The organism is Mesorhizobium sp. CA4, assembly GCF_020165075.1.
Taxonomy (GTDB): Bacteria; Pseudomonadota; Alphaproteobacteria; order Rhizobiales; family Rhizobiaceae; genus Mesorhizobium.
Map to the genome: position 1 here is coordinate 1 of NZ_JAIUHK010000017.1, position 111,900 is coordinate 111,900.

At 63.8% G+C, this 111,900-nt stretch carries 108 protein-coding genes, 1 tRNA gene and 3 pseudogenes (1 of these 112 only partly in view); 64 read left to right on the forward strand and 48 right to left on the reverse strand.

The annotated features are described in order from the left end of the window. From LB528_RS15455 to LB528_RS15470, 4 genes are all read left to right on the forward strand, one after another. On the forward strand, positions 1-2,085 hold a 2,085-nt coding region (locus LB528_RS15455; RefSeq protein ID WP_224715416.1), incomplete at its 5' end, for a YadA-like family protein. Between the two features lie 100 nt (positions 2,086-2,185). Then, a complete protein-coding gene (locus LB528_RS15460) occupies positions 2,186-2,725 on the forward strand; it encodes an invasion associated locus B family protein (RefSeq protein WP_224512298.1) in 540 nt (179 codons plus the stop codon). Between the two features lie 12 nt (positions 2,726-2,737). Then, complete coding sequence (locus tag LB528_RS15465; protein ID WP_224715417.1) at positions 2,738-3,463, forward strand: hypothetical protein; 726 nt, start codon at positions 2,738-2,740, stop codon at positions 3,461-3,463. 49 nt (positions 3,464-3,512) lie between these two features. Next, positions 3,513-3,989 (forward strand): DUF4189 domain-containing protein, encoded by a 477-nt coding sequence (locus tag LB528_RS15470; protein WP_224588129.1) that lies wholly within the window; start codon positions 3,513-3,515, stop codon positions 3,987-3,989. A 70-nt stretch (positions 3,990-4,059) separates the two neighbouring features. On the opposite strand, the gene LB528_RS15475 is transcribed toward LB528_RS15470, so the two are convergent. Together LB528_RS15475 and LB528_RS15480 are read right to left on the reverse strand one after the other, a co-directional pair. Continuing rightward, positions 4,060-4,710, reverse strand: coding sequence for a LysE family translocator (locus LB528_RS15475; protein ID WP_224715418.1), 651 nt, complete (start codon positions 4,708-4,710; stop codon positions 4,060-4,062). Positions 4,711-4,735: 25 nt separating this feature from the next. Then, on the reverse strand, positions 4,736-5,359 hold the full coding sequence (locus LB528_RS15480; RefSeq protein WP_224512302.1) for an FMN-binding negative transcriptional regulator: 624 nt from the start codon (positions 5,357-5,359) through the stop codon (positions 4,736-4,738). A gap of 77 nt (positions 5,360-5,436) precedes the next feature. On the opposite strand from LB528_RS15480, the gene LB528_RS15485 reads away from it, so the two are divergent. After that, on the forward strand, positions 5,437-6,864 hold the full coding sequence (locus tag LB528_RS15485) for a PLP-dependent aminotransferase family protein (protein ID WP_224512303.1): 1,428 nt from the start codon (positions 5,437-5,439) through the stop codon (positions 6,862-6,864). Between the two features lie 40 nt (positions 6,865-6,904). Here LB528_RS15485 and LB528_RS15490 read toward each other — a convergent pair whose 3' ends face one another. Together LB528_RS15490 and LB528_RS15495 are read right to left on the reverse strand one after the other, a co-directional pair. Continuing rightward, positions 6,905-7,726: a L,D-transpeptidase gene (locus LB528_RS15490; protein ID WP_224715419.1), complete on the reverse strand. Its 822-nt coding sequence runs from the start codon at positions 7,724-7,726 to the stop codon at positions 6,905-6,907. 165 nt (positions 7,727-7,891) lie between these two features. Further along, positions 7,892-8,557 (reverse strand): haloacid dehalogenase type II, encoded by a 666-nt coding sequence (locus tag LB528_RS15495; protein ID WP_224715421.1) that lies wholly within the window; start codon positions 8,555-8,557, stop codon positions 7,892-7,894. A gap of 256 nt (positions 8,558-8,813) precedes the next feature. On the opposite strand from LB528_RS15495, the gene LB528_RS15500 reads away from it, so the two are divergent. After that, complete coding sequence (locus LB528_RS15500; protein WP_224715422.1) at positions 8,814-9,692, forward strand: branched-chain amino acid aminotransferase; 879 nt, start codon at positions 8,814-8,816, stop codon at positions 9,690-9,692. A 209-nt stretch (positions 9,693-9,901) separates the two neighbouring features. Further along, entirely contained in the window at positions 9,902-10,504 is a 603-nt protein-coding gene (locus tag LB528_RS15505; RefSeq protein WP_224715423.1) for a superoxide dismutase, read from the forward strand. Here the strand turns inward: LB528_RS15505 and LB528_RS15510 are convergent. Further along, the gene (locus LB528_RS15510) at positions 10,483-10,683 is read right to left on the reverse strand and encodes a hypothetical protein (protein ID WP_224715424.1); all 201 of its coding nucleotides are present in this window, start codon (positions 10,681-10,683) and stop codon (positions 10,483-10,485) included. The genes LB528_RS15505 and LB528_RS15510 overlap by 22 nt on opposite strands. Before the next feature lie 12 nt (positions 10,684-10,695). On the opposite strand from LB528_RS15510, the gene LB528_RS15515 reads away from it, so the two are divergent. The 3 genes from LB528_RS15515 (at position 10,696) to LB528_RS15525 (ending at position 14,821) form a co-directional block, all read left to right on the forward strand. Further along, positions 10,696-11,130, forward strand: a complete 435-nt coding sequence (locus tag LB528_RS15515) for a c-type cytochrome (RefSeq protein WP_224715425.1) — start codon at positions 10,696-10,698, stop codon at positions 11,128-11,130. A gap of 10 nt (positions 11,131-11,140) precedes the next feature. After that, positions 11,141-12,085 (forward strand): cytochrome c, encoded by a 945-nt coding sequence (locus tag LB528_RS15520; protein WP_224512313.1) that lies wholly within the window; start codon positions 11,141-11,143, stop codon positions 12,083-12,085. 135 nt (positions 12,086-12,220) lie between these two features. Continuing rightward, a complete protein-coding gene (locus tag LB528_RS15525) occupies positions 12,221-14,821 on the forward strand; it encodes an AMP-binding protein (protein WP_224715426.1) in 2,601 nt (866 codons plus the stop codon). Positions 14,822-14,846: 25 nt separating this feature from the next. On the opposite strand, the gene LB528_RS15530 is transcribed toward LB528_RS15525, so the two are convergent. Then, positions 14,847-15,236 carry an SET domain-containing protein gene (locus LB528_RS15530; RefSeq protein WP_224512317.1) on the reverse strand — a complete coding sequence of 130 codons (390 nt, stop codon included), beginning with the start codon at positions 15,234-15,236 and terminating at the stop codon, positions 14,847-14,849. Between the two features lie 113 nt (positions 15,237-15,349). Beyond that, positions 15,350-17,461 (reverse strand): S9 family peptidase, encoded by a 2,112-nt coding sequence (locus LB528_RS15535; RefSeq protein ID WP_224512319.1) that lies wholly within the window; start codon positions 17,459-17,461, stop codon positions 15,350-15,352. 109 nt (positions 17,462-17,570) lie between these two features. Between LB528_RS15535 and LB528_RS15540 the strand changes: the two genes are divergently transcribed. Next, positions 17,571-17,939 (forward strand): SH3 domain-containing protein, encoded by a 369-nt coding sequence (locus LB528_RS15540; RefSeq protein ID WP_224512659.1) that lies wholly within the window; start codon positions 17,571-17,573, stop codon positions 17,937-17,939. A gap of 420 nt (positions 17,940-18,359) precedes the next feature. Beyond that, the gene (locus tag LB528_RS15545) at positions 18,360-18,785 is read left to right on the forward strand and encodes a MucR family transcriptional regulator (protein WP_224715427.1); all 426 of its coding nucleotides are present in this window, start codon (positions 18,360-18,362) and stop codon (positions 18,783-18,785) included. Positions 18,786-18,860: 75 nt separating this feature from the next. On the opposite strand, the gene LB528_RS15550 is transcribed toward LB528_RS15545, so the two are convergent. Beyond that, entirely contained in the window at positions 18,861-19,289 is a 429-nt protein-coding gene (locus tag LB528_RS15550; protein WP_224512661.1) for a SufE family protein, read from the reverse strand. 157 nt (positions 19,290-19,446) lie between these two features. Next, positions 19,447-19,857, reverse strand: coding sequence for a DUF5330 domain-containing protein (locus tag LB528_RS15555; protein ID WP_224512321.1), 411 nt, complete (start codon positions 19,855-19,857; stop codon positions 19,447-19,449). Between the two features lie 554 nt (positions 19,858-20,411). Between LB528_RS15555 and LB528_RS15560 the strand changes: the two genes are divergently transcribed. The 3 genes from LB528_RS15560 to LB528_RS15570 all read left to right on the forward strand — a co-directional run bounded on the left by LB528_RS15560 (position 20,412) and on the right by LB528_RS15570 (position 23,330). Continuing rightward, on the forward strand, positions 20,412-22,145 hold the full coding sequence (locus LB528_RS15560) for a sensor histidine kinase (protein ID WP_224512322.1): 1,734 nt from the start codon (positions 20,412-20,414) through the stop codon (positions 22,143-22,145). After that, positions 22,120-22,911 carry a peptidoglycan-binding protein gene (locus tag LB528_RS15565; protein ID WP_224512325.1) on the forward strand — a complete coding sequence of 264 codons (792 nt, stop codon included), beginning with the start codon at positions 22,120-22,122 and terminating at the stop codon, positions 22,909-22,911. The genes LB528_RS15560 and LB528_RS15565 overlap by 26 nt, the downstream gene beginning before the upstream one ends. A gap of 71 nt (positions 22,912-22,982) precedes the next feature. Then, the gene (locus LB528_RS15570; RefSeq protein WP_224715428.1) at positions 22,983-23,330 is read left to right on the forward strand and encodes a DUF1491 family protein; all 348 of its coding nucleotides are present in this window, start codon (positions 22,983-22,985) and stop codon (positions 23,328-23,330) included. 5 nt (positions 23,331-23,335) lie between these two features. On the opposite strand, the gene LB528_RS15575 is transcribed toward LB528_RS15570, so the two are convergent. The 5 genes from LB528_RS15575 to LB528_RS15595 form a co-directional block, all read right to left on the reverse strand. Further along, positions 23,336-24,343 carry a DUF2336 domain-containing protein gene (locus tag LB528_RS15575; protein ID WP_224715429.1) on the reverse strand — a complete coding sequence of 336 codons (1,008 nt, stop codon included), beginning with the start codon at positions 24,341-24,343 and terminating at the stop codon, positions 23,336-23,338. A 393-nt stretch (positions 24,344-24,736) separates the two neighbouring features. Next, complete coding sequence (locus tag LB528_RS15580) at positions 24,737-25,285, reverse strand: DUF1254 domain-containing protein (RefSeq protein WP_224512330.1); 549 nt, start codon at positions 25,283-25,285, stop codon at positions 24,737-24,739. Beyond that, the gene (locus LB528_RS15585) at positions 25,278-25,862 is read right to left on the reverse strand and encodes a DUF1214 domain-containing protein (protein ID WP_224512332.1); all 585 of its coding nucleotides are present in this window, start codon (positions 25,860-25,862) and stop codon (positions 25,278-25,280) included. The genes LB528_RS15580 and LB528_RS15585 overlap by 8 nt, the downstream gene beginning before the upstream one ends. 80 nt (positions 25,863-25,942) lie before the next feature. Further along, the gene (locus tag LB528_RS15590; RefSeq protein WP_224715430.1) at positions 25,943-28,099 is read right to left on the reverse strand and encodes a transglycosylase domain-containing protein; all 2,157 of its coding nucleotides are present in this window, start codon (positions 28,097-28,099) and stop codon (positions 25,943-25,945) included. A 169-nt stretch (positions 28,100-28,268) separates the two neighbouring features. Beyond that, a complete protein-coding gene (locus LB528_RS15595) occupies positions 28,269-28,907 on the reverse strand; it encodes a TetR/AcrR family transcriptional regulator (protein WP_224715431.1) in 639 nt (212 codons plus the stop codon). A 111-nt stretch (positions 28,908-29,018) separates the two neighbouring features. On the opposite strand from LB528_RS15595, the gene LB528_RS15600 reads away from it, so the two are divergent. From LB528_RS15600 to LB528_RS15610, 3 genes are all read left to right on the forward strand, one after another. Next, positions 29,019-31,430, forward strand: a complete 2,412-nt coding sequence (locus LB528_RS15600; RefSeq protein WP_224715432.1) for an FAD-dependent oxidoreductase — start codon at positions 29,019-29,021, stop codon at positions 31,428-31,430. Between the two features lie 12 nt (positions 31,431-31,442). After that, positions 31,443-32,996: a trimethylamine methyltransferase family protein gene (locus LB528_RS15605; protein ID WP_224715433.1), complete on the forward strand. Its 1,554-nt coding sequence runs from the start codon at positions 31,443-31,445 to the stop codon at positions 32,994-32,996. Positions 32,997-33,138: 142 nt separating this feature from the next. Next, complete coding sequence (locus tag LB528_RS15610; protein ID WP_224512341.1) at positions 33,139-33,546, forward strand: DUF3168 domain-containing protein; 408 nt, start codon at positions 33,139-33,141, stop codon at positions 33,544-33,546. Between the two features lie 167 nt (positions 33,547-33,713). Here the strand turns inward: LB528_RS15610 and LB528_RS15615 are convergent, their stop codons facing one another. After that, positions 33,714-34,100: an ester cyclase gene (locus LB528_RS15615; RefSeq protein ID WP_224715434.1), complete on the reverse strand. Its 387-nt coding sequence runs from the start codon at positions 34,098-34,100 to the stop codon at positions 33,714-33,716. 210 nt (positions 34,101-34,310) lie between these two features. Between LB528_RS15615 and LB528_RS15620 the strand changes: the two genes are divergently transcribed. From LB528_RS15620 to LB528_RS15680, 13 genes are all read left to right on the forward strand, one after another. After that, on the forward strand, positions 34,311-34,610 hold the full coding sequence (locus LB528_RS15620; RefSeq protein WP_224512345.1) for a hypothetical protein: 300 nt from the start codon (positions 34,311-34,313) through the stop codon (positions 34,608-34,610). Between the two features lie 63 nt (positions 34,611-34,673). Continuing rightward, the gene (locus LB528_RS15625; RefSeq protein WP_040991360.1) at positions 34,674-35,339 is read left to right on the forward strand and encodes a response regulator transcription factor; all 666 of its coding nucleotides are present in this window, start codon (positions 34,674-34,676) and stop codon (positions 35,337-35,339) included. A gap of 22 nt (positions 35,340-35,361) precedes the next feature. Next, on the forward strand, positions 35,362-36,750 hold the full coding sequence (locus LB528_RS15630) for an ATP-binding protein (RefSeq protein WP_224715435.1): 1,389 nt from the start codon (positions 35,362-35,364) through the stop codon (positions 36,748-36,750). Then, complete coding sequence (locus tag LB528_RS15635; RefSeq protein WP_224512348.1) at positions 36,747-36,890, forward strand: hypothetical protein; 144 nt, start codon at positions 36,747-36,749, stop codon at positions 36,888-36,890. Before LB528_RS15630 ends, LB528_RS15635 begins: the two co-directional genes overlap by 4 nt. Beyond that, entirely contained in the window at positions 36,887-37,324 is a 438-nt protein-coding gene (locus tag LB528_RS15640) for a hypothetical protein (RefSeq protein WP_224512350.1), read from the forward strand. The genes LB528_RS15635 and LB528_RS15640 overlap by 4 nt, the downstream gene beginning before the upstream one ends. 130 nt (positions 37,325-37,454) lie before the next feature. Continuing rightward, the gene (gene ccmI, locus LB528_RS15645; RefSeq protein WP_224512352.1) at positions 37,455-38,591 is read left to right on the forward strand and encodes a c-type cytochrome biogenesis protein CcmI; all 1,137 of its coding nucleotides are present in this window, start codon (positions 37,455-37,457) and stop codon (positions 38,589-38,591) included. 4 nt (positions 38,592-38,595) lie between these two features. After that, positions 38,596-39,036: a cytochrome c maturation protein CcmE gene (gene ccmE / locus LB528_RS15650; protein ID WP_140845772.1), complete on the forward strand. Its 441-nt coding sequence runs from the start codon at positions 38,596-38,598 to the stop codon at positions 39,034-39,036. A 63-nt stretch (positions 39,037-39,099) separates the two neighbouring features. Further along, a complete protein-coding gene (locus LB528_RS15655) occupies positions 39,100-41,085 on the forward strand; it encodes a heme lyase CcmF/NrfE family subunit (protein WP_224715436.1) in 1,986 nt (661 codons plus the stop codon). Beyond that, positions 41,082-41,546, forward strand: coding sequence for a cytochrome c-type biogenesis protein (locus LB528_RS15660; RefSeq protein ID WP_224512357.1), 465 nt, complete (start codon positions 41,082-41,084; stop codon positions 41,544-41,546). The genes LB528_RS15655 and LB528_RS15660 overlap by 4 nt, the downstream gene beginning before the upstream one ends. Before the next feature lie 274 nt (positions 41,547-41,820). Continuing rightward, positions 41,821-43,377, forward strand: coding sequence for a Do family serine endopeptidase (locus LB528_RS15665; RefSeq protein ID WP_224715437.1), 1,557 nt, complete (start codon positions 41,821-41,823; stop codon positions 43,375-43,377). Positions 43,378-43,684: 307 nt separating this feature from the next. Further along, positions 43,685-44,359: a response regulator transcription factor gene (locus LB528_RS15670; RefSeq protein WP_224715438.1), complete on the forward strand. Its 675-nt coding sequence runs from the start codon at positions 43,685-43,687 to the stop codon at positions 44,357-44,359. Between the two features lie 8 nt (positions 44,360-44,367). Next, positions 44,368-45,849, forward strand: coding sequence for a sensor histidine kinase (locus LB528_RS15675; RefSeq protein WP_224512361.1), 1,482 nt, complete (start codon positions 44,368-44,370; stop codon positions 45,847-45,849). 12 nt (positions 45,850-45,861) lie between these two features. Continuing rightward, positions 45,862-48,819: a bifunctional [glutamine synthetase] adenylyltransferase/[glutamine synthetase]-adenylyl-L-tyrosine phosphorylase gene (locus LB528_RS15680; RefSeq protein ID WP_224715439.1), complete on the forward strand. Its 2,958-nt coding sequence runs from the start codon at positions 45,862-45,864 to the stop codon at positions 48,817-48,819. Positions 48,820-48,829: 10 nt separating this feature from the next. On the opposite strand, the gene LB528_RS15685 is transcribed toward LB528_RS15680, so the two are convergent. The 4 genes from LB528_RS15685 to pepN all read right to left on the reverse strand — a co-directional run bounded on the left by LB528_RS15685 (position 48,830) and on the right by pepN (position 54,746). Further along, positions 48,830-49,267, reverse strand: coding sequence for a hypothetical protein (locus LB528_RS15685; RefSeq protein ID WP_224715440.1), 438 nt, complete (start codon positions 49,265-49,267; stop codon positions 48,830-48,832). Further along, the gene (locus LB528_RS15690) at positions 49,264-49,524 is read right to left on the reverse strand and encodes a type II toxin-antitoxin system prevent-host-death family antitoxin (RefSeq protein WP_224512367.1); all 261 of its coding nucleotides are present in this window, start codon (positions 49,522-49,524) and stop codon (positions 49,264-49,266) included. Before LB528_RS15690 ends, LB528_RS15685 begins: the two co-directional genes overlap by 4 nt. Before the next feature lie 80 nt (positions 49,525-49,604). Next, positions 49,605-51,926, reverse strand: a complete 2,322-nt coding sequence (locus tag LB528_RS15695) for a PAS domain-containing sensor histidine kinase (protein WP_224715441.1) — start codon at positions 51,924-51,926, stop codon at positions 49,605-49,607. A 174-nt stretch (positions 51,927-52,100) separates the two neighbouring features. Continuing rightward, positions 52,101-54,746, reverse strand: a complete 2,646-nt coding sequence (gene pepN, locus LB528_RS15700) for an aminopeptidase N (protein WP_224715442.1) — start codon at positions 54,744-54,746, stop codon at positions 52,101-52,103. Positions 54,747-54,959: 213 nt separating this feature from the next. On the opposite strand from pepN, the gene LB528_RS15705 reads away from it, so the two are divergent. Continuing rightward, positions 54,960-55,907, forward strand: coding sequence for a DMT family transporter (locus LB528_RS15705; RefSeq protein WP_224715443.1), 948 nt, complete (start codon positions 54,960-54,962; stop codon positions 55,905-55,907). A gap of 103 nt (positions 55,908-56,010) precedes the next feature. Here LB528_RS15705 and LB528_RS15710 read toward each other — a convergent pair whose 3' ends face one another. From LB528_RS15710 to LB528_RS15720, 3 genes are all read right to left on the reverse strand, one after another. After that, complete coding sequence (locus tag LB528_RS15710) at positions 56,011-56,820, reverse strand: helix-turn-helix domain-containing protein (protein WP_224715444.1); 810 nt, start codon at positions 56,818-56,820, stop codon at positions 56,011-56,013. A gap of 91 nt (positions 56,821-56,911) precedes the next feature. Next, complete coding sequence (locus tag LB528_RS15715; protein ID WP_224715445.1) at positions 56,912-57,832, reverse strand: uracil-DNA glycosylase; 921 nt, start codon at positions 57,830-57,832, stop codon at positions 56,912-56,914. Between the two features lie 67 nt (positions 57,833-57,899). Then, entirely contained in the window at positions 57,900-58,538 is a 639-nt protein-coding gene (locus tag LB528_RS15720) for a hypothetical protein (protein WP_224715446.1), read from the reverse strand. A 227-nt stretch (positions 58,539-58,765) separates the two neighbouring features. Between LB528_RS15720 and LB528_RS15725 the strand changes: the two genes are divergently transcribed. Beyond that, positions 58,766-60,469 carry an electron transfer flavoprotein-ubiquinone oxidoreductase gene (locus tag LB528_RS15725; RefSeq protein WP_263487281.1) on the forward strand — a complete coding sequence of 568 codons (1,704 nt, stop codon included), beginning with the start codon at positions 58,766-58,768 and terminating at the stop codon, positions 60,467-60,469. A 147-nt stretch (positions 60,470-60,616) separates the two neighbouring features. Then, positions 60,617-61,213 (forward strand): DUF922 domain-containing protein, encoded by a 597-nt coding sequence (locus tag LB528_RS15730; RefSeq protein ID WP_224715448.1) that lies wholly within the window; start codon positions 60,617-60,619, stop codon positions 61,211-61,213. A gap of 31 nt (positions 61,214-61,244) precedes the next feature. Here the strand turns inward: LB528_RS15730 and LB528_RS15735 are convergent, their stop codons facing one another. The 5 genes from LB528_RS15735 to LB528_RS15750 all read right to left on the reverse strand — a co-directional run bounded on the left by LB528_RS15735 (position 61,245) and on the right by LB528_RS15750 (position 65,045). Continuing rightward, positions 61,245-62,255 carry an endonuclease/exonuclease/phosphatase family protein gene (locus LB528_RS15735; protein ID WP_224715488.1) on the reverse strand — a complete coding sequence of 337 codons (1,011 nt, stop codon included), beginning with the start codon at positions 62,253-62,255 and terminating at the stop codon, positions 61,245-61,247. Positions 62,256-62,383: 128 nt separating this feature from the next. Beyond that, complete coding sequence (locus tag LB528_RS15740) at positions 62,384-63,841, reverse strand: AMP nucleosidase (RefSeq protein WP_224512381.1); 1,458 nt, start codon at positions 63,839-63,841, stop codon at positions 62,384-62,386. Positions 63,842-64,118: 277 nt separating this feature from the next. Beyond that, positions 64,119-64,313 carry a hypothetical protein gene (locus LB528_RS15745; protein WP_224512383.1) on the reverse strand — a complete coding sequence of 65 codons (195 nt, stop codon included), beginning with the start codon at positions 64,311-64,313 and terminating at the stop codon, positions 64,119-64,121. 60 nt (positions 64,314-64,373) lie between these two features. Further along, a complete protein-coding gene (locus LB528_RS30210; RefSeq protein WP_263487296.1) occupies positions 64,374-64,508 on the reverse strand; it encodes a hypothetical protein in 135 nt (44 codons plus the stop codon). Positions 64,509-64,703: 195 nt separating this feature from the next. Further along, positions 64,704-65,045: a DUF2147 domain-containing protein gene (locus LB528_RS15750; RefSeq protein ID WP_224715449.1), complete on the reverse strand. Its 342-nt coding sequence runs from the start codon at positions 65,043-65,045 to the stop codon at positions 64,704-64,706. 430 nt (positions 65,046-65,475) lie between these two features. On the opposite strand from LB528_RS15750, the gene LB528_RS15755 reads away from it, so the two are divergent. Further along, positions 65,476-65,742 (forward strand): sel1 repeat family protein, encoded by a 267-nt coding sequence (locus LB528_RS15755; protein WP_224512422.1) that lies wholly within the window; start codon positions 65,476-65,478, stop codon positions 65,740-65,742. A gap of 364 nt (positions 65,743-66,106) precedes the next feature. Then, positions 66,107-67,228, forward strand: coding sequence for an ABC transporter substrate-binding protein (locus LB528_RS15760; protein ID WP_224715450.1), 1,122 nt, complete (start codon positions 66,107-66,109; stop codon positions 67,226-67,228). 125 nt (positions 67,229-67,353) lie between these two features. Here LB528_RS15760 and LB528_RS15765 read toward each other — a convergent pair whose 3' ends face one another. The 8 genes from LB528_RS15765 to LB528_RS15800 all read right to left on the reverse strand — a co-directional run bounded on the left by LB528_RS15765 (position 67,354) and on the right by LB528_RS15800 (position 75,399). Continuing rightward, complete coding sequence (locus LB528_RS15765; protein ID WP_224715451.1) at positions 67,354-69,315, reverse strand: acetyl/propionyl/methylcrotonyl-CoA carboxylase subunit alpha; 1,962 nt, start codon at positions 69,313-69,315, stop codon at positions 67,354-67,356. A gap of 49 nt (positions 69,316-69,364) precedes the next feature. Further along, the gene (locus tag LB528_RS15770) at positions 69,365-69,763 is read right to left on the reverse strand and encodes a hypothetical protein (protein WP_411962189.1); all 399 of its coding nucleotides are present in this window, start codon (positions 69,761-69,763) and stop codon (positions 69,365-69,367) included. A gap of 95 nt (positions 69,764-69,858) precedes the next feature. After that, positions 69,859-70,389, reverse strand: coding sequence for an O-acetyl-ADP-ribose deacetylase (locus LB528_RS15775; RefSeq protein WP_224715452.1), 531 nt, complete (start codon positions 70,387-70,389; stop codon positions 69,859-69,861). A 2-nt stretch (positions 70,390-70,391) separates the two neighbouring features. Then, positions 70,392-71,999, reverse strand: a complete 1,608-nt coding sequence (locus LB528_RS15780; RefSeq protein ID WP_224512430.1) for a carboxyl transferase domain-containing protein — start codon at positions 71,997-71,999, stop codon at positions 70,392-70,394. A gap of 1 nt (position 72,000) precedes the next feature. Further along, positions 72,001-73,164 carry an isovaleryl-CoA dehydrogenase gene (locus LB528_RS15785; RefSeq protein ID WP_224715453.1) on the reverse strand — a complete coding sequence of 388 codons (1,164 nt, stop codon included), beginning with the start codon at positions 73,162-73,164 and terminating at the stop codon, positions 72,001-72,003. Between the two features lie 49 nt (positions 73,165-73,213). Beyond that, complete coding sequence (locus tag LB528_RS15790; protein ID WP_224512434.1) at positions 73,214-73,855, reverse strand: TetR/AcrR family transcriptional regulator; 642 nt, start codon at positions 73,853-73,855, stop codon at positions 73,214-73,216. 82 nt (positions 73,856-73,937) lie between these two features. Next, positions 73,938-74,219 carry an acylphosphatase gene (locus LB528_RS15795; RefSeq protein ID WP_224715454.1) on the reverse strand — a complete coding sequence of 94 codons (282 nt, stop codon included), beginning with the start codon at positions 74,217-74,219 and terminating at the stop codon, positions 73,938-73,940. A gap of 67 nt (positions 74,220-74,286) precedes the next feature. Next, positions 74,287-75,399: a pyridoxal phosphate-dependent aminotransferase gene (locus LB528_RS15800; RefSeq protein ID WP_224715455.1), complete on the reverse strand. Its 1,113-nt coding sequence runs from the start codon at positions 75,397-75,399 to the stop codon at positions 74,287-74,289. Between the two features lie 181 nt (positions 75,400-75,580). Between LB528_RS15800 and LB528_RS15805 the strand changes: the two genes are divergently transcribed. Continuing rightward, the gene (locus tag LB528_RS15805) at positions 75,581-77,260 is read left to right on the forward strand and encodes a tetratricopeptide repeat-containing sulfotransferase family protein (protein ID WP_224715456.1); all 1,680 of its coding nucleotides are present in this window, start codon (positions 75,581-75,583) and stop codon (positions 77,258-77,260) included. A 610-nt stretch (positions 77,261-77,870) separates the two neighbouring features. Here LB528_RS15805 and LB528_RS15810 read toward each other — a convergent pair. From LB528_RS15810 to LB528_RS30215, 4 genes and pseudogenes are all read right to left on the reverse strand, one after another. Then, positions 77,871-79,084: pseudogene (locus LB528_RS15810) on the reverse strand (porin). A gap of 122 nt (positions 79,085-79,206) precedes the next feature. Then, entirely contained in the window at positions 79,207-79,485 is a 279-nt protein-coding gene (locus tag LB528_RS15815; protein WP_263483979.1) for a GIY-YIG nuclease family protein, read from the reverse strand. 196 nt (positions 79,486-79,681) lie between these two features. Then, positions 79,682-79,772, reverse strand: a tRNA-Ser gene (locus LB528_RS15820). Beyond that, entirely contained in the window at positions 79,734-79,859 is a 126-nt protein-coding gene (locus LB528_RS30215) for a hypothetical protein (protein WP_263483978.1), read from the reverse strand. Before LB528_RS30215 ends, LB528_RS15820 begins: the two co-directional genes overlap by 39 nt. Before the next feature lie 361 nt (positions 79,860-80,220). Between LB528_RS30215 and LB528_RS15825 the strand changes: the two are divergent. Together LB528_RS15825 and LB528_RS15830 are read left to right on the forward strand one after the other, a co-directional pair. Next, positions 80,221-81,368 (forward strand): annotated as a pseudogene (locus tag LB528_RS15825) (porin). Between the two features lie 241 nt (positions 81,369-81,609). Further along, positions 81,610-82,686, forward strand: a complete 1,077-nt coding sequence (locus LB528_RS15830; RefSeq protein WP_224715457.1) for a tyrosine-type recombinase/integrase — start codon at positions 81,610-81,612, stop codon at positions 82,684-82,686. A 33-nt stretch (positions 82,687-82,719) separates the two neighbouring features. Here the strand turns inward: LB528_RS15830 and LB528_RS15835 are convergent, their stop codons facing one another. Both LB528_RS15835 and LB528_RS15840 read right to left on the reverse strand, forming a co-directional pair. Beyond that, on the reverse strand, positions 82,720-83,661 hold the full coding sequence (locus LB528_RS15835) for an alpha/beta fold hydrolase (protein WP_224715458.1): 942 nt from the start codon (positions 83,659-83,661) through the stop codon (positions 82,720-82,722). 92 nt (positions 83,662-83,753) lie between these two features. Further along, a complete protein-coding gene (locus LB528_RS15840; protein WP_224715459.1) occupies positions 83,754-85,787 on the reverse strand; it encodes a lytic transglycosylase domain-containing protein in 2,034 nt (677 codons plus the stop codon). A 288-nt stretch (positions 85,788-86,075) separates the two neighbouring features. On the opposite strand from LB528_RS15840, the gene dapA reads away from it, so the two are divergent. From dapA to LB528_RS15855, 3 genes are all read left to right on the forward strand, one after another. Continuing rightward, positions 86,076-86,957: a 4-hydroxy-tetrahydrodipicolinate synthase gene (dapA, locus tag LB528_RS15845; RefSeq protein WP_224715460.1), complete on the forward strand. Its 882-nt coding sequence runs from the start codon at positions 86,076-86,078 to the stop codon at positions 86,955-86,957. A gap of 151 nt (positions 86,958-87,108) precedes the next feature. Beyond that, positions 87,109-87,588, forward strand: a complete 480-nt coding sequence (smpB, locus tag LB528_RS15850) for an SsrA-binding protein SmpB (RefSeq protein ID WP_127877696.1) — start codon at positions 87,109-87,111, stop codon at positions 87,586-87,588. A gap of 90 nt (positions 87,589-87,678) precedes the next feature. After that, positions 87,679-88,389, forward strand: coding sequence for a GH25 family lysozyme (locus tag LB528_RS15855; protein WP_224715461.1), 711 nt, complete (start codon positions 87,679-87,681; stop codon positions 88,387-88,389). A 40-nt stretch (positions 88,390-88,429) separates the two neighbouring features. Here LB528_RS15855 and LB528_RS15860 read toward each other — a convergent pair whose 3' ends face one another. Further along, complete coding sequence (locus LB528_RS15860) at positions 88,430-89,350, reverse strand: DMT family transporter (protein ID WP_224715462.1); 921 nt, start codon at positions 89,348-89,350, stop codon at positions 88,430-88,432. A 145-nt stretch (positions 89,351-89,495) separates the two neighbouring features. Between LB528_RS15860 and LB528_RS15865 the strand changes: the two genes are divergently transcribed. Then, complete coding sequence (locus tag LB528_RS15865) at positions 89,496-89,969, forward strand: Lrp/AsnC family transcriptional regulator (protein WP_224715463.1); 474 nt, start codon at positions 89,496-89,498, stop codon at positions 89,967-89,969. Between the two features lie 28 nt (positions 89,970-89,997). On the opposite strand, the gene LB528_RS15870 is transcribed toward LB528_RS15865, so the two are convergent. Both LB528_RS15870 and LB528_RS15875 read right to left on the reverse strand, forming a co-directional pair. Then, a complete protein-coding gene (locus LB528_RS15870; protein WP_224715464.1) occupies positions 89,998-90,657 on the reverse strand; it encodes a uracil-DNA glycosylase in 660 nt (219 codons plus the stop codon). Between the two features lie 12 nt (positions 90,658-90,669). Next, positions 90,670-91,251 carry an NYN domain-containing protein gene (locus LB528_RS15875; protein WP_040984251.1) on the reverse strand — a complete coding sequence of 194 codons (582 nt, stop codon included), beginning with the start codon at positions 91,249-91,251 and terminating at the stop codon, positions 90,670-90,672. A gap of 62 nt (positions 91,252-91,313) precedes the next feature. On the opposite strand from LB528_RS15875, the gene LB528_RS15880 reads away from it, so the two are divergent. From LB528_RS15880 to LB528_RS15900, 5 genes are all read left to right on the forward strand, one after another. After that, positions 91,314-91,541 (forward strand): hypothetical protein, encoded by a 228-nt coding sequence (locus LB528_RS15880; RefSeq protein WP_224512450.1) that lies wholly within the window; start codon positions 91,314-91,316, stop codon positions 91,539-91,541. Positions 91,542-91,553: 12 nt separating this feature from the next. Further along, complete coding sequence (gene rpoZ / locus LB528_RS15885; RefSeq protein ID WP_224512452.1) at positions 91,554-91,955, forward strand: DNA-directed RNA polymerase subunit omega; 402 nt, start codon at positions 91,554-91,556, stop codon at positions 91,953-91,955. Positions 91,956-92,125: 170 nt separating this feature from the next. Further along, complete coding sequence (locus LB528_RS15890; protein ID WP_224715465.1) at positions 92,126-94,360, forward strand: RelA/SpoT family protein; 2,235 nt, start codon at positions 92,126-92,128, stop codon at positions 94,358-94,360. Positions 94,361-94,382: 22 nt separating this feature from the next. After that, entirely contained in the window at positions 94,383-94,961 is a 579-nt protein-coding gene (pyrE, locus tag LB528_RS15895) for an orotate phosphoribosyltransferase (RefSeq protein ID WP_224715466.1), read from the forward strand. A gap of 75 nt (positions 94,962-95,036) precedes the next feature. After that, on the forward strand, positions 95,037-95,420 hold the full coding sequence (locus tag LB528_RS15900) for a VOC family protein (protein ID WP_224715467.1): 384 nt from the start codon (positions 95,037-95,039) through the stop codon (positions 95,418-95,420). Here the strand turns inward: LB528_RS15900 and LB528_RS15905 are convergent. Continuing rightward, on the reverse strand, positions 95,413-95,829 hold the full coding sequence (locus LB528_RS15905; protein WP_224715468.1) for a GNAT family N-acetyltransferase: 417 nt from the start codon (positions 95,827-95,829) through the stop codon (positions 95,413-95,415). The two genes, LB528_RS15900 and LB528_RS15905, sit on opposite strands and share 8 nt — an antisense overlap. Positions 95,830-96,145: 316 nt before the next feature. Here LB528_RS15905 and LB528_RS15910 point away from each other — a divergent pair, with 316 nt between their 5' ends. The 7 genes and pseudogenes from LB528_RS15910 (at position 96,146) to recO (ending at position 101,377) form a co-directional block, all read left to right on the forward strand. Next, the gene (locus LB528_RS15910; RefSeq protein ID WP_224715469.1) at positions 96,146-96,733 is read left to right on the forward strand and encodes a DUF2062 domain-containing protein; all 588 of its coding nucleotides are present in this window, start codon (positions 96,146-96,148) and stop codon (positions 96,731-96,733) included. Next, complete coding sequence (acpS, locus tag LB528_RS15915; RefSeq protein ID WP_192244492.1) at positions 96,730-97,143, forward strand: holo-ACP synthase; 414 nt, start codon at positions 96,730-96,732, stop codon at positions 97,141-97,143. Before LB528_RS15910 ends, acpS begins: the two co-directional genes overlap by 4 nt. Positions 97,144-97,222: 79 nt before the next feature. Further along, on the forward strand, positions 97,223-97,972 hold the full coding sequence (gene lepB, locus LB528_RS15920) for a signal peptidase I (protein ID WP_140683026.1): 750 nt from the start codon (positions 97,223-97,225) through the stop codon (positions 97,970-97,972). Beyond that, positions 97,959-98,693 carry a ribonuclease III gene (rnc, locus tag LB528_RS15925; RefSeq protein WP_411962190.1) on the forward strand — a complete coding sequence of 245 codons (735 nt, stop codon included), beginning with the start codon at positions 97,959-97,961 and terminating at the stop codon, positions 98,691-98,693. The genes lepB and rnc overlap by 14 nt, the downstream gene beginning before the upstream one ends. Continuing rightward, the gene (gene era / locus LB528_RS15930; protein WP_224715470.1) at positions 98,678-99,610 is read left to right on the forward strand and encodes a GTPase Era; all 933 of its coding nucleotides are present in this window, start codon (positions 98,678-98,680) and stop codon (positions 99,608-99,610) included. Before rnc ends, era begins: the two co-directional genes overlap by 16 nt. A 38-nt stretch (positions 99,611-99,648) precedes the next feature. Beyond that, positions 99,649-100,586, forward strand: a pseudogene (locus tag LB528_RS15935) (aminoglycoside phosphotransferase family protein). A gap of 32 nt (positions 100,587-100,618) precedes the next feature. Beyond that, positions 100,619-101,377 carry a DNA repair protein RecO gene (recO, locus tag LB528_RS15940; RefSeq protein WP_224512465.1) on the forward strand — a complete coding sequence of 253 codons (759 nt, stop codon included), beginning with the start codon at positions 100,619-100,621 and terminating at the stop codon, positions 101,375-101,377. A gap of 13 nt (positions 101,378-101,390) precedes the next feature. On the opposite strand, the gene LB528_RS15945 is transcribed toward recO, so the two are convergent. After that, positions 101,391-101,855: an NUDIX domain-containing protein gene (locus LB528_RS15945; protein WP_224715471.1), complete on the reverse strand. Its 465-nt coding sequence runs from the start codon at positions 101,853-101,855 to the stop codon at positions 101,391-101,393. A gap of 234 nt (positions 101,856-102,089) precedes the next feature. On the opposite strand from LB528_RS15945, the gene LB528_RS15950 reads away from it, so the two are divergent. From LB528_RS15950 to LB528_RS15985, 8 genes are all read left to right on the forward strand, one after another. Then, on the forward strand, positions 102,090-104,852 hold the full coding sequence (locus LB528_RS15950; RefSeq protein ID WP_224715472.1) for a DUF2339 domain-containing protein: 2,763 nt from the start codon (positions 102,090-102,092) through the stop codon (positions 104,850-104,852). A gap of 59 nt (positions 104,853-104,911) precedes the next feature. Continuing rightward, positions 104,912-105,154: a type II toxin-antitoxin system VapB family antitoxin gene (locus LB528_RS15955; protein ID WP_224715473.1), complete on the forward strand. Its 243-nt coding sequence runs from the start codon at positions 104,912-104,914 to the stop codon at positions 105,152-105,154. After that, on the forward strand, positions 105,154-105,567 hold the full coding sequence (locus LB528_RS15960; RefSeq protein WP_224715474.1) for a type II toxin-antitoxin system VapC family toxin: 414 nt from the start codon (positions 105,154-105,156) through the stop codon (positions 105,565-105,567). Before LB528_RS15955 ends, LB528_RS15960 begins: the two co-directional genes overlap by 1 nt. A 159-nt stretch (positions 105,568-105,726) precedes the next feature. Further along, on the forward strand, positions 105,727-106,245 hold the full coding sequence (locus LB528_RS15965) for an RNA polymerase sigma factor (protein ID WP_224715475.1): 519 nt from the start codon (positions 105,727-105,729) through the stop codon (positions 106,243-106,245). Beyond that, positions 106,242-107,036: an anti-sigma factor family protein gene (locus LB528_RS15970; RefSeq protein WP_224715476.1), complete on the forward strand. Its 795-nt coding sequence runs from the start codon at positions 106,242-106,244 to the stop codon at positions 107,034-107,036. The genes LB528_RS15965 and LB528_RS15970 overlap by 4 nt, the downstream gene beginning before the upstream one ends. A 206-nt stretch (positions 107,037-107,242) precedes the next feature. Next, complete coding sequence (locus tag LB528_RS15975; RefSeq protein WP_224715477.1) at positions 107,243-108,340, forward strand: peptidase C39 family protein; 1,098 nt, start codon at positions 107,243-107,245, stop codon at positions 108,338-108,340. 4 nt (positions 108,341-108,344) lie between these two features. Then, positions 108,345-109,808: a RimK family protein gene (locus LB528_RS15980; protein ID WP_224715478.1), complete on the forward strand. Its 1,464-nt coding sequence runs from the start codon at positions 108,345-108,347 to the stop codon at positions 109,806-109,808. 159 nt (positions 109,809-109,967) lie between these two features. Further along, positions 109,968-110,240: a DUF3303 domain-containing protein gene (locus LB528_RS15985; RefSeq protein ID WP_224715479.1), complete on the forward strand. Its 273-nt coding sequence runs from the start codon at positions 109,968-109,970 to the stop codon at positions 110,238-110,240. Positions 110,241-110,261: 21 nt separating this feature from the next. Here the strand turns inward: LB528_RS15985 and LB528_RS15990 are convergent, their stop codons facing one another. Then, positions 110,262-110,654, reverse strand: a complete 393-nt coding sequence (locus LB528_RS15990) for a RidA family protein (protein WP_224715480.1) — start codon at positions 110,652-110,654, stop codon at positions 110,262-110,264. Positions 110,655-110,718: 64 nt separating this feature from the next. Continuing rightward, a complete protein-coding gene (locus LB528_RS15995) occupies positions 110,719-111,666 on the reverse strand; it encodes a LysR substrate-binding domain-containing protein (protein WP_224715481.1) in 948 nt (315 codons plus the stop codon). A 111-nt stretch (positions 111,667-111,777) separates the two neighbouring features. On the opposite strand from LB528_RS15995, the gene LB528_RS16000 reads away from it, so the two are divergent. Beyond that, a protein-coding gene (locus LB528_RS16000) for a fatty acid desaturase family protein (RefSeq protein ID WP_318012307.1) crosses the window boundary here: on the forward strand, positions 111,778-111,900 show its start. The gene runs 768 nt beyond the window's last position; the window shows 123 of its 891 coding nt (coding positions 1-123); its start codon is at positions 111,778-111,780; the stop codon falls past the right edge of the window.

Genomic DNA, 111,900 nt, shown 5'->3' on the forward strand with positions numbered 1-111,900 from the left:
GGCTCGGTGGGCGCGGAGCGCCAGATCCAGAATGTCGCGGCCGGGCGGTTGAGCAACTCCTCGACCGACGCGGTCAACGGCTCGCAGCTGTTCGCGACCAACCAGCAGGTAACCCAGAACACGACCGATATCGCGGCCAACACCGCCGACATCACCAATCTTGGCAACACGATCAACAACATCAACACCGGCGGCGGCATCAAGTATTTCCATGCCAATTCGACGCTTGCCGATTCCCAGGCCCTGGGGACGGACTCCGTCGCAATTGGCCCGAATGCCGTCGCCAACAATGCCGGCGACGTGGCGATCGGCCTGAATTCGGTATCGGGAGCCACGACCAATGTCGGCGGCACGACGATCGGCGGCGTCAACTACACCTTCGCCGGCGGAACGCCGGCCGGCGCATTCTCGGTCGGCTCGGTGGGCGCGGAGCGCCAGATCCAGAATGTCGCGGCCGGGCGGTTGAGCAACTCCTCGACCGACGCGGTCAATGGCTCGCAGCTCTTCGCCACCAACCAGCAGGTAACGCAGAACACGACCGACATCGCCGCCAACACCGCCGACATCACCACTCTCGGCAACACGATCAACAATTTTGCCGGCGACACCTCGACGGCATACACGGACGCCAATGGCGACGGCATCCGCTATGTGCGCACCAACGACACCACGCTGCCGGTCACCGACGCCTCCGCGCAAGGGGTTGGTTCGTCGGCGCTCGGCTACCAGGCAACGGCATCCGCCGCCAATTCGCTGGCTCTCGGCCGCGGCACAGCTGTCACCATCGCCGACGGCGTGGCGCTTGGCTCCGGCTCGGTCTCGGATCGCGCGGTCGCGCCCGCATCGGGATCGATCCTCTCCGGCACCGGCCTCATTCCCTACAACACCACGGACATGACCCTGCTCGGCGCCGTCTCGGTGGGTACCTCCACGTCCTATCGCCAGATCATCAACGTGGCCGACGGCACTCAGGACCAGGACGCGGTCACGCTCCGTCAGTTGAAGGGTGCGCTGAGCTCCTTCGCGGTGACGCCGACCATGTACTTCCACGCCAATTCGACCGCCCCGGACTCGCTGGCGGTCGGCACCGATTCGGTCGCGATCGGCCCGCGCACCACCGTCAACGGCGACAACGGCATCGGCATGGGCAACGGCGCCATCGTGCAGCAGACGGCGCCGGGCGGCATCGCGATCGGCCAGAATGCGACCTCCAATCAGGCCGACAGCATCGCCTTCGGCACCAACTCGACCGCCAACGGCGCCCAGTCCATGGCGCTCGGCGCCGGCGCAACGGCCAATGAGCCGGGCAGCGTCGCGCTCGGCGCCGGCTCGACGACCGCCGCGGCGGTCGCCACCACCGGCACGACGATCAACGGCGTCAACTACACCTTCGCCGGAACCGCTCCGACGAGCACGGTGAGCGTCGGCAGCGTCGGCAACGAGCGCACCGTCACCAATGTGGCGGCGGGACGGATCAGTGCCTCCTCCACCGACGCCATCAATGGCAGCCAGCTCTACGCGACCAATCAGGCTGTCGAAGCAGTGCAGGGAAGTGTCGGCAATCTGAATGAGTTCGCCGTCCAGTATGACAAGAATCCGGACGGCACCAAATCCAATTCGCTGACGCTCGTCGGCGGCGACGTGAATGCGCCCGTCGTCATCCACAATGTCGGCGCCGGCACCGCCGATACCGATGCAGTCAACGTGCTACAATTCAACAACGGGCTGGCGACAACGTTCGACAACTCCAAGGCCTATACCAACCAGGTGGCGGCAACCACGCTGCAGCAGGCCAATGCCTACACCGACTCCAAGCTCAGCCAGCTCAACATGGATATGGGCGAGGCTCGGGGCGAGGCGCGCCAGGCTGCCGCGATCGGCCTTGCGGCCGCCTCGCTGCGCTATGACGACCGTCCGGGCAAGCTGAGCGTGGCGGCCGGTGGCGGCTACTGGCGCGGCGAAGGCGCCGTCGCGTTCGGCGCCGGTTACACCAGCGAAGATGGCAGAGCCCGGGCAAACGTATCCGGCACGACGGCGGGCGGGCACTGGGGTGTCGGCGCGGGTGTCAGCTTTACCCTGAACTAGAGCGTGATCGCGAAAAGTGCGTAGCGGTTCTTCGAATAATCATGCTCAGGCAAAAAGCCCCTTCACGGCCGGACGAGCCGTCTCTGCCGTCGCACTGTGCATGGCTTGCCTGCTCCTGTCCGGTCCGCGTGCGGTCGGGCAGGAGGCGGCCCAGCCCGCCTATCGGATAAAGCCTTCCGACGTGGCGGTGCCTGCGGGCGTGAAGCTTGGCGACTATCAGCGCACCACTCGTCCGTTCGAGAACTGGACGCTGATCTGCGACGAGAACCTGCAGGCCAGGAAGAAAGTGTGCAACATCGGCCAGTCTTTCATCGACCAAAGCCAGGCGTTGGTCTTCAGCTGGTCGCTCGCGGCCGACGAGAAAGGCAAACCCTTCATGATATTGCGGACTCCAAGCGCGGCAGGTAAGGGCAGCAAGCTTTCGCTGAGACTTGCCGGCCGCAAACAGCCGGTCGACGTTCAGCTGCAGGGTTGCGATGCGTCGGTCTGCGTCGGCTATGTGCCCGTCGGCCCGGTGCTTCGCGAGCAGATCGGCAAAGAGACCACGGTCCAGGTTTCCTATTCTCTGCCGTCGGGAGCGACCGTCAGCATCGATGCCCCGTTCAAGGGACTCAAGACCGCGCTGTCGGCCATCAACTAGAAAGACTTTGAGATGACACGCCAATCCATCGAGGACAGAATCCTGACGCACTCCCAGCCGGTCGCGCTGCCGGAGCCGCCGGCAAGTGCGCCGCCACAGCGTTCGCCAGGCCGGCGCCTGGTGCGAAACACGGCGCTGCTCGGCGCGTTCGCGGTCTTGGTCGCGGCGGCGGTCGTCCTGTCGTTCCGTCTCTATCCCGCGCTTGGAACATTCGTCGCGGGCACGGCCTCCGCGCAGGCGCAGGCGCCCATGCAGGGCAAGCCGGCAGAAGTCTTGCCCGCGACGGCCGACGCCTCGGCAACCAAGAATCCCTTCCAGGCGCATGTCGCACAGGCAGGTGTCCGCACCTGCGCCAATCTCTTTGCCACGATGGGGCAGGCTCTGACTGCCGGGTCGACCTATGCCATCCAGACGCAATGGGACAACGCTTCGCCCGATACCCACGCCGTGCAGGCCGTCGCCGGGATGAGCTACAACCTGCCGAACTACAAGACGCAGGCCGCGGGCGTCGTTTTTGCCTCGCCTCTCGGCCAGAGCTGCGAGGGCGGCTTCGTGCGCGTGGCGCCGTTCCCTCGCTCTTGCCAGGAAGTCGCCGGCACGCTTCCGAAGGGCAGCCTGCTGGCGGACAATCTTTCGAACTCGATGCTTTTCAACCTGGCCGACAATGCCGGCCAGGCGTTGCTGGTCCCGACCGGCAACACTTGCATCGTCGTCTCGGTCGCGCGCATGGGCGGCTAGAGCCGGGCATGACGGTCGACTGCTGAATAGCTGCAACTGGAGCACGAAGATGCTGATCAATCCCCGTCTTTCGATCCCGCTGCTTGCGGCGCTCGCCGGGCTTACGATTGCGAGCAACGCCGCTGACCTGGTCGCCCCGTCACCGCCAGCGTCGGCGAGCGAGGAAAAGGGCATCTGGGGCGCGATCGCCTATTCGCCGGGCGACGGCCGTCACGGCTTCTTCTGGGGCGCCGACAAGCGGCAGGAAGCGGAAGACATAGCGCTCAAGCATTGCGAGAACGCGGACGGCAAGGGCTGCCGGGTGGTCGAGGTGTTCCGCAACCATCGCCATTGGGACGATGATGACGGCACCGGCTTTCCCTATGAGCACTGCGCCGCGCTCTCGGTCGGCAAGAGCCGCGGCGCGGCGACGCCGTTCTGGGGCGCAGCGTCGGCCACGACCCGCCGCGAAGCCGAGGACAAGGCGACAGCCCAGTGCGGAGGCGAGAACAAGGAGTGCAAGATCCGCGAGTGGGTTTGCACCTGACGGGAAGCAGCCGCCGGATATTCCGTCGCGTCCGAACATCGGAGAGCGACACAGCGTCCGCACTTGGTGATCAGAGAGCGGGGCGCTTGGCGATGGCCAGGCCGATGCCGAGCGCGATCATCGCGCCGCCTGACGCCTCGCGCAGGCGGCGCATCGCATTGTTGCGCCCGGCCGCGCCTTGCCGGATACGGCTGGCCGCGAATGCGACCACGACGTCGGCGAGCGTATTGAGCGTTACCGAAACGAAGCCGAGGGTCATGAATTGCAGGGCGACATGGCCGGCGCTGAGGTTCACGAATTGCGGAATGAAGGCCAGGAAGAAGGCCGCCGTCTTCGGATTCAAGGCCTCGACCAGCACGCCTTCGCGAAACCCTCGGCCGGCGCCGACGGCAGCCGCCGGCGTCCCGCCTTCCAGCATCGTCTTTGCCTCGCGGCGCGCGGACTGAAAGGTGCGGAAGCCGAGCCAGACGAGGTAGACGGCGCCGATCAGCTTCAGCGCCGTGAACAGCTCCGCGCTCGCAAGCACGATTGCCGAAACGCCAAGGCTGCCGGCCAGCACGTGGACCATGCCGCCCAGCCCGGTCCCGAAACTCGAGGCGATGCCTTCCGCCCGTCCTCCGGCCAGCGTGCGCGCCGCGACATAGAAGATGCCCGGCCCTGGCGTGATGGCGAGCAGGAACGCCGCGGCGAAATACAGGGCGAACTGGGTCAGGTCCGGCATGACGGGCTCGTTAAGGGATTGCGTTTCAAACCGGGATGAGTGGCGCGACATCGCGGTCCGACGGACGGTCGCTCGATGACAGGCCGGAAATAACACCGGCGCGATCGGCGGCGTTGCGGTTCTGGCTCATCTTGCGCTTGCCTTCGAGCTTCGTGATCGGCATGCGCAAGCCGACAATACCCTTGAGCTGCGACTGGATGAAATCCGCCGGCGCGTCCGACACGGCCCAGGGCGCGGCGCGTTCTCCTTCATACAGGTTGGTCAGTCGCGTCACGACCTCGAGCAACCTGTCGGCATCCTCGAAGAATTCGACAGGACCACGGGCGTGGACCGCGACATAGTTCCAGGTCGGGACAACCTTTCCGGTCTCCTGCTTGGTCTGGTACCAGGCCGGCGTCACATAGGCGTCCGGCCCCATGAAGATCGCCAGCCCATCGCCCACCAGCGGCACGCGCCATTGCGGATTTGCCTTTGCGACGTGGCCGTAGATCACGCCATGCTCGCCCTCGTTCTCGTCGAGCAAAAGCGGCAACGGCGTCGCCAGCGGACCTTCCGCCGTGGCGGTGACCAGCGTCGCCAGACGCGCCGCGCGGATCGTGGCCATCAGGCTCTCTTGATCGTCGTCGCGGAAGGCAGGCGGGATGTACATGGTGAAAACTCCTTGCGTTGCACAGCAAGATGCCGGAAAGCTGGATTGCTTGGAACATCCAGTTTTGAAGGTTTTTTGTGGTCCAGTTTGAGCAGGACGGCGTGGCGCGCCGCATCATCGCGGCCGTCAAGGCGCAGATCCACAGCGGCGCCTACAGGCCCGGTGATCGCTTGCCGTCGACGCGGGCCTTTGCCGCCGAATGGGGCGCGTCGCGGACCACGGTGACCGCGGCCTACAGCCAACTCGATGCCGAGGGCTACCTGGTCATCCGGCAGGGGTCGCGCGCGATCGTTGCTCCGGGACTGGAGAAGGCGTCGGGAGAAGCGCCCGTCGCGGCCGCTTCGCCACGGCACCTGTCTGCATTCGCGCGACGGTTGCTGACCCTGCCTCCGGCGGCGTTGGCGCAGCCGGTCAAGATTGCCGATTTCCGCTATGGCGACCTGTCCGGAGCGGACTTTCCCGTGCTGGCCTGGCGGCGGGCGTCGAACAAGGCAATCGTCAACCGCGCCGCGCGGCTGCGCTATGGTGACCCGCAGGGGTCTTCCGGTCTGCGTAACGCGCTTCAGGCCTATCTCTGGCGGGCTCGCGGCATCAATTGCACGCCGGACCAGATCGTCATCGTCAACGGCTCGCAGCAGGGGCTCGACCTCTGCGCGCGCCTGCTGCTCGACCCCGGTGACCCCTTTGTGATCGAGAACCCGGGCTATCTGCTGGCACGCCACGCCTTCGAGGCGGCCGGAGGCATTGCCGTGCCCGTTCCTGTCGATGCCGATGGGCTAAGGACGGAAAAGCTGCCGCCGGCCCGTCTCGCCTATGTGACGCCCTCGCACCAGTTTCCGCTCGGCGGCGTGCTTTCGGCGACGCGGCGGCGGTCGCTGCTGGCCTGGGCCGCCGGTACGGGGGCCTATATTGTGGAAGACGATTATGACGGCGAATACCGTCACGACATCAGCCCCATTCCGCCGTTGCAGGCGCTGGACGCGGACTCGGTGATTTATGTCGGCACGCTGTCCAAGACGCTCTCGCCGACCTTGAGGCTCGGCTATCTCGTCGTTCCCCTGAGCCTTCGCCGGGCATTCGGCGAGGCCAAGCGCCTGACCGACCGGCATGCTCCGATGCTGGAGCAGGACGTGTTGGCCGAGCTGCTGGCGAGCGGCGCCTACGAACGCCACGTGCGCAGCATCCGCAGGAAGAACGCTGAGCGCAGACAGGTCCTGCTGAAGGCTTTGGCTGACCATCTGGGGCCGCAGGTCACTGTCGCCGGAGCCGATACCGGCCTGCATGTCGTCGCCTGGATGAACGGCATCGATGCCGGACGCGAACTGGCGATCATCGCCGCGGCGCGCGCTGCCGGCATCGGCCTATATCCCGTGTCGCCCCTTTATGATCCGAGCAGACCCAGGCCGGAAACGGCCGGCTTCATCCTGGGCTACGCCGGGCTCGACGCGGAGGCATTGCGACGCGGCGTCGCGGTGCTGGCCACGATTTTGGCCGAGCACCGCTGATGATCGGTGCATGTTGCCCATGCACATGGGCAGAAAGAGGTCAGAAAATCTCGTTGGTGAGATTCTTGACCGGGCCGAGCAGGATCGAGCCCGTCGGCACACCGTTGTCGATCGGGATCGCCTTGCGCTCCGGCATGTTCTCTTCCGGCGCGCCGATGTTGGCCGTCACGATGACCGGGGTCTTGGTCGGCACGCGGTCATAGAGGTCGATGATGTCCTGGTTGATCAGGCGCACGCAGCCCGACGATACCGACTTGCCGATCGACCACCATTCGGGCGAGCCGTGCAAGCGGTAGAGCGTGTCCTGGTTGCCCTGGAAGAGATAGAGCGCACGCGCCCCGAGCGGGTTCTTCAGGCCGCCCGGCATGCCGCCATTCTTGGCGCTGAATTGCGTCAGCTCCGGCTGGCGCGCGACCATCTCGTCCGGCGGCGTCCATTTCGGCCATTTCTGCTTCCACTGCACGACCGCGTCGCCCGACCATTCGAAGCCGGCGCGGCCGAGGCCGACGCCGTAGCGGATCGCCTGGCCGCCCTCGCGCACCAGATAGAGGAAGTGGCCGGTGGTGTCGACGACGATGGTGCCCGGGCGCTGTCCGGTCGGATCGGGAACGATCTGGCGCAAGAATTGGTGATCGATCTTGTTCACCGGGATGGCCGGCAGGTCGAAGCCGTTGTCCGACATCGGGCCATACATCGTCGCGTAATCGCCGAGCGGCGGCTCGACATAGGTCGGTGGCGGCGGCTGGATGGGAGCAGGGGCCGGACCGGTGGTGGTGCAGGCTGAAACGGCGGCCGAAGCAGCGCCAAGGGCCGTCAAACTAAGAAAGCCACGGCGGCTGATGCGGAAGGAAGCGTCTGACATGGTTGCCTTTTCTAGGTCGTAATTCGCAAGAAAGCATGAATTCGCGGGCAGGCGGCATTCATAACAGTCGGCGGGGATAGACGGTTCCAATTCTGGCCTGAGGGTGGACAGAAAAAGGCGAAGCTGTGACCGCGCCGCAGCTGTTGCGCTGCAGCAACAGCGGCATCAGGCGGACGCCAGAAGACCTTCCAGTGATGGCAGGATCAGCCCCGGCGGAAAGTCGCGGTATTCGTCCGGCTGATTGGTCCGGTTGATCCAGACCGTACGGAAACCGAACTTTGCGGCGCCGGCTATGTCCCAGCGGTTCGACGACTGGAACGACACCGCGCCCGGATAGAGCCGCCAGCCGGTGACCACCATGTCGTAGACCGAGGGGTCGGTCTTAAAGCGTTTGACCTGATCGACCGAAAAGACGTCGTCGAGGATCTGATCGAGCGCCGCGGATTTGACCGCAGCGTCCAGCATTTCCGGCGAGCCGTTGGAGAGGATCGCAAGCTTCGCGCCCGACGCTTTGAGCGCCTTCAGCACGGCCGGCACTTCCGGGTAGCAATCGAGCCGCCAATAAGCTTCGAGCAATTTCGTCCGCAGCGCCGGGTCGGCTGAGGGCACCTTGCGCAAAGCGAAATCCAGCGCCTGCTCGGTCAGTTGCCAGAAGTCGGCGTAAGCGCCGCCCATTAGCGTTCTGACCCAGGAATATTCGAGCTGCTTGGCGCGCCAGATTTCGGAGAGAAGCTGGCCGTCCGGGCCGATCTCGCCGGCGTGACGGCGCACGGCGGCGTGCACGTCGAATAACGTGCCATAGGCGTCGAAGACATAGGCCGCAGGATGCATGACAAGAGTTTTGAGGCGGGGATGCGTCCCGCGCAAGCGCTGATTGCGCTTTAATGCATGTCGCACAAAAGTGTGTCGCGGTTTTAGGGAAACCGAGATGCATCAAACATAAGATTTATAGGGGCGCTGCACGATCCGTTTCGGGCGACGCTCTGTAAGTACCGCTGGCCTCAATGATTTTCGGCCATGTCGGTTGACGCCGGCCCTCAAAGCATCGTCCTATGCCGGTCCGAAATCACTCGTTTGGACGGCAAATATGACACTGGCGGCAGCGGCGCAAACCGCGACTTGGACCTATGTGGACGGCGACTGGTATGAAGGCAATGTCGCGGTACTGGGGCCGCGCAGCCATGCCGTGTGGCTTGGCACCAGCGTCTTCGACGGCGGCCGCTGGTTCGAAGGCGTCGCGCCCGACCTCGAGCTGCACTCCGCTCGCGTCAACGCTTCCGCGATCGCGCTTGGCCTGAAGCCTTCGATGACGACGGAAGAGATCGTCGGCCTGACTTGGGACGGTTTGAAGAAATTCGACGGCAAGACGGCGGTCTATATCAGGCCGATGTATTGGGCCGAGCATGGCGGCTATATGGGCGTTCCGGCCGATCCGGACTCGACCCGCTTCTGCCTCTGCCTCTATGAATCGCCGATGATCCCGCCTTCCGGCTTTTCGATCGGCGTCTCGCCGTTCCGGCGCCCGACCATCGAGACGATGCCCACCAACGCCAAGGCGGGCTGCCTCTACCCCAACAATGGCCGCGCCATCCTGGAGGCCAAGAACCGTGGCTTCGACAACGCGTTGGTGCTCGACATGCTGGGCAATGTCGCCGAGACCGGAACCTCCAACATCTTCCTTGTCAAGGACGGCCATGTGATGACGCCGGCGCCGAACGGCACTTTCCTGTCGGGCATCACCCGCTCGCGCACTATCAGCCTGCTTGGCGACTACGGCTTCAGGACCACCGAGAAGACGCTGTCGGTTCGCGATTTCCTCGAAGCCGACGAGATCTTCTCGACCGGCAACCACTCCAAGGTCGTGCCGGTCACACGCATCGAGAACCGTGATCTGCAGCCCGGACCCGTGGCCAAGAAGGCGCGCGAGCTCTACTGGGAATGGGCGCATTCGACGTCCGCCGCCTGAGCCGCGGGAGCGGCTCACCGCTTCGTTGAAATGGCGAACCGCTCCATCTGTTTGTTTTGCGCAATTGCGGCGGAAAACCGTCTCACAGTTTTCCCGGAATTGCTCTAAAAAGTCGCTCGGCGCTCCATTCCGGAGTTGCCCCGATCCATTCCAGACCTATCTTAGCTCGGTAAATATCACCGGACTTTTTCCTCGAGGGAGTACCATCCATGGCTTTTGAGTTGCCCGCTTTGCCTTATGACTACGAGGCCTTGCAGCCTTACATGTCGAAGGAGACGCTGGAGTATCACCACGACAAGCACCACAAGGCCTATGTCGACAACGGCAACAAGCTCGCCGCCGAGGCCGGAATGGGCGACCTGTCGGTCGAAGAGGCCGTGAAGCAGTCCTTCGGAAAGAATGCCGGGCTCTTCAACAACGCTGCCCAGCATTACAACCACATCCATTTCTGGAAGTGGATGAAGAAGGGCGGCGGCGGCAACAAGCTGCCGGGCGCGCTGCAGAAGGCCTTCGACAGCGACCTCGGCGGCTACGACAAGTTCAAGGCGGATTTCATTGCCGCCGGCACGACCCAGTTCGGCTCCGGCTGGGCCTGGGTCTCGGTCAAGAACGGCAAGCTGGAAATCTCCAAGACCCCGAATGGCGAGAACCCGCTGGTCCATGGCGGTTCGCCGATCCTTGGCGTCGATGTCTGGGAACACTCCTATTACATCGACTACCGCAATGCGCGACCGAAATATCTTGAGGCCTTCGTCGACAGCCTGATCAACTGGGACCACGTCCTGGAGCTTTATGAGAAGGCTAAAGCCTGAGTGATTTTGATGAGAAGCCCCGGTTGCCGGGGCTTTTCTTTTTCAGGAGAAACCCGGAAAATCGTCACCGCGCCGGGGAATAATCCCACCATCACGCCCGTTAACGTCCAGAGCGGTTCCAGGAAACGTGTTGAACGGTTTTCCGTCCGGAATTGCGCCAGCGAACTCTCTTCATCCACGGAGCCAATTGAATGAGAAAGCTTGTCATCGCCATCTCTATGCTTGCCTTTGCCGGCTCGGCCTATGCCGACCCGATCAAGGGTCGCCAGGCCCTGATGAAGGAACGCGGCAAGCTCGCCGGGCAGATCTCGAAGGTGGTCAAGGGCGAGACGCCTTTCGATGCCGCCGCCGTGCTGGACGCGCTGAAGGCGCTGCAAGCCAATGCCGAGAAGTTCGATGTCGACACGCTGTTCCCGGCCGGCTCCGAGAAGGGCGACACCACAGCCGCACCGAAGATTTGGGAAGACATGGCGGGCTTTAAGGCGGCCGAGGACAAGTTCCTGGCCGATACCAAGGCCGCGGTCGCTTCCCCGCCGGCCGATGTCGACGCGCTGAAGGCGCAGCTCAACACGCTGGGCGGCGATTGCGGCACCTGCCATCAGACCTATCGGATCAAGAAGACCTGATCGCCTGACGATGGCCTGGCTGAAGAAGCTTGTCGGCGCCGTCGTCGTGCTTGGCGGCGCCGCGGCCGCCGCCGGCTGGGCCCTGTCGGCTCCGGTCGAACTGGACGCCGGCACCGTCGCGCAACTCGGCCCCGGCGACGCCGCCAAGGGCAAGCGCATCTTCTACGCGGGGGGCTGTACCTCCTGCCACGCCAAGCCGGGCGCGCAGGGCGACGCTCGGCTGCAATTGGTCGGCGGGCTGGAACTGAAAACGCCGTTCGGTATCTTCGTGCCGCCGAATATCTCGCAGGATCAGAAGGACGGCATCGGCGCGTGGAGCGAGGAGGACTTCGCCAACGCCATGCTCAAGGGCGTTTCGCCTTCGGGCGAGCATTTCTATCCGGCCTTTCCCTATGCGTCCTACGCGCGCATGAAGCCGGCCGACATTGCCGATCTCTATGCCTTCATGAAAACGCTGCCGGCGGTTGCCGGCAAGGCGCCGGACCACAAGCTGTCCTTCCCCTTCACCATCCGCCGCGGCATCGGCCTTTGGAAGCTTCTCTATCTCAGCCCCGAACCGGTGATCGCCCTGCCCGCTGGCACGACGGACAAGGTGCTGGCCGGCCGCTACCTTGTCGAAGGGCCCGGCCATTGCGGCGAATGCCACACGCCGCGCGACTTCGCCGGCGGCGTCAAGAAGGCCGAGTGGCTGGCGGGCGCCGTGGCCGCCGAAGGCTCGGGCGTCGTGCCCAATATCACCCCGCAGGGCGGCACCAAGGACTGGTCGGAGGCCGACATCGCCAATTACCTCGAAACCGGCTTCACGCCCGATTTCGATTCGGTCGGCGGCGCTATGGTCGACGTGCAGCGCAACATGGCGCAACTGACCGCCGACGACCGGGCTGCGATCGCGGCCTATCTGAAGGCCGTCCCGCCGCATCCGAACGGCTATCCAGCGCGCAAGCCGGCGAGTTGACCTGCGCACGCGGCGTCAAACCCGCGACCATACGTGATGGCGTAAAGCGGGTTGGCATTCTCAATCGAAGGCATTAGTTGACTTGAATACTCATGTATTATAGGCGCTTCGGGCCAATTCCCCGAGGACCGAAGCTTGCCCACGCCTTCCATCGACCTTGTGTCCGAATTCAGCCATGACGAGCAGCGCGTGGCGCTTGTCCTCGCCGGCGGACGCATGCTGTCCTACAGGGAACTCGGCAGTCTTGCGCTTGGCTTCGCCTCGCAGTTGGGACAAAGACAAAAGCGGCTCGTGGCGATTGCGGCGGAAGCTTCCGAGCACGCAATCGCCGCCTATGTCGGAGCCCTGCAGGCTGGGCACGCAGCGGCCATGCTGCCGCCGTGCGACGTCAGGCTTTGGGCCGATTTCCAGGCAGCCTTTCAGCCGGATTTCACCTACAGGCCAATCGACGGCCGCTGGCGTCTCGTTGAGGAAGCTCGACCTGCTGGAGATGCGGAGCCGCTGCATCCCGATCTCGCGCTGCTGCTGATGACCTCCGGCAGCTCGGGCGCCGCCAAGGCGGTCAGGCTTTCCTACGGCAATCTCGAATCCAATGCGCGCTCGATCGCGGCCTATCTCGAACTCTCTTCCTTCGACCGGGCCGCTCTCGTGCTGCCTCTCCACTATTCCTATGGGCTGTCGGTCCTCAATTCGCATCTGGTTGCGGGCGCTAGCGTCCTCTTCCCCGGCATGTCAGTCATGGACAGCGCTTTCTTCAGCACGATCGACGACGGCGGCTGCACGAATCTGTCTGGTGTCCCGTATTCTTACGAACTTCTGGAACGGGTGCGTTTCCGCGACGCCGAGCTCAAGGCGTTGCGCATGATGACGGTGGCGGGCGGAGCGCTTGGCCCGGATCTCATCCGCCTTTATCGGAACCATATGCGCGCCAGGGGCGGCCGCTTCTTCGTCATGTATGGCCAGACCGAGGCGACGGCACGCATGGCTTTCGTGCCGCCTGAGAGCCTTTCCGACAAGGAGGATCGGATCGGCGTGGCGATCCCGGGCGGCAGCCTCGGTATTGTCGACGCTGCAGGCGAGCCGATCAGCCAACCAGGCATTCCCGGAGAGCTCGTCTATCGCGGTCCGAACGTAATGATGGGTTACGGCACGCGGCGCCGCGACCTCGCGCGCGGCGCAGAGCTCAAGACCCTGAACACTGGCGACATTGCCGTGCGGGACCAACATGGTTTCTTCCGCATCGTCGGGCGCAGAAGCCGCTTCGCCAAGATCGCAGGCCTCAGGATCGGCTTCGACACGATGGAGCAGGCGCTGGAGCGGGCCGGCATTGCCTCTGCGGTGGTTGGCGACGATCGGGGATTGCAGGCCTATGTGATCGGAGCCGACCCGACGGGGAGAGCACGGCGCATTCTTGCCGAGATCAGCCGCCTGCCGGCCAATCTGGTTCGGGTTGCGACGCGCGAGGACTTTCCCAGACTTGCCTCTGGCAAGATCGACTATGCCTGCCTCCAGCAGGAGATGTTGGAAGGGCGGACGGAAATCCGTTGTGAGCGGGGCGGTCTGCTCGGTGCCTACGCCCGCGTATTCTATCCCCTGGCCGTCGGCCGCAATGACAGCTTTGTCTCTCTTGGCGGGGACTCCCTTCGCTTCCTGCAATTGGCTCTGGAACTCGAGCGTCTCGGCATGAACCTGCCGGACGGCTGGGAACGCTTGAGCATTGCCGAGCTGGCAAACCGCCAGGCGGCGGGACTTCCCGAACACCGGCACGCAAGCGAGATGCCGACCGATTTAGTGCTGAGGGTTATCGGAATCCTGCTGGTGGTCGTGCATCACGAAACGCTATGGCCTATCCCCGGCGGCTCCGGCGTCATGATGCTGCTGGCCGGCTACAGCCTTGCTCGTTTCCAGTCGGCCCATTTCCTTGCCGGTCGAATTGGGCACGCGCTCAAACCTGCGATCGACGTCCTGATCCCGTATTTTCTCATTGTCGCCGCTTACGCTGCAGCCTGGCGAACGATCCCCTGGGCTTCGATGACGCTTACTGGGAATTTCGGCTATGCCGAACCGGAGCGTCACGAGATGATTCCGTATCTTTATTGGTTCATCGAGGCCTATTCGCAGACGCTCCTGCTCTTCGCTCTAATCTTTGCCATTCCTGCAGTCCGCAAGCTTGCCCGGGCTCACCCCTTCGTTTTCGCGCTCGGCCTTTTGGGCGTTGCCGCTGCCGCGCGCTTTTCGTCCCCATCGTTCGTCGATCTGGGCAACCGCCAGATTTTCGCGATCCATTGGGTTTTCCATTTGGCCGCGTTCGGTTGGTGTGCCGGTTTTGCCGATACTCCGGCGAAAAAGCTGGCTCTGACTGCGCTTGCCGCCGCTGTGCTGGGGTATTTGGCCTTCTGGGAGTCGGTCTGGTTCGGGACGACGGTCAAATATCTGATGATCTTCGCGGCGCTTTTGGTCCTTCTTTACCTGCCGCGTGTTCGCGTGCCGGCTGGGGTAGGGCGCCTGGTTGCGCAGGTCGCCGTCGCGGCTTTTCCGATCTACCTTTTCCACCGTTTCGTCCCGGAAATATTGATGGCGCCCGCCGCGGGCAAGCTGCCGGTTCCGATTTTCCAACTGCTGGCCATCACCGGTGGGATTGCTTTAGGCATCGTTTCCGGCAAGGCCTTGGCAGGCATCCGAAAACTGCGTGGCAGATTGGCCATGGGACGCCAGCCGGAATTGCTCTCCGCCTGAACCACCTGATCCAACGCTCGTGCCGCTAGGGGTGGCGGTCGCCTAGGAAATCGAAGCCGCTTTCGAAGAAGTGATTGTAGTTGCAGGTAAGTTCCTCGCCCGGCGCGATGTCGCGCAGCGCGTAAGTCTCCTCGGGTGAGGAGACGTCGCAGTTCGGATCGTCGTCATGGTTCATGTAGCGCGCGTCGTCGGCTTCGAACACGATGTAGCTCGGGTCGTGCCGGTCCGGATAGGAATAGCGGTCGAGATAGGATTTCACCGGTCCCGTTTGGCTCTCATAGGTGTCGACGGGAATGCGCCGGTCAAACCGCGGGTCGAGCTTCCAGATCAGCGTTCCCTTTGGGATGCGATGCCTGGCGAAGACGCCGATGCCCTGGATGGACGATTTGTCGAGATAAGTGTCGACGAGAAGCATGACGAACCTTGTTGAATGGAAACTGGCCGGCCTCGAACGTGGCGTCCAAATGACCGCGTCCAAGACGACCGTGCATTGCGTAACGCGCGATCTTGTGGATTGCGAGCGGAAAATCAGGCTTTGCCGGTCACTTTCAACGCAAAGGCGTAAATGTAGGCGATCTCCTCCAGCCGTGAGAACCGGCCGGACGCGCCGGCGTGCCCGGACTCCATGTTGATCTTGAACAGCACCGGATTGTCGCCTGTCTTGCGCTCACGCAGTCTGGCCACCCATTTCGCCGGTTCCCAATAGGTGACGCGCGGATCGGTGAGACCCGCCAGCGCCAGGATCGGCGGATAGTCGAGCGCCGCCACATTGTCATAGGGCGAATAGGCCGCGATCGTCTGGTAGTCGGCGGCGGACGCGATCGGATTGCCCCATTCCGGCCATTCCGGCGGCGTCAGCGGCAGGCTGGCATCGAGCATGGTGGTAAGCACATCGACGAACGGCACCTCGGCGACGATGCCGCCGAAATCCTCCGGCGCCATGTTGGCGATCCCCCCCATCAGCATGCCGCCGGCGGAGCCGCCCTGCGCAATGATGCGGTCATGCTTTGTGTAACGCTCGGCAACGAGATGGCGGGCGCAGGCGATGAAATCGGCGAAGGTGTTCATCTTCTTTGCCCGCTTGCCGTCCTCGTACCAGCCATAGCCCTTGTCCTTGCCGCCGCGCACATGCGCGATGGCATAGACGAAGCCGCGGTCGACCAGCGACAGGCAGTTGGTATTGAAGGCGGAAGGCACCGTGATTCCATAGGAGCCGTAGCCGTAAAGCAGGCAGGGCGCGGAACCGTCGAGCGGCGTGTCGCGATGGTGTAGCAACGAGATCGGCACCAGCTCGCCATCGGCGGCGGGGGCCATCAGCCGGCGCGTGACATAGTGCTCCGGATCGTGGCCGGAGGGCACTTCCTGCGTCTTCAAAAGCACGCGTTCGCGGCTGCGCATATTGTAGTCGAACACCTGCGCCGGTGTGGTCATCGACGAATAGGTGAAGCGCATTACTTCGGTGTCGTATTCGTAAGAGCCGGAGAGACCGAGCGAAAAAGCTTCCTCGTCGAAAGAGATGAAATGCTCCTCGCCGCTGGCGCGCTCGCGCACGACGATGCGGGGCAGGCCTTCCTTGCGCTCGAGCCTGACCATGTGATGCTTGAAGCCGAGCACCGACAGGATCAGCCGGCCGGGCTCGTGCGGCACCAGTTCCTGCCAGTTGGCGCGCACGGGATTGTCGACCGGCGCGGTCATGATCTTGAAGTCCTTGGCGCCGTCGGCATTGGTGAGGATGAAGAAGACGTCGCCGCCTTCTTCCAGGTCGTATTGCAGCCCGGTCTCGCGCACCGCCACCAGCTTCGGCTCCGCGGACGGGTCATTGGCGGGCAGCAGGCGGTATTCCGAAGTCTCATGGTCGTTGATGCCAATCATGATCCAGTCATTGGCACGCGTGCCGTTGACATCCATGAAGAAGCCCGGATCGGTTTCCTCGTAGATCAGCCGATCGTTCTCCAGCCTGTCGCCGAGCGCGTGGAAGAACACTTTCGACGGGCGATGGCTGTCGTCGAGACGGGTATAGAAGAAGCCGTTGTCGCCGGCGTCCCAGACCCCGCCGCCGCCGGTATCCGGAATCCGGTCGGCAAGGTCCTCGCCGCTCGCGAGATCGCGCACGCGCAGCGTGAAGAATTCCGAGCCCTTGTCGTCGAAGGCCCAGATGAGCTTCCTGTGGTCGGCCGAATGGTCGACGCCGCCGAGCCTGAAATAGGCCTTGCCCTCGGCCTCCTTATCCCCGTCGAGCAGGATCTCCTCGGCGCCGCCATCGCGCGGCGTGCGGAAATAGCGCGGGTGCTCGCCGCCGAGCCGGAAGGAAGAGCCATAAGCATAGGGGCCGTCCTTCATCGGCACCGTCGAATCGTCTTCCTTGATGCGCCCCTTCATCTCGGCAAACAGCTTGCCGCGCAGGTCCGCCGTGCCCGCCATCAGCACCGCTTGATAGGCGTTCTCGGCCTCGAGATGGGAGCGGATGCGGCCGTCGAGCAGGGAAGGGTCACGGAACACGGCCTGCCAGTTGTCGGCCCGCAACCAGGCATAGTCGTCGCTGCGGGTGATACCGTGATGCGTGTCGGAAACCGAATGTTTCTCGGGGACAGGCGGGTTTGCGGCCGGGAAGGCGGAAATCAAGGCGGAACCTCTGGTCATTACGTCTCGCTGCGGAATTTGCTTGAATGCCGAATGAACACGCCGCTCAGCGGCGGTTCAAGGGGCGCGGTCCAAGTTGGTCTTCAGAAGCCAAGTTGAAGGGGGAACGATGAAATCCTGTGTTCTTATCGCGGTGGCAGTTGCGGTCGCAGTATCCGTTCTGGCTTTTTCCAGCCAGTCTCATGCAACCGTCTTTGCCGCCTGGCAAGTGGTGGGTGTGCCGTTCGGCGATACGCTCAATGCGCGAAAATACCCGTCCAATACCTCGCAGAAACAGGCCGCCTATCCGAACGGCACCATGCTGCAGATGACCGGCCGCTGCACCGGTGGCGTAAACCTGCTCGATATCGGCCGGCAGCCACAATGGAAGCAGCGCCAGGCGATCCGCTATCGCTGGTGCGAGATCTGGCACGATCCGGCGCAGAATGGTCATTTCGTCACCGGCTGGGTGTACGGCAAATACATCGCGCCTTACTGATGCATCCCTCGCGTTGCCTTGTTGGAGCCAGCCGCCAAAGGCGATGTCCTTGCGCTTCGTTGCGCCGCAGGATTCGTTGTGCGGTCGAAAGGGGGATCCAAGCATTAGCCAAGCATTGAACGCCGTGTCGAGTGGCGATCGGATGTCTAACATGTGGTTGACGCAACGTCATGCCATGCTGGTCTGACCAGAAAAATCTCGCGAAGTCACACGGCGCACGAATTTTTGAAGCTGAATCGGCAATAGTTGATGAATATCGACCAATATAAGTCAACATGCGAATTGACTTACTTTCAATGCGGCGTCATTAAGATAACCGACGCGAATCTCAGAGCCTTTCCTGAAGGAAATTCGCGCAATGCCCGATCCCAGAAAAAAGGGCGCAGTTTTAGAAACAACTCTCGTTGGGGCCTTAGCACTATGGAAATCGTCGAAACACCTTCGAAAAACGGTGATGCGCTGATCGAGCTGACCGCCGATGTCGTCGCCGCCTATGTCAGCAACAACCCGGTGCCGGTCGGGGAACTGCCGAACCTTATTGCCGACGTCCATGCCGCGTTGGGCCGCGTCGGCGGCTCGCCGGAGCAGCCGTCGGCCGAGAAGCAGAAGCCGGCCGTCAACCCTAAGCGCTCCGTCCATGACGACTACATCATCTGTCTCGAGGACGGCAAGAAGTTCAAGTCGCTGAAGCGGCATTTGATGACCCACTACAATCTCACGCCGGAAGAGTACCGTGAGAAGTGGGGCCTCGACGCCAACTACCCGATGGTCGCCCCCAATTATGCGGCCGCCCGCTCGCAGTTGGCCAAGAAGATGGGCCTGGGCCGCAAGCGCAAGGGCCGCTGACAGGCTTCTGCTCTTTCAAGCAGTTCTACGGCGCCCTTGCGGCGCCGTTTTGCTTTTTTGAAGCTCCGGATCAGATCAGGCCGTCTGCTTCAACGCCGCTTCCGCGTCGCGCTTGATGCGCTTGACCATCGAGCGCAGGCCGTTGGCGCGCTGCGGCGACAGGTGCTCGTCCAGCCCGAGCCCTTTCAGCGTCGCTTCGGCGTCCGTGCTCTGGATTTCGCTTGCCCGCCGGCCCGAAAACAAGGCCAGCATGATGGCGACGAGGCCGCGCACGATATGGGCGTCGGAATCGCCCTGGAAGCGGATCACCGGATCGGCGCCCGCGCCCTGCTCGGTGGTGAGCCACACCTGGCTCACGCAGCCGGGCACCTTGTTCGCGGCCGTGCGTTCCGCCTCGGGAAAGGGCGGCAGTCCTTCGCCAAGCTCGATCACATAGCGATAGCGGTCCTCCCACTCGTCGAGCAGGGCAAAGTCGTCGCGGATCGTCTGGATCGGGGTGATCATTGCCCGCATATAGTGGCCCGGCACCGCCGCGTCACGGAAAAAGCACGGAAAAAGAAAGACGCCGCGGGCGTCGAGAGGTCGGACGGGCCCGCGGCGTTAGAGCAATTCCAGGAAAAGTGCGTAGCGGTTTTCCGTCCGAAAAACGGCCGGAAAGAAGTCAGTTCTTCGCCGTCAACATCACCGGAATGTTGACCTTGGCGGGCAACACGATGTCCTCGGCGACACTGCCGGTGGTCGTGACGGCGCGATCCGCGATCTTCGTCTCAGGCGTGCCTGCCTGCCCGGACTGCCCGGGCTGCCCGGACTGCTTGTCGTCGATCATGGCCGCGGCGATCTTGGCCGTCTCCTTGGCGCGAACGGTAATGGTGTACATGGCCGATTTGCCGGTTTCGCAGACATCGGGCTTGCGCTCGCAGAGCCCGGCAATGTCGCCGACCGCCTCGCGCGCCGCAAACAGCGCCTGGATCGGCCCGACGCTCTGCTGGCCGTCCTCGCCCGGGCCGACGCCGAGCGGCAGCGCCAGCAGCACCAGCGAAAACCAGAAAGCCATCCTGATCAGAAAGCCCATCTTATCTGCCTCTCATCCGGGATGAATGATGCATCCATCCGTGACGGATCATGCATCCCTTGGCATGACCTCTTTTATGGGCACGATAATGGCATAGTCACGCAAAGGACGGCTTGCATCGAAGCCGCCAATTTTCCTCAAATTTTAGGCAAATTCGAAAGGAATTGGTTTTGAAACGGACTTGCCTCGAATCTCATCGAACGCATTAACTTTATGATAACCATATATCTCGTTGCTATTAAACGGTTTTATTCCTGTCAGAAGTTAGCCGGATCAAGTGGCGGCCCGCTTTGCCACAGGCTTCGCGGCTAACCCGCCGTTTACCATGGCGGCAACTCGGCGTGCTTTGCGAGGCCGGCATCACAATATTTGCCATGAGCGCGTCGCCGGGCCCCGCCAGCCTTATCCATTCCTTAAACGGTGGATGCGAGTTTCAAGCCGATTGATGAGTCACCTGCCAGGCAGGTTTTTTACGACCGGGTATGCGTGCGTTGAGTTCTATTTCAGCCAAATACGTTCAATTGCCCGGCGCGGTTTCCGCTGGCTGCGAACGCATGGTTCACCCGACCGTGACGGGTGAGGCCGAACGCTTGCGCCAGCGCCGCTTCATCGGCGTCATGCTCGCCGCGCCCTTCCTTGCCGCGGGTGCCGCGGTCACGCTTGTCACGTCCAGCCTCGGCGCGGCCGTCACGATAGCCGCGATCTTTGCCGCGTTCGGCCTGTGCTGGTTCGCGGCGCTTCTGGTGGCCGCCACCGGCCATATGGCGCTCGCCGGCCGCATGGCGGTCGTGCTGGGCGGCCTCGCCCTTGCCGGCGCTATTGCCGCGGCGGGCGGATTGGCCTCGCCGGTCGCACTGCTCGCCGTCGCCTTGCCGGTCGAGACCTGGTGGGTCTCGGGATCGCGGCGCGCCGCTCTGTCGAGTGCACTGGCGGCGCTTGCCGCCATCGTGCTGCAGCCCTTTGCCGGGCAGTTCCTGCCGCTCGGCGAGATCGCCACCTGGCATTGGCTGCTGCCGCTCGCCTGGGCGCTGACGCTGTTGCCGCGGGCCGTCGCCTTCGCCAACCCGGCAGGCTCGCGGCTGGTGGAACCTGCCGGCGATCGTCTCGAGGACGTCATCGACGCCGTCGTCCTGCGCGTCGGGCGCCAGGGCGACGTGCTCGATGCGTCCGCCAAGGCGCGCTCGATCCTCAAATTGGCACCGGAGCTCCTGCTCGGCACCGGCCTGTTCGACCGCGTCCATCTTTCCGACCGCGTCGCTTATCTCACCACCTTGGCCGACATGCGCGAGGGCGCGCCGAAGGGTCGGCTTGACCTGCGCATCCGCTTGCCGCGCGAGGGTTCGAGCGCGGCCGACAATTTCCGCCCGTTCAGCCTCGAGCTGCTGCGCGGCGAAGCCGACCGCGACGTCTTCACCCTGGTCCTGCGCGAAAACGACGATGTTGCAGCACTTCGCGAGGAGCTGGTGGAAGCGAGGGAGGCGGCCGCGACCGCCGAAGTGGCCAAAGGCCGCTTCCTCGCGGTGGTCAGCCACGAGCTGCGCACGCCGCTCAACGCCATCATCGGCTTTTCCGACATGCTGCTCCATGAGATGTTCGGCGCCTTCAAGGACCCGCGCCAGAAGGAATATGTCGGCCTGGTCAGGGAGTCCGGCCAGCATCTTTTATCGGTCGTCACCTCGATCCTCGACGTCTCGCGCATCGAGGCGGGCGCCTATGCGACCGAGCTGGAGCCGTTCCGCTTCGTCGAGGCGGTCGACATGTGCCGCTCGATGATGCGGCCGCTGGCCGACGCCAAGAGCATAGTTCTTGCCACGCAGATCGCGCCGGATGCGGGCGAGATCAATGCCGATCGCCGCGCCGTGCAGCAGATTCTGATCAATCTCGCTTCGAACGCGGTGAAGTTCACGCCCGACGGCGGCAGCGTGGTGATCGGCGCCAAACGCGTCGGCTCGCGCCTCCATTTCTGGGTGAGCGACACCGGCATCGGCATTGCCGAGGAGGACATGGCCAATCTCGGCAAGCCGTTCATGCAGATCCAGAACGATTACACGCGCCGTTTCGAGGGAACCGGGCTCGGCCTATCGCTGGTCAAGGGCCTGGTGGCGCTGCACGACGGCACGATGTCCATCGAGAGCGCACCGGGTGAGGGCACCACGGTGACGATCGGTCTGCCGGTAAGCGGGCCTAAGCAGCATTCCGGCGCGCCTTCCGGCGTGCTGGCCATGCCGGCGAAGCCGAAGGGGGACAGACATGGGGAGAGAAATGGCTCGCTCCGCAAAACGGCCTAAGGTGGTCGAACCCGAGCGCGGCGTGCTTGCCGAAGGCGCGGTCGCGGTCGGCCAGCTGATCGCAAGCAATCCGGTCCTGGTCGGCGGCTCGACCGCCTTCCTGGTGACGCTGTTCTACGTCTCGGCCAATGCGCTCTGGTATCAGCCTTTTCCGCATACCGGCGCCTTCTTTGCCACCCGCAGCATCGAGAATTTCCCGCACACCGTCTCCAACGAACCGGAAACCACCATCAACATCGTGCGCCAGCCGCCGCCGCCGCCCGCGGCCAAGCCGGACCCGGTCGTCCAACAGGTGCAGGCCATTCTGAAGGATCTCAACTTCTACGACGGCACGGTGGACGGCCTTACGGGCCCGGCCACGCGCAAGGCGATTCAGGCCTATCAGCTGAAAGTCGGGCTGCCGGGGTCGGGTGAGATCGACGGAGCGCTGCTCGACCAGCTTGGCGCCCGCCAGACGACGGCGGCCATTCCCCACCCGGCGCCGCGGCCGGCCGATGGCGCCGCCAACATTTCCGCCGCCCGGCCGTCGGCGATCCCGGTCTCCGCCCCGGCGGATGGCGCCACGCAGTCGCCCGATGCCCGCATCGTCAAGATCCAGGCCGGCCTGAAGGCCTTCGGCAACAACGACATGCAGCTCGACGGCAAGGTCGGCGCCCGCACCAAGGCCGCGATCAAGGAATTCCAGGCCTTGTTCGGCCTGCCCGAGACCGGCGAGCCGGACGAAGCGGTCTACGTCAAGATGCGTCAGATCGGCCTGACGAATTGAGCGGCGGTAAGGTCGTTTCGGTTCCTTCATCCTTGCTGTAATAAACCGCGCATGCCGTCCGGAAATCTCCCATGCGCGTAACCACCGACCTCTGGGTCTCGGCTCTTGTGCGCCGCGTCTTCAGTGCCGGCGGTTTTGCCGCCGTGGTCAAGCGCGGCGCGACCGAGGCGGGGGCTGTCTTCGTGCTGTCGCGCGGACGTCTGGGGGAGGTCGCCCTCTATGGACCGGCGCCGCAGACGAGCTACGATTCGGCCAAGCCCGATGAGCGCTTCTTCGTCGCCCTCGGTGCGAGCGACGATGGCTCGTCCTTCGATGCGCGGCTGGAGCGGGAGAAGAAATTCGATCCCGACATCTGGGTGATCGAGATCGAGGGCGGGACCGTTCCCGTCGAAGAGCTTCTTTCCGTGAAGGCGGATTGATCGCGTCAGGATGCCTTGAGGCCGGCACTCGCCTCGTCGCTGTTCGAGGCTTCGCGGCCTTCGATGTCCACCGCATCGGGAGCATCGCCGCGGATCGCCCGCGAAAGAGTCTCGGCCTTCCAGGCGCGTACCTTGTCCAGCGCCGCCTCGCGATGCAGCAGCCGGTAGCGGTCGAGGAACAGGCGGATCGCCTGCGGATGCGGGAACTCGCCGGGATAGACCGCGACCGCGATCAGGAAAGCTCTGTCTTCGCTGAGGTCGAGGGCGCGCAGCGCCGCAAGCAATGCGCCATAGCTCGATTGCCCGGTCACCGAGCGTGCCGTCGCGAAGTCGATCCCCAGCGCATCGGCAAGCGCGGTCTGGAAGAAGGCCGCGTTGCCGGTCAGCGCCGTCTCGCGCAGTTTCACATAGGCCGGCTGGCCGAGGAAGGTGTTGACGTCGGCAGTGTCGCCGGTCCGGCGCATCATCGAGCGCAGGCGGCGCCGCGCGTTCTCCGCTGCTTCGCCGGTCGCGGGACGGTCGGTGTCCGCCTTGGCCACGGGCTCCGGTTTCGGTGTGAGCTTCGTGACCGTTTCCGGCGGCCGCGTCTTGACCAGCGTCGGTCTTTCCAGCGCGCGGATCAGGTCGGCGATCGTCGGGTTGAGCTCCTTGCGGCGTGCGATGGCGCGCGCGTGCGGCAGTCCGTGCCGGCCGATCAGCGCGATGAGGTCGATGTCGCTCAGCGCGTTGGAGCGGGTGAGCAAAGGTGCCGCGATCTCGACCGGCTCCTCGGCCAGCCGCCGCACCAGGGCTGTCGGCGCGTAGTCGCATTCGGAAAGGGCTGCGGCGACGTAGCGGCGCGACCCGACCGACACCTCATCGAACAGCGGCAGCGTCAGGTCCTCCAACTGGGCGATCTCGCGGCGCGAGGGACGCGTCAGCGAACAGAAGGCCGACACCGCGGCGCGGAACAGCCTTTCGGCCTTTCCCGCTTCGGTCCGGATAGCGATTTGCCTGAAATCCGAAGATGACACGGAGGATACGCCCGATACTCGACACACGCCCGAACCGCGCAATCCGGCCGGGCCGGTTTTGGCATCTTCAGGAAAGACAAACATCAAATTAGCCGCGATCCGTTAGCGCTCCGTTAACCCTCTACGCCCTTAATCAACTTGGAGGCGTTGCGTTGTGCTCCGGTCAAACCGAGAGGAATGCGCGAACCATGGGCATGGTCCTGTCTTTTGTGCCGCGTGCGGCACCTATAAATCGAGCAAGTCACGACGCCGCGACGGCGGCGGCGGTCATCATTTTCCCCGGCGTCCGTTATGAGTTGCATCCGCAGGCCGATGAGGCCCGGCCGGGCGAAAGCGGCTCCGACAGGCCAGGCTCCCCGCCACCTGCCAAGCCGCATCACTGATCGAGTTTTCTCAGTAGTCCTGCAATTCGCAGGCGCTCTGCTCGAGGAAGCGTGACACGATCGGTTTCCAGCTCTCGTCCGGCACGAAGGCGCGGACGACGAAAATGCCTTCCTCGATCGGCGCTTCGACGAAGATCGCGCCCTGCAGATCCTCCGGAAGGCCGCGCCGCACGTCGATCATCTGCGCCGGCGTCAGCACCACCGCGTCGAGCTTCTCGCCATTGGCGTTATGATCGTTGAAGGAATAGATGTTGTGGCCGTTGCGGTCGTAGACCGAGGCCGACCAGAACGGCACGTCGCCCGGCGCCCTGATCCTGACCACCCCGTCGGCAAGGTCGAACCGGCAGGCGGCGGCATAAAACAGCGGGTCGACCGATTTCACCACCGGCGCGCCGCCGGCCTCGGCGTCCAGCCGCCTCATCTTGTAGAGGTCGGATGTCATCGCCAGCCGCGACCAGGCATCGCGTTCGGAAAATTCCGGCACCAGGAACAGCACCACGATATGCACGATGCCGGCGCCGAGCAGGCCGAGGATCAGGGCATGCAGCAGCCTACGCATTGCACCCCGCCTTCAGGATGCGCGGCAGCGTGACGTCCGAGAGGCCGGTGCTCGAGGCGATCGGCGTGTCGTAGAAGGTCAGCACGAAATACATCTTGCCGGAGCCGCCGGTCAGCAGCCAGTTGCCGGGAGCCGGTCGGCTGCCGACGGAAATGACGACGGAATTGTCGGGCCGGCGCAGCACTTCGTAGGATTGCAGCGCCGACTGCCTCGGCTTGCCTGTGTCGATCACGCCAAGCGACTGGTCGGCGGCGTAGAGCGTCCAGAAACGGGCGGTGGGATAGCCGCCTTCGATCGTGTAGGTGCATTCGCGTTTCAGCGGCTCGCCCGCATCGTCGCGCTCGGCGACGAACGCAAGCCCCTCGGCCTGGCCGAGCGCCAGCACGCCCTCGCGTGCCACACGCGCTTTGGAGTAGGGGTCGGCGGCTAAAGTCCCGACTTCGGGGAAAGCGGTCCATTGGCCGATGCGGATCGCGCCGACGCCGTCCTGCGCGTTGAGCGCATACCAGACGCTGTAGCCGCCAAGCCCGATGGCTATGGCAAGCGAAAGCAGCGTCAGGATGGCGTTCTTGAGCATGAGAGCCGCAGATAGAGGAGATTGCCCGGGATATCGCGGCGCGGGGTGTTGTGGCAAGCCGGCTTCGCGCAAGCGCCGCCCTAAAGCGCCGAAAGCGTCTCCGGCGGAGTGGGGGCGTCCAGTACCGGCGCGGCCTGGAACGCCTTGGTCATGTCCCGCAGGGTCTGGCTGGTGCGGCTCGAAAGCACCGGCGGGCGTTCGGCCTCGGCCTGCGCTGCCGCCGCGTCGGCTTCCTTCTTTGCCGCTTCCTCTGCCTTGGCCGCGACCTCCGGATCGACCCACGGATGATCGAGACCGGGGATCGGCTTCAGGTCGATGTTCTGGTGCGCATAGACCATGAGCCGCTGCCAGACCATCGCCGGCAGCGTGCCGCCGGTCATCTTGTTGGTCGGCGTGAAGTCGTCGTTGCCGAGCCAGACCGCGGCCGTGTAATTGCCGGTGAAGCCGACGAACCAGGCGTCGCGATAGGATTGCGTGGTGCCTGTCTTGCCGGCGACGACGATATTGGGAAGCTGGGCGCGCCGTGCCGTGCCGATCGCCGGCACCGCCGCCAGCATCGTGTTCATGTATTTCAGTGCCTTTTCCGACAGCACGCGGTGCGGCGGCGGCGCATCCTTGGCCCAGTCATAGACCACCTCGCCGGTGCGGGTGACGAGCTGGGTGATGCCATGGCGGGAGCCGACGAAACCGTTCTGGGCAAAGACGCTGTAGCCGGTGGCCTGATCCATCACCGTCATGCCCGATGTGCCGAGCACCATGGTCTTGTGCGATTCCAGCGGCGATTCGACGCCCATCGATTCCGCCATCGCCTTGATCGGACCGATGCCCAGGTAATCCTTGGCGAGCCGCACCGGCACGGTGTTGATCGATTTGGCGATCGCCGTGATCAGCGTGACATTGCCGGCCGAGCCGCCATTGTAATTGTGCGGCGACCAGCCGCCCCATGTGATCGCGCCGCCCGAAACGACCGAATCCGGCGTGAAGCCATGCTCCATCGCGGTGGCGTAGACATAGGGCTTGAAGGAGGAGCCGGTCTGGCGCAGCGCTTTGGTGGCGCGGTTGAACTGGCTGGTGCCATAGTCGCGGCCGCCGACGATGGCGCGAACCGCGCCATTGGTCTCGATCACCACCACCGCGCCTTCGGTGACGTTGTATTCCTTGCCGAACTGCCGGAGATGGAACTCGACCGACTCTTCCGCGGCCTTCTGGATGTTGGCGTCGAAAGTGGTGTGGGCGACCAACGAATGCTGGCCGGGCTTGGCGATCTTCTTCACCTCGTCGAAGGCCCAGTCGAGGAAATAATCCGGGCTCTTCTGCTCGCCGCGGTCGACGACGTCGGCCGGATGCAGCCGCGCCTGCAGTACCTGGCCCTCGGTCATGAAGCCGGCGTCGACCAGGTTGGACAACACCACATTGGCGCGTGCGCGCGCCGCCGGCAGGTTGATGTGCGGGGCGTATTTGGTCGGCGCCTTGAACAGGCCGGCCAGCATCGCCGCTTCGGCAAGGCTTAGATCCTTGACGCTTTTGCCGAAATAGAAATCCGCCGCCGCCTCGATGCCGAACGTGCCGCCGCCCATATAGGCGCGGTCGAGATAGAGCTGCAGGATCTCCTTCTTGGACAGGTTCGCTTCCAGCCATAGCGACAGGAAGGCTTCCTTGATCTTGCGCTCCAACGTGCGCTCGTTGGACAGGAACAGGTTCTTGGCGAGCTGCTGCGTGATGCTGGAGCCACCCTGGACCACCGAATTGGCGCGCATATTCTCGAAGAGCGCGCGCGACAGGCCGAGAATGTCGATGCCGTAATGGTCGAAGAAACGCCGGTCCTCGGTCGCCAGCACCGACTTGATCACGATATCGGGCATCTCGTCGACCGGCACGGAATCGCGCTGGATGATGCCGCGCTGGCCGATCTCGTTGCCGTAGCGGTCCAGGAAGGTCACGGCGAAATCGCCCTGACTGCGCCAGTCGCCGGCGGTGATGTCGAAGGCCGGCATGGCGAGCGCCAACAGCACCACGAAGCCGCCGGCGCCCATGGTGAAACCTTCGCTCAGCACCTCGATGATGGCGCGGCGCCAGCCACGCACACGGAAACGGCGGGAAAAGATGGTCGCCGCTTCCCAGAATTCGCGCGCTTTGAAGCTGATCTCATAGAGCGAGGAATCGAGCCACGCGTCGACGGCAAGAGCCGCCGAGGCGATCCGGCCTCTTCTCTTGCGTGGTTTCGAAGGACTTGCCATTCCAGACTTCCGCCCCAACGCGCTTTCGCCCGAAAACAGCATGCGGGCAGTTTCAGGGTGGCACCCTGTCAAACTATTCGACCATTTTATCACCGCTCACAAGGGCAGCGAAGTCACAGCACAAGCTTTGTTGATTGGAGGTGCGCGGGCCGTTAACGGCCGATCGATATCACCGCGCCGCGATGAAGCGCATGAAATGCGCCACATCCGCTTCGGTTGGTTCCTGGCCGGTGAAGGAGCGCAGATACGCGGCGAGATGGCTGACGCGCGCCTCTACCGGTTCCTTGAGGTCGAGCACGTAATAGCCGATCTGCATGTAGTAGAGGACGCGGGCGCGGATGAAGGCGTCCTCGCTTTCATAGCCGTGCCGGCGGTACATGTCGCGTATGGCAAGCAGACGCTCCTCGTCGGCCTTGTCGATCATGCGCCGCACATCGTCGGAGCGCCTTGCCCACTCGCGGACGGCGAAGTCGAGCCGCGGGTCGAACAGGCGCTCGTCGGCCCAGCATTCGAAGACGTTCATCACCCCCATGATGATGGTGTCGGCCGGCCGGCGGGCACGCTCGACGATCGCCGCGGTGTTGGTCTCGTGCCAATGCTTGAGCAACTGGTCGAGCAGGTCCTGCCGGCTTTCGAAATACCAGTAGAAGCTGGAGCGCGAGACGCGGAGCTTCTGTCCCAGCGTCAGCACGCGCACGCTCTCGATGCCGTCGGAAATCAACGTCTGCAGCGCGACGTTGATCCAGTCCGCGCGGGTCACCTTGATATTGCCGGGCGCCGGCTCGTCCTGGGGAACTGTCATCGTCATGGCCGAACAAGTGGCACGGTACGGGGCGGCGCGCAAGCTCTGGACAGAAGTGTCTAGACACAGATGTCCAAGAGATATATCGTGAGGGCCTCCAACGAGAGGGAGAGGCTCGTGAAGTCGCATTACCGGGCAGTGGTCATCGGAGGAGGCGTGGTCGGCGCCTCGGTGCTCTATCACTTGACGCGTTTTGGCTGGCGCGATGTGGCACTGATCGAGCGCGCCGAGCTGACCGCGGGCTCGACCTGGCATGCCGCGGCCGGGTTCCACGCGCTCAACGCCGATCCCAATATCGCGGCGCTGCAGGACTACACGATCAAGCTCTATCGCGAGATCGAGGCCGAATCCGGCCAGAATGCCGGTCTGCACATGACAGGCGGCGTCAACATGGCAAGCGACCCGCAGCGCTGGGAGTGGCTGAAATCGGCCTGGGCGGTATTCCAGTCGATCGGCATCGAGACCGCGCGACTGGTGACGCCGGAGGAAATCAAGGAGATCTGCCCGATCGTGGATGTGAATGGCGTGCTGGGCGGGCTCTATGATTCCAACGAGGGCCATCTCGACCCCTATGGCACAACACACGCCTATGCCGGCGCCGCGAAGAAGCGCGGCGCCGACGTCATCCTGCGCAACCGCGTCGTCGAGCTGATGCAGCGCGCCGACGGCGGCTGGGACATCGTCACCGAGAAGGGCACGATCGTCGCCGAGCACGTTGTCAACGCCGGCGGTCTTTGGGCCAAGCAGGTCGGGCTGATGGCCGGCGTCGACCTGCCGGTGACGCCGATGGAGCATCATTATTTCGTCACCGAGGACATTCCGGAAATCGCCGCCCTCGACAAGGAACTCGGCCTGGCCGTCGATCTCGACGGCTTCTCCTATCTTCGCCAGGAACGGAAGGGCGTGCTGCTTGGCGTCTACGAGCAGAACCCGAAACACTGGAACATGGACGGTGCGCCCTGGGATTACGGCATCGAGCTGATCCCGGAGGATATCGATCGCATCAGTCCCGAGCTTGCCAAGGCCTATGAGCGCTTTCCATGTCTGGGCACGGTCGGCATCCGCAAATGGGTCAACGGCGCCTTCACCTTCACGCCGGACGGCAATCCGCTGGTCGGCCCGGTCAGAGGGCTGAGGAACTACTGGGTCGCCTGCGGCGTCATGGCCGGCTTCAGCCAGGGCGGCGGCGTCGGCAAGTCGTTGGCCGAATGGATGATTTATGGCGAGCCGCAAGCCGATATCTTCGGCATGGACATCGCCCGCTACGGCGCCTTCGCCGCCAACCGCGAGTATCTCCGGCAAACCACGGGCCAGTTCTATGCCCGCCGCTTCGTCATGACCTTCCCCAACGAGCGCCTGTCTGCCGGCCGGCCGCTGAAGCGTCCCGGCGCCTATGACCGTATGAGCGCCGCCGGGGCCGAGTGGACAGCCTCATGGGGTCTGGAAATTCCGGCCTATTTCGCGCCGATGGGGTTTCGGGAGCAGACGACGCTGAAGCGCTCCAATGCTTTCGAGATCGTCGGCGACGAGGTGCTTCAGGTCCGCCGCGCCGCCGGCCTTGTCGATACCACGGCCTTCTCGCGCTACGCTGTGTCGGGCCCCCGTGCAGAGGCCTGGCTCGACCGGCTGCTTGCCTGCCGGCTGCCGAAGCCCGGCCGCGCGAAGTTGGCGCCGATGCTTGGCTCCGACGGCAGGCTGAAGGGCGACCTCACTGTGCTCAACTGGGGCCGCGGCGAATACTGGATCATGGGCTCCTACTATTTGCGCGAATTCCACATGCGCTGGTTCGAGGCGCACATTACCGAAGGCGTCTCCGTCACCGACATCTCGGACGCCATGTCCGGCTTCCTTGTCACCGGTCGTAACGCACGCCGGATCGTCGAACGCACCACGCATCAGGTCGTCTCGGCGGCAGCCTTGCCGTTCATGGCTTGCGGCGAATTCGACATCGGCATGGTGCACGCCCGGGTGGCCCGGCTGTCCATCGCCGGCGAGCTCGGTTTCGAGATCAACTGCCCGGCCACCCTGCATTCGGGCCTGCGCGAAACGCTGCTCGCCGCCGGCGAGGATCTCGGCCTGGCCGAGATCGGCTATTACGCCCTGAATTCGCTCCGGCTGGAAAAGAGCTTTGGCATCTGGTCGCGCGAGTTCACGCAAGGCTACACACCCGGCCAGACCGGCCTCGACCGCTTCATCGCTTTCGACAAGGGCGGTTTCATCGGCCGCGAGGCGGCGCTGAAAGAGCGCGAAGCCGGCGTCTCGCGACGAATCGTGACGCTTGAGGTCGACGCTTTCGACGCCGACGCCAGCGGCTTCGAGCCGGTCTGGTCCAAAGGCCGGCGCGTCGGCTTCGTCACCTCCGGCGGCTACGGTTACAGCATCGGCAAGAGCATCGCCCTGGCGTTGGTCGATGACGGTTTCGCCGGGGAGGGGACCGAGCTTTCCGTACACATTGTCGGGGTCGAACGGCCGGCGCGCGTCATCGCGGCCTCGCCCTACGACCCCGAAGGCAAGGGGATGCGGCAATGAGGAGGAACCGCCATGATCGATGAGGCCGCACGTGATCTCAGGCGCGAGCGCCGGCGGGGACGCACCGGCGAGGCGGGCAGCGAATCGAGCCGGCACCCGAACTACCGGTCGCTGAAGAACCCCTTCCTGCCGCAGCCGATCTTTTCCGACGACCAGGTCGCGAACATCCACCATACCGCGCTGCGCGTGCTGGAAGAGCTCGGCATCAAGGTGCTGCTGCCCGAGGCCCGCGCCATTTACGCCAAGGCCGGTGCTTTGGTCGACGAAGACAGCCAGATGGTCAGGATCGGCCGCGACATGGTCGAGGCAGCACTTGCTTCGGCGCCGCGCTCCATTCCGGCACTCGGCGGCGATCGCTCGCGCGACCTGACGCTCGAGCTCGGCTCGATGACCTTTCTGGCCGGCTCCGGCGCCCCCAATGTCACCGATCTCGAGCGGGGACGCCGGCCGGGCACGCTCCAGGCTTTTGAGGAATTCGTCAAGCTGGTCCAGCATTTCGACGTGCTGCACATGCTCGGGCCCTGCGTCGAGCCGCAGGACATCGACAACCGCTTGCGCCACTATGCCGTCAACCGCGCGCAACTGACGCTGTCGGACAAGTTCCCCTTCATCTTTGCGCGCGGCACGCCGCAGGTCGAGGACGGTTTCGAGATGATCCGCCTGGCGCGTGGCCTTTCGCACGACGAGTTCCGCGCCGGCGCCCACTGTTACACCGTCATCAACACCAACTCGCCGCGCCAGCTGGACATCCCGATGGCGCAGGGCATCATCGACTTCGCCAAGGCCGGCCAGGTCCTGGTCATCACGCCTTTCTGCCTGGCCGGCGCCATGGCGCCGATCACAGTCGCCGGCGCGCTGACCTTGCAGCATGCCGAGGCGCTGGCCGGGTTGACGTTGGCCCAGATCGTGCGGCCCGGCGCGCCGGTGGTCTATGGCTCCTTCTCCTCCAATGTCGACATGAAGTCCGGCGCGCCGGCCTTCGGCACGCCGGAACACATCAAGGCGACGCTTGGGGCGGGGCAGCTCGCCCGCTATACAGGCCTGCCTTGGCGTTCCGGCGGCGGCAGCGCGGCCAACGTCTCCGATGCGCAGGCCGCGCACGAGACGCAGTTCGCGCTATGGGGCTCGGTGTTGGCCGGCGCCACCATCTGCATCCACTCCGCCGGCTGGCTGGAAGGCGGCCTGAGCGTCTCCCTGGAAAAGCTGATCACCGATGTCGAAGCGCTGCAGACGGTCGCCGAGCTTTGCGCCACGACGCCGGGCGACGCCGACGCCATCGGCTTCGAAGCGATTGCCGAAGTGCAGCCCGGCGGTCATTTCTTCTCGGCCGCGCACACGATGGCCCGCTACCGCACCGCCTTTTACGAGCCGCTGGTCGCCGACTGGTCGAATTTCGGCAACTGGACGCAATCCGGTTCGAAGACGGCGACGGAGCGCGCGACCGGCATCTGGAAGCGGATCCTCGCCGACTTCCAGCCGCCAGCCTCCGCCGCCGCCACTGCGGGTGTGCTCGACGAGTTCATTGCCAAGCGCACCGAAGAAGGCGGCGCGGCTCCGGTGTCGTGATTTGACGAAAACGTAACAAATTCGAGACCTTCGCCGTTCACGTTATAGCTGGGACGATTCGCGATCTGGCATCGGATCGCGAGCGCGGCTACGTTGCCGGAGATTGGCGTGGCGCGGAGACATGTTTGGCGATGGACGGTAGATGACGGCGCCTGGCGATTTGATGCAGGCCTTGTTCCTGAGGCTGAAAACCGACGCGTCGCTGTCGGCGCTGCTCGGCGGCGCGGGCCTGCTCGAGCGTGCAGACGCCAAGACCGCTTATCCGCATGTCACCTACGGCCGCACCAGCGCCTTCGACCTCGAGACCGGCGCCGACAATGACAATGACCAGCTTGTCACCTTGCATATCTGGTCGAAAGCCCAAGGCGAGGCCGAGACGCGCCTCATCATGGACAGTATCAAGGCGCGCCTCGATGGCGCCGCCCTTTCCATCGGCTCGCGCAGCCAGACGCGGCTGTCGCTGGAATTTGCCGAGGCGCGCTATGACGAGGACCTTGCGGTCTATCACGGGTTGCTGCGCTTCCGCGCGCTGACCCAGGAAAGCGCATAGGGTGTGTTGAGATTCAGGTCAGGCCGAGCCGGAGTCGAAGACGGGCGCGAAGCGACCAAACTAGGTGGCTTCCGAGAACCGGAGCGGAGCGTACTTAAGGTACGTGAGCACCGGAAGCGGAGGAAGCCGGCATTTGCAGGCCGGCCTCACCTGAATATCAACACACCCTAAAGCTGCGCCTGGATCGCGGCCTTGTCGATGACCGACCAGACCTCCCTTATGCGGCTGTCGTGGAACTCGTAGAACACGTTTTCGGCAAAGCTGACGCGCTTGCCGTGGACCGGCAGGCCGAACAGCACGCCCTTAGGCCGGCAGTCGAAATGCAGGCGCGCCGCCAAGCGCGGCGGCTCCGAAATCAGCAGCTCGATGTTGAAGCGCAGGTCGGGAATGGCCTCAAAATCGCCCTCAAGCATGCGGCGATAGCCCGAAAGGCCGATCGTCTCGCCATTATACTGCACCTCCTCGCCGACGAAGCGGCCGAGACTGCCCCAGTCCTGGTCATTCAGGCAGGCGATGTAGCCCCGGTAGAGATCGACAATATCCTCGCGCGTCATCGCATCCTCCCATGGCCGTTCGGCGTTTCTACACTAGGTAGCGCGGGGGGCGGAATGGGCAGGCCAAAGAGCGTAGCGGATCGACTGTTTTTCCGGTTATGAATTCAAAGCCGGGATTGGGGCCGCACGCGCAGGGGGAATGGCGGGCATGGATTTTCGATCGTTCACCGTTCATTTCACGTTCAGCCCATATGCGTTAGAACCGTGATCATGAAAAATTTTGGCTTTCACCTCCGCAAAGCAGCGCTGGCGCTTGCCGCAGCCGGCCTCTTTGTGTCGCAGACGACGGCGATGCCGGTCATCGACCCGTCGGTCGACCAACCGGTCGTGCTTGCCGCCAACGATTGCTACGCGATCGGCCAGCAGGTCGCCGCGCAGAATGGCGGTACGTTGGCCAAGGCCTCGCAGGTGACGCGGGGCGGCCAGCAGGTCTGCGTCATCGTCGTGCTCGTTCCCGGTAAGGATGGACAGCGTCCGCGCCGCTCGGAAATCGTCGTTCCGATGGGCTGACCCTCTCGTTTCCCTGGTCGGCGGAATCGGCCTATACCTCTACCCAACAACAGGCTTCAACCCATGCGCGTGCTCGTCGTCGAGGATGACAAGGATCTCAACCGGCAACTGGCCGAAGCGCTGGTCGATGCCGGCTATGTGGTCGACCGCGCCTATGACGGCGAGGAGGGGCACTTCCTCGGCGACACCGAGCCTTACGATGCCGTGGTCCTCGATATCGGCCTGCCGCAGATGGATGGCATCAGCGTCGTCGAGCGTTGGCGCCGCGGCGGCCGCAAGATGCCGGTTCTGATCCTCACCGCGCGTGACCGCTGGAGCGACAAGGTCGCCGGCATCGACGCCGGCGCCGACGATTATGTGACAAAGCCCTTCCATATCGAGGAGGTGCTGGCCCGGGTCCGGGCGCTGATCCGTCGCGCGGCGGGCCATGCTTCGTCCGAGCTTACCTGCGGACCGCTGCGGCTGGACACCAAGGCGTCCAAGGCCGACGTGAACGGCGTGCCGCTCAAGCTCACCTCGCACGAGTTCCGGCTGCTCGCCTATCTGATGCATCATATGGGCGAGGTGGTGTCGCGCACCGAACTGGTCGAGCATCTCTACGACCAGGATTTCGACCGCGATTCTAACACCATCGAGGTGTTTGTCGGCAGACTTCGCAAGAAGATGGGCATCGACATGATCGAAACCGTGCGTGGCATGGGCTATCGCATGCGTGAGCCGGAGGCGTGACGCGGAACCGCTGAAGCCAACGATGAGAACGTGGCTTTCAAGGCTGCGGCTCTGGCCGCGCTCGCTGACCTTTCGCGTCATCGCCTTCTCAACCATCTGGGCGATCCTGACGCTGGTCGTCATCTTCACCCTCATCACCACGCTTTACCGCCAGGCCAGCGAACGCGGCTTCGACAGCCTGCTTTCGGCGCATCTGTTCAACCTGATCGGCTCCGTCGGCATTTCCGACAGCGGCGCGCTGACCGGCTCGCCCGACCTTGGCGACCTGCGCTTTTCCGAGCCGAATTCCGGCTGGTACTGGTCGGTGGAGCCCGCCTCCGAAGGCGTGCATGGCGAAATCCATTCCTCCTCGATGACGACCTCGCTGCCGTCGCCGAGCGTGGCGGAGGTGCCTTTCAACGCGAATTTCCAGCGCAGCTACTCGATGGCAGGCATCAAGGGCGAGCGGCTCGAAGTGTTCGAGAGCGAGTTCGTGCTGGACGCCAAGAACCGCGCGGCCCGCTTCCGCGTCATGGGCAACCACAGCGAGCTCGAACAGGAGATCGCGAGCTTCCAGCGCCGCCTGCTCACCTATCTCTCGCTGTTCGGCGTCGGCATGATCGCCATCAACGCTATCGCCATTCTGCTGGGTCTCCAGCCTTTGCGCCGGGTCCGCAACGCGTTGGCCATGGTGCGCGAAGGCACCGCGCAGCGGCTCGACGGCAGCTTCCCGGCCGAGATCGAGCCGCTGGCCAGCGAGACCAACGCGCTGATCGAGAACAACCGGCGCATCGTCGAGCGCTCGCGCACGCAGGTCGGTAACCTTGCCCATTCGCTGAAGACGCCTTTGGCCGTGCTGATCAACGAAGGGCGCGCGCTCGGCGGCGCCAAGGGCCAGTTGATCGCCGAGCAGGCTGCCTCCATGCAGAAACAGGTCGACCACTATCTGCAGCGCGCGCGTGTCGCCGCGCAGCGCGACAGCGTCGTCTTCCGCACGCCGGTTTCGCCGCTGGTCGAGCGCATGGTGCGCGTTCTGCGCAAGCTCAACCCGCAAACCGTGCTGACGCTGTCCCTGCCGTCGGCCGAGATCGTCTTTGCGGGTGAGCGCGAGGATCTCGAGGAACTGCTCGGCAATCTGCTCGACAATGCGATGAAATGGGCAAAGAGTTCTGTTGCCGTGACGATCGCCACTATTTCGGGGAGCGGCAACCTGTTTGAGATCGTTATAGAGGATGACGGTCCGGGCATTCCCGAGGACAGCGCCCGGGAGGTATTGAAGCGTGGCAAAAGACTGGACGAGACGAAGCCGGGAACGGGGCTTGGCCTTGCCATTGTCGCCGACCTCGTCAACGAGTATGGAGGCTCGCTGGCGCTGGAACGGTCCGGCATGGGCGGCTTGAGGGTGGTGGTGAGATTGCGGAGCCTTCAGTGATGTTTTTCATCGGTTTGCGTGCGGCTGCCAATGGCCAAATTTCCGACAAATATCAACACTATGGCGATGAAAACCTCCTGATGGCGCGCCCCCAGTCCATCCAGTTCCATCCCGCTGAAGAGAACCGGTTGTCGGCATGAAGATTCGCGTCGCGCTCGTTTCCGCCCTGCTCGCTATTTCCGGCTGCACGACGCTGGGCAAGGGTGGCCCGACCTCTCCTGTCACGCCTGTTTCCACGCCGCCGACCGGCGGCAAGGTATCGACCAGCATCGTTTCGGCCATGAATGGCGGGCTCATCGGCGGGTCGATCGGCTCGGGCCTCAGCGATGCCGAAAAGCGCAAGGGCTTGGAAGCGGAATACAAGGCGCTGGAATACAACACCAGTGGCCAGAAGGTGACGTGGAAGAGCGACAACTCCTCGCATTATGGCGAGGTCGTCGCGGCCCAGCCCTACCGGGTAGGCTCGCAGGATTGCCGCCAGTACACCCACACCGTCTATACAAGCGGCGCGGGCGTCACCGCGCGCGGCACGGCCTGCCGCAACGCCGACGGCAGCTGGACGCCGCTGAGCTAGAAGACAAGCCGGGCCTGCCTAATTATTTGCTCGGGTTGAGTTCGTTCAAGGCCGGGCGGCGCGCCCGCCGTCAAAGCGTCGCACGCTGGTCGTGTTGGCAGGACAGGGCTCTGCCGTTATTGGAATGGGCATGCTGTTCTGGGTCATAGCCGCAATCCTCACGCTGGGCGCCAGCCTGGCGGTGCTGTTGCCGCTTACCGGCGGCATGAAAGGCGCGTCGCCGGCCGGCGATCACGATCTCGAAGTCTATCGCGACCAGCTGTCCGAGCTCGACCGCGACATGGCGCGCGGCCTGATCCAGCCCGGCGAGGCCGAGGAGGCGCGTGCCGAGATCGGCCGCCGCATCCTGCGTCTGGGCGCGGCTGTGCAACCGGGCGCCGCAATGCCCAAGCCCTCGCGCAGCGCCAGATGGGTCGCCAGCGTGGCCGTGCTTGCGGTTCCCCTGCTGAGCTGGGGGCTTTACGGCATGCTCGGCTCTCCCGATCTGCCTTCGCAGCCGCTTGCCGAACGTCTGGCCAAGAACCCGGCCGATTCCTCGGTCGACGAACTGGTCGCCCGCGCTGAAGCCCATCTCGCCGCCAATCCGTCGGACGGCAAGGGTTGGGACGTGCTGGCGCCGATCTATCTTCGGCTGCAGCGCTTTCCTGACGCCGTGACCGCCTACCGCAACGCCATCCGCCTCGACGGCGACAGCGCCGTGCGCCAGTCGGGTCTTGGCGAGGCGATCGCCGGCGCTGCAGGCGGCATCGTTTCGGCCGACGCTCAAAAAGCCTTCGAGGCAGCCCTGAAGCTCGATCCGGCCAACGCCAAGGCGAATTTCTACCTGGCGGTGGGCCTCGCCCAGGAAGGCAAGAAGGCCGATGCCGTTGCCACCTGGCAAAAGATGCTCGGCCAACTCGCGCCGGATTCGCCTTGGCGCAGCGCCGTCCAGCAGGCGCTTGTCGAGGCCGGGGAGTCCGCTGTCGCCGATGCCGCGCCGGCCAACGGCCCCGACGCGCAACAGGTGGAAGCCGCGCAGCAGATGTCGCCGCAGGACCGGCAGGCGATGATCGAGACCATGGTCGCCGGTCTCGACGGCAAATTGAAGCAGAATCCCCGCGACGAGGAAGGATGGATGCGGCTCATCCGTTCCTATGTCGTGCTTGGCAAGGCCGACCAGGCGCGCGACGCGCTCGGCCGCGCTGTCGCCGCCTTTGGCGCGGACAGTGAACAGGCCAAGAAATTCACCGCCTTCGCCGCCTCGCTCGGCGTGACGGCGACGGAGTAAGGCAATGACGCGCAAGCAGAAGCGGATGTCGGTGATCCTGGCGGGGCTGGCTTTCCTCGGTGCCGCTGCCGGGCTCACCTTCTATGCGCTGGGACAGAAGGCCTCCTATTTCTACATGCCGGCCGATCTCGCCACGGCGAGTGTGCCGCCCGGCCAGCGCATCCGGCTCGGCGGTCTCGTCGAGAAGGGCACCATCATGCGCGGGCAGGGCGCCACCGTCGCCTTCTCGGTGACCGACAAGCAGAAATCGGTCAAGGTCACCTATACCGGCATCCTGCCCGATCTGTTCCGCGAGGAGCAGGGCGTCATCACCGAGGGCGCCTTCGGCCCGGACGGCGTCTTCGTTGCCGACAGCGTCTTGGCCAAGCACGACGAGCGCTACATGCCGAAGGAAGTCGCCGACGGCCTGAAGGCCAAGGGCGTCTGGCAGGAAAGCACGAACTGATGAGCAGGTTCCGCAAAAGTGCCAAGCGGTTTTGCGGCCAGAACCTGCGGCAAAGGTGAACTAATGGTCGAAACCGGACATTTCGCGCTTGTGCTCGCCTTCGCGCTGTCGCTGGTGCAGATGATGGTGCCGCTCGTCGGCGCCCGCACCGGCAACCAGCGGCTGATGGCGGTCGGCGGTCCGGTCACGGTCACCGGCTTCGCGTTGACCGCACTGTCCTTCGCCGCCCTTGCAAGCGCCTATGCGGGCTCGGACTTCTCGGTGGCGAGCGTGTGGGAGAACTCCCATTCGCTGCAGCCGATGATCTACAAGATCACCGGCACCTGGGGAAACCACGAAGGCTCGATGCTGCTGTGGGTGCTGATCCTGACCTTCTTCGGCGCGCTGGTCGCCGTCTTCGGCAACAATCTGCCGGCGACGCTCAAGGCCAATGTGCTGGCTGTGCAAGGCATGATCGGCGCCGCCTTCTTCCTGTTCATCCTGGCGACGTCCAACCCGTTCATCCGCCTCAATCCGGCGCCGATTGAAGGCCGCGACCTCAACCCGATCCTGCAGGACCTCGGCCTGGCGATCCACCCGCCGATGCTTTATCTCGGCTATGTCGGCTTCTCGATCTGCTTCTCCTTCTCCGTCGCGGCGCTGATCGAGGGTCGTATCGACGCCTCCTGGGCACGCTGGGTGCGGCCCTGGACGCTTGTCGCCTGGATGTTTTTGACCGGCGGCATCGCCATGGGTTCCTACTGGGCCTATTACGAGCTCGGCTGGGGCGGCTTCTGGTTCTGGGATCCGGTCGAAAACGCTTCCTTCATGCCGTGGCTCGCGGGCACCGCGCTGCTCCATTCGGCGATCGTCATGGAAAAGCGTTCGGCGCTGAAGATCTGGACGCTGCTGCTGGCGATTCTGACCTTCTCGCTGTCGCTGCTCGGCACTTTCCTGGTGCGTTCCGGCGTGCTCACCTCGGTGCACGCCTTTGCCACCGACCCGGCGCGCGGCGTCTTCATCCTGTGCATCCTCACGCTCTTCATCGGCGGCTCGCTGACGCTGTTTGCGCTGCGCGCCTCGCGGCTGACGGCGGGCGGCCTGTTCCATCCGATCTCGCGTGAGGGCGCGCTGGTGCTGAACAACCTGTTCCTCACCACCGCCACGGCAACGGTGCTGGTCGGCACGCTCTACCCGCTGGCGCTGGAGGCGCTGACCGGCGGCAAGATCTCGGTCGGCGCGCCGTTCTTCGATCTGACCTTTGGCCCGCTGATGCTGCCGCTGCTCGCGATCGTGCCGTTCGGCCCCTTGCTTGCCTGGAAACGCGGCGACGCCATTGCCGCTTCGCAGCGGCTGATAGCGGCCTTCGCCCTGGCGATCGCCGCGATGCTGGTCACCGGCCTGTTCATCAACGGTGCCTCTGTCTTTGCCGCCCTCGGCGTCGGTCTTGCCGTCTGGCTGGTCGGCGGCGCGCTGACCGACCTTGCCGTCAAATCCGGCTTCGGCTCCGTGGCGCCGGCCGTCATGCTTCGTCGCTTCGCCGGCCTGCCGCGTTCCGTCTTCGGCACGGCATTGGCCCATCTCGGCCTCGGGCTGACCTTGCTCGGCATCGTCGGCACGCTCTGCTTCGGCACCGAGAAGATCCTCTCTATGCGCCCTGGCGAAACGGTGGAACTCTCCGGCCACACGCTGCGTTTCGAAGGGCTCTCCCCGCAGAAAGGTCCGAACTTCACCGAGGATCGCGGCCGCTTCCTGCTGCTGGGCGCCGACGGCAACGCCGATGGCGCGATCAACTCCGCAAAACGCTTCTACCCGGTGCGCCAGACGGTGACGACCGAGTCCGGCATCAGGACGATTGGATTGAGCCAGCTTTATCTGTCGCTCGGCGACGAGAACAATGACGGTTCGGTCGTCGTGCGCCTGTGGTGGAAGCCGCTGGTGACGCTGATATGGGGTGGCGGCTTGGTGATGATGGCGGGCGCGGCCATGTCGCTGCTCGACCGCCGCCTGCGCGTCGGCGCGCCGGCAAAGCGGCGAACACCGGCCGCAGCCCTGGCGGACCCGACATGAGGGCGAGGTTTTCACTTGCCTCGCTGGTCCTGTTGCTGGCGCTGTTTTTCGGCGGCGCGGCACAGGCGGTGAAGCCCGACGAAGTGTTGCAGGATCCTGCGCTGGAGGCGAGGGCGCGCGTGCTGTCGGAAGGTCTGCGCTGCATGGTCTGCCAGAATCAGTCGATCGACGAATCCGACGCCGATCTTGCCCGCGACCTGCGCATCCTAGTGCGCCAGCGCCTCGTGGCCGGCGACACCGACCAGCAGGTGATGGATTACGTCGCCTCGCGCTACGGAGAGTTCGTGCTCTTGAAGCCGCGCTTCAGCCTGCGCAACGCGCTTTTGTGGGGCACGCCGGTGCTCCTGCTTATCGCAGGTGGCATCTTCATCGTATTCAGCGCCCGCTCGCGCCGAACTGTGCCGGACAGCAACCTGAGCGCCGAGGAACAGGCGGCGCTGGATAAGATGCTGCGCGACTAGCGCCATCGCCGAGCTTGGCGATTGATCGCAACCGCCCTTGGCTATCGTGCGCTTGATGCTTTCGATCGTCTTGGTCCCCGATTCGACTGAGACTCGAGTTCGTTGGTACGGCCTTTGGTCATTTTGACCTCGTGATCCCGCGCATCGTCGCCAATCCCCAACATTACAAAACTTTCATGTAGTGGAAATGGCGCCGTAATGTGCGGCTCTCTAATTCTCTTGCCCGAGGATGCATCGCCTGAGTGCATCCCTTCGAAAGAGGAAACGAAATCCCATGAACATTGCCCCCAATTCATATTCCCGCACCCGAAAGCGCCTTATGGCCGCCGTCGCTTCCCTGGCCGTTGTCGGTGGGGTCGGCGCGGGCGCGCTTGCCACCGGCACCGCCCCCGTGCTGGCCGATGCCGTGCGCGTCGAAGCCCCGCAGGTGCCGAGTTTCGCCGATGTCGTCGAGCATGTCTCGCCGGCGGTCGTCAGCGTCAAGGTCAAGGCCAAGATCCAGCCGACGGCCGACGACGGCTCGGACGATCAGGACGGCTTCGACAACCTGCCCGACAATCCGCAGCTGCGCCGCTTCTTCAAGGAATTCCGCGGCTTCGGCGACCAGGGTCAGGGTGGCCAGTTCGGCATGCGCCGCTTCAACCACCGCGACCATGGCAACGGCCAGCCGCGTCCGATCGCTCAAGGGTCGGGCTTCTTCATCTCGGAAGACGGCTATCTCGTCACCAACAATCACGTCGTGTCGGAAGGCTCGGATTTCAGCGTCGTCACCAATGACGGCAAGGAGCTCGACGCCAAGCTGATCGGTACCGACCCGCGCACCGACCTTGCCGTGCTCAAGGTCGATGGCGGCGGCAACAAGTTCACCTATGTCGACTTCGCCGACGATTCCAAGGTCCGCATCGGCGACTGGGTGGTTGCCGTCGGCAATCCCTTCGGCCTTGGCGGCACCGTCACCGCCGGCATCGTCTCGGCCCGCGGCCGCGACATCGGCGCCGGCCCCTATGACGACTTCATCCAGATCGACGCTTCGGTCAACCGCGGCAATTCGGGCGGTCCGACCTTCAACCTCAACGGCCAGGTGATCGGCATCAACACTGCCATCTTCTCGCCGTCGGGCGGCAGCGTCGGTATCGCCTTCGACATCCCGGCCTCGACCGCCAAGCAGGTCGTCCAGGACTTGATGAAGAGCGGCTCGGTTCAGCGCGGCTGGCTCGGCGTCGAGATTCAGCCGGTCACCTCCGACATCGCCGAGTCGCTCGGCCTGAAGTCGGACAAGGGCGCGCTGGTCTCGAGCGCCCAGGATGGCGGTCCGGGCAAGAAGGCGGGCATCGTCGCTGGCGACGTCATCACCAAGGTCGACGGCAAGGACGTCGCCTCGCCGAAGGAGCTCGCCCGCATGATCGGCGCATTCGCGCCGGGCAAATCGGTCGATGTTACCGTCTGGCGCAACGGCAAGGAAGAAGCGGTCAAGGTCGATCTCGGCACGCTGCCCGCGAGCGACAAGCAGGCGTCGAGCGACGACAGCAACAAGCAGTCGGCGCCCGCCGCTAAACCCGACACGCTTGCCGATCTCGGCCTGACCGTCACAAAGGCCGACAATGGCAAGGGCCTCGTGGTCACCGACGTCGATCCCGACAGCAACGCAGCCGACCGCGGCATCCAGCCCGGCGACGTCATCACCTCGATCAACTCGAACGAGGTGAACACCACCGACGATGTCTCCAAGGCGATGACTGATGCCGCAAAGGCCGGCCGCAAGGCCGTGCTGATGCAGATCACCCGCGACGACTCGAACCGCTTCGTCGCGCTGCCGGTCGGCAAGGGCTGACATCGACTTTCAGCTTTCCTCATGGCGGTATCAACACCCCGAGCCGCCGTGGGGAAACATGGGGCCGAGCACGTAAGTCAGTCACCGTGTTTCGCTCCCGGCGGCAGCGGGTTTCCCATCACCCGCTGCCGCTTATCGCATGTCGCCCAAAAGTGGGCACCGGTTTTGGGATCACGACATGCGGAACGAAATGCTTGTCGCCAAAAAAGTGGTCGCCGGTTTGGGAAGAAGACATGCGACTAATGAGTGCAAGGCATGAAGAATGACTGCCCCTCAATCTTCCAATGAAATCGCGTATAACGGCTCCATGAAGATTCTCGTCATGGAAGACGATCGCGAGGCGGCGGACTATTTGCAGAAAGCCTTCGCCGAGGCGGGCCACACCGCCCATATCGCCGGCGACGGCGAGACCGGCTTCGCGCTCGCCGATGCCGGCGACTATGACGTGATGGTGGTCGACCGGCTGATGCCGCGCCGCGATGGCCTGTCGGTGATCGCCGCCCTTCGCTCGCGCGGCAACACCACGCCGGTGCTGATCCTTTCGGCGCTGGGCGAGGTCGACGACCGCGTCACGGGCTTACGCGCCGGCGGCGACGATTACCTCACCAAGCCCTACGCCTTTTCCGAATTGCTCGCCCGCGTCGAGGTGCTGAACCGCCGAGCCAGCGCGCGCGAGTCCGAGACCGTCTACCGCGTTGGCGATCTGGAGCTCGATCGGCTGTCGCATTCGGTCAAGCGCGCCGGCCGCGAGATCACGCTGCAGCCGCGCGAGTTCCGCCTGCTCGAATATCTGATGCGCCATGCCGGCCAGGTGGTGACGCGCACCATGCTTCTGGAAAATGTCTGGGACTATCATTTCGATCCGCAGACCAATGTCATCGATGTCCATGTCTCGCGCCTGCGCGGCAAGATCGAAAAGGGCTTCGACAAGCCGATCCTGCACACGATCCGCGGCGCCGGCTACATGCTGAAAGGCGGCTAGGGAGCAAGATGGCTCTTTCCCTGCCGGCCATCATGAAGACGACGGCGGCCCGGCTTTCGGCGCTTTATCTTCTGCTTTTTGCGCTCTGCGCGGTGCTGCTCGTCCTCTACATGACGTCGCTGTCGGCGCGCATGTTGACCGCGCAGACGCAGGAGACCATCAACGACGAGGTTCTGGGCCTGGCCCGCGCCTATCAGCGCGGCGGCCTGCCGGTGCTGGTGCGCGTCGTCGAAGCCCGCTCGCGCCAGCCCGGCGCCAATCTCTATCTGATCGCCGATGCCAATGGCCAGATCCTGACCGGCAATGTCCAGAGCCTGGAGCCGGGGGTGATCGAGACCGAGGGCTGGACGACGGAGCCCTTCTCCTACCAGCGCTTCGGCGAGGGCGAGCTCGACCGGCTGCGCAGTGGAGCTACCGACCAGCCCGCACCCCAGACCGGCGACAGCGCCAATACTCCCCAGTCGACAGGGGAAAAGGGCCACAACGCGATCGCGCTGGTGCTGAGGCTGCCCAACCAGATGATCATGCTGGTCGGCCGCGACCTCGGTGAACCCGAGCGCTTCCGCGCGGTCATCAGCCGCGCGCTGACCCTGGCGCTCGGCATGATGGGACTTGGCGGCATTCTGATCTGGTTCTTCGTCGGGCGCGCCGCGCTGAAGCGCATCGACAGCGTCTCGGACGCAAGCCGTCGCATCATGGGCGGCGATTTGTCCGGACGGCTGCCGGTCACCGGCGCCGGCGACGAATTCGACCGCCTGTCGGAAAATCTCAATTCGATGCTGGCCAGGATCGCCATGCTGAACGAGGGGCTGAAGCAGGTCTCCGACAACATTGCCCATGATCTGAAAACGCCGCTGACCAGACTTCGCAACCGCGCCGAGGCGACGCTCGCCGGCCGGCACAAGATCGAGGATTACCGCCAGGCGCTGGAAGCCACGATCGCGGAATCCGACCAGCTCATCAAGACGTTCAACGCCATCCTGATGATCTCGCGCCTGGAGGCAGGCTATTCCTCGGAACAGACCGGCCCCGTCGATCTCGCCGCCACGGTGAGCGATGTCGTCGAGCTCTACGAGCCGGTGGCTGAGGAAGCGGGCGTCGCGCTGGAAGCGACCGCGCCCGAGGCGTTGACGATCAACGGCAACCGCGAGCTGATCGGCCAGGCGCTGTCCAACATCGTCGACAACGCCATCAAATACTCGACCGACGCTGCCGAGACGCCAAAAGTGCGGCTGGCGCTGGAGCGCGCCGGCAATGAGATCAAGCTTACCGTCACCGACAATGGCCACGGCATTCCCGACCACGCCGATCGTGCCCGGGCCACCGAGCGCTTCGTGCGCCTGGAAAAGAGCCGCTCGCAGCCGGGCTCGGGTCTCGGCCTCAGCCTGGCCAAGGCGATCATGACTTTCCACAACGGAAGGCTTGATCTTTTGCCCGCCAATCCCGGATTGTCCGTGGTCATGAGTTTCCCGTTGCGGGAGACGCATTGATGGCGCGGATAAATGGCGAATAAGAAAATCGAATCCGAATTCCGGCTTAGCCCCACGCTGGCACTCCGCCCTTTGGATGCGGAGCATGCCCGGCGCGAGTTGTCGGAAATCGCCGATGCCGCCGAGGAAGAGGGGCTTTCCCGCCTTGCTGCGTTCCTGACGGGCGAGGAGCCGCTGCAGGACCTGCTGGCGGCCGTCTTCGACCTCTCGCCCTTCCTGCGCGATGTCGCGCGCCGGCGGCCGGAAATTCTCGACACGCTGTTCGACCGGAAAATCGAAGCGCGGCTCGGCGCCATCGGCGAGGCGATCGGCGGCGCGGCCAGCGCGGACGACGCCTCCGAATCGAGCCTGATGATGGCGCTCAGGCAATGGAAGACCGAAGGGCATTTCCTGATCGCGCTGGCCGATCTTTCGGGTGAAGCGGAGACATCGGTGACGGTGCGCCGTCTCAGCGATCTAGCCGATGCCTGCACAAAAGCCGCCGTCGATTTCCTGCTGCTCGACGCGCACCGGCAAGGCAAGCTCAAGCTGCCGAGTCCGGCGGAACCGGCGAAGGGTTCGGGCTGGGTCCTGCTCGGCATGGGCAAGCTCGGCGCGCATGAGCTGAATTTCTCCTCCGATATCGACCTCGTCGTCTTCTTCGATCCGGAAGCGCCGGCCGTCATCGATCCACTCGACGCGACCGAGCTGTTCTCCAGGCTCACCCGTCGTCTCGTGCGCATCCTCCAGGACCGCACTGAGCATGGCTATGTCTTCCGCACCGATCTGAGGCTTCGCCCGGATCCGGGCTCGACGCCGCTGGCGATCCCCGTCGAGGCGGCACTTCGCTATTACGAGGCGCGCGGCCAGAACTGGGAGCGCGCGGCCATGATCAAGGCGCGGCCGGTTGCCGGAGACCTCGCCGCGGGCGCGGCCTTTCTCAAGGAATTGCAGCCCTATGTCTGGCGTAAATATATGGACTATGCGGCGATCGCCGACGTCCATTCGATCAAGCGCCAGATCCATGCCCACAAGGGCCATGGCGAGATCGCGGTGAAGGGCCACAACGTCAAGCTCGGCCGCGGCGGCATCCGCGAAATCGAGTTCTTCGTCCAGACCCAGCAGCTCATTGCCGGTGGCCGCTTCCCGGAACTGCGCGGCCGCGAGACGGTGCCGATGCTAGCAGCGCTCGCCGCGCGGGGCTGGATCACTGCCGACGCGCGCGACGCGCTCACTCGGCAATACTGGTTCCTGCGCCGCGTCGAGCACGCCATTCAGATGGTGGCGGACGAGCAGACGCATATCCTGCCGGAGGAAGACGAGGAGCTGAAACGCATCGCGCTGATGCTGGGATTTGCCGGCGAGGCGGAATTCACGCAGGCCTTCCGCGTCTCGCTGCAGCAGGTCGAGCGCCATTATGCGGCGCTGTTCGAAACCGCTCCGGAACTGTCGGCCGGCGTCGGCAATCTGGTCTTCACCGGCGATGTCGACGATCCCGACACGCTGCAGACGCTGCATCGCCTGGGCTTCCAGCGGCCGAGTGACATCTGCCGTGTCATCCGCGGCTGGCATTTCGGCCGCTACCGCGTCACGCAATCGGCCGAAGCCCGCGAGCGGCTGACGGAATTGACGCCGGCGCTGCTCAAAGCCTTCGGCCAGACGCGGCGCGCCGACGAGGCGCTGATGCGCTTCGACGAGTTCCTCGCCGGCCTGCCGGCGGGTATCCAGCTTTTCTCGCTGCTGCAGTCGAACCCGGCGCTGCTCAAGCTGATGGCGACCATCATGGGCGCCGCGCCGCGGCTGGCAGCCATCATCACGCGCCGCCCGCACGTCTTCGACGGCCTGCTCGATCCGGCATTGCTGACTGAACTACCGGACCGCGCCTATCTCTCGGCCCGGCTTGCCGCCTTCATCGAAGGCGACCGCGCCTACGAGGATGTGCTCGACCGGCTGCGCATCTTCGCCTCCGAGCAGAAATTCCTGATCGGCGTGCGCCTGCTTGCCGGCTCTATCGATCCGGCGCGGGCGGGGCGCGCCTTCTCCGATCTCGCAGACCTCACCATCGAGGCGGCGCTCAACGCGGTGATCGGCGAATTCGCGCTGCGCCATGGCAGGATCGCCGGCGGCAGGGTGGCGCTGCTCGGCATGGGCAAGCTCGGCAGCCGCGAGCTCACGGCGGGTTCGGATGTCGATCTCATCCTGCTCTACGACCATGATGCCGATGCCGAGGACTCCGACGGCGAGAAGCCGCTGGCGCCCTCGCATTACTACACCCGCATGACGCAGCGCCTGATCGCCGCCGTCTCGGCGCCAACGGCCGAAGGCGTGCTCTACGATCTGGACCTGCGCCTGCGCCCCTCCGGCAACAAGGGACCGGTCGCCACCCATATCGACGCGTTCAAGAAATATCAGCGCCAGGACGCCTGGACCTGGGAGCATATGGCGCTGGCACGGGCCCGCGCCATCGGTGGCGATGCTGAGCTCTGCGCCGAGCTCGAGACGGAAGTGGCGGCGGTGCTGGCGCAGCCGCGCGATGCCGCCAAGGTGAAAGCCGAAGCCTCGGACATGCGGGCACTGATCGAGAAGGAGAAGCCGCCGCGCGACCTCTGGGACATCAAGCTGATCCCCGGAGGGCTCATCGATCTCGAATTCATCGCCCAGATTGCGGTCATCACCGGCAATGTCGAACCCGGCCGTAGGGTGACGACGACAGCCGACATTCTGGCGCGGCTGGCCGCCGGTTTCGCAGGCGCCGATATCCGTGAAGAACTTGGCGAAGCCTACCGGCTGTATCTGGCGCTGACCCAGATGATCAGGCTTTGCCTAACCGGCGAGTTCCAGCGCGACGATGTCCCTCCGGGGCTTTCGGACCTGCTTCTAGCGGTCACCGACCTGCCGGATTTCGCCGTGCTGGAGGCACATCTCAAGGAGACGTCGCGGAAGGTCAGGAAAGACTTCTACCTTCTTCTGCGGGGTGCGGGAGGGCCCTGAGGTCGCGACACTAATCGGTGCGTTGCACGCGGCGGAGCTTGCGGCGCGCATGTGCCTGCAGAAGCCGATCGCGCAGATGAGCGTAGAAGCGTGGCGGCAGCATTCCATAGTGGAAGCGGAAGGGACTGCTTCCGGGAATTGGTCTGAGATCGGGCCCCGGCCAAAGGAAATCGTTGGTTTCGCTCACTACGACCCATGACGGCATATCATCGAGCCCAAGGTAAGCCTTGAGAGGCGCAGGCATTTCGACGACATCGGCAGGATCGGCCGGGAGGGAATGCGTGATCGGAACCACCGTGACGACTTCACGTCCCTCCACAATCCGACGTGCGGCTACAATCGCACACGGGCGGTTCTTGCGGCCCTCTTCGATGCCTTGCCTATGCTCGTCCGACCACAGGTAGGAATAGGAAATCACCAGGCCGGGAACAGGCTTGGACAGGCTCACGGCGTCCAGTCTTTGAGCATCTGATCCAGCTCGTCATGCTGGGAGGGCACCGCGCTCTCGGCAATAGCCTTCAGCGTCTCATCGTCAAGTTCTTCGACGGGGCGGGCGACCCGGCCCTTGACCAGCACTTCGAACATCGCGGCCGAAAGAAGCACCGTGTGGGTCCGGCCATTTTTGGTTATCGCCACCGGCGCCCGCTGAGCGGCGTCCTGGAAGCGGCCCACATTCTGCTGGAATTCCGTCGATGTCACACGCATGGAAAGTCACCTCTTATCCAAAATAGATAAAATGGATAACTTTTTCAAGTTTGCTTCAGCCCGGTGCCGGTCGCTTCTGATCAAGCCGCCGCCTTCACCGCCGCTGGCGCCTTCTTCAGCGGAATGCGCACCGACACGATGGTGCCGACGCCTTCGGTCGAGCGGATCTTCAGCGCGCCGCCCTGCAGCTCGGCCAGGGAGCGCGAGATCGCGAGCCCGAGGCCCGAGCCGGTGTGGTTCTTGGAGAACTGGTTCTGCACCTGCTCGAAGGGCCGGCCGAGCTTGCTCAGCGCCTGCTTGGGGATACCGCAGCCATTGTCCTCGATGGTGAGCAGCAGCGCGCCCGAGGTGTTGCGCGCCCTGACCGTGATCTTGCCGCCCTGTCCGGTGAATTTCACCGCGTTGGAAAGAAGGTTGATGGCGATCTGCTTGATCGCGCGGCGGTCGGCGTAGACCCGCATCGCGTCGGCGATGCGCGTCTCGACATTGATCGACTTTTCCGCCGCCTGCAGTGAGATCACCCGCACCGTCTCCCTGATCAGCGGGCAGAGGTCGATCTCCTCGCGGTCGAGCGAGAACTGGCCGGCCTCGATCTTCGACATATCGAGGATGTCGTTGATGACGCCGAGCAGGTATTTGCCGCTGCCGTTGATGTCGGTCGCGTATTCCTCGTAGCGCTCCGAGCCGAGCGGCCCGAACAGGCCCTGCTGCATCAATTCGGAGAAACCGATGATGGCGTTGAGCGGCGTGCGCAGCTCATGCGACATGTTGGCGAGGAATTCGGATTTTGCCCGATTGGCTGCCTCGGCGCGCTCGGTTTCCTTCATGTATTTGCGGTTGAGCTCGACCAATTCGCTGGCGCGTTCCTCCTCGGCGCGGCGGGCGAGGCTGAGATCGTGGATCGTCGCCATCAGCCGGCGCTCGCTATCGACCAGCTTTTCCTGATGCAGCTTGATCTGGGTGATGTCGGAGCCGACCGAGACGATGCCGCCGTCGCGGGTCCTGAGCTCATTGACCTGCAGCCAGCGACCATCTGCGAGCTGGCGCTCGAAGCTGACGCCGCCCTGCGGCCCGTTGGCGTTGGCGAGCCGGCGCTCCGAGGCGAAGGCCAGCATCCGCTCCTCCACCGAGTCGCGGAGAATGCCGGGCACGACGTCGCGGTCCGACAGCCCATTGTCCTTCTGGAATTTCGAATTGCACATGATCAGCCGCTCGGCGGCATCCCACAGCACGAAGGATTCGTTGATGTTCTCGATCGCGGTCCTGAGCCGCATGTCCGCCGCTTCCGACCGGAGCGCCAGGTGCCGCTGCTCCGTGACGTCGACGGCGATGCCGATCAGCTGGATCTCCGGCGCTTCCGGATCGATCACCTGGGCGCGGGCCCGCATCCACACCCATTGTCCGTCGGCATGGCGCATCCGGAACACCTGGTCGATATGATCGATCTCGCGTTCGACGATGCGGTTGGCGAGCTCGAACAGGTCGCCATCGTCGGGATGGATGATCTCGTCGACCTCGCCGAAGGAAAGCATCGTGTCGCAGGGCTCGTAGCCCAGCATGTCGTACATCGAGCGCGACCAGTACATCTTGCCGCGCACCATGTCCCAGTCCCACAGGCCGCAGCGGCCGCGCACCAGCGCCATGTCGATGCGCTGATGCGCCTCGAGATAGATGCGATCCGCGGCCTGGGCACGCGCCGCCTGGCCGAAATAGGCGTACAGGATGACGATCAGCACGCCTGCCGTCAGCACGAACAGCGTAACGTTGAGCGACATCGACTTGCGCCAGCTGTCGAACACCGCTTCCTGCGGCACCAGCACGGCGGCTGCATGTTTGCGATCGCCGCCGAGGCTGACGGCGGCAAACCAGTCCTGTCCTGAGATGCTGACATCCATCACGCCGGCGCGGTCGCCGAACATGAACAGCGGCTGGCCGCCCAGCACGAGGCTGTCGAGCGCGCGGCCCTGCCAGCCCGTGGACAGCGGCGAGACGGCGATGACCTTGAAGTCGGCGTCGGTGATGGCAAGCACATGGGCGCGGCTCATGGCGCCCTGGCGGCTGGTGTTCTCCAGGAGGCTTACGGCGTTGGCACCGGCCGCGCTGGAGTCGGCGGTGACGGCCTGCGCCATCTGGCCGGCGCCCAGCGCCAGCACGGCCTTGGCGTCGCGCTCGATCTCGTCATGCTCGTTCATCAGCGACACGAAGCGCAGCGCGGCGATGACGATCAGGAAGATGATGATCAGAGCCGGGATCGAACGGCGCAGCAGCGGCTCGGCGGCTAAGAGCCGCTGATAGGCTGGTTCGGCGATCAGGCGTGTATTGCCGGCAAGTCCATCGTTCCTTGCCTTGCGACGCGCAAAAGCCTTCCCTCCGGGCGCGCCCCACGCGTCCGCCTTGGCCATAAATGGCACTCCCCGATCTGCCGTATACTGGATGATCCGGATAAGCCGCACGCCCGAATCGCCATTAAAGAATCAAAGCCGATTCGCCTTGTCCAGAGGCGCGGGCGAAAAAGATTAAAAGTTGATTGAAATTTGTCTTTTCCCTTCTCCCACAGGAGCAGAAGGCAGAGAGCGCTAAGCCAGCGTTCGCTCCACAATATCCCGCAGATCAGCCGACAGGTTCTCAACCTTCGCCATGTCGAGCAGTGTCTGCCTCGCTTTGGCCTGCCGTTTAGGCTCCAGCGAGCGCCAGGACCTGAGCGCCGTCGCCAGCCGCGCCGCCACTTGCGGGTTGCGCTTCTCTACCTCCAGCACCGTCTCGGCGAAGAGGCGGTAGCCTTCGCCGTCGGCGCGGTGGAAACCGGTCTGGTTGGCGCTGGAGAAGGTGCCGATCAGCGAACGCACCCGGTTGGGGTTGGCGATCGAGAAAGCCGGATGCCCCATCAGCTCGCGCACCTTCTCGACAGTCTTCGCGCCGGGCACGCCGGCCTGGATCTGGAACCATTTGTCCAGCACCAGCGCGTCGCCGCGATAGCGGGCCTCGAAGGCGGCCAGCGCCTCTTCGGCCTCGGCCGTGCGTGGGTGGCGATGCGCCAGCACCGCCAGCGCCGCGGCGCGATCGGTCATGTTGGTGGCGGCAGTGAAGTGCCGCGCGGCGAGGCCCGCGCCACCCGGCTGCAGCGAGAGGTAGTCGAGCAAAATGTTGCGCAGCGCGCGCCGTCCTGCGCTCGCAGCATCGGGGCTGAATGGGCCCTTGTCGGCAAGCCTGTCATAGAGCGCCGCGAACGCCTCGCGATTCACCTCGCAGATCGTCCGCGCCAGCGCCTCGCGCGCGGCAAAGATGGCGTCGGGGTCGATGCCCTTGCCGATGTCGCGGGCAATGTCGGCTTCACCGGGCAGCGCCAGCGCCAAGGCCCGGTAGGCCGGCTCAAGCGTCTCGTCGCCGGCAATCCTGCCGGCCAGCGCGGCCAGCTTTGCCGCGAAGGCCGGCTGCTTGCCGCCGAGGATCTGGCGGAAGGCGGCGATCAGCGCGTCGGTCAAAAGCGTGTTGAACGCCTGCCAGCGCGAGAAGGCATCGCTGTCATGCGCCGCGAGGAAGAACAGGTCGTCAGGCTTCTGCTGCACCGAAAGCGTGATCGGCGCCGAGAAGCCGCGGTTGAGCGACACCGAAGGCCGTTCCGAGACGCCCGAAAATCGCACTGTGTGCCGGCGCTTTCGGATATGGATGACGCCGTCATCGACAGTTGCGCCCTCCACGGCCGTCCAGGTGACAGGCTTGCCGTTGGCGCCGACCAGGCCGAAGGCTAAGGGAATATGCATCAGCCGCTTGCGGCTTTCGGACGGCGTCGGCGGCACCGACTGTTCGATCTCCAGTGTGAACTCCTTGGCCGCCGCATTGTGCGTGGAGCTCACAGTCAGGTTCGGCGTGCCGGCCTGGTGATACCAAAGCGCGAATTGCGCGAGGTCACGGCCCGAGACGTCCTCGAAGACTTTCAAGAAGTCTTCGATCGTCGCGGCCTGGCCGTCATGCCGCTCGAAATAGAGGTCCATGCCGGCACGGAAGGTCTCCGCGCCGAGGATGGTGCGGATCATGCGCACCACTTCCGAACCCTTTTCGTAGACGGTCGCCGTGTAGAAGTTGTTGATCTCGCGGTAGCGGCGCGGCCTGACCGGATGCGCCAACGGCCCCTGGTCTTCCGGGAACTGGTGCGCGCGCAGCGTGCGCACTTCGGCGATGCGCCTCACAGCCCGCGAACGCTGGTCGGCGGAGAATTCGTGGTCTCGGTAAACCGTCAGCCCTTCCTTCAGGCAGAGCTGGAACCAGTCTCGGCAAGTGATTCTGTTGCCAGTCCAATTGTGGAAATATTCATGCGCGATGATCGCTTCGATATTGGCGAAGTCGGCATCCGTCGCGGTCTCCTCGTCGGCCAGCACATATTTGTCGTTGAAGACGTTGAGGCCCTTGTTCTCCATCGCGCCCATGTTGAAATCGGACACGGCGACGATGTTGAAGACGTCGAGATCGTATTCGCGGCCGAAAGCCTCCTCGTCCCATTTCATCGAGCGTTTCAGCGCGTCCATCGCATAGCCGGCAAGCCGCTCCTTGCCGGGCTCCACATAGATGCCGAGCTCGACCTCCCGGCCGGACATTGTGGTGAAGCTGCCCGCCACCCTGCCGAGCGCGCCCGCCACCAGCGCGAAAAGATAGGAGGGTTTCGGGAAGGGGTCGTGCCAGACCGCGTAGTGCCGGCCGTCGGCGAGCGCGCCGCGTTCGACGGGATTGCCGTTGGAAAGCAAGAGCGGCGCCTCGTTGTGCGGGGCCTCGATGCGCACGGTGTATACCGACAGGATGTCGGGACGGTCGAGGAAATAGGTGATGCGGCGAAAGCCCTCGGCCTCGCATTGCGTGCAATAGACGTTGTTGGAGCGGTAAAGGCCCATCAGCGCCTCGTTGCGCGAGGGCGCGATCTCCGTCTCCAGGCGCAGCTCGAAGCGCTGCGCCGCGGGTGGCTTCAGGATCGTCAGCCGGTCCGGCGTCGCCTCATAGTCGCCGGTCGGAAGCGCACGTCCGTCGATGGCAACGCCGAGCAGCGTCAGCCCGTCGCCGTCGAGCACCAGCGGCGCCGAGGCGGCGATGTCCTCGCGTCGCTCGATGGTGAGCAGCGCGGTGACATGGGTCGCGTCCGGCGACAGGCGGAAGTCCAGGCTGGTTGCGGGGATGAGATAGTCGCTGGGGCGATAGTCTTCGAGCCTGAAGACATGGCCGGTATCGGTGCGCATTCCTAGACTTTTCCTGTCGATTTCGGGCGGAAGGCCAGCTTGGCTGGTCCAAGAATTTTAAGGTGCGCGCTCTTTACACGAAACGGCCACTCGACAAAACTGCGGCATAGGTTGTGTTTCGCAATTCCGGACGGAAAACCGTTACACACTTTTCCTGGAATTGCTCTTGGCCTATTTCGCGGCTTCGTTTTCCGACCCTTCTTCCGAGGCAATATGACCGTCGATCATGCCGTCGGCCACAACACGCTGCGCGGCATCACGCTGAAGATCGTCTCGGTGACGGTTTTCATCGGCATGCAGACCTGCATCAAGACGGCCGGCGACGTGCCGGCCGGGCAGATCGTCTTCTTCCGTTCTTTCTTCGCCATCTTCCCGATCATCGCGTTTCTGGCCTTCAAGGGCGAGCTCGCCACCGCGTTCACGACCAGGCGGCCGTTTAACCATATCGCGCGCGGCCTGGTCGGTGTCGGCGCCATGGGGCTCGGCTTCTTCGCGCTGACCAGGCTGCCGCTCCCCGAGGCGATCACGCTGAACTATGCGCAGCCGCTGCTGGTCGTGGTGTTCTCCTCGGTTTTCCTCGGCGAGACGATCCGCGTCTATCGCTGGAGCGCGGTCGCGGTCGGTCTTGCCGGTGTGCTGATCATCTCCTGGCCGGAACTGACGCTGCTCAATTCGGGCGCGGGCCTCGATGACCAGGTGGTGCTGGGCGTCATGGCCGCGCTGATCGCCGCGGCGATCTCGGCGGTCGCCATGCTTCTGGTGCGCAATCTCGTACAGACGGAGAAGACGGCGACCATCGTGCTGTGGTTCTCCTCGACGGCTTCGGTGCTGTCGCTCTTCACGTTGCCCTTCGGCTGGCAGGCGTTGACGCCGATGCAGGCTGCGCTGCTCGTCGTCGCGGGCTTCTGCGGCGGGCTCGGCCAGATCCTGATGACGGCGGCCTACCGCCACGCCGAAGCCTCGGTTGTGGCGCCGTTCGAATATACCTCGATGATCCTCGGCGTCGTCGTCGGCTATTTCGTCTTCGGCGACGTAACCTCGCTCAACACGCTTGCCGGCGGCGTGATCGTGGTCGCCGCCGGCATCTTCATCATCTGGCGCGAACGGCAGCTCGGCCTGGAGCGCACGCGCACCAGGAAAGCCGCAACGCCGCAGGGATAGTTCCGCTGCGTGAATCTCATGCCCCGAGTTCCTTCACCCCCCTCTGTCCTGATGTCCGGCAGGACAGAGGGGGGGTGCTGTCCCACGGCCTTCTAACTTTGAGCTATTGAGAGCTCCGCTCCTTCGCCAGCCGCACCAGCACCGCCCGTGTCTGCTCGTCGGCCGGGAAAAAGGATTCGATCGCCAGCTCCGACAGGGTGACGTCGAGCGGCGTGCCGAAGACGGTGATGGTGCTGATGAAGGAAAGCACCGCATCGCCATGCGCGAGCTTGAGCGGGTGGACGATGCCGCTTGGCTCGACCGGCCCCGGCCGGCCGCTCTTCAGCCCGGACGGATAGGTCCGCAATTCGCGCTCCAGCTCGATCAGCACCGGGTCGCCGGTGGCGTCGTTCTGGTGATTGAGCCGCTCCAGCAGATGCGCGCGCCATTCCGCCAGGTTGACGATGCGCGGCGCCACGCCGCCCGGATGAAGGCTGAGCCTCAGCACATTGACCGGCGGCTGGAGCAGGGACGGCTCGGAAATATCGGCAAGGAACGGGGCGATCGCGCCATTGGCGGAAACGAGGTTCCAGTGCCGGTCCACCGCCAGTACCGGAAAGGGCTCGTGGCCCTTGAGCACGGTCTCGACCGCGGCCATCGCTGGCGCAAGCGTTGGGTCGGTGAGCGGCTTTTCGCTGAAGCTCGGCGCGAAGCCCGCGGCGAGCAGGAGCTGGTTGCGCTGTCGCAGCGGGATCGACAGCTGCTCAGCCAGATGCAACACCATATCGCGCGACGGCTGGGCGCGGCCGCTCTCGACGAAGGAAAGATGCCGCTGCGAGATATCGGCTTCCATGGCGAGGTCGAGCTGGCTCATGCGCCGCCGCATGCGCCACTCGCGGATCAGGCTGCCGGCGGAGGGTTCGGATGTGGTCATCGGGGGAGGAGTACGGGGGCGAGAGACGTGATTCAATTACTTGGAAGGTTATAGCTCTACCTTAGCCCGCAAGGGGAGAAGGGAAGGGCGCTCACGCCAGCCCCCTCAACTTTGCCTTGACCTCGAGAAAATCCCGCCAGGCCAGCTTCTTGTGCGCAGGCGTTCTGAGCAGATACGCCGGGTGCAGCGTCGGCATCGCCGGAATGGCTATGCCCGATGCAGTCGTGTGCACCCGCCAGTTGCCGCGCAGGCGCAGAATCCCCTCAGTCGTGTTGAGCAGCGTCTTGGCCGATGGGCCGCCGAGATTGATCAGCACCTTGGGATTGACCAACTCGATCTGCCTTTCGATGAAAGGCCGGCAGATTTCCGTCTCGTGCGGCGTCGGCGTGCGGTTGCCCGGAGGCCGCCACGGAATGACGTTGGCGATATAGGCCGAACCACGGTCGAGGCCGATCGCCGCGAGCATCCGGTCGAGAAGCCGGCCGGAGCGGCCGACAAAGGGCAGGCCTTCGAGGTCCTCGTCGCGGCCCGGCGCCTCGCCGACCAGCATCAGGTCGGCGTTCGGGTTGCCGTCGGCGAAGACCAGGTTCTTGGCCGTGAATTTGAGATTGCAGCCGTCGAAGGCAGCCATGTGCTGGCGCAGTTCATCCAGCGTCGAAGCGCTTGCCGCGAGTTGCCGGGCCGCAGCCGCTTGTGCCTCGTCGGGAACGGCCGCGGCCGCCGGCACCCGGGCCGGTGCATCCGGAATATTGGCGGCGTCGAGGCCGGATAAGGGCGCTGGCGGGTTCTCGACTCGTGCCGGGGCCTGCTCGGGTGCCGTTCGGCTTTCGGGCGCGGCTTCGCGGCGCGGCGCGGCTGGCGTCCGCTCGGCAGGCCTGCGTTCGGCCGACTTCGCCGCTTCGGCAAACCGGTTGATCGGCGCGTCTTCGAGCGCGTCGTCGACGCCGGCGCTGGCATAGAAGGCGAGCAGTTCGGCGATTCCGGCTGGTGTGCTGGGGGAGGCGGCAGTCATGGCGCCACCATTGTCCGCGCGGCGTCGATTTGCAAGTTGTCAGCTCCGACTTGAATACCGGCGTACTTCACCCAGTGGGTATGCGCGGATCCTGCACGATATAAAACGTCCAGCGCGGCGTGTAGTCGGTGACCAGGAAATCGAAGGTCGCCGTCTTCAGCGGGTCGACCTTGCCGTTCTTGAACAGCAGCTGGTCGTAAGGTTCGAACTTGCGCTCGAAATCGGCGAAGTTGCTCGACCAGATGTTGTCGGGCGTCTTGTTGCGCTGGTCGAATGACAGGCCGTCGCCGAACACGCTCGGCTGGTCGAGGATCTCTTGCAGCTCGAACTGGAACTCTACCCAGGGCAGCGCGCTGTTGTTGAGCACGTCGATGCGCATATACATCACGCCGTTGGCGACCTGGCCGGCCTTGCCAAAGGGCTCGATCGGCTTGGTCGCGCGGATGGTCAGCGTGACCGGCGTTGCCGTGTTGAGCTCTTCCTTGATGATCAGCGGGTCTTCCTTGGTGCCGATGCCGGAGGCGCCGGTGATGCGGAAGCCGCCCAGCTCGTCGGAGAAGGAATAGGCGCCGGTCGCCCAGACCTTCACCGGATCGGCCTCCGCCGGCACGGTCAAAAAGAGGAGCGGAAGAACCGCGCGCCAGGCCGCGCCTGGCGTGAAGAGTAAGCGCTTCGATGAAAAGCCGGCTGGCTCTGGACTGCGCATGACGCGAAGTATTGCCGATAACCACGCCGTCGAACAATTAAAAACATGCCGTCGCCGCCTGGCCTGTTAACCAAGTGGCGCTGGCCTATGCTTGGCCATGGTCTCCGCTGCTGCCTTTTCGTAGGGAAAACCGCGACTTTTTGTCGAAATTGGCGTTGTCATGTCAGCGCCGGTTTCGCGTCGCGAATTGATGCGCTATGCAGCGCGTGAGCCAGCACAATGCGAGAATGCGGCAAGCTATAGAGGGGTCGATGAGCGATATCGAACGCGAAAGCATGGAATTCGACGTGGTGATTGTCGGCGCGGGTCCCGCCGGCCTTGCCGCCGCGATCCGTCTGAAGCAGCTTAACCCGGACCTCTCCGTCGTCGTCCTCGAGAAGGGCGGCGAGGTCGGCGCGCATATCCTCTCCGGCGCCGTCGTCGATCCGATCGGCATCGACCGGCTGCTGCCCGGCTGGCGCGAGGAGAGCGATCATCCGTTCAAGACACCGGTGACGGCGGACCATTTCCTGGTGCTTGGCCCTGCCGGTTCGTTTCGCCTGCCGAACGTCCTGATGCCCCCGCTGATGAACAACCACGGCAATTACATCGTCTCGCTGGGCAATGTCTGCCGCTGGCTCGCCACCAAGGCGGAGGCGCTGGGCGTCGAGGTCTATCCGGGCTTCGCCGCGGCAAGCCTCGTCTACAACGAGGCCGGCGCCGTCACCGGCGTCATCACCGGCGACATGGGCGTCGAGAAGGACGGCACGCATGGCCCGGCTTACGCGCCCGGCATGGCGCTGATGGGCAAATATGTGCTGATCGGCGAAGGCGCGCGCGGCTCCTTAGCCAAGCAGCTCATCGCCAAATACAAACTTTCCGAAGGCCGCGAACCCGGCAAATATGGCATCGGCCTCAAGGAGCTCTGGCAGGTCAAGCCCGAAAACCACAAGCCGGGTCTGGTTCAGCATTCCTTCGGCTGGCCGCTCGACATGAAGACCGGCGGCGGCTCTTTCCTCTACCATCTCGAGGACAACCAGGTGGCGGTCGGCTTCGTCGTCCACCTGAACTATAAGAACCCCTATCTGTCGCCCTTTGAGGAATTCCAGCGCTTCAAGACCCATCCGGCGATCGCCGGCACTTTCGAGGGCGCCAAGCGCATCGGCTACGGCGCGCGCGCCATCACCGAGGGCGGCTGGCAGTCGGTGCCGAAACTGTCCTTTCCGGGCGGCGTGCTGATGGGCTGCGCTGCCGGCTTCGTCAACGTGCCGCGCATCAAGGGTTCGCACAACGCGGTGCTCTCCGGCATGCTGGCGGCCGAGCATGTGGCCGAGGCGATCGCCGGCGGCCGCGCCAATGACGAGCTCGCTTCCTATGAGGAGGCGTGGCGCGGCAGCGACATCGGCAAGGACCTGAAGAAGGTCCGCAACGTCAAGCCGCTCTGGTCGCGCTTCGGCACCATTGTCGGCGTCGGCATCGGTGGTCTCGACATGTGGCTGAACACGCTGTTCGGCTTCTCGCCTTTCGGTACGCTGAAGCACGGCAAGGCCGACTATGCGACGCTCGAGCCGGCATCCAAGCATCAGAAGATCACCTATCCGAAGCCGGATGGCGTCTTGACCTTCGACCGGCTCTCCTCGGTGTTCCTGTCGAACACCAACCATGAGGAAAACGAGCCGGTGCACCTGATCGTCGGTGACATGGTGCTGCAGCAGCGTTCCGAGCACGACGTCTTCGCCGGTCCCTCGACCCGCTACTGCCCGGCCGGCGTTTATGAATGGGTGGACAAGGACGGCAACTCCGCCGCCGATCCGTCGGCCAAGGAGGTGCGCTTCGTCATCAACGCGCAGAACTGCGTCCACTGCAAGACCTGCGACATCAAGGATCCGAACCAGAACATCAACTGGGTGCCGCCACAAGGCGGTGAGGGGCCCGTCTACCAGGGCATGTGAGCCGCTCCGGCCGGGCGTCTCGGCCGCCGCTCCGACAAAGCCGGCGAGGTCGGTTTACGAGGCATGTGAGCCGCGCCTTATCGGCAGAGACCGTTGAAGCCGGGCGCCGAGTGTGGTCTGCTTCGCCTCTAAAACAAGGAGGCGGAGATGCGGCGCATCAGCCTGGTGATTTTAGCTGCTGCCGGTGTGCTTTTTTGCGGGACGGCCTCCGCCGGCACCAAGCTGACCGTGCATGTGCGCAGCTATGACGTCGCCGGCAGGACCGGTGCTGAACTGATCGAGGCGATGGATGGCCTCGGGCCGCGGCACGGCCATGCCACGCGCGCCATCGCCGAGACCAGCTATACCGTGCATTGGGATCTCGACGTGAAGCGGGACAACGGCATCTGCCGGCTGCGCCAGGCTAATGGCACGATCGACCTGACCTATACGTTTCCGCGTCGCACGTCGCCGTCCGGCCCGGTCCTGGGCAGGCGCTGGGACCGTTTCATGGCCGGCGTGCGCCAACATGAGCGCACCCATGGCCGTATCGCCAAGCAGATGATGCGGGCGACCGAGACAGCGCTTGCCGGGCTCGAGCGGCAGGACAACTGGTTCTGCACCGGTCTTCGCTGGGACGCCAGGCGCCGCATCGACACGATCTATGCCGACTACGAGGCCAGGCAGAATGCCTTCGACGCGCGCGAGCACCGCGACGGCGGTCATGTCGAAAAACTGGTCAATGCATTGAGGGGGAAGAACTGAAAACTCCAGCCGGTCGCCTATTAAGCGGACATCAGCTGCGCGGCTTGGCCAGCGCGTCGTTCGCCGCCAGCGCCGATTTGTGCTCGTCCTCGGGCGCGTTGCCGTCGGTCGGCAGCGTGAATTCGACCAGCACCGGCAGATGGTCGGAGCCGGTATCCTCCAGCCGGGCCGACGACAGGATCGTCACCCCGCCTTTGCTGAACACCTGGTCGATCGGCAGGCCCGCATAGCGGCGCAGGAAGTCGGGCAGCGTGCGGTGGATCCAGGTCGGACCGGCCGACGGCATCAGCGTCATGCCGCTGAGCCGCGCCACCCGCCGCACCGCCGCGCTCCACGGCACGGCATTGCAGTCGCCGGCCATGATCGCGGTCTCTCCGAGCCCGGCCAGCGGTTCCGCCAGTTCGCTGATCTGCCAGTACTGCTCCTTCGGCCACGGCCAGCTCAGATGGATCGCTGCGACGTCGACCGGAACGCCGTTGAAATCGATCGTGGCGATGGCCATCGCGCCACGCGGCTCGCAACGCGGCGCGGTGCCGGCGGCGAAGGGACGGCGCGAGAGCAGCGCGACGCCGAATATGCCGTTGGGATAATCGCAAAAGATGCGGTAGGGATAGGCGCGGGCAATGTAGCCAAGCTCCTTCGCCCACATGCCGGACACTTCGTCGAGCGTGATGACGTCCGGATTGGTCCTGCCGATCAGCGACAGCACCTTCTTCGGCGTCGGATTGTTGAAGCGCAGGTTCATCTGCAGCAGGCTATAGACGATCCGGTCGACCGGCTTTGCGACCGCCTGCTGCGTCGACAATCTGGGCAGCGCGCTCGTCGTCGTGGCGAAGCAGATAATGGCGAAGACCAGCGCCGCGACGGCCTGCAACCGGTAGGGGCCGGCAAGCAGGGCCAGCGCGAGCAAGGCGGCCAGCACGCTCAAATGCATGCGGAAATGCGAGAAGGAATCGAAGGCCGGATGCAGCGCGCCGAAGAACCCCGCCAAGAGCGCAGCCGAGCATGCCATCATCGCCAGGAATGTCAGCTGAGCCATCATGCTCAAGCGCGCACCGCCCGTTGTCATCTGCTCCGACTGCCCCAGCCATTCATCCGGACCGCTTATCGGCCAAATTGCGGCCCAAGCAAGACGACGGATTGCCTCGCCGGTGGCTGGCCGGCACCTGGCTACTGGAACGCCGTCTCGGAAAAACTTCTGAGCTTGCGCGAATGCAGCCGCTCCATCGGCATTTCGGCGAGCTTCTCCATCGCTTTGATGCCGATGGTGAGATGCTGCGCCACCTGGCGTTTGTAGAACTCGGTCGCCATGCCGGGCAGCTTCAACTCGCCATGCAGCGGCTTGTCGGAGACGCATAGCAGCGTCCCGTAAGGCACGCGGAAGCGGAAGCCGTTGGCGGCGATGGTGGCCGATTCCATGTCGAGCGCGATGGCGCGCGACTGCGACAGGCGCTGCACCGGTCCACGCTGGTCGCGCAGCTCCCAGTTGCGGTTGTCGATGGTGGCAACGGTCCCGGTGCGCATGATGCGCTTGAGGTCGTAGCCGGATAGGCCGGTGACTTCGGCGACCGCCTCCTGCAGCGCCACCTGGATCTCGGCCAGCGGCGGGATCGGCACCCAGACCGGCAGGTCGTCGTCCAGCACATGGTCTTCGCGCACATAGGCATGTGCCAGCACATAGTCGCCCAGCGCTTGCGTGTTGCGCAGGCCTGCACAATGGCCGAGCATCACCCAGGCATGCGGTCTCAGCACCGCGATATGGTCGGTGATCGTCTTGGCGTTGGACGGGCCGACGCCGATATTGACCATGGTGATGCCGCCATGGCCGGGTTTCTTCAGGTGATAGGCCGGCATCTGCGGCAGGCGCTGCGGCAGCGTGCCTTCAGAAGCCGTCGCTCCGTTCCTGGTAATGACGTTCCCGGGCTCGACGAACTCGACATAGCCGCTGTCGCCATCGGCCATCAATTCGCGGGCGCGCGCGACGAATTCGTCGATGTAAAACTGGTAATTGGTGAACAGGACGAAATTCTGGAAATGCTGCGGGCTGGTCGCCGTGTAATGCGTCATGCGGTGCAGCGAATAGTCGATGCGCTGCGCGGTGAATGGCGCCAGCGGCCGCGGCTCGCCCAATGCCACCTCGAAGGTGCCGTTGGCGATCTGGTCGTCGGTTCCGTCGAGATCCGGCACGTCGAACAGGTCGCGGATCGGTCGCCTGATGCGTTCGGCGGCCGCGCCGTCGACATAGGTGCCTTCCAGGAAGGCGAAATGCAGCGGGATCGGCGTGGTCGACTCCGACACCGTCACCGTCACGCCGTGATTGCGCATGATCAGCCGAAGCTGCTCGATGAGATAGTTCTCGAACAGTTGCGGCTGGGTGATTGTGGTGGCGAAATGGCCGGGCGTCGGCATATGGCCATAGGCTTGGCGCGAATCGACCTGGCTGAACGACGTCGTGGTAACGCCGATCTGCGGATAGAAGGCCCGGTAACGCTTGCTCTCGTCACCGCCCGCGGCAAGCGCTGCGAAGGAATCGCGCAGGAATTTGGTGTTGCGGTCGTAGAGCGCCTGCAGCGCCGCGACGGCCTTCTTGGCGTCATGGAAGTCCTGCTTGCCGAAAGGCTCCGGCATGACGACAGATTCGATGGCTTGGGGGTAGATTCGCTTTTCCATGGCCCAATATAGAGATTTGGAAGAGCGCTTGGGAGGGGTGAGCGGACAGGAACCGCAACCCAGCTGGAGATTTTTTGTTATCGCTCCGATTCAAGGTGTGACGAGATTCAGGTCAGGCCGAGTCGAGAAAGGTGGATTCCGAGAACCGGAGTGGAGCGTTCTTTCAGTACGTGAGCACCGGAGGCGCAGGAAGCCGCCTTTCGCAGGCCGGCCTCACCGGAATTATCGACACACCTTATCCGCGCTGCAGGCTGATCAGCAGTACAAAGCCTACGGTGGTGTTCTTGTGCGCCGGTGCCTCGATCCTGTGGCTCGTGTCGGCCCGCATCATCGGCACCGCCAGCACCGGGGCTGCCAGCAGGATCAGGATGAGCGCCGCCCGCGGCAGCAGCCGAAGGGCATTGGTTGCGATGGCGGCGATGCGGATCATTTGGTGGTGTCCACGTTTCAACTTGATCTTCAGCTTGGTCGCTTCAGCGCTTGAATTGGTTCACGACGCCGACAACGCAGGCGCCGGCCGTTCCCACGAGCGGGTCGAATGACCGGCCTCCGCCACCAGAATGGCGAAGAGCATGCCGAACAGGCTCATCAGCAGGCAGACGATGGTGAAGCGACGGGCAAGCATTTCTCTCTCCTTCAATGCGGGAGAAAATGCCTGACGGCCTCTGAACCGGTTCTGAGACCGGTATTCATCTGCGGTTCAAATTGATTGACGAGGGTTTGAACGGGCGCCGGTGACGCGCCGTCGGTCCGACGGAGCGTTGCCGCGCCAAAGAAACGGGGCCGTTCGGGCCCCGTTCGGATCATCTGGAGTTTGCGATCAGAGCTTATGCCAGGTCTGGCTCTTGCAGATTAGGCCACCGAGCACGCAGCCGCTCATCTTGAGCGTTGTGCCTGTAAGGGTCGCCTTGCCGGAATAGGTCTTGTCGTTCGCCGGGTCGGTGATGTTGCCGGCATATTTGTTGTCGCCGGTCGCCTTCAGCGAGCCGATCGTCTTGCCAGCATATTTGCCGGTCTTGAGCGTGATGGAGAAAGAGCCGCCGCCGCCGATCGTCGCCGTCTCGCCGGACTGCGTCTTCCAACTGCCTTCGATCGGGTCGGCGCACGCGGCACCCGCCATGATCAAGGTGGCCGCCAGGGCCAGGCTCATCTTTCGAAACATCTTGTCCTCCCAATGGATTGCGGTGACTTCGATCCGCCCATCTGCCCCTTACGCTGACGGAAGCTAATCCAGCTCCCGCCAAAACAAAAGCGGTGCCGCCAGGTAAGCTTGGAAGGATTCTCGACGCCCCGACGGCTGGAAATAAACGCGGCCGGAAAAACGCTTCGGTTTCCGTGGTTAGCGAAGTCTTGATTCCGCTTGCGGCAATTTTCATCGAATTTGATGCAAAATGGCGGAAACGCTGGATTCCCATGCTTAACGGTTTTTCGCGTTTACCTCTTGTTTTAGCTTTGTTTTCTTCAAATTAAGCAAGTCATTTAACGACGGATTCAAGGCCAGCCGTCATCCTCGAAAGCATCGAAAGAGCGGCCCGCCCCGAGGGACACCGGGAAAAAGGAGGCAGCTCTCGGGAGCCAGACAGGGGATTGAAATGGCACGTTTTGAAATGCTTGAAGACGGCTTCGGCGCCATGGGGGCAACTGCCCAGGCCGACATTCTTCTCGAACTGGGCATGATGTATGCGACCGGCCGCGATTGCGAGACCGACGTCGTTGCCGCCCACAAATGGTTCAATATCGCCGCGATCAAGGGTTCTGTCCGCGCCGCCGAGCTGCGCTCGGAACTATCGGTCACCATGTCGAAGGTCGAGATCGCCACGGCGCTGCGCGAAGCCCGCGAATGGATGACGATGCACTGATCCTGCGGGCAGCGCCTGAAAGTTCGGGAGGACAAGGCCGCGATAGACGGCCGGATGACAAGATCAAGAACGCGGCAGGTCAACGAACCGCAGCCGTGCGACAAAACAGGGAAGCGAGCGGGTTTCAGGCGCGGGGGCGTCTGGGGAGCTCGACTGCAAAAGCCGTGACCGACCGAAACAAGGCCGGCACGGCTTTTTGCATTACGCATGGTAATCATGCGCGTGGCCCAAGCAATCCCAGCCGAAATGAACCAAAACCTTCCGAATTGTCCTCTCGACAGTTTCCGCGAAGGGTGAAATTGTCCCGGCTCTGTGGAAGAAGCGCGGTCATGCCGCCGCGCTCAAGTGGAGGAGTTCTTATATCATGAAAAAATTGGGTATTTTGAGCGCTGCCGTATTTGGCCTGATGATGAGCGCTCCGGTTGCCCTCGCCGACGACATCACCATTTCGGTGGTCGGCCCGATGACCGGTCAGCTCGCCACCATCGGTGACCAGTTCAAGCAGGGTGCGCAGGCTGCGGCCGACGCCATCAATGCCGCCGGCGGCGTCAACGGCTCGAAGATCAAGCTCGACATCGAGGACGACCAGTGCGATCCGAAGCAGGCGGTTTCGGTGGCCAACCGCATCGTCGCCAACGGCGTCAAGTTCGTCGACGGCCATGCCTGCTCGGGCTCGAGCATTCCGGCCTCGGCCGTTTATGCCGAAGCCGGCACGCTGATGATGAGCCCCGCCTCGTCCAACCCGGTGCTGACCGACGCCGCAGCCAAGGCCGGCTGGCCGACCATCATGCGCCTTTACACGCGTGACGATGCGCAGGGCGCCTTCATCGGTCCGTGGATCGCCAAGAAATATACCGGCAAGAACGTCGTGATCCTGCACGACAAGAGCGCCTACGGCCAAGGCGTTGCCGACGCCGTGAAGGCGACGATGAATGCCGGCGGCCTCAAGGAGGTCGACTATGAAGGCATCAATGCCGGCGAGAAGGATTATTCGGCCCTCGTCACCAAGCTGAAGGGGCTCAAGGCCGACGTCGTCTATTTCGGCGGCTATCACCCCGAGGCGGGCCTCATCCTGAGGCAGGCGGCCGAGCAGAATGTCAAGTTCCAGCTGATCATGCCGGACTCGATCGCTTCGCCGGAATTCTGGCAGGTCGCCGGCCCGGCCGGTGAAGGCACCCTGTTCGTGTTTCCGTCTGACCCGCAGGCCAAGCCCGAAGCGAAGGACGCCGTCGCCAAGATCAAGGCCGGCGGCTTCACGCCTGAAGGCTTCACGCTGTTCTCCTATGCCGTGATTCAGGCTGTGGCCGAAGGCGTCAAGCGCGCCGGCACCGACGATCCGGCCAAGGTCGCCGAGGCGCTCAAGGACGGCAAGCCGATCAGCACCGTTGTCGGCGACGTCGTCTTCGACGAGAAGGGCGACCTGAAGAACGCCAGCTACGACATCAACCAGTGGCACGACGGCAAATACGCACCGATCAAGCCGTAAGCCGGTTCTGCAAGCGAGGAAATGGCCGGGCTCGCCCCGGCCATTTTCGTTTAGCTTTGCTCGTCAAGCGAAGTTGGCGCTGTGCCGCCCACACCAGCAGTTTGGCCCCAAGGTGACCTGGCGTCTCAGCCCTGCACGTCCTCGAAACGCACCAGCACCGTGCCGTCGCTGACCTGCGCGCCTTCGGCCGCGATCTCGGCGATCACGCCGTCATGCGGGGCTGCGATCGTGTGCTCCATCTTCATCGCCTCGAGGATCAGAAGCGGCTGTCCTTTGATCACCGCATCGCCTGCCGCGGCCCGCACCAGCTTGACCAGCCCGGGCATCGGCGCGCGCAGACTGCCTGCGGCGGCTCCCGCCTCGTCGGCCTTGGCCAGCGGATCCGGAACCGTGAACGTATAGCCGATCGCGCCTTCGAAAACGGTGACATGGCCGGGCCAGCGGGCGGCATGCGGCATGGTCCTCAGATCATGCGTGTTCACGGCGTCATGCGGCGCCTCCAGCGCCACCTGGAAGCGACCATCCGGCCGTGCCGAAACCCTGGCCAGGATCTTCTCCTCACCATGACACAGGCGGATGCGGCGCACGAGCGTGTGGAAATGCGCATAGCCTGAAAGCGTGGACCATGGATCGGCGGCGGGACCGGTCACGCCGGCATCCGTCGCAGCAAGCGCAGCGGCTGCGATAGTCTCGTCGCTCGGCGCGGGAATGGCGGTGAGCGCCTCCTGGTGCCGGCCGATCAACCCGGTATCGACATCGCCGGCCGCGAAATCGGCATCGACGGCGAGCGCGGCCAGGAAGGCGGTGTTCACGGTCGAGCCGGCCACTTCGGTCCGCGCCAGCATCTCGCGCAGGGCATTGAGCGCCGAGGCCCTGTTCTTGCCGTGCACGACCAGCTTGGCGATCATCGGATCGTAGAAAGGCGAGATCGCATCGCCGGCGCGCACGCCGGTCTCGATGCGCATCTGAGCGCCTTCCGGCGCGACATCGGGGAATTTGAGGTGATGCAGGGTGCCGGTCGCCGGCAGGAAGCCTTTGGCGGCGTCCTCGGCATAGAGGCGCGCCTCGAAAGCGTGGCCCGATAGAGTGATTTCATCCTGCGTCTTAGGGAGCTCTTCGCCGGACGCGACGCGCAGCTGCCATTCGACAAGATCTACGCCGGTCACCATCTCGGTGACCGGGTGCTCGACCTGCAGCCGTGTGTTCATCTCCATGAACCAGAAGCGGTCGGCCTTGAGCCCCTGGGAGGCATCGACGATGAACTCGATCGTGCCGGCGCCCGAATAGTTGATCGCCTTGGCGGCCTTCACGGCCGCCTCCGTCATCGCCTTGCGCAGCGCCGGCGTCATGCCGGGGGCGGGCGCCTCCTCGATCACCTTCTGGTGGCGGCGCTGCGCCGAGCAGTCGCGTTCGAAAAGATGAACCGCATTGCCGAAATTGTCGCCGAACACCTGCACTTCGATATGCCGCGGCTTGTCGACATATTTTTCCACCAGCACGCGATCGTCGCCGAACGCCGCTTTCGCTTCGCGCCGCGCGCCTGACAGTGCTTCGGAGAAATCGTCGGGGTGGTCGACGCGCCGCATGCCCTTGCCGCCGCCGCCGGCGCGCGCCTTGATCAGAACGGGGTAGCCGATCTCGCGGGCTTTGGACGCAAGCAGCACGATCTCCTGCGCTTCGCCGTGATAGCCGGGCACCACCGGCACGCCGGCCTTTTCCATCAGCCGCTTGGCGGCGTCCTTCAACCCCATGGCGCGGATCGAAGCGGCCGACGGGCCGATGAAGACAAGGCCTGCCGCCGCCACCAGGTCGACGAAGTCGGGGTTTTCCGACAGGAAGCCGTAGCCGGGATGGATGGCCTCGGCGCCGGCGGCGAGCGCCGCCGCCACGATCCTGTCGCCGCGCAGATAGCTTTCGCCGACGGGCGAGGGGCCGATATGCACCGCCTCGTCCGCCATCTCGACATGGAGCGCGCGGGCATCCGCGTCGGAATAGACGGCGACCGTGCGCACACCGAGCCTGCGGGCGGTGCGGATGACGCGGCAGGCGATCTCGCCGCGATTGGCGATCAGGATCTTGCCGAACATGAAGCCTCCCGGTTTTGCTTCGGGCGGCACCAGTCCTCCAGGCGCCGGCCTATTTCGAAGCGGCGATGGCGCAGCCGCCGCTCGCGGTTCTGACCTTCCACTTTTTCAGGCCGTATTGGCAGTTGCGCAAGGCGATCTCTTCCGCCGCCTTTTGGGTCGGCGCGTTGAGTTTCGCGCCGCAGATGATGTAAAGATCGACGACGCGCGAATAGAAGGTCGTCGCGTAGGCCGAATGCCCGCCCGCCGCTTTGTAGGCGAGATAGGCTTTGTAGCAGGCTTCCTTTGGATCCAGCGACAAATTCGGAGCAAACCGTTTGTCGCCGATCTTGCCTGCCAGTGATTCGGCCTCGGCGGCCGGTACAGAAAATATTAGAAATGCTGCAAGTATCGAGACAGTCGGCTTCCGACAATATTTCAAGATCATTTTCACCCAACCCCATTTGCCCAATGCAAGATGAGGAATAGCGAATATCTTTCGCCTGCGCCAGCAGGCGTCTGGAAATTCGCATTTGCCTGCATTGAGGAATGGGTTGGCCCATAAGTTCAGCCTTCACCTGTATCAGCAACGGTCCGCCGGTAAACCTCCGCCGTCTGCTCATCGAAGCAGCAGAAAGTAATGACATCCGGCATCGCGTTTTCCCGCAGGAAGGCGCTTGCGGTGCCGACGGCGATCTCCGTAGCCTGGTCTTTCGGATAGCCGTAAATACCGGTCGAGATCGCCGGAAATGCCACCGTCCGGCAGTCTTGGTCACGCGCGATTTCGAGCGAACGCCGGTAACAGGAGGCGAGCAGCTCGGCTTCGCCCTTGCCGCCGCCTTGCCAGACCGGCCCGACCGTGTGGATGACGTAAAGCGCCGGCAGGCGATAGGCTTTGGTCAGCTTGGCGTCGCCGGTCTTGCAGCCGTGAAGCGTGCGGCATTCGGCGACCAGCTCCGGCCCGGCCGCGCGATGAATGGCGCCATCCACGCCGCCTCCTCCGAGCAGCGAGGAATTGGCGGTATTGACGATGGCGTCGACCGCGAGCTTGGTGATATCGCCGGTGTGGATGCGGATTCTGTCGCTGAGGGCACCCATCGTCACATCCTGAACACGCCGAATTTCGTCTCCTCAATCCCGGCATTAAGCGCGGCAGAGAGGCTGAGCGCCAGCACGTCGCGGGTTTTGGCCGGATCGATGATGCCGTCGTCCCAGAGCCGCGCAGATGAATAGAGCGGGTGGCCCTCATGCTCGTATTTCATCAGGATCGGCTTCCTGAACTTCGCCTCCTCCTCGGCGCTCCATTCACCGCCCTTGCGCTCGATGCCTTCGCGTTTGACCATGGCAAGCACGGTGGCCGCCTGCTCTCCGCCCATCACCGAGATGCGCGCGTTGGGCCACATCCACAGGAAGCGGGGTGAATAGGCGCGGCCGCACATGCCGTAATTGCCGGCGCCGAACGAGCCGCCGATGATCACCGTGAGCTTCGGCACCTTCGCGGTGGCGACCGCCATCACCAGCTTGGCGCCGTCCTTGGCGATGCCGCCGGCCTCGTATTTTCGCCCGACCATGAAGCCGGTGATGTTCTGCAGGAAGATCAGCGGAATGCCGCGCTGGCAGCAGAGCTCGATAAAATGAGCGCCCTTGAGCGCGCTTTCGGAAAACAGCACGCCGTTGTTGCCAATGATGCCGACCGGCATGCCGTGCAGATGGGCAAAGCCGGTGACCAACGTCGTGCCGTAGTTCTGCTTGAACTCGTCGAACTCCGAACCGTCGACGAGCCGCGCAATCACCTCGCGCACGTCATAGGGCTGGCGCAGATCCGTCGGCACGATGCCGTAGAGTTCGGCCGGATCGTAAAGCGGTTGAATCGGCTTCTGCAAATTCAGGCTTAGGGCCTTGTTCCGATTCAGGTTCCGGACGATGCGCCGGCAAATGGCCAAGGCGTGCTCGTCGTCCATGGCGTAGTGGTCGGCGACGCCGGAAAGCCTGGTGTGCACATCGGCGCCGCCGAGCTCCTCGGCGCTGACATCCTCGCCGGTCGCGGCCTTCACCAGCGGCGGGCCGCCGAGAAAAATGGTCGCCTGGTTGCGCACCATGATCGTCTCGTCCGACATCGCCGGCACATAGGCGCCGCCCGCCGTGCAGGAACCCATCACGCAGGCGATCTGCGGGATGCCGGCCGCCGACATGTTGGCCTGGTTATAGAAGATGCGGCCGAAATGCTCGCGGTCGGGGAAGACCTCGTCCTGGTTCGGCAGATTGGCGCCGCCGCTGTCGACCAGATAGACGCAGGGCAAATTGTTCTGCAGCGCGATCTCCTGCGCCCTGAGATGCTTCTTCACCGTCAACGGATAATAGGTGCCGCCCTTCACAGTGGCGTCGTTGACGACGACCATCACTTCCGTGCCCTCGACGCGCCCGACGCCGGTGATGATGCCAGCCGACGCAATGTCCTCGCCATACATCGACCACGCCGCGAACTGGCCGACCTCGAGGAAGGGCGAGCCGGCGTCGAGCAACTGCGCCAACCGCTCGCGCGGCAAAAGCTTGCCGCGTGAGACGTGCCGTTCGCGCGCCTCATCGGAGCCGCCACGCTCGACGCTTGCAGCCTTCTCGGCGATGTCGGCGACCAGCGCGCGCATGCGCTCGGCATTGGCGCGGAAGGTTTCGGAGGAGGAGGATATCTGGGTTTGCAGTGTGGCCACGTTAAACCCCCTCCGCCATGATCTCGCGGCCGATCAGCCAACGGCGGATCTCGCTGGTGCCGGCACCGATCTCGTAGAGCTTGGCATCGCGCAGCAGCCGCCCCGTCGGATAGTCGTTGATGTAGCCGTTGCCGCCGAGCAGCTGGATGGCGTCGAGCGCCATCTGCGTCGCTTTCTCGGCGGCGAACAGCACACAGCCGGCGGCGTCCTTGCGCGAGGTCTCGCTGCGGTCACAGGCGGCCGCAACCGCGTAGACGTATGCCCGCGCGGCATTCATCGTCGAGTACATGTCGGCGAGCTTGCCCTGGACCAGCTGGAACGTACCGATCGGCTGGCCGAACTGCTTGCGCTCATGCACGTAAGGCACAGCGACGTCGAGGCAGGCCGCCATCAGCCCGATCGGGCCCCCGGACAGCACCGCGCGTTCATAGTCGAGCCCCGACATCAGCACCTCGACGCCGCGCCCTTCCTCATGCAGAACGTTCTCGAACGGCACCTCGACATCCTCGAAGACGAGCTCGCCGGTGTTGGAGCCGCGCATGCCGAGCTTGTCGAGTTTCTGCGCGACCGAAAAGCCCGCCATTTCTTTTTCGACGATGAAAGCGGTGATGCCGCGCGCATGACGTTCCGGATCGGTCTTTGCGTAGACCACCATCGTTGCGGCGTCCGGGCCGTTGGTGATCCACATTTTCGAACCGTTGAGCACGTAGCGGTCGTTGCGCTTTTCGGCGCGCAGGCGAAGCGACACCACGTCCGAGCCCGCGCCTGGTTCCGACATCGCCAGCGCGCCGACCGTCTCGCCCGAGCAAAGGGCAGGCAGATACTTCTCCTTCTGCGCCGGCGTGGCCCATCGATTGATCTGGTTGACGCAGAGGTTTGAATGCGCGCCATAGGAGAGGCCGACCGAGCCGGACGCGCGCGAAATCTCCTCCATCGCGACGACGTGCGCGAGATAGCCCATGCCGCTGCCGCCGAAGTCCGGATCGGCGGTGATGCCGAGCAGGCCGAGCCCGCCGAGTTCGGCCCACAGATGGGCGGGAAACTCGTTGGAGCGGTCGATCTCCGCCGCGATCGGCGCGATCCTGTCCTGGGCGAAGCGCCGCACGGTATCGCGCAGCGCCTCGATGTCAGGATCCAATCCGAAGCTGAGCGTATTCGTGTACATGCCGTTCCTCCCTGCGCACGCCCCGGTCTTCGCGGGGATCATGCCTCAATCAGAGTGCCACGGCGGCGCGCCCGAAAGGACGCGCGGTGCCATGGCTGATTGTCGCGCCGACCAGGCGCATTGTCATCGAAAGATATGATGCCGTGACTTCAGCGACCGACAGCCGTTCGCCCGGACGGAACCAGACGATGACGCCGGTCATCATCTGGATCAGCGCCATAGCGGTCAGGCCTGTATCGTCGATCTCGAAAGCGCCGGCCTCAGTGCCGTCGCGCAAGATCGTGCGCAGTTCCTTCTCATAGGCCGTGCGCATCTTGAGGATCTGCGTCAGCCTTTCATGCGACAGGCTGCGCAACTCCATGTTGGAGACATGGGTGGCGTGGCGCCGCTCGATGTGGAACGCGATGTGGTTCTCGACATAAGCGGCAAGCCGGGTGACCGGATCTGCGCTCGCCGGTCGCGCCGTTGCCCAAGCCTTGAGAAGACCTTCCATATGCTCTCGCATCAAGGTGAAAAGCAGATCTTCCTTAGTCGGGAAATAGCGATATAGCGCAGCCGCCTGCACGCCGACCTCCGCCGCCAGCTGCCGCATCGACATCGCCTCGTAGCCGAGGCGCGCGATCAGGCTGACCGCCGCCTCGCGGACGGCCGCTTCGGTTTTTCCCCCGTCGGAACCTGTGGTGCGCGCCATGTTCGCCTCCAGCGAAATTAATAAAACGAACGTTCAATTAATTCAAGCCTTTTGATCTCCTCTTGGAGGGGAAGATAGTGGCTTAGACGATGATCTTGAAATCCGTGGGCGCGTCGTCGGCCGCTTCCTCGATCTCGACTTTCAAGACGAGCGCGCCCCGCGGCCCTTGCCACAGGCGTTCGATCATCGCCGTGACGGCGGCATCGGCGCCGGCGATCAGCGCGGTGACCGAGCCGTCAGGTTCGTTGCGCACCCAACCCGTCAGCCCGAGACGTATCGCTTCTGCGCGCGCCCAGACGCGGTAGCTCACACCTTGCACCGTGCCGGAAATGCGCGTCCGAACGATCCTATGTTCGCATTGCATGCCTGTGCTCCGCGTTGCACTTGGCGGAATCTGGCACACCAAAAAGCAAAGGCAACAGGGGACTAGGTCAGTTCCCCTGCGCCGCAGCCAGCGCGCCCGGCAACTCCTCGGCGAAGATGTCGAGCTCATGGTCGAGGCCGACACTGACCCGAATGCAGCGGTCGAGCCGTGGCGCCATCGGTTTGCGGATGAACACGTCGCGCGACAGGAGGCCCTGCATCACTTTCAGCGCGAAGGCGCCATCGCTGCCGCAGTCGATGGTCACGAAATTGGTTGCCGACGGCAACGGCTTGAGATCGTTCTGCCTGGCGATGGCTGAAATGCGCTCGCGGCCTGCCGCCACGCGCGTCACCACCGAGCGCAGGTGATCCTGGTCGGCCAGCGCCTCGAGGCCGGCGATCTGCGCCATGCGGCTGACGCCGTAGTGATTGCGGATCTTCTCGAAGTCGCGGATCACCTCTGCCTCAGCCACGGCGTAGCCGCAGCGTATGCCGGCCAGACCGTAAGCCTTGGAGAAGGTGCGCATACGGATGACGTTCGGCCGCGCGACGTCTATCGCCGGCAGCGCCGAGGCCGGCCCCAACTCGCCATAGGCCTCGTCGAGCACCAGCATGGTGGTTTCCGGGAGTGCTTCGATGAAGCGGACGACATCCGGCGCCTCCCACCAGCTTCCCATCGGATTGTCGGGGTTCGAAAGATAGACCAGCGGCGCCTTTTCGCTCGCGACCTTGGCGAGAAGCCCGTCCAGGTCCTCTTTGTCATTGGCATAGGGAACCGTCACCAGGCGGCCGCCGACGCCGGCGATATGGAAATTGAAGGTCGGGTAGGCACCGAGCGAGGTGACCACGGCATCGCCGGGGCCAACATACATGCGCGCCACCAGGCCGAGCAGGCCGTCGATGCCTTCGCCCACGACCACGTTTTCGATCGCCACGCCGTGATGCGCGGCGGCCGCCACCTTCAGCTCGTAATTGTCGGGATCGCAATACATCCACTGGTCGCGGGCGACGCTCTCCATGCGCGCGATGACGCGCGGCGAAGGCCCGAAACTGCTTTCATTGGCGCCGATGCGGGCCCGGAACGGCCGCCCGCGCTCGCGCTCCTGCGCCTCCGGGCCGACGAACGGCACCGTGGTCGGAAGCGCGCCGATGATCGGCGTGAGGGAGGGGCGACGAAGCATGGCACAGGCTCGCGTGGAAATGGCGTTCTTGCTAGCGTGATGGTTGATTGGGCGCAAGCTGGATTGAAACCGCTGGACGCGTTCTTGCCCGCGTGGGCGAAGGACGCAAACGTCACTGAAAGCATGGGCTGCGCGTTGAGCTTGGACTGGATTCCACCCGCGCTTTTTGGTAGCAGACACCATGAACAATCGTCTGCCGCCCGCCTGGTCCAAACACTTGAAATCCGGCCCAGCGCCGAAACCCAGATGGCCACAGGCAAGCCCGCCTCTGCCGAGCCTCAAGCAGGCAAATTCGCTCGCCCGCGCACAGGCCGACGACGCTTTGCTGGCGAAAGCCTATGAGTGTCAACAAGCCAAACGACTCGATGAAGCGCAGGATCTATGTTTCCAGGTGCTGGCTCGAACGCCAAACCATCCGCTGGCTCTCTACATCATGGGCACCGTTTGCCTCGGCTACGACGATGAGGCGGCGCTGCGCTATTTCGGACGCGCGATCGCTGAGGAGCCTAAGAACCCTTACTACCATCTTAGCCTCGGCGAGGCATATGCCAAGCTGAGTGAATATTCGGCAGCGATCAACCATATTCAGTATGCCTTGGAAGTGCAGCCCGATCTCATAGAGGCGCTTTGCGCCCTGGGGCGCGTCTACACCCAGTTCGACAAACCCGACCTGGCTTTGCCATTGTACGAGAAGGCGCTGAAGATCAACCGCGACCATCCCAAGGCGCGGATCGGAATAGCGGCCGCGCTGACCGGTCTTGGGCGGATGGATGAGGCCGCTTCCTATCTCAAGGAGGCGATCGAACGCGGCATCGACGCGGCGGCCGCCTACTACGACCTTGTGCAAACCCGAAAGTTCACGGAGGAGCCCGCCGAACTCCAGGCGATCCTTCGTGAGCTGAACAGTCCGGGGCTTAAGCCGGAGGCCAGAGCCAGCCTCAACTACGCCGCCGGTAAGGTGGAGAACGACCTCAAGCGCTATGCGGAAGCCTTCGACCATTTCAAGAAGGCGAAGCAAGCGGAAGGTTACAAATTCGACATCGATCAGTACCGTCGATTCATAGACCTGACGATTGAAACCTTCACGCCGGAGCTGTTTGCCGCAAGGTCTGGCTACGGCAATCCTTCCGAAGCGCCTGTGTTCGTGGTGGGCATGCCGCGCTCGGGAACGACGCTTACCGAACAGATCTGCGCCAGTCATTCCGAGGTTCATGGCGCCGGGGAGTTGAGCAAGCTTAGACGAGTTGCGAATGCAATCGGCCTGCAACCCTCTGTCTCGGATTTCAACAAGCCGATCGGGACGATTACCGAAGGCTTGTCCAGGACGTTGGCGGAAGAGCACCTTACCTATCTGCGGGAGCGCGCTCCGACGGCGCAGCGCATCACAGATAAGATGCCGCACAATTTCGAATTGATCGGCCTTCTCACATTGCTCTTTCCCAAGGCGCGCATCATTCACTGTCGCCGCGATGCGATCGATAACTGCGTATCGTGCTATGTCCTGCCGTTCAGCTCGGCACACAGCTATAACACCGACCTGCAGGCGCTGGGCCTGTACTATCGCGAGTACGACCGCTTGATGCGTCACTGGAACGAGGTTTTCCCAGGCCGTATTTTCGAGAATCGTTATGAGACGCTTGTGGAGGACCAGGAGGCACAGTCGCGCCGGCTGATAGATTATCTCGGCCTGCCTTGGGATGATGCGTGCCTTCGTTTCTTCGACAGGGAAGGGGCCGTTACCACCCCCAGCCGCTGGCAGGTTCGTCAGCCGATCTACAAATCCTCCGTCAAGCGCTGGAAGAATTTTGAGGGCGAGATTAAACCGCTGATCGAAGCACTAGGCGACCTCGCCGACGTTTGATTTCGGCCACCGGAACGGGCTGCGGCGAGCCAGTTGCTCGATGCGAGATATTCTGACGACTTGGGCACTGCTGCCTTGACCAGTTCGAGGAATGAGAAGCACGCGATACGGGTCAGCGGTGATCGCTCCCTCCGTGGCCCGTCCTTCGGCAAATGCGAAGGCTGGAGTGGATGTCTTCCTCACAAGTGGAGAGACTGCAAGCTTCGACCCTCGATGCTGCGACGTTGACGATTGGCAACCGCGTTGGGGAGTGTTCGATCTGCTCCCAAGCGAAGAGACGTCGCGCAGGGTTAGAGTAGGGCAGTCGCATATGGAGTTTATCGGAAGGCCAACACAAGCCCGAGGATGACGCCAAGACATGCCGGGTGGTCCGAACTCCCAAAGCCATATACGACTGCCCTGAGGGTCAGAGGGGCTGTTCCCGCCGGAGTTGAAGCTCTTCACCGACGCTGCATTTCGACGGTGTGGAATGCCAAACGACGCCTTCGACATTGCTGATGCAACACCCAAACTGCGCCAGCGGTTTGGCACCTCACAATGCATGAAAACAGAAAGAAAAACCCCGGCGGCTGCCCGCCGGGGTTCTCTCGTCTTCCAGAAATATCTGGTCTTAGAAGTCGCGCTGGAAGCGGAGGATACCGCCGACGCTGTTCTTCTTGGTGGCCGGCGTAAAGGCAAAGTTCTCCGGACCAGCATCGCCAAAGCGACCTGCATGCAGGTAGTCGACTTCGGCCGTAACCGTGAAGCCCGGGACAACGGTGTAAGCGACGTTCGCGGCAACGCCGACGTTCTTCCAATCGTCAGCCGAGGCCTGGATGTTGAACGCGGTCTTCTCGTTGAACTTGTAGGTACGGCCGCCCCACACAGCCCAGTTGCCGCCCCACGGCTTGTAGAAGCCGCGACCGCCTGCATAGTGCAAGTAGGTGGTGTCGCTGAGGTTGTCATCCGTGCCGTAGCCCGCCATGATGAACAGCGACAGGGCGTCGTTGACATTCACGTCCAAGCGGACCTTGCCGGACACTTCCTCATAGTTGCTGTCATAGGCGATGACGCCGGTGATCGCGCCCCAGCCCTGCGTCCACTTCACGCCGCCGACGATGTGCGGCACATAGGAGTCGATCGCACCTGCGCCGTAGTAGTGGCCGTAGTTGGCGGCTGCACCAGCACCAACGCCGAGAGGATCCCTAAGAGTGCCCGCACCCGCACCTTCTTCGAGCGAGACCACCGCCGAGAAGCCGTTGCCGGCATCGAAGTAGTACTGCACGACGTTGGTGTCGAAGCCGCCATAGGGGATCAGCGTATCCTGGATGACGTTGCCGGCGTAGCCGACGAAGGTATCGAAAGCCGATTCGTCCTTACCGACGCGCAGGCCGCCGAGCTGGATCCAGGCAAAGTTCAGCGAGGTGCTGTTACCCGGGGCATTAACAAACGGGGTCGTGTCGCTGTTGCTGTTGCCGAAGTTCCAGCGGGTCTCGGTGTAGGTCTTCAACGTGCCGAGCTCGGTTTCCTGACCGGTCCAGGTCTTCAGCGTGAAGCGGGCGTTCTTCTTCCAGGTACCCTGGCTGTCGCCGTCCTGACGTCGGCGCCACGAGCACCGTCGAACGAGCCCAAATCGCCGCCAGCCGCATCGTAGCGGATGTAGCCACCGATGCGCAGGCAGGTTTCGGTGCCCGGGATGTAGAAGTAGCCGGCGCCGTAGACGTCGCAGATCTTGACGTATTCGGCCGGTTCCGGCTCGGCGACGGTCACCGCGTCGGCGGCGCGAGCACCGGAAACTGCGACGAGGGCCGCAGCTGAGCCGAGAAGAAGGCTCTTGATGTTCATTTTCTGACCTCCAGTCAGAATCGGACGGGAAAAACGAGCCAGTCCGACCTGCTTGGGAGTCAACTCATTGTTACTACGATTTTTTTTCGAAAAAATGAGTTCAGTATGTGCCCGCGACCATCTCACCAAAAACGTTTGTTGGCGAACGCATGGGCGGATCCGGATTTGAGGTAGCGCTCGAAAGAAGTCGCTTTGGCTTGGTCCGAGAAAGCGACGTAAGTGACGACTCGCCAGGGCCGGAACTTGGAAGTGTGATTGGATTTTCCGGAGTTATGGTCGACAAGTCGTTGCTTCAGGTCCGACGTGATGCCGATATAGCGCTCGCCCTCCGCGGCTTCGCTCTCAATCAGATACACGTACCACACCACCCGGCCCTCCTTCGCCAAGGCTTTGGAGGGCATCCTCTCCGCCATCCTGCTTCGCGTAAACGTTAGGGCTTGTCCTGCGAAGCTCGGACAGAAGCGGCGTTGGAACGTGTCAGCGAAGTGGAAGCGTTGTGGCCCTCCTTCGCCAAGGCTTCGGAGGGCATCCTCTCCGCCATCCTGCTTCGCGCAAACGTTGGGGCTTGTCCTGCGAAGCTCGGAGAGCGAAGCAGGATGGCGGAGAGGATGGGATTCGAACCCACGAGAAGCTTTTGACCTCTACTCCCTTAGCAGGGGAGCGCCTTCGACCACTCGGCCACCTCTCCGTCGCGCCGCTGGATAAAGAAAAGCGCGGGCACAATCAACAAGCCGGCGCGATAATCGGCGAAAAATCGGCGGACTTTCGCGCTCATGTCGCTTCAGGTGGCGATTCTGCGGCAATCGCCTGGCGGTCGACTCAGCCGCCCGCCGCATTTCGGTCGGTCCTTTGCCGGATTCGGGGGGATTCAGCCGGTGCGCGGCCCTCGATGGTTAACGAGAGCTTTCTGAGTGAGGCCAAATCGTGTCATTTGTGCAATAACGCCCGGCGATAGCGTCCGAACAGCCCGTGCGCCGATACGATCGTGGTTGAACGGCGCCGGCTCATGGGTAATGTCAGCTTCGAAGGAGCGGCGCGGTGCGCATCTTTTTCGGTAGTGGGGATGGGGCAGGGAACGCTGTCCTTCAGCAAAAATACCCAGACCCGTTTTTTAACTTTTGACTGGAGGTCAGAAAATGAACATCAAGAGCCTTCTTCTCGGCTCAGCTGCGGCCCTGATCGCAGTTTCCGGTGCTCGCGCCGCCGACGCGGTGACCGTCGCCGAGCCGGAACCGGCCGAATACGTCAAGATCTGCGACGTGTACGGCGCCGGCTACTTCTACATCCCGGGCACCGAAACCTGCCTGCGCATCGGTGGCTATGTCCGCTACGACATCGGCTTCGGCGACAATGAATCGTTTGATGGTGCGACGACCGTCGACAAGCAGGATGGCGATATCAACCACACCTGGCAGAAGAATGCCCGCTTCACGCTGAAGACCTGGACCGACCAGGAAACCGAACTCGGCACGTTGAAGACCTACACCGAGACTCGCTTCAATTTCGGCAACCAGGGTGGCTTGGGTCACACCTTCAGTATCGATGGCGTCAGTATTCCCGGTGGCACGGACAATTTCGCCTACAACAAGGGCGTCTCACTGAACTTCGCCTGGATCCAGCTCGGTGGCCTGCGCGTCGGTAAGGACGAATCGGCTTTCGACACGTTCATCGGCTACGCCGGCAACGTCATCCAGGATACGCTGGTTCCTTATGGCAGCTTCGACACCAACGTCGTTCAGTACTACTTCGATGCAGGCAATGGCTTCTCGGCCGTGGTTTCGCTTGAAGAGGGTTCTAGCAGCTACACTATCGACAGCTATGTGCCGCATGTCGTCGGTGGCGTGAAGTACACACAGGGCTGGGGTGCCATCACCGGTGTTGCAGCCTATGACAGCAACTTCGGAGAGTTTGCTGGTAAGGTCCGCTTGGACGTGAATGCCACCAACGAACTGTCGCTGTTCGTCATGGGCGGTTACGGCGGTGAGGATTTCAACGTTGGCGGCTTCCAGCCAAATCCGTCGGGGCACAACTTCTTCAAGCTTTGGGACGGCAACTGGGCTGTCTGGGGCGTGGCTCTTACAAGTTCAACGAGAAAGCCTCGTTCAACGTCCAGGCGTCGTATGACGAAGGCAAGAAGTTTGGCCTCGCGGCCAACGTTGCCTACACCTTGGTTCCTGGCTTCACGGTTACTGGCGAAGTCGACTACATCAATGCGTCCGCCAGCGACTATCATGGCAAGTTCGACGGCATCGGCGGCATGATCCGCTTCCAGCGCGACTTCTAAGGGCTGGACGTGCACAGGTGAAATCCAGCCCGGGCGTTTTCTTGCCCGGGCTGGATTTGTTTTCGTGACTGGGTGAGGGCAAACGAAAGACGAGAAGGGGGTACTGGTAGCTGAAGTCTGTGAAATGGTTTCGTCGGGATCCGCCGTCTGGCGGTTGAAATCATTTTGTCGGACAAAAACTCTTGAAAGGACGCTTCCAAGCGGGTAGCTGTGCCTATCCACTCGGGGGTGTGGTCAAAAAATGACGAACGAAGCGATTCAAGAGGGGGGGTCCTCTGCTCACTTTGCGGTCTTTTCTTCTCAGAACTCGAACTTTCGATACACGTACAACAAGTTCAGAGAAGTAAAGTCGTATAAGGTCGGGGAGCTTTTTGCAGCTTATCGAGATATACTCTGGGATGACGGGCGGCATAAATACAATGTCAGCTCTTTCATCGGTGAAATAGACGAGATTCTTCTTGGAGATCGTTTCAGCACCTTTGACCAGAATACCCTGGACAATCTTATCGGCACATTGCGCCAGCGCGGCAACAGCAACGCAACCATCAATCGCAAGATGGCTGCACTCAGCAAATTGCTGCGTAAGGCGCATAAGATGGGAGATATCCACAGCCTGCCAGAGTTCCGCCGCCAGAAGGAGCGGGCGGGACGGATTCGTTTCCTCGAGAGGGACGAAGAAGCGAGGCTGTTCGCGGCGATCAGGAGCCGCAGCGAGGATGCCTACCGGCTTTCCGTCTTCCTGGTCGACACCGGCTGCCGTCTCGGCGAGGCGCTCGGCCTGATCTGGAACGACATTCAGGAACACCGGGTCTCCTTCTGGATCACCAAGTCCGGCCGCAGCCGCACCATTCCGATGACCGAACGGGTCAAGGAAGTGATCAAGCTGCCGCCGAACACGGAAGGACGCCGGCCGAAAGGTCCCTTCACCAAGCTCACCCAGGCGCAGTACCGCGCGATCTGGAACGAAGCGAAGACGGAAGTCGGCCTCGGCGCCGACGAGCAGGTGGTGCCGCATATCCTGCGTCACACTTGCGCTTCCCGTCTCGTCCAGGGCGGTATCGACATAAGGCGCGTCCAGATGTGGCTGGGCCACCAGACCTTGTCGATGACCATGCGTTATGCGCACCTGGCCACCAACGATCTCGACGGCTGCGTCACCGTTCTCGAGAAACCGCGCAGTCAGGAGTCGTCGCCGCGGTCGGCGGAGAACTCTATGTTCGCTTCGCCCCTCACCACGCCGACCTCCGCCCCAGCGTCTCGGAAAGCGAAAGGGTCGGAACCGGCCAAGGCGCCCCGCAAGCGCTCGAAAGGCGAATAGGCCGGTCGGATCGGCCCGGCTGGCGGAGAAATTCTATACTTCAGGAGAAAAGCCCGGGCCGATGTAAGCTCGGGCTTCACTTTTGTGTGGCTCGATTTTCTTCTCGATCGAGAAATGCGCGATCCTTTCCGGCAAATCGCCGGTTTCGAGGAAGGGCGCGTGGCCCTGGCCTTCGACGGTGATCGATTCCATGCCGGGATGCCGCTCCTGCATCTCTTGAAGCGTCGCCGTGGATAGCAGTTTCGAGTTCGCGCCGCGAATGGCAAGCAGCGGAGTCGCGGCGAGCGCGTCAAATTGCGGCCACAGATCCGGCAGCGGCTTGCCGAAATCGATGCCGGCCAGCGTGTCGACCAGGGCCGGATCGAAATCCGGCACCCAGCCGGCCTCCGTCTCACGGCAGATTGCCCGGACCATCCGCGCCCAGTCGACATCGGTGAGCGCCGGGAAATCGGCGCCATGCACGCGCCGCTGAGCATCCACCGCTTCGGCGAATGTCTTCGGTTTCGGCGCGCGGTCGAGATAGGAGCGGATATGGGCGAGGCCCTCGACCCCGATCACCGGGCCGATGTCGTTCAGCACGATGGCCTTCAGGATGGCCGGCTTCAATGCCCCGAGCACATGGATGATCAACCCGCCGCGCGAGGTGCCGATGAAGGCGGCCTGCTCGATGCCGAGCGCCGACAGTCCGGCAAGCACGTCGCCAGCTTCGACCCCAACATTATAATGGCCGATATCGGGATCGTGGTCGGATTGCCCGCGGCCTCGGTAGTCGAAGGCGACGACTTTCCGCGGGTTCTTGGCCCGATTGGAAAGATAGAGCGCCAGCTCATGGAAGTCGCGGGCGTTGCGGGTGAGGCCGGGCAGGCAGACGACCGGCCAACTGCCGGCATTCGCTTCGCCATAGATCCGGGCATGGAGTCTTAAACCATCGGGGGCAGTGTAAAAGAAGTCGGAGAAACCTTCGCCGCTCGCCATCGCAATGCCGCTCCTCACTGGGGTCATCGACAGCTACAGGCGAAGGCAGGGGTCGTCAAACACTCTCCGTTCTCCCACAAGGGGAAAAGCGCTCAGCTCCGTCCGTTCACAAGATCCCCCACGATGTCGTATTTCCCCGAAATACGCATCTTGTAGACCTCGTAATTTTCCATCACGCGTTGCACGTAACTTCTTGTTTCGGTGTAAGGAATCCGCTCGATCCAGTCGACGACGGCGTCCACGTCCTTGCCGCGCGGGTCGCCGTATTTCGCCATCCACTGTGCGGCGCGGTTGGGGCCTGCATTGTAGCCGGCGAAGGTCAGCACATAGGAGCCGGCGAAGCGGTCGAGCTGCTCGCCGAGAAAGGCTGAGCCCAGCGTCGCGTTGTAGCCGGCATCGCTCGTCAGCCGCGCCTGCGAGAAACTCATGCCGGCCTTCTTCGCCAGCTGCTTGGCGGTGCCCGGCATCAGCTGCAGAAGGCCGCGCGCGCCGGCGCTGGAGACGGCGCCGACGTTGAACTCGCTCTCCTGGCGGGCGATGGCATAGGCAAGCGCCTTGCCGGACCCCGAAATATTGGCCGAATCGGGAATGACACCCAGCGGATGCGACAGCGCGCCGACATCGATGCCGCGCTGGGCGGCGATCTTGCCGACCTTCAGCGCCATGAAATGGTTGCCCTGCTTTTCGGCCAGCACCGCAAGCAGCGCCAGTTCGCCCGGACTGGTCAACTGCCCGGCAAGGTCGCGGTAGAGCGTTTCAGCGTAGCGGTCGTAGCCAGCCTCCTGCAGCCGCTTGATCGCGCTCACCGCCTCGCGGCCGTCAAAGCTCTGGCGGTCGGCGGCGCTCGGTTTCGGATAGACGATGTTGAGGGTCCTCAAGCCCACGCGCTCGCCCGCGAGCTGGCCGTAGAAGGTCGTGCCGTAGCTGGCCGCGCGCGTGAAATAGTCCTTGGCGCTGCCTGGACCGCCGACTTCCGCCGCGCGGCCGAGCCAGTAATAGGCGCGCGACAGCGACACCGGTCCCTGGGCGAGCTCGGTGATGCGCTTGAAGTGGGTGGCGGCGGTCGCCGGATCGTTGAGGCCGCGCAGCGCATACCAGCCGGCGTGGAATTCGGCCTCGGCGGCATTTGCCGGGCTTTCGGCCGCATGCATGGAGACGATTTTGTAGGCGGTCTTCATGTCGCCCTGGTCGACCAGCTCGCGCGACAGCACGCGGCGCTCGACCCACCATGCATCGGGGTCGACCAGCGCTTCGCGATCGGTCGGCGCCTTCATCACGACAGCAGCGGCGTCGGCGAATTTCTGCTGCTTGCGCAGATATTCGGCCTCGGCGAAGAAATAGCCTGCCGAGCGCTGCGCCGCGGGCACCGCCTTCAACAGCTTGGCGGCGTTCTTGTCGCCCTTGTCGGCGGCCGCCCACGCATCCGCCAGCGGCTGCGCGCCGGCGAGGCCGGCGACCCGCAGCGCCGAGGAGGGCCGGTCGGCGTAGAACATGCGCTCCATGCGGTAGCGATGGTCGGCCGCCGGAATCAGCGTACCGAACTCCTTGATGATGGCATTCTCATCTTTGGCTTCCAGCTTTTCGCTGCGCCAGAACGGCACCAGCACCGCGCGGGCGGCGGCCTGGTTGCCAAGCGCCACCTGCGAGCGGGCAAGGATGATGACGCCCTCGGGCGTCAGCGGCTGGCTGCGGCCGAAGGCCTGAACCACCACTTGCGGCGGCGGGTTTTCGCGATAGAGCGCACGCTCGCTGTTCTTGCGCAGCGCGATCGTGCCCGGCCACCCGGGAAGCATCTTGGCGGCATCGGCAATCTCGCCGCTCGGCACCTGGTCGCCTCCATAGAGCGCGATCGCCCAGGCGAGGATATGCCTGTCGAGCGAAGTGGCGGGCAGCGTGTCGCGGGCATTGCGCGCGCCGGCAATGTTGTTGGCGGCAAGCGCGTCGAGGCCGCTCTTGAGGTGTGCTATGTCGGTAGACGGCGCTGTGGGGCCGAGCGCCTGCGGTGCATCGGGACCCGGGATCGAGGCTGTCATGCGCGCGTCGACGCTGCCGCCGATTGCCATGCCTGGCATCAGCGCGACGATCGCTCCCAAAAGCGCGAAAAGATGTGGCCGCCTCATCGGCATTTACGATCCTAGCACATCGTCAGCAGGCGCGGGCACTTGAGACCCGACGCGAAGCCTAAACCTAGGTCGTGAAGGGCTCGTAAACAAAAGGTTATCGAGGCCGTTCGAATGGCGCTTGCTGGCACTACGCCGATGCTTGCCGCTGAACCATGTCGAGACTATGGTGCGCGGCTTCGCTTTCGGTTAGAAGGCGCGCAAATAAGATGCCGACGCGTGTCGCCCAAAGCGGGAACCGGTTTTGGGTAACGACATGCATAAACGAACAAAGTTCCAAGGAGTTTGGACGATATGCTGAGAGGCTCGCTCACCGCGCTCGTGACACCGTTCGAAAAGAGCGGGCGCTTCGACGAGAAAGCCTTTCGCGCTTTCGTCGAATGGCAGATCGCCGAGGGCACCAAGGGCCTCGTTCCCGTCGGCACCACCGGCGAGTCGCCGACGCTCTCGCATGAGGAGCACCGCCATGTCGTGAAGGTCGCTATCGAGGTGGCCAAGGGCAGGGTTCCGGTCGTGGCCGGCGCGGGCTCCAACAACACCGAAGAAGCTGTCGGCCTGGTGAAGTATGCCGAACAGGCCGGCGCCGATGCCGCCCTTGTGGTCACGCCTTATTACAACAAGCCGACGCAGCGCGGCCTTTATGAGCATTTCGCGGCCGTTGCCCGCGCGACCAAGCTGCCGATCATCATCTACAACATTCCGCCGCGCTCGGTGATCGACATGACGCCGGAGACGATGGGCAGGCTGCGCCACGATTTCAAGAACATTGCCGGCGTCAAGGATGCCACCGGCAAGGTCGAGCGTGTCTCCGAGCAGCGCATGACCTGCGGCAAGGATTTCATCCAGCTCTCCGGCGAGGATGCTTCCGCGCTCGGTTTCAACGCTCATGGCGGCGTCGGCTGCATCTCGGTGACGTCCAACGTCGCGCCGCGGCTCTGCGCCGAATTCCAGGAAGCGACGCTCTCCGGCGACAGCGCCAGGGCGCTCGAGCTGCAGGACCGGCTCTTGCCGCTGCACAAGGCGATCTTCATCGAACCCGGCGTATCCGGCGCCAAATACGCGCTGTCGAAGCTGGGCAAGGTCGAGAACGTGGTCCGCTCGCCACTGGTGACGGTCGAAGCTTCTACCGCCGAGAAGCTCGACGCGGCGCTTAAGCATGCCGGCTTGATTAATTAGCGAGACCGTCTGGAAACTCTACTCCTGCGGCCATCTGAAGGCGCCACCTGCGCTTCCGGTACTCGCGTACTATATGTACGCTCCGCTCCGGTTCTCGGTGACACCTTCACCTGACTCGCAGGAGCGAGTTTCGAAACGGACTCTGGACGTCATGAATCAAGTCAAGAAAGCCGACCCCAACAACAGGACGGTCGCCGAAAACCGCAAGGCGCGCTTTTCCTATGAGGTGCTCGACACGATCGAGACGGGCTTGGTGCTGACCGGCACCGAGGTCAAGTCGCTGCGCCAGGGCCAGGCCAACATCCAGGAAAGCTACGCTTCGGCCGAGGGCGGCGAAATCTGGCTGATCAATTCCTATCTTCCGGAATATCTGCAGGCCAACCGCTTCAACCACGAACCGCGCCGCCGCCGCAAATTGCTGGTGTCCAAGCGCGAGATGGCGAAACTCTCGCAAAGCGTCGAGCGCGAGGGCATGACGCTGGTGCCGCTGAAAATCTATTTCAACGATCGCGGCCGCGCCAAGCTGCTGCTCGCGGTTGCCCGCGGCAAGAAACTGCACGACAAGCGCGAGACCGAAAAGCAGCGCGACTGGTCGCGGGAGAAGGGCCGGTTGCTGAAGGAGCGCGGCTAAGCTCCCGGGCCGGCCGCACCCGGTCGCCCGAAAAAAGCCGCCGGCCGGTTCTCTGGTCCGGCGCGTACGCGCCTTCCGACGGGGGATGTCTTGGGCAAGCGGATTGTGTTGTGGGGCCTTGGGGGCTTGGTCGTTGCCTGTGCCGTAGCGGCGGGTGCGTTCTTCTGGTTCCGTGGCTTTTCGCCGGACCGCACCGAGTTCCCGATCCGGGGCATCGACGTTTCCCATCATCAGGGAAAGATCGACTGGCCCCGCGTCGCGGCCGACGATGTCGCCTTCGCCATCATCAAGGCGACCGAAGGCGGCACCCATGTCGACACCCTGTTTGCGGCCAATCTGCGAGAGGCGCGCGCGGCCGGCCTGGCGGTCGGCGCCTATCACTTCTTCACCTTCTGCCGCCCAGGCGCCGATCAGGCGCGGAACTTCATTGCGGTGGTGCCGCGCGACGCGCCGCTTTTGCCGCCGGTGGTCGACATCGAGTTCGGCGGCAACTGCCCGCAACGGCCGTCGCCCGAGCAGTTGAACGCCGAGCTTGCCGCTTTCCTCGGCCCGGTCGAGGCGGCGTTCGGCAAGCAGGCGATCTTCTATCTGACCGATGAAGCGGCCGACGCCTATTCCGGCAGCATCATGACCCGTCAGCGCTGGCTGCGTTCGCTGGCGATAAAGCCGCGCGAGAACGACTGGATCTACTGGCAGTATCACAATATGGGCCGCGTCGACGGCATCAAAGGCGATGTCGATCTCAACGTCCTGAAGGGCGGTCGCGAGATGCTGGCTGAGTTGTTTGCACCGACGCCTTGAATTGCCCGGCCGCCGAATGGCTGCCGCATCGCTGACGGGCTCAGGATCCGCTGGGCGCAGGCGCGCTCGAACGTTTGCCTGCAATACGTCCTCCGACCGCTGACAGGCCCATCCCGACCGCCATGATCGCGATGGCCGCGAACTGGATCGCCAGTGGCGTTTCGCCGAGTATGGCCATGCCGATAAATACCGTGGCAATCGGAACGCCCGGCAGGAACAGCGACGCCATCTGCGGCCCCAACTGCCCGACGACATAGGTATAGAGGAACATGGCTGCCGCGCCGGCCAGAATCCCCTGGATCACGATCTGACTGATGATCTCCGTGGCGGCTGCGGCATGGATATGGCTTGGTGCGACGAAATAGAGAACCGGCAACGGCAAGCACGACAGAAGCACCACCGCAGCCGTCGCCGTGACCGGATCGGCACGCCACCGCCGGACAAGAACGGCATAGGTCGAGAACATCAGCCCCGATCCGATGAAAAGCATATCGCCGAAGAGGACGCCGCCGGTGCCGCCACGCCCCGGCGCAATGAACAGCACCAGGCCGGCGATGATCGCGACGACACCGATGGTCCGTTGCTGCGGAGCGCTCTCGTTGAAGACGATGCGTGACAGCAGGAACGAAAAGAAGACGATCGACGCTGGACAAAGCGCCGCCGCATGGGCGGCAGGGGCATAGGTCAGGCCCCAATTGATGATCAGCGGATAAGGCAACCCGGCCAGCGCCGCCAATGCCAGAGCTCGTCGCCAACCAAGCGCCCTCATGCTCGCAAAGCCGCTGCGCCAGACGATCGGCAGAAAGATCACGCCCGCGCCGCCAATGCGCAAGGCGGCCAGATCCGTCGCCGTCAGGTGCTCCCGGAGGCTGAAGCGGGCGGCGACGAATTGGATGGCGTAGATGCCGATCATGATGAGGCCGGCGATAATCGCCAGTCTCGCTTTTCCTGCGTCTGCCACGACCTGCCGCCCCCTAATGTCGCCAGCGGTGGAGACGGTCTCCACCGCTGCGGCGAAAGCGCAGGCTATTGTCTGGGCTTCTGCGTTGAAATACCCTCTTTTTGGAAAATGGTAGCGGAATTCACATCAAAAAGGCCATTCTAACGTGAATCCAGAAGCAAGCGATCTCGACGAGGTCGACCGCAGTCTTCTTCGGCTTTTGCAGGAGGATGGGCGCCGCACAACGCTTGATCTGGCGGCGCGTGTCGGCCTGTCGCCGACCGGCACCAGCATGCGGGTGAAGCGGCTGTTTCGGGAAGGCTATATCACCGCAGTCAGGGCCGTGCTGGATCCCGCCAAGATCGGGCGCGGCACGCTCGTCTTCATCGAGGTTCGCCTCGATCACACCGCGCCTCATATTTTCGAACGCTTCGCCGAAGCGGTGACCAAGGCGCCCGAGGTTCTCGAGTGCCACATGGTCGTCGGTGGCTTCGACTATCTGGTCAAGGCGCGAATTTCGGAAATGGCCGCCTATCAGGATTTTCTGACGCGGGTCATTCTCGTGCTGCCGGGAGTGAAGGAGACGCACACCTATGCCTCGATCGGCGACGTGAAGCCGCATGCACTGCTGCCGGTATAATCGCCGGGCCCACCGGGGCACTCTGAATCTAGGTCTTCAGGAACGCCGCGATCTCCTTGAACACGCTGACGAACATCTCCTCCGTCAGCACACCCGTATTGGTGTTGTAGCGCGAGCAGTGATAGCTGGAAAACAGCGCGATGCCGCTGCCGGCTTCCTGCCGCCCGCCATGTTGGAACGGAAAGGCTGCGACGCGCTCACCCAACGCCCGCGCCGTCGACTGATGCGCGATCGAACCCAGCGTCAGGATGGCGCGAAGGTTGGGGAAGCGCGCGATCGTGGATTTCAAAAAAGTCCGGCAGGTGGCGATCTCGGCGCCCACCGGCTTGTTCTCCGGCGGCACGCAGCGCACCGCATTGGTGATGGCCGTGCCGACAAGCTCGAGCCCGTCATCCGGCCTTGCCTTGAACTCGCCGCGCGCCAGGCCGTGCGTGATCATCGTGCCGTAGAGCAGGTCGCCGGCATAGTCGCCGGTGAAGGGGCGTCCCGTGCGGTTGGCGCCGCGCAGGCCGGGCGCCAGCCCTACGATCAGGAGTTTGACCGAATTCTCGCCTTCCGGCGGCAGGAAGGTCGGCACCGGCGCGTTGAACCAGCCCGGCTCACGCTCGCGCCAGGCGGCGATGAAATCATGCAGCCGCGGGCAAAGCGGGCAGTCACGGTCGGGTTCGGGGGAGGGCGCGGCGCTCAAGGCCGCAGTCCGTCAATAATCGTCCTCGTCGACTTCGGCGGGTTCCGGCCGGCGCACCGGCCGCTCGGACGGATCGCGGCCGACTTCGCTCTTCAGCGTCATCAGGTCGATGAAATGGTCGGCCTGGCGGCGCAGGTCGTCGGAGATCATCGGCGGCTGCGAGGCCATGGTCGAGATGATCGATACCTTGCGGCCGCGCCGCTGCAGCGCCTCGACCAGCGTGCGGAAGTCGCCGTCGCCGGAGAAGATGACATAATGGTCGACGACATCGGCAAGCTCCAGCGCATCGACGGTCAGCTCGATGTCCATATTGCCCTTGATCTTGCGGCGGCCGGTCGAGTCGGTGAATTCCTTGGCGGGCTTCGTCACCACCTTGAAGCCGTTATAGTCGAGCCAGTCGATCAGCGGCCGGATAGAGGAATATTCCTGATCCTCGACCAGCGCGGTGTAGTAGTAAGCGCGCAGCAGGTAGCCGCGCTTCTGGAAGCTCGACAGGAGCTTGCGGTAATCGATGTCGAAGCCCAGCGCGCGGGACGTGGCGTAGAGATTGGCACCGTCGATGAAAAGAGCGATCTTTTCACGGGGATCGAACATTGAAAAACATCCCTTTCGAAAATTTCTGTCGTCTAAAAGCGTTTGACGAATAGGTCCGGCAAATGGACCTCGGTGCCGTCACATCCGAGATAACGCGCAATTTGTGGATATCCAAGGGCACGGCCCGCATTGCAAGCAATTGTGATCGCGACTATGTAGGCGCCATCATGGCGCGCTCCGATGATGAGCCGGCAAGGGACCGCAAAGTTGGCGCCGGCGCCATAAAGCTTGTATTTCGCCCGCGCCCGCGTTATGGAGCGCGCCAGCTTTCCACCAAATCCATCGCATGAAAGGGGCAGTCCATGGCCCGCGTAACCGTTGAAGATTGCATCGACAAGGTCGACAACCGTTTTGAACTCGTGCTGCTCGCCGGCCATCGCGCCCGCCAGATCAGCCAGGGCGCGCAGATCACCGTTCCGCGCGACAACGACAAGAACCCGGTCATTGCGCTGCGCGAGATCGCCGAGGAGACGCTGTCGCCCGACGACCTCAAGGAAGACCTGATCCACTCGCTGCAGAAGCATGTCGAGGTCGACGAGCCGGAGGCCGAGGGTGAGGCGATCACCGACCAGACCGGCGCGACCGCTGTCGCAGCCGACACCGACGAGGCTGAGGAAAACATCGCCTTCGACCGCATGAGCGAGGAAGACCTGCTCGCCGGCATCGAAGGTCTGGTGCCGCCGGAAAAGAGCGACGACTACTAAGGGCTTATGACAATTCTGCTCAGCTGGTTGTTGAGCGGATTCTGAAAAGCTTCCGAGTTCGCCTGGATCAAGCATCCGGCACTTCCGTCTCGTAAGTTTCGTGGCTATCTATGGGATGCGTCGCACGCCAGTGCGACGCATCAATCATTTCAGCACCGCGAGATCCCGCCATGATGCGTCAGTATGAGCTTGTCGAGCGCGTCCAGCGCTACAAGCCTGACGTCAACGAGGCGCTGCTCAATAAGGCTTACGTCTATGCCATGCAGAAGCATGGCCACCAGAAACGCGCCTCGGGCGATCCTTATTTCTCGCATCCGCTCGAAGTCGCCGCCATCCTCACCGACATGCACATGGACGAGGCAACCATCGCCGTTGCCCTGCTGCACGACACGATCGAGGATACGACCGCGACCCGCGCCGAGATCGACGAGCTCTTTGGCCCCGAAATGGGCAAGCTGGTCGAGGGTCTCACCAAGCTGAAGAAGCTCGATCTGGTCTCCAAGAAGGCCGAGCAGGCGGAGAACCTGCGCAAGCTTCTGCTCGCGATCTCCGAGGACATTCGCGTTCTTCTGGTCAAGCTCGCCGACCGCCTGCACAACATGCGCACGCTCGACCATATGCCCGAGTCCAAGCGCCTGCGCATCGCCGAGGAGACGATGGAAATCTATGCGCCGCTGGCTGGGCGCATGGGCATGCAAGGCATGCGCGAGGAGCTGGAGGAAATCGCCTTCCGCTACATTAATCCGGAGGCCTACCGCGCCGTCACCGCAAGGCTTGCCGAGATTTTCGAGCGCAACAAGGGCGTCCTGCAGGAGATCGAGACGGCGCTGTCGGGCCTGTTCGAGAAACACGCCATCAAGGCGAGCGTGAAGAGCCGGCAGAAGAAGCCGTGGTCGGTGTTCCGCAAGATGGAGGCCAAGGCGCTTTCCTTCGAGCAGCTCTCCGACATTTTCGGCTTCCGTGTCGTGGTCGATAAGGTCGACGACTGCTACCGCGCGCTTGGCGCCATCCACACCACCTGGTCGATGGTGCCTGGCCGCTTCAAGGACTACATCTCGACGCCGAAGCAGAACGACTATCGCTCGATTCACACCACCATCGTCGGCCCGTCGCGCCAGCGCGTCGAATTGCAGATCCGCACCAAGGAGATGAACAAGATAGCCGAATATGGCGTCGCCGCGCATTCGATCTACAAGGATACCGGCGGCAAGATGAACGGCACGGGTCATGCGATCTCCAGGGAGACCAACGCCTATGCCTGGCTGCGGCGCACCATCGAGCAACTGGCCGAAGGCGACAATCCGGAGGATTTCCTCGAGAACACCAAGCTGGAGCTGTTCCAGGACCAGGTGTTCTGCTTCACGCCCAAGGGCATGCTGATCGCGCTGCCGCGCGGCGCGACCCCGATCGACTTCGCCTATGCCGTCCATACCGATGTCGGCGACACCTGCGTCGGCGCCAAGGTCAATGGCCGCATCATGCCGCTGATGACGGAATTGAAGAATGGCGACGAGGTCGAGATCATCCGCTCCAAGGCGCAGGTGCCCCCCGCCGCCTGGGAATCGGTCGTGGTCACCGGCAAGGCGCGCGCCGCCATCCGCCGCGCCACCAAGAACGCGATCCGCAAGCAATATTCCGGCCTCGGCGCCCGCATCCTGGAGCGCGCCTTCGAGCGCGCCGGCAAGACTTTTACCAAGGAGAGCCTGAAACCGGTGCTGCACCGGCTGGCGCGCAAGGATATCGAGGACGTGCTGGCTTCCGTCGGCCGCGGCGAACTGAGCTCGACCGACGTAATGAAAGCAGTCTTCCCCGACTATAAGGACGAGCGCGTCACCGTCGCGCCGCCCAAGCAGCGCGAAGAAGGCTGGTCGAAGATCCGCAACGCCGCCGGCATGCTGTTCCAGATGCCCGGCACCCGCTCCGCGCGCAAGGACAGCAAGAACCAGCAACGCGACGGCGCGGTCCCGATCCGCGGCGTGCGCGGCGATCTGCCGGTGCGCTTCGCGCCGGAAGGCGCCGTGCCCGGCGACCGCATCGTCGGCATCATCCAGCCGGGAACCGGCATCACCATCTACCCGATCCAGTCGCCGGCGCTCCAGGCCTTCGACGACCAGCCCGAGCGCTGGATCGATGTGCGCTGGGACATCGACGAGCGCACCAAGGAGCGTTTCCCGGCGCGTATCTCGGTCACCGCCATCAACGCGCCGGGTTCATTGGCCGACATCGCCCAGGTGGTGGCGTCCAACGACGCCAACATCCACACGCTGTCGATGATACGCACCGCACCCGATTTCACCGAGATGCTGATCGATCTCGAGGTCTGGGACCTGAAACATCTCAACCGGCTGCTGTCGCAGCTGAAGGACAATTCGAGCGTCAGCGATGCGCGGCGCGTCAACGGCTAAATGCGGATTGAAGGGGACGAAAATGAACACCGACGAAGTGCTGGGCATTTTCCGCGAGGCCGGCGCCGTTCTCGAGGGTCATTTCATCTTGACGTCCGGCCTGCGCAGTCCGGTCTTCTTGCAGAAGGCCCGCGTGTTCATGCATGCCGACAAGACCGAGCGCCTGTGCAAGGCGCTGGCCGAGAAGATACGCAAGGCGGTGCCGGGCGGGATCGATTATGTCGTCGGCCCGGCCATCGGCGGCCTGATCCCGGCCTATGAAACCTCGCGTCATCTGGGTGCCCCGGCGATCTGGGTCGAGCGGGAAGGGGGCGAATTCAGGCTGCGCCGCTTCGAGATCGCCCAGGGCGCGCGCGTCGTCATCGTCGAGGACATCGTCACCACGGGCCTGTCGATTCGCGAGACCATCGATTGCCTGCGCGGGCTCGGCGCCGAAGTCGTGGCGGCCGCCTGCATCATCGACCGCTCGGCCGGCAAGACCGATGTCGGCGTGCCGCTGATCGCGCTTGCCGAATATGAGGTGCCGGCCTATCCCGCCGACCGCCTGCCGCCGGAACTTGCCGCCATTCCAGCCGTTAAGCCCGGAAGCCGCAACATCTGACCCCGCAATGTATGAAAACAAGCACTTGGCCGTGCCGCTTCAATCTCTCCGCCAGCCGCCCGTGCCGGGGTTTTCATGATCGCCGGTATCGACCATTTCCTGCTGACGGTCCGCTCGCTCGAAGCGACCTGCGCCTTCTATCAGCGCGTGCTCGGCATGCGGCGGCTCGATGAACCGAACCGGCCGACCGCGCTTCTGTTCGGCTCGCAGAAGATCAACTTGCACGAAATCGGCCGCACCTTCGAGCCGAAGGCGAAGGCGCCAACGCCGGGCTCCGGCGATTTCTGCCTCGTGGCTGCAGTGCCGCTTGCCGAAGTCCAGGCAAGCCTCGAAGCCAATGGCGTGACGGTCGAGGTCGGCCCCGTCGAGCGCACCGGCGCGCGCGGCACGATGATGTCAGTCTATTTCCGCGATCCGGACGGCAATCTGGTCGAGGTCAGCGAGTATCCGTTCACCTGAGATCGAGCCGCATGGCGCAGCGCTGATCCAAAGCTATGCCGTGCTCGGCCTCATCGCCGAGCAGGCTGGCCAGCCGTCCGTCGATCTCGGCATCTTCCAGAATGCGAAATCCGAACTTGCGGTAGAAGGGCGCATTCCAGGTGACGGCGCGAAACGTGGTGAGCGTCACCGCGGCCAGGCCGCGCCGCCTGGCGTCCGCGACCGCCCGTTCGAGCAGGGAGCGGCCGATGCCTTGGCCCTGCCGGTCGAGGCGCACGTCCAACTCCCAGATGTGCAGCGCATCGCCCTCGATCCCGGCGCTCAGGAAGCCGACCGGCCGGTCCTTCTCGTCTGCGGCAACCCAGCATGCGCCCGCGGCGAGAGCGCGCGGTGTCGCTCGATGCTGACATTGTCGCCGTCGGCGAGCCACGCCAGTTCCGCGATGGCGCGGAACGCCAGCCCGGCGGACTGTTCGATAGCCCGCAATGCCTCCGCGTCGGCGGCCATCGCCGGTCGAATGATGATCATTTGGCTCCGCCTCCCGGTTGTCTTCCTCAGTTTCGCCAGAATGACGCTCTTATTTCAGCCTGCGGCGGCAGACCATCGCGGCGGCGTTCATTGTTGCGCGGCCCAGTCGTCGCTATATCAAAGCTTGTTGCCTTTCTGCGCCATCGAAGCGCAAGATATGTTTGGCGCGACCCGGTGGTGGCAGGGGCAGCGCATGTTGGACCGGGAACTGGAACAGAGTGCTTTTTCGACGCCGAGAGCCTGATGGCCTCCTGGAGCGGGTGCGTACTTATCTATGGCCGCGCCGCTCGTTCTCGCGCTCCGTGCAGTATTTCTCCAAACGCATCCTGCGGCTGAAGGCGACGCCCCATTCAGTCGCCGCCGGCGTCGCCGCGGGTGTTTTTGCCTCCTTCTTCCCGCTTGGCGTCCATTTCGTGGTTGCCGCGGTGCTTTGCTGGGTGATCGCCGGCAATCTGGTCGCGGCGGCGCTCAGCGCAGTTTTTTTCGGCAATCCACTGACCTCCCCGCTGCTGTGGGGCGCCTCCTGGGAAACCGGCAAACTTATCCTGCGTCAGCATCTGCCGAGGCACGGGCCGCCTGAGCATCTGGGCGAAATGATGCACAAGCTCTCCTTCGACAAGCTCTGGGCGCCTGTTCTGGAGCCGATGCTGATCGGCGCGGTGCTGCTTGGCCTGATATTCGGCCTCCTCTTCTATGGCATCACGCGCTGGGGCATGACCGTGTTTCGCGAGCAGCGCAGGAAGCGCATGGCCGAACGCGCCGAGAAGAAAGCGCGGCAGGGCGGACGGGAAGTTCCGGCAGAATGATCATCGGCATCGGCAGCGACCTGATCGACATCAGGCGCATCGAGAAATCGCTGGAGCGGCACGGCCAGCGCTTTATCCAGCGCATCTACACCGAGGTCGAGCAGGCCAAGTCGGAAAAGCGCGCGGCACGCGCGGCTTCCTATGCCAAGCGCTTCGCCGCCAAGGAGGCCTGCGCCAAGGCGTTGGGCACCGGCATGGCCGAGGGCGTGTTCTGGCGCGACATGGGCGTTGTCAACCTGCCGAGCGGCGCGCCGACTATGGCGCTGACCGGCGGCGCCGCGGCCAGGCTGGAGAAAATCCTGCCGAAAGGCCACCGCGCCCTCATCCATCTCACCATCACCGACGATTTCCCGCTTGCTCAAGCCTTTGTGATCATCGAGGCAGTGCCCGCCGAACAAGCGCCACATTGATTCCATCTGACCACGAGCGGCATGACGTTGCCCAGCGCGCGCCGAGACTCTATACCAACATCGCACAATCGAGGACGACATGAGCGTGGCTGAAAAATCGCAGAAGAAATCCGGCGGGCTTGGTGAAACCTTCTCCGTCATCATCCAGGCTCTGCTGCTCGCGCTCGTCATCCGCACGCTGCTCTTCCAGCCCTTCTCCATTCCGTCCGGCTCGATGCGGCCGACGCTGCTCGAAGGCGACTATCTCTTCGTCACCAAATGGGCCTATGGCTATTCGCGTTACTCGCTGCCGTTCGGTCCCGATCTCTTCTCGGGCCGCATCTGGGGCTCGGAGCCCAAGCGCGGCGACGTGGTGGTGTTCAAGTTCCCGCCGGATCCGTCGGTCGACTACATCAAGCGTGTCGTCGGCCTGCCCGGCGACAAAATCCAGGTGAAGGACGGCCAGCTTTTCATCAATGACGTCGGCGTGCCGCGCGTGAAGACCGGCCAGATCGACAATCCCGACGTCACCGAGGAAAACCGGCCGATCGATGTCTATCGTGAAACGCTGCCGAACGGCGTCAGCTACGACACGCTCGACATCAACTCCGATTCGATCGGCGACAACACGCGCGAATTCGTCGTGCCGGCCGGGCATTATTTCATGATGGGCGACAATCGCGACAATTCCTCCGACAGCCGCTTCGCCGTCGGCTTTGTGCCGGCCGAGAACCTTGTCGGTCGCGCCAACCTCATCTTCTTCTCGATCGCCGGAAAGGCGAGCCCGCTCGAGATATGGAAGTGGCCGTCGCTGATGCGCGCCGGGCGACTGTTCCATTTTGTCCACTAGAGCGATGGCGGCCGGCAAGCGTTTGACCGCCGATGCCCTGGCCGAAGCGCTTGTCGAGCGTACCGGCCATGCCTTCGCCGACCGCCAACGTCTGCAGCGGGCGCTGACCCATGCTAGCGCCCGTTCGACCCATGCCGGCGTCGACTACGAGCGCTTCGAGTTCCTGGGCGACCGGGTTCTCGGCCTCGTCGTCGCCGACATGCTGCTCGCGACCTTTCCCGATGCCGCCGAGGGCGAACTGTCGCTGCGGCTCAACGCGCTGGTCAATGCCGAGGCGCTGTCCGAAATCGCCGAGGAGATCGGCCTGCCGGAACTGATCCGCGCCGGCTCCGACGTGCGCAATCTCGACGGGCGCAAGCGCACCAATCTGCGCGCCGATGCGCTGGAATCGCTGATTGCCGTGCTTTACCTCGATGGTGGCCTTGAGGCTGCCCGCGCGTTCATTCACCGCTACTGGCAGCCGCGCTCGCAGGCGATCGGCGCCGCACGGCGCGACGCCAAGACGGAATTGCAGGAATGGGCGCACCAAGCAGCGGCCGGCGCCGTGCCGTCCTACCGCGTCGACAGTCGCGAGGGTCCGGATCACGACCCGCTGTTCACCGTCAGCGTCGAGGTCGGCTCCTTTGCGCCGGCGATCGGCAGCGGCCGATCCAAGCGCGAGGCCGAGCAGGCCGCCGCGGCTACTCTTTTGCTGCGTGAAGGCGTATGGAGCGCGGCATGAGCGATACGGAAACCCCTGAAGCCCCCGCGACGCGCTCCGGTTTCGTTGCGCTGATCGGCGCACCCAATGCCGGCAAGTCGACGCTGGTCAACCAGCTGGTCGGCGCCAAGGTGTCGATCGTCACCCATAAGGTGCAGACCACCCGCGCCATCGTGCGCGGCATCTCCACGCATGACAACGCGCAGATCGTCTTCGTCGACACGCCGGGCATCTTCAAGCCGAAGCGGCGGCTGGACACCGCGATGGTGACGACCGCCTGGGGCGGCGCCAAGGATGCCGATGTCGTGGTGCTTCTGATCGACGCCGAGCGCGGCATCAAGGGCGATGCCGATGCCATCCTCGACCGACTCAAGGATGTCCGGCAGCCGATGCTGCTCGTCCTCAACAAGGTCGATCGCGTCAAGCCGGAGACGCTTCTCACCTTGGCCGCCACCGCGAATGAACGCGTACCGTTCAAGCGCACTTTCATGGTCTCCGCGCTCACCGGCTCCGGCTGCAAGGACCTGCTCGACTATCTCGCCGAGACGTTGCCCGCAGGCCCCTGGTACTATCCGGAGGACCAGATCTCCGACCTGCCGATGCGCCAGCTTGCGGCCGAGATCACGCGCGAAAAACTTTATCTGAGGCTGCATCAGGAACTTCCCTATTCCTCGCACATCGAAACCGAGAAATGGGAAGAGAAGAAGGACGGCTCTGTGCGCATAGAGCAGGTCATCTATGTCGAGCGCGACAGCCAGAAGAAGATCGTGCTCGGCCATAAGGGCGAGACGATCCGCGCCATCGGGCAGGCCGCGCGGATGGAGATTGCTGCCATTCTGGAGCAGAAGGTGCACCTCTTCCTGTTCGTGAAGGTGCGCGAGAACTGGGGCGACGATCCAGAGCGCTACCGCGAGATGGGGCTGGAGTTTCCCCATTGATGCCTGTCGCGTAGAAGGACCGGGAACGGGCCAGCGACATGCCCAATCCAAAGATAACCATCGATGCCGTGCGCCGGCTGGTCGATGCTCAGTTCCCTGAATGGCGGCATCTGCCGGTCAGCCCGGTCGCTTTCGGCGGCTGGGACAACCGCACCTTCCATCTTGGCGACAAAATGACGGTCAGGCTGCCGAGCGCTGCCGCCTATTCGCTGCAGGTCGAGAAGGAGCATCGCTGGCTGCCGAAATTGGCACCCCTCTTGCCTCTGCCCATTCCAACGCCGCTGGCCATGGGCGAGCCGGCCGAGGGCTATCCCTGGCATTGGTCGGTTTATCGCTGGATTGACGGCGAGACGGCCAGGAGTGCGTCGACGATCTCAACGCCTTCGCAGTCTCGCTCGCCGATTTCCTCGTCGCGCTGCGAGGCATCGATGTGACGGATGGGCCTGCACCCGGCCAGCATAATTTCCACCGTGGCGGGCCGCTGACGGTCTATGACAACGAGGCAAGGCAGGCCATCGCCGCGCTTGATGGCCGGATCGACACCCAAGCCGCGACCACCGTCTGGGAAGCAGCGCTTGCCAACACCTGGTTTGGCTCCCCGGTCTGGTTCCATGGCGATGTCGCCTCGGGCAATCTGCTGGTCGAGGACGGCAGCTTGAGCGCCGTCATCGATTTCGGCACCTCCGGCATCGGCGATCCATCCTGCGATCTTGCTATAACCTGGACGTTCTTCGAAGGCGAAAGCCGCGAGGCTTTTCGCACCCACATTGCCGTCGATCACGCCACTTGGGCGCGCGGCCGCGGCTGGGCGCTGTGGAAGGCGCTGATCACCGTCGCCGGCCACGACGCCAACCAGGCCGAGGCCGAAAGGCAGCGCCGCGTGATCGACGAGGTGCTTGCGGATCACCGAAGTTGGGTGCGACACGGCACCCGGCGAATGTCAGCAAAGATCGAGCCCGATGTGCCAGAACCTTGATTTCACCACCCAACGGGTGAAAAGCTCTAGTCATGGAATGGCGCGACGAGGGAATCGTTCTCGGCACTCGCAAGCATGGCGAAACCAGCGCCATCCTCGAGGTGATGACCCGCGCGCATGGCCGGCATCTCGGCCTTGTACGGGGAGGGCGCTCGCGCAAGCAGCAGCCGGTGCTGCAGCCCGGCAACCGCGTCGACCTTTTGTGGCGGGCGCGGCTCGACGAGCATCTGGGCATCTTCCAGGCAGAGGCGATCGAGATGAACGCGGCGCGGCTGATGGACAGCGCGGTTGCCGTCTACGGCCTGCAGACCATGGCCGCGCATCTCAGGCTCCTGCCGGAGCGCGATGCCCATGGCGGGCTTTACGAGGCCCTTGCCGTGATGATCTCGCATCTCGGCGATGCCGATGCGGCTGGCGAGCTAGTGGCGCGCTTCGAGCTGCTCATCCTCGATGAACTGGGCTTCGGCCTCGACCTCAGCCAATGCGCGGCGACCGGCTCAAGGCAGGATCTGGCCTATGTCTCGCCGAAATCCGGACGCGCCGTCTCGCGCAGCGCCGGCGCGCCTTGGCATGACAAGATGCTGGCGCTGCCCGCCTTCCTGCAGCGCGGCTCCGGCCTGCGCGCCGATGCGGCAGCACTGGAAGACGCCTTCCGGCTGAGCGGCTTCTTCTTCACCCGCCATGTCTACGAGCCGCGCGGCCTCGAGCCGCCCGACGCCCGCGCCGGCTTCCTCGCCGCGCTGCGCCGGCACCATGCGGCGGAGAAGGCGATCGCCGGCGAGGCCGGATAGCGGAGGCAACCGCTCAATCCGCGCCCCGCCGCTCCAGGAAATCATCGAGCATGGGGCGCTGGCCCTTGAGGATCTTGATGCCGGCTTCGGGCAGCGAAAACCAGCCGGCCTTGTCGACTTCGGAAAACGCTTTCATGATCCCCGATTTCGGCGGCCATTCCATGGTGAACATGTTGCTCCTGACGACATTGGCATCGATGTCCGCCTCGACGCTCCACGCGATGACGATCTTGCCACCCGGCTGTTTATAGCTGCCGAGCGGCTGGAAATCGCCGTCGATGGCGACCCCAAGCTCCTCTTCGGCTTCCCGCTTGGCGGCCTCGAGCTCGTCCTCGTCGTCGCCGATCAGCCCCTTCGGGATTGACCACGCGCCTTCATCCTTTCTGGCCCAGAACGGTCCGCCCGGATGAATGAGCAGAAATTCGAACCCACCTGAGGCGCGCCTATGGATCAGCAGGCCGGCGCTTCGTTGCGGCATCGGTCACCTCACGGCATTTCTTCGATCGCCCGAGAATAGCACGAGTATTTCACGGCCGCGTTCACAGACCCCCGCCAGCGGCCTCGGCGGCTTGATACCGACAAACCGGCAAGTTGCTGGCAATCGGCGACGAAACATGCTCGACCTTGTTCGCTGGCAAGACGCTGATTTGCACCAGCCGTCTCACTGCCGCATTTATCGGCCACGACTGGCCTGGTTTTGAGGGAAACCGCCATGTTTTTCAGCCTGATCGCCATTGCCGCCGTCATAGCTCTTTTCGTCATCGTGTCACGACAGCAGAACCGCATCGCGCTGGTCGAGCGCGAACTCGGTATACTGCGCGGCCAAGTGCAGTCTGGAGCTTCGCTCAAGGCGGTGGACGCCGCGCAGGGAGGTCTTCCCGAGGAGGCCAAGGCAGCGCCTGCCGCGCCGTTGGCTGATGGCCCGACTGTGGCCGAGGAGGTCGTCACGACGCCAGAGACCGCCGAAGGCGAGGCCGTGGCCGGACCCTGGACGAAGAGCAGGACGGTTCCCGTGCAACCCGCCGGGACGGCCGAACCAGCGCAACCCGCCACCGCGGCCGAAACGCCCGCGTCAGGATCGCCCGCGCCCGCGAAGGCGGCGCGCCAGACCGATGTCGAGACGGCGCTGGGCACGCGCTGGGCGGTCTGGGTCGGCGGCATCGCGCTGGCGCTGGGCGGGCTGTTCCTGATCCGCTACACCATCGAGGCCGGCATTTTCGGCCCTGGCGTGCGCCTGACGATGGCCGGCATCCTCGGCCTGGCGCTGATTGCCGGCGCCGAATTCATCCGCCGTACCGGCTTCAAGGTGCCGGTGCGGGGCGCAACGGGAGCCTATATTCCATCGATCCTGACGGCGGCTGGCGCCTTCATCCTGTTCGGCACGGTCTACGCGGCGCACGGCATCTATGGCTTCATCGGTCCGGCGAGCGCCTTCGCGCTGCTTGGCGTCATCGGCGTCGCGACCATTGGCGCTTCGCTCCTGCATGGCCTGGCGCTGGCCGGCATCGGCCTCGTCGGCGCCATGGTCACGCCGGCGCTGGTCGCCTCGGAAGCACCCAATCCCTGGGCGCTGTTCGTCTATTTGGCGATCGTGCTTGCCGCGGCCGCCGCAATCGCCCGCATCCGCGACTGGAAGGCGCTAGCGGCCGCCGCTTTCGCCGGCGCCGGCATCTGGACCATTCTTTGCATGGTCGACGCGCCGGATGTGAACCTCGCCGCCGTCCTGTTCATCAGCCTGGCAACGCTCGCCGTGCTTGCCTTCGTCTGGCTCGGCCCTTTCTTGGTTACTGGCCGCGACACCGCCGAACGTGGCTTCGACTGGCCCTCGATCGTGCCAGGCTTCTTCATCGCTCTGAGCGCGCTGGCCCTGTCCGTCGATCCGGCTTTTGCCAGCGCCGGCGATGCATTGCACGGCGCGGTCCTTTTGGTCACGCTGGTCGCGGCGGCGCTCTATCGGCCGCGCGCGCTGCCGCTGGTCTTTGCCGCCGGTATTGCGACCGTGCTGATCTATCTCGGCATCATCCCGCCCGCCACGATCGGCGCGAATGCGCTCGATGTCGGGCTGGACGCCCAGCCTTTGGCGTCGTCCGATGTCCTGACTTTCCGCATCGGCATCGCGCTTGGCCTGGTCTTCCTCGCCGCCGGCTTCTGGGCCGCGCGCCGCTTTGCCGCCACCGCCCCGGCGCGCGGGGCCTGCTGGGCGGCCTGGGGTGTCATCGTTCCCTTGGTGGTGCTCACCGCGCTGTGGCTGACCTTCGGCGATATCGACCGCGACTTCGGCTACGCGCTGCCGGCACTGTTACTGGCGCTCGCCTTTGCCGCCGGCGGCGAATGGATCGCGCGCGCCGAAGCGCCGCCGCTCAGCGGCGGCCCGGCCGTTTCGTTCGCGCTCGGCGGCGCCGGCATGGCCGGCCTGTTGATGCTGCACATGGCCTTCGGCTCGGGCTGGACGACTGTGCTGCTTGGAGCCGCCGCGATCGTCCCGGCGCTGGCCACGCGCTGGCGCTCTTACCCCGTGCTGGGCTGGATCGCGGTTGGCGCGGCGGTCGCCGTGCTCGGCCGCATCGCCTTTGATCCGACCATCGTCGGCGCGGCGTCTCTCGCCAGGACGCCGGTCTTCAACCGGCTGCTGCCGGGCTATGGCGTGCCGGCGCTCGCCTTCGGCTTCGCCGCCTGGCAGCTCGCACACACCACCAACGGCCGGCCGCGCCTTGCTATGGAGGCGGCCTCCGCGCTGTTTGCGCTGCTCACCATTGCCATGCTGGTGCGCCACGCCATGCATGGTGGTGTCATCGACACCGGCACCGTGACGCTCGCCGAACAGGCGATCTACACGCTGGTCGCGCTCGGCGCCGGCGCCATACTGGTCGCCATCGACATGCGCTCGCCGAGCTCGGTTCTGCGCTATGGCTCGATGGGTGCCGGCGTGGTCTCGGCAGGCTTGATCGCGGTCCAGCATTTCGTCGTGCTGAACCCGCTGCTGACGGACGAGTCAACCGGCACGATCCCGGTCTTCAACATGTTGTTCCTCGCCTACCTGCTGCCGGCCATCGCCGCCGGCGCGCTGGCGCTCTATGTCCGCGATAAGCGCCCGCGATGGTACGCGGCGATGCTGGCGCTGATCGCCGCGCTGCTTGCCTTCGCCTATGCCACGCTCTCGGTGCGCCGTCTGTTCAAGGGCGAGTTCATCGCCTTGTGGAGCGGGCTCGGCCAGCTCGAGACCTACACCTATTCCGCGCTCTGGCTGGTCATCGGCGTGGCGCTGCTCACCGCAGGCGTCTGGCTGAAATCGCAAGTGCTGCGCATCGCCTCCGCGGTGCTGATCGCGGTCGCGGTGCTGAAAGTCTTCCTCTTCGACATGTCGGAGCTGGAAGGCGTGCTGCGTGCGCTGTCCTTCATCGGCCTCGGTGCCGTGCTGATCGGCATAGGGCTGTTCTATCAGCGGCTGTTGACCAGGGCGGCGAGGCAAGCGTAGTGCTTTGACTTGTTTGGATATTCAAAACGGAATATATGAATATCCAATAGGAGATATTCATGCCGCTCTACATTCGCGATGACGAGGTCGACGCGCTCGCCGCAAAACTGCAGCGCGAGACCAATGCGTCCAGCAAGACCGAGGCTGTGCGGACCGCGCTTTTGCACGAACTGGAACGCCATCGCACCAAGGTGCCGCTGCGCGATCGAATTGTTAAGCTTCAGGCGGAGGCAAAGAAGATCGGTCTGCCCAATCCCAATTTCGACATGAAGAAATTCACCGATGAGATGTGGGAAGATTGATGTTTGTCGACGCTTCGGTGATCGTCGCCATTCTCAACCAGGAACCGGGCTGGGAAGAATTGTCCAAACAGCTCTCAGGAGCTGTCGACTTCTATGTCTCCGCGATGGTCCGTTTTGAGGCGACACAGGCTCTGGCGCGGGCCGGCGCGGGCTCTCGAAGGCCCACTGCCGAAGCCCTCCTAAAGGCTCGCGGTCTGGTGGATCAGCTGATTTTGGAAATTGGTGGGGAAAATGTGCCGATCGGCGAGGAGATCGGTTCGCACGCCATCGAGGCCAGCGCTCGCTATGGCAAGGCCGTCGGTCATCAAGCCGATCTGAATTTGGGCGATTGCTTTGCCTATGCCTGCGCCAAGGTGCTCGATATTCCGCTGCTCTACAAAGGCAATGATTTCCTGCTGACGGATTTGAAATAATTGGCTTTCTCTCCAATTGGCGGGAATGAATCCGCATCTGCCAACGTTATTCTCCTGCTTGGGTAACGCAGCGGTTGGGCCGCTTCGCGCTGACTGCTTGCACCGCGCCGCAAAGGCGCGTTCTATCGAGATGGAAAGCGACCTCGAAAACTAGCGGCCATGGACGACAAGAAGGCAGCGATCCTGAGCGAAATACCGCGGCTGCGGCGCTATGCGCGCTCGCTGCTGCGCGAGCGCGATTCCGCCGACGACCTGGTCCAGGATTGCCTGGAGCGGGCGCTTGTGCGGCTCGACAACTGGCAGACTGGAGAGAGCCCCCGGAGGTGGCTGTTTACGATCATGCATCACTTGTTCATCGACCAGATGCGCAAGGTCAACCGGCGCGGCGAGACGGCGATGCTGCCTCTCGAAACCGGTGAGGCCCAAGCCGCGCCCGCCGATCAGGTCGAGACCATCGCCTCGCGCGAGATCATGGATGCCTTGCAGGCGATCAGCCCCGATCGCCGCGCGGCATTGGTGATGGTCGCCATCGAGGGCTTTTCCTATGCCGAGGCCGCCAACATCCTTGGCGTGCCGGCCGGCACGCTGATGTCGCGCATCGCGCGCGGCCGCGAGGAATTGCGAGGATTGCTCGACGACACATCGCGCCGCCGCTCGATAAGGATCGTCGAGAAATGACCCGTAGCGATTTTTCCGAACGCGATATCCATATGGCCCTCGACGGCGAACTGCCGGGCGAAGAGCGCATGGCTTACGACGCCTGGCTTGAGGCCAATCCCGAGATGAAGGCGAAGTCCGCGCGTTACATTGCCGACCGCGCCACCATGCGCGCCGCATTGGCAGGCGTGATGGACGAGCCGGTGCCGGCGAGGCTGCGGCAGGTCGTGCTTGGCGAGGCGCCTGCAAAAGCATCGGTCTGGCGCTCACGCTGGTGGCTGTCGGCTGCCGCTGCCGTGATGCTCGCGGTCGGCGGGCTCGGCGGCTATGTCGCCGGCAGCGATAGCGTCGCCCGTGGCGGCGACGGCGACGACCAGCTCGCCGAGCAGGCGATCGCCGCCCACGTCACCTATGCCGCCGAGAAGCGCCACGCCGTCGAAGTCCCGGCGAGCGACAGGGATCATCTCCAGACCTGGCTGTCGAACCGTGTCGGGCTGAAGCTGGTCGCGCCCGATCTTGCGGCGGAAGGCTTCGATCTCGTCGGTGGCCGGCTGCTGCCTGCCGGTGGCCAGGGCAAGGCGGCGATGCTGCTTTATGAGGACGCCAAGGGCGAGCGCATCTCGCTCTACGTCACCGCCGAATCGTCGGAGACATCCAAGGGCACCTACACGGCTGAGACCGGCGGGCCGGAGGCTGTCTACTGGCTGGACAAGGGCTATGCCTGCGCTGTCGTCGGCTCCTTGCCGCCGGAGCGCCTGTCGGACGTCGCGAAGAGCGCCTACGGCCAGCTGCTGGCCGGCATATCGAGCTGAATCGGCTGCGTTTTTCGTCGGCCGGCAGTTCCTTTGAACGGCAATTCTGTTCAAACGCTTGGCCCTTTGCCGCCGCCGCGGAAACTGTCACAATTCAGCCCTAATCAAGGAGCGATAGCGCTTGATGAATACTGGCGCTTCGGCCAGTATTCGCGACGCATCCACCGGGGCCGTTTCTTAAACAATCGAGGTTCTCCTTAGCCCGCATGCCTGCCGAGATCCGCAAGGCCCGCGCGTCAGACGTCGATGACCTCGCCGCCATCGAGAAGGCTGTTTTTCCGGGCGACAGGCTCTCGCGCCGCTCCTTCCGCCAGTTCATTGAACGCGACACCGCCGAGATGCTGGTGGCCGAGAACGAGGGCCGCGTCGCCGGCTATGCGGTGGTGCTGTTTCGCAAGGGCAGCGGCGTCGCGCGACTCTATTCCATCGCCGTCAGCCCCTTCTTCGGCCGCCTCGGCATCGGCCGGCTTCTGCTGGCGGCCGCCGAGGAAGCGGCCTTCGGGCATGACCGGCTGCTGCTGCGCCTCGAAGTGCGCGAGGACAATCAGCGCGCCATCCGTATCTACGAGGAGGCCGGCTATCGGAAATTGGGCCGCGAACCCGACTATTACGAGGATGGCGCGACCGCGCTGCGCTATGAAAAGACGCTGCGCGGCGACACGCCGACCGCGACCGAGGTGCCGTTCTACCAGCAGACCTGCGAGTTCACCTGCGGCCCTTGCTGCCTGATGATGGCGATGGCCAATTTCGACCATGGCTTCGTGCCAGATCCGGTCACGGAGATCCGCCTGTGGCGCGAGGCCACCACCGTCTTCATGATGTCGGGTCCCGGCGGCTGCGAGCCCTTCGGTTTAGCCGTCGCCGGCTACGAGAGCGGGCTCGGCGCCGAGGTATTCGTATCCTTCTACGGCGCCCTGTTCCTGCAGTCGGTGAGGAGCGAGGAAAAGCGCCGGGTGATGGAGCTCGCCCAGGTCGATTTCCGCCGCCGTGCCGAGCTTTACGGTATTCCTGTCAATTACCGTCCGTTCGGCATCGGCGACATCCGTGACGCCCTGGCCGGGGGCAAGCTGGTGGTGGTGCTGGTCAGCGGCTTCCTGATGTTCGGCAAGAAGGTGCCGCATTGGGTGCTGGCCATCGGCGACGATGGCGACCATATCCTAATCCACGACCCGTGGGTCGAGGATGAGAGGCAGGAAACGATCCTCGACGCCGCGAACATTCCGGTGCCTTACGACATCTTCATGAACATGGCGCAGTTCGGTCGCGACGGCCTGCGCGCCGCCATCACTCTGGGAAAACGCTGAGACAATGACCTGGGTTATCCTCACAGGCAGGCAGAACGACATCGATCAGGTGGCCACACCCCACAAGATCATCACCAACCGCGACTATCTTGCGCATCCGGCGCTGTTCCGCGGCCAGCGGCCGAAGGTGATCAACCTGTCGAACAATTACGGCTATCAGAGCCGCGGCTACTATGCCTCGCTGCTGGCCGGCTCGCGCGGCCACAGGGTGATACCGACCGTAGAGACCATGATCGATCTTTCGGAGCGCAAGCTCTACGAGCACGCGCTGCCGGAGCTCGAGCTTGCCTTGAACAAATGCCGCAAGGATCTCGGCGGGGCGTTTCCGGCGAAGGTGGCGATCTTCTTCGGCATCGGTCCGTCGAAGATATGGGACCGTTTCGCCAAGCTGTTGTTCGACTGGTTTCGCGCGCCGGCGCTCGAGGTCCACATCAAGGACAGCGCCGAATGGGCCTCGATCCGCAAGATCGGCTTTCTGCCGCTTGCCCGCATGACCGAGGACGAGGAAGAGTTCTTCCTGCAGTGCCTGGACACCTACACCAACCGCGAATGGCGCGACACCAAGGGCCGCACGCCGGCGCGCTATACGTTCGCGACGCTGGTCGACCCGCATGAGGAACTGCCGCCATCGGAAATCTCCTCGCTGCGCTACTGGGCGCGGATCGCCGAGAAGATGGGCGTCGAGGTCGAGCCGATCACCAGGAAGGACCTCGCCAAGCTCGCCAACTACGACGCGCTGTTCATACGCGAGACCACGTCGATCTCCAATCACACCTACCGTTTCGCGCGCCGCGCCCAGCAGGAAGGCATGCCGGTGATCGACGATCCGCTGTCGATGATCCGCTGCACCAACAAGGTCTATCTCAACGAGCTGATGACCTACAACAAAGTGCCGGTGCCGCCGACGGTGATGATCGCCGGCACCTCCGACTTCGAAGTGGCGGCGCAGACACTGGGCTTTCCGCTGGTGCTGAAGATCCCGGATTCGTCTTTCTCGCGCGGCGTCAAGAAATGCGAGAACATGGCTGAGCTCACCAAGCTCGCGACCGAATGGCTGGACGATTCCGATCTCTTGATCGCGCAGAAATTCATCCCCACCGAATATGACTGGCGCGTCGGCGTGCTCGGCGGCCAACCGCTGTTTGCCGTGCACTATCTGATGGCGAAAAAGCACTGGCAGATCGTCAACCACAAGGCCAGCGGCAAGCCGGACCAGGGCGGCATCAAGACGTTCACGCTTAAGCAGACGCCGCCGCATGTCGTCGAAACGGCGGTGCGGGCGGCAAAATGCATTGGCGACGGGCTCTATGGCGTCGACCTCAAGGAGACCAAGGACGGAGTCTTCGTCATCGAGGTCAACGACAATCCCAATCTCGACCATGGCTGGGAGGATTCGGGCGAGAAGGACGAGCTCTGGGTGCGGCTGACGCAGTGGTTCCTGGAGCGCCTGGAGAGGCCGGAGAAGTAGCGGCGGGAGAAAGAGGAACTGAGGAACTGAGGAATTGAAGAACTGAAGAACTGAAGAACTGAAGAATTGAAGAATTGAGTGTCTAGCGGAGTCATCCGTCCTCGCTTCCTCAGTTCTCCAGTTCTCCAATTCCCGATCATTCGAACTGAGGGAACGAGAATGCTGTTTTTCGTGATCGAGGACTTTCACGGCGCCGACCGCAAGGAGATCTATCGCCGCTTCCGCGACAAGGGCCGCCTGAAGCCGGATGAACTTGTCGTGCATCACAGCTGGATCGCCGGCGACATGAGCCGCTGCTTCATGCTCGTGGAAACCGACGACGCGACAATACTGCAGCGCTGGGTAATCGAGTGGGCGGATTTGGTCGAGTTCGAGATAGTTCCCGTGGCAACGAGCAAGGACATGGTCGCGGCTCTGGCAGCTCATCTTTGAAAGTAGATTCCGGTCTCCTCGTCAAACGACCGCCATCGCGTCGACCTCGATCAGGTAGCCTGGGGACATCATCGCCACGCCGACAATCACATTCGCTGGCTTGTGATCTCCAAACAGCGAAATCTGCGCGTCTTCGATGATCGGAACGTGCTCATCGCGGTAGTAGTCGACAACGTAGACAGTGATTTTGCAGACTTGGTCGGGTCGCGCGCCTGCCGCGCTGAGCGCTCGGCCCAGATTGCCGAACGCCAGGCGCGCTTGCGCCGCAAAATCGCCATGCCCGACAAGCTTGCCGTGTATGTCCTCCGGCTGCTGACCCGAGATGAACACCAGCTTGGATCCCGTCGCGATGACAACCTGCGTGTACATCTCCGGAACCGGCAGGTCAGCTGGATTGATGAGTTCGAGCGACATTGAAAAATCTCCTACTTCGTTCGACTGAAAAGCGGGGCGGGCGGCGACGGAAATGAGTGCTCCGTCACCGTAATTTCCTAAACGAGTTCTCGGATGACTGGGTGCCGAGCGCTGGCGAGTTGACGGCGCGAACGCATTCCCCGATCAGCCATTTCCGGAACGCGGCCACGACATCGCGCCTTGCGCTGCGTTCGGGGATCGTCAGGCAATAGGGCTGGCGCAGTTCCAAGGGTTGCGCGGCGGCCCGCACCAGTCTGCCATCCTCCAGCGCCTGGGCGCAATAGATGCCTTGCGCCAGCGCGACGCCCAGCCCTGAGATGGCGAGGTCGAGCGCTGCTCGCGACGAGTTCGCGGAGAGACCGCGTTGTGCCGCACGGCCCGGCTCGCTTCCCGCGGCCTCGAACCAGTTGCGCCAGGACGGAAAGGACGCGCCGGTCGGTCCCCAGTCGGTGTGGATGAGCGGCAGGCCGGCAAGCCCGTCGGATCCGGTCGCCCCGGCCAGCGTCGGCGCGCAGACGGGATATACGGCGTCCTTGACGATCTCTTCCGTCGGATGCTCGCGGTAGTGCGGGCCGTAGGAGAGGCGGATGTCGATCAATTCATGATCGAACGGCACCGGATCGTCGTCGCCTCTGAGCGATATGTCGGCGGCGCCATGCCCGGCGACAAAGCCGGCGAGCCGCTCCGAAAGCCAGCCCATCGCCATGGAAGGCGGCACCGAAACGACAAGCCTCGGCCTGAACGCATCGCCGCCGACATCGCGCGCGACGCTGCCGATTTCCCGGAAGGCCATGCTGAGCCTCGGCAGCATCTCCACCCCGGCCTCGGTCAGCACGGCGCGCCGGTTGACCCGGTGGAACAGCTTGCGCCCCATCTGCTCCTCGACGGTGCGGATAAGCTGGCTGACGGCCGCGGCCGAAATAGACAGTTCCTCCGCCGCGGCGGCAAAGCTCCCCCTCCGCGCCGCCGCTTCGAAGGCCTGAAGTCCGCGCAAGGAGGGAAGAGCGACCATGGCAATCCAAAAGATAAGGTGATCTTATCTATTTCGCAGAAATCCTCGTTTTTCGAAAGGTTTCTTTCTGGGTATCGTGATCTGATGAACGCAATCGACCACGACGCAGCCATCGACCATCGCTCCGTGATAGCCTCGCTGACGAATGAGGAGCGCAGCCGGCTGACCGGCAAATCGGATGGGCCGGGCCTTGTCCAGTTCGCGCTCCATCTCGGCGCGGTCGTCGTCCTTGGC

What these genes read in the sequence shown, in the direction of transcription:
- LB528_RS15875 (WP_040984251.1), bottom strand. Translation starts at nt 91,251, where the DNA reads ATGTTCGATCCCCGTGAAAAGATCGCTCTTTTCATCGACGGTGCCAAT.
- LB528_RS15560 (WP_224512322.1), top strand. Translation starts at nt 20,412, where the DNA reads ATGGTTCACCCGACCGTGACGGGTGAGGCCGAACGCTTGCGCCAGCGC.
- LB528_RS15795 (WP_224715454.1), bottom strand. Translation starts at nt 74,219, where the DNA reads ATGCAATGCGAACATAGGATCGTTCGGACGCGCATTTCCGGCACGGTG.
- lepB (WP_140683026.1), top strand. Translation starts at nt 97,223, where the DNA reads ATGAGCGTGGCTGAAAAATCGCAGAAGAAATCCGGCGGGCTTGGTGAA.
- LB528_RS15520 (WP_224512313.1), top strand. Translation starts at nt 11,141, where the DNA reads ATGGCCTGGCTGAAGAAGCTTGTCGGCGCCGTCGTCGTGCTTGGCGGC.
- LB528_RS15960 (WP_224715474.1), top strand. Translation starts at nt 105,154, where the DNA reads ATGTTTGTCGACGCTTCGGTGATCGTCGCCATTCTCAACCAGGAACCG.
- LB528_RS15555 (WP_224512321.1), bottom strand. Translation starts at nt 19,857, where the DNA reads ATGGGCTTTCTGATCAGGATGGCTTTCTGGTTTTCGCTGGTGCTGCTG.
- LB528_RS15605 (WP_224715433.1), top strand. Translation starts at nt 31,443, where the DNA reads ATGATCGATGAGGCCGCACGTGATCTCAGGCGCGAGCGCCGGCGGGGA.
- LB528_RS15760 (WP_224715450.1), top strand. Translation starts at nt 66,107, where the DNA reads ATGAAAAAATTGGGTATTTTGAGCGCTGCCGTATTTGGCCTGATGATG.
- LB528_RS15465 (WP_224715417.1), top strand. Translation starts at nt 2,738, where the DNA reads ATGACACGCCAATCCATCGAGGACAGAATCCTGACGCACTCCCAGCCG.
- LB528_RS15725 (WP_263487281.1), top strand. Translation starts at nt 58,766, where the DNA reads ATGCGGCAAGCTATAGAGGGGTCGATGAGCGATATCGAACGCGAAAGC.
- smpB (WP_127877696.1), top strand. Translation starts at nt 87,109, where the DNA reads ATGAATCAAGTCAAGAAAGCCGACCCCAACAACAGGACGGTCGCCGAA.
- LB528_RS15695 (WP_224715441.1), bottom strand. Translation starts at nt 51,926, where the DNA reads ATGGCCAAGGCGGACGCGTGGGGCGCGCCCGGAGGGAAGGCTTTTGCG.
- LB528_RS15945 (WP_224715471.1), bottom strand. Translation starts at nt 101,855, where the DNA reads ATGCCGCAACGAAGCGCCGGCCTGCTGATCCATAGGCGCGCCTCAGGT.
- LB528_RS15730 (WP_224715448.1), top strand. Translation starts at nt 60,617, where the DNA reads ATGCGGCGCATCAGCCTGGTGATTTTAGCTGCTGCCGGTGTGCTTTTT.
- LB528_RS15670 (WP_224715438.1), top strand. Translation starts at nt 43,685, where the DNA reads ATGAAGATTCTCGTCATGGAAGACGATCGCGAGGCGGCGGACTATTTG.
- LB528_RS15515 (WP_224715425.1), top strand. Translation starts at nt 10,696, where the DNA reads ATGAGAAAGCTTGTCATCGCCATCTCTATGCTTGCCTTTGCCGGCTCG.
- dapA (WP_224715460.1), top strand. Translation starts at nt 86,076, where the DNA reads ATGCTGAGAGGCTCGCTCACCGCGCTCGTGACACCGTTCGAAAAGAGC.
- LB528_RS15835 (WP_224715458.1), bottom strand. Translation starts at nt 83,661, where the DNA reads ATGGCGAGCGGCGAAGGTTTCTCCGACTTCTTTTACACTGCCCCCGAT.
- LB528_RS15815 (WP_263483979.1), bottom strand. Translation starts at nt 79,485, where the DNA reads ATGCCCTCCAAAGCCTTGGCGAAGGAGGGCCGGGTGGTGTGGTACGTG.
- LB528_RS15580 (WP_224512330.1), bottom strand. Translation starts at nt 25,285, where the DNA reads ATGCGTAGGCTGCTGCATGCCCTGATCCTCGGCCTGCTCGGCGCCGGC.
- LB528_RS15965 (WP_224715475.1), top strand. Translation starts at nt 105,727, where the DNA reads ATGGACGACAAGAAGGCAGCGATCCTGAGCGAAATACCGCGGCTGCGG.
- LB528_RS15570 (WP_224715428.1), top strand. Translation starts at nt 22,983, where the DNA reads ATGCGCGTAACCACCGACCTCTGGGTCTCGGCTCTTGTGCGCCGCGTC.
- LB528_RS15830 (WP_224715457.1), top strand. Translation starts at nt 81,610, where the DNA reads ATGACGAACGAAGCGATTCAAGAGGGGGGGTCCTCTGCTCACTTTGCG.
- LB528_RS15545 (WP_224715427.1), top strand. Translation starts at nt 18,360, where the DNA reads ATGGAAATCGTCGAAACACCTTCGAAAAACGGTGATGCGCTGATCGAG.
- LB528_RS15500 (WP_224715422.1), top strand. Translation starts at nt 8,814, where the DNA reads ATGACACTGGCGGCAGCGGCGCAAACCGCGACTTGGACCTATGTGGAC.
- LB528_RS15790 (WP_224512434.1), bottom strand. Translation starts at nt 73,855, where the DNA reads ATGGCGCGCACCACAGGTTCCGACGGGGGAAAAACCGAAGCGGCCGTC.
- LB528_RS15565 (WP_224512325.1), top strand. Translation starts at nt 22,120, where the DNA reads ATGGCTCGCTCCGCAAAACGGCCTAAGGTGGTCGAACCCGAGCGCGGC.
- LB528_RS15880 (WP_224512450.1), top strand. Translation starts at nt 91,314, where the DNA reads ATGGACCTCGGTGCCGTCACATCCGAGATAACGCGCAATTTGTGGATA.
- LB528_RS15745 (WP_224512383.1), bottom strand. Translation starts at nt 64,313, where the DNA reads ATGATCCGCATCGCCGCCATCGCAACCAATGCCCTTCGGCTGCTGCCG.
- LB528_RS15615 (WP_224715434.1), bottom strand. Translation starts at nt 34,100, where the DNA reads ATGACGCGCGAGGATATTGTCGATCTCTACCGGGGCTACATCGCCTGC.
- LB528_RS15985 (WP_224715479.1), top strand. Translation starts at nt 109,968, where the DNA reads ATGCTGTTTTTCGTGATCGAGGACTTTCACGGCGCCGACCGCAAGGAG.
- LB528_RS15705 (WP_224715443.1), top strand. Translation starts at nt 54,960, where the DNA reads ATGACCGTCGATCATGCCGTCGGCCACAACACGCTGCGCGGCATCACG.
- LB528_RS15530 (WP_224512317.1), bottom strand. Translation starts at nt 15,236, where the DNA reads ATGCTTCTCGTCGACACTTATCTCGACAAATCGTCCATCCAGGGCATC.
- LB528_RS15665 (WP_224715437.1), top strand. Translation starts at nt 41,821, where the DNA reads ATGAACATTGCCCCCAATTCATATTCCCGCACCCGAAAGCGCCTTATG.
- acpS (WP_192244492.1), top strand. Translation starts at nt 96,730, where the DNA reads ATGATCATCGGCATCGGCAGCGACCTGATCGACATCAGGCGCATCGAG.
- LB528_RS15535 (WP_224512319.1), bottom strand. Translation starts at nt 17,461, where the DNA reads ATGACCAGAGGTTCCGCCTTGATTTCCGCCTTCCCGGCCGCAAACCCG.
- LB528_RS30210 (WP_263487296.1), bottom strand. Translation starts at nt 64,508, where the DNA reads ATGCTTGCCCGTCGCTTCACCATCGTCTGCCTGCTGATGAGCCTGTTC.
- LB528_RS15955 (WP_224715473.1), top strand. Translation starts at nt 104,912, where the DNA reads ATGCCGCTCTACATTCGCGATGACGAGGTCGACGCGCTCGCCGCAAAA.
- LB528_RS15640 (WP_224512350.1), top strand. Translation starts at nt 36,887, where the DNA reads ATGAAGATTCGCGTCGCGCTCGTTTCCGCCCTGCTCGCTATTTCCGGC.
- LB528_RS15625 (WP_040991360.1), top strand. Translation starts at nt 34,674, where the DNA reads ATGCGCGTGCTCGTCGTCGAGGATGACAAGGATCTCAACCGGCAACTG.
- ccmI (WP_224512352.1), top strand. Translation starts at nt 37,455, where the DNA reads ATGCTGTTCTGGGTCATAGCCGCAATCCTCACGCTGGGCGCCAGCCTG.
- LB528_RS15655 (WP_224715436.1), top strand. Translation starts at nt 39,100, where the DNA reads ATGGTCGAAACCGGACATTTCGCGCTTGTGCTCGCCTTCGCGCTGTCG.
- LB528_RS15740 (WP_224512381.1), bottom strand. Translation starts at nt 63,841, where the DNA reads ATGCCGGAGCCTTTCGGCAAGCAGGACTTCCATGACGCCAAGAAGGCC.
- LB528_RS15990 (WP_224715480.1), bottom strand. Translation starts at nt 110,654, where the DNA reads ATGTCGCTCGAACTCATCAATCCAGCTGACCTGCCGGTTCCGGAGATG.
- LB528_RS15620 (WP_224512345.1), top strand. Translation starts at nt 34,311, where the DNA reads ATGAAAAATTTTGGCTTTCACCTCCGCAAAGCAGCGCTGGCGCTTGCC.
- LB528_RS15720 (WP_224715446.1), bottom strand. Translation starts at nt 58,538, where the DNA reads ATGCGCAGTCCAGAGCCAGCCGGCTTTTCATCGAAGCGCTTACTCTTC.
- LB528_RS15890 (WP_224715465.1), top strand. Translation starts at nt 92,126, where the DNA reads ATGATGCGTCAGTATGAGCTTGTCGAGCGCGTCCAGCGCTACAAGCCT.
- LB528_RS15585 (WP_224512332.1), bottom strand. Translation starts at nt 25,862, where the DNA reads ATGCTCAAGAACGCCATCCTGACGCTGCTTTCGCTTGCCATAGCCATC.
- rpoZ (WP_224512452.1), top strand. Translation starts at nt 91,554, where the DNA reads ATGGCCCGCGTAACCGTTGAAGATTGCATCGACAAGGTCGACAACCGT.
- LB528_RS15970 (WP_224715476.1), top strand. Translation starts at nt 106,242, where the DNA reads ATGACCCGTAGCGATTTTTCCGAACGCGATATCCATATGGCCCTCGAC.
- LB528_RS15590 (WP_224715430.1), bottom strand. Translation starts at nt 28,099, where the DNA reads ATGGCAAGTCCTTCGAAACCACGCAAGAGAAGAGGCCGGATCGCCTCG.
- LB528_RS15900 (WP_224715467.1), top strand. Translation starts at nt 95,037, where the DNA reads ATGATCGCCGGTATCGACCATTTCCTGCTGACGGTCCGCTCGCTCGAA.
- LB528_RS15980 (WP_224715478.1), top strand. Translation starts at nt 108,345, where the DNA reads ATGACCTGGGTTATCCTCACAGGCAGGCAGAACGACATCGATCAGGTG.
- LB528_RS15750 (WP_224715449.1), bottom strand. Translation starts at nt 65,045, where the DNA reads ATGTTTCGAAAGATGAGCCTGGCCCTGGCGGCCACCTTGATCATGGCG.
- LB528_RS15755 (WP_224512422.1), top strand. Translation starts at nt 65,476, where the DNA reads ATGGCACGTTTTGAAATGCTTGAAGACGGCTTCGGCGCCATGGGGGCA.
- LB528_RS30215 (WP_263483978.1), bottom strand. Translation starts at nt 79,859, where the DNA reads ATGAGCGCGAAAGTCCGCCGATTTTTCGCCGATTATCGCGCCGGCTTG.
- LB528_RS15460 (WP_224512298.1), top strand. Translation starts at nt 2,186, where the DNA reads ATGGCTTGCCTGCTCCTGTCCGGTCCGCGTGCGGTCGGGCAGGAGGCG.
- LB528_RS15475 (WP_224715418.1), bottom strand. Translation starts at nt 4,710, where the DNA reads ATGCCGGACCTGACCCAGTTCGCCCTGTATTTCGCCGCGGCGTTCCTG.
- LB528_RS15690 (WP_224512367.1), bottom strand. Translation starts at nt 49,524, where the DNA reads ATGCGTGTGACATCGACGGAATTCCAGCAGAATGTGGGCCGCTTCCAG.
- LB528_RS15710 (WP_224715444.1), bottom strand. Translation starts at nt 56,820, where the DNA reads ATGACCACATCCGAACCCTCCGCCGGCAGCCTGATCCGCGAGTGGCGC.
- LB528_RS15540 (WP_224512659.1), top strand. Translation starts at nt 17,571, where the DNA reads ATGAAATCCTGTGTTCTTATCGCGGTGGCAGTTGCGGTCGCAGTATCC.
- LB528_RS15800 (WP_224715455.1), bottom strand. Translation starts at nt 75,399, where the DNA reads ATGCTTCGTCGCCCCTCCCTCACGCCGATCATCGGCGCGCTTCCGACC.
- pepN (WP_224715442.1), bottom strand. Translation starts at nt 54,746, where the DNA reads ATGCGCACCGATACCGGCCATGTCTTCAGGCTCGAAGACTATCGCCCC.
- ccmE (WP_140845772.1), top strand. Translation starts at nt 38,596, where the DNA reads ATGACGCGCAAGCAGAAGCGGATGTCGGTGATCCTGGCGGGGCTGGCT.
- LB528_RS15765 (WP_224715451.1), bottom strand. Translation starts at nt 69,315, where the DNA reads ATGTTCGGCAAGATCCTGATCGCCAATCGCGGCGAGATCGCCTGCCGC.
- LB528_RS15840 (WP_224715459.1), bottom strand. Translation starts at nt 85,787, where the DNA reads ATGCCGATGAGGCGGCCACATCTTTTCGCGCTTTTGGGAGCGATCGTC.
- LB528_RS15950 (WP_224715472.1), top strand. Translation starts at nt 102,090, where the DNA reads ATGTTTTTCAGCCTGATCGCCATTGCCGCCGTCATAGCTCTTTTCGTC.
- LB528_RS15715 (WP_224715445.1), bottom strand. Translation starts at nt 57,832, where the DNA reads ATGACTGCCGCCTCCCCCAGCACACCAGCCGGAATCGCCGAACTGCTC.
- LB528_RS15975 (WP_224715477.1), top strand. Translation starts at nt 107,243, where the DNA reads ATGCCTGCCGAGATCCGCAAGGCCCGCGCGTCAGACGTCGATGACCTC.
- LB528_RS15785 (WP_224715453.1), bottom strand. Translation starts at nt 73,164, where the DNA reads ATGTACACGAATACGCTCAGCTTCGGATTGGATCCTGACATCGAGGCG.
- pyrE (WP_224715466.1), top strand. Translation starts at nt 94,383, where the DNA reads ATGAACACCGACGAAGTGCTGGGCATTTTCCGCGAGGCCGGCGCCGTT.
- LB528_RS15490 (WP_224715419.1), bottom strand. Translation starts at nt 7,726, where the DNA reads ATGTCAGACGCTTCCTTCCGCATCAGCCGCCGTGGCTTTCTTAGTTTG.
- LB528_RS15630 (WP_224715435.1), top strand. Translation starts at nt 35,362, where the DNA reads ATGAGAACGTGGCTTTCAAGGCTGCGGCTCTGGCCGCGCTCGCTGACC.
- LB528_RS15995 (WP_224715481.1), bottom strand. Translation starts at nt 111,666, where the DNA reads ATGGTCGCTCTTCCCTCCTTGCGCGGACTTCAGGCCTTCGAAGCGGCG.
- LB528_RS15470 (WP_224588129.1), top strand. Translation starts at nt 3,513, where the DNA reads ATGCTGATCAATCCCCGTCTTTCGATCCCGCTGCTTGCGGCGCTCGCC.
- LB528_RS15805 (WP_224715456.1), top strand. Translation starts at nt 75,581, where the DNA reads ATGAACAATCGTCTGCCGCCCGCCTGGTCCAAACACTTGAAATCCGGC.
- LB528_RS15595 (WP_224715431.1), bottom strand. Translation starts at nt 28,907, where the DNA reads ATGACGATGACAGTTCCCCAGGACGAGCCGGCGCCCGGCAATATCAAG.
- LB528_RS15495 (WP_224715421.1), bottom strand. Translation starts at nt 8,557, where the DNA reads ATGCATCCTGCGGCCTATGTCTTCGACGCCTATGGCACGTTATTCGAC.
- LB528_RS15660 (WP_224512357.1), top strand. Translation starts at nt 41,082, where the DNA reads ATGAGGGCGAGGTTTTCACTTGCCTCGCTGGTCCTGTTGCTGGCGCTG.
- era (WP_224715470.1), top strand. Translation starts at nt 98,678, where the DNA reads ATGGAGCGCGGCATGAGCGATACGGAAACCCCTGAAGCCCCCGCGACG.
- LB528_RS15675 (WP_224512361.1), top strand. Translation starts at nt 44,368, where the DNA reads ATGGCTCTTTCCCTGCCGGCCATCATGAAGACGACGGCGGCCCGGCTT.
- LB528_RS15775 (WP_224715452.1), bottom strand. Translation starts at nt 70,389, where the DNA reads ATGGGTGCCCTCAGCGACAGAATCCGCATCCACACCGGCGATATCACC.
- LB528_RS15480 (WP_224512302.1), bottom strand. Translation starts at nt 5,359, where the DNA reads ATGTACATCCCGCCTGCCTTCCGCGACGACGATCAAGAGAGCCTGATG.
- LB528_RS15610 (WP_224512341.1), top strand. Translation starts at nt 33,139, where the DNA reads ATGACGGCGCCTGGCGATTTGATGCAGGCCTTGTTCCTGAGGCTGAAA.
- LB528_RS15505 (WP_224715423.1), top strand. Translation starts at nt 9,902, where the DNA reads ATGGCTTTTGAGTTGCCCGCTTTGCCTTATGACTACGAGGCCTTGCAG.
- LB528_RS15550 (WP_224512661.1), bottom strand. Translation starts at nt 19,289, where the DNA reads ATGATCACCCCGATCCAGACGATCCGCGACGACTTTGCCCTGCTCGAC.
- LB528_RS15680 (WP_224715439.1), top strand. Translation starts at nt 45,862, where the DNA reads ATGGCGAATAAGAAAATCGAATCCGAATTCCGGCTTAGCCCCACGCTG.
- recO (WP_224512465.1), top strand. Translation starts at nt 100,619, where the DNA reads ATGGAATGGCGCGACGAGGGAATCGTTCTCGGCACTCGCAAGCATGGC.
- LB528_RS15735 (WP_224715488.1), bottom strand. Translation starts at nt 62,255, where the DNA reads ATGATGGCTCAGCTGACATTCCTGGCGATGATGGCATGCTCGGCTGCG.